Below are 115343 nucleotides of genomic sequence, written 5' to 3'. Positions count from 1 at the left end.
GGCGAATGTTCTCAAGGAATGCGGCGCGCAATATCAGGCCGCCAAGGCCGCCAATGAATTGAAGGGCCAGAGCTGGCAGGACTTCCTGAAGTCCTGCCGCGCCCGCCTCGCCGAGCCCGCCGCCGAGACGCCCGCCCCTGCCGAGCCTGCTCCTGCTCCTGCTCCTGCTCCTGTTCCTGCTCCGGCCCCCTCCGCCGCCGAGCCGCCACCGCCTGCTCCCCCGCCGGCCGCTGCTCCCAAGCCCGCCGAAGCTCCCAAGCCCGCCGAAGCTCCCAAGCCCGCCGAAGCTCCGACCGAGGCCGCCAAGCCCAAGCCCGACACCAAGGCCGCCCAGGCCGCCCGCCAGAAGAAATGCGGCGCCGAGTGGAAGGCGAAAAAGGCCGAGCTGCTGAAGGCCAATCCGAAAGCCACCTGGCCGAAGTTCTGGAGCGAGTGCAACAAGCGCCTCAAGGCGGCCGGCGAATAAGCGGCGCGCGACATCGAGACGATCGACGGCCCGGCGCGATCTGCGCCGGGCGTTTTCGCGTTTCGGCGCCTCTTGCGGCGCGGCGGCGATTCGTGGCACAGGCTGCGGGCCGGACAGGCGCCGCAACCAAGGAGAAGCCGCATTGGACAAGAGCGAGTTGCGCAAGCTGCAGGCGTTCTTGCGCCAGTCTCTCGGGAACGAGGAGATCAGGGTCACGCCCGATCCGAAGAATCCCGATGACGGCGCGGTCCTTCTCGGCGAGCGCAAGATCGCCGCCATCAGCGTCGACGACGAGGACGGAGATCGCTCCTTCGCCTTCTCGATGAAGCTGCCGGTCGGACGCGAAACCCTGCAGTCCTATCTGCGCAAGCTGTTCGAGAACGACAAGCTCACCCTCGCGCCGCATGGCCGCAAGACCGATTCGGTGGAGCTCAACAGCGGCGAGGATTTTCTCGGCGTCATTTCCGCCGACGACGCCAAGCGCCAGAGCTTCACGCTGCAGATCGCCATTCTGGACTTCGATCTCGAGGATTTTTGATCTCGACGATTATCGAGGCGCGGCCTCGATCCGGCGCAGAAAGTCCTGCGTCCCTTCGACGATCCGGCTCCAATGCTCGAGCAGGCTCGGAGAGAAGCGCACCTCCACATCGAGCGCGCCCCGGCGCAGCGCCCACAGGCACGGCGCGGCGCCCATGAAGCCGGCCTCGCGCTTCGGGCAGCGCGCGAAGAACAGCGCGCCGTCGGGCGGCGCGAGATAGAGCTGCTCCAGCTCATAGGGCGAGCCGGCCTCGAAGCGGCGCAGCATCAGCCCGCCGGGCGCCGCCCACACTTCGCTCTCCAGGAAGCGCGCATAGAGATGCGAGGGCCGCTCGGCAGGGTCGATCGTCTCGTCGCGCGGCGCGATCGCGATGAAGACATGGGTCGGGTCGAACGCCTGCGCGTTGCGGCGCTCGGGTTCGGCGCTGGCGGCCGGGGCCGGCGCGAAATCCGGAAAGACGGTCAGAAAGGCGAGCCGTTCGAGCGCGCCGCCCATCCGCGTCGCGCCATCGCGCGCATAGGCGGTGGCGAAGGTGAAGCGTACGCCGTCGACGCTGGCGGCTATGGTCGTCGGTCCGGCGTCGGCGCTCGGCCGCATTGCGCGAAACGCGCCGACGGCGAGAAGGGCGAGGAGCAGGGTGACGAGCGGCAGGCGCATGGATTACAGATTTCGGTGACGAATGCGGCGCGCCGTTCGAGCGAAAGCGCGACGCCATATTATGATCCAGATCGGTCGCCTCACGCTCCGGCGCGGCGCTCGCCACGGAACGTTTATCATGATGAAAATCGATTTCAAAAAATCGCTGAAGCTCTATCGACCTCGCGCCGAGAGCTTCGAGCTCGTCGTCGTTCCCGAGATGCGATTCGTGATGGTCGACGGGCAGGGAGATCCCAACGCCGCGCCGTCCTATGCGCGAGCGATCGAATGGCTCTTTTCCGTCAGCTACGCGATGAAGTTCGCAGCCAAGGCGTCCTTGAATACGGACTATGTCGTTCCGCCGCTCGAAGGCTTGTGGTGGGCGGATGACTTGGCGGATTTTGTCGCGCGTCGAAAGCAGCGCTGGCGCTGGACGATGATGATCATGGCGCCTGAGCTTCTCGACAGGTCGATGTTTACGGCGGCCGTCGAAAAAAGTGAAAAGAAGCTCGGCGCTCGCCCCGAGAGCCTGCGGATGGAGAGCTTCGACGAAGGCCCTTCGCTCCAAATTCTGCATATCGGCGCCTATGACGACGAAGGCCCGACGCTCGCTCGGCTGCATCATGACGTGATGCCGTCGCGGGGCTTCACCTTCGGCGGCAAGCATCACGAAATCTATCTGAGCGACGCGCGAAGGACCGAGCCGGCAAAGTTGAAGACCATCCTTCGGCAGCCCGTTCGAGCCCTCGCGTGAGGACGATGCGAGGATCGGGAGCTTCGCTCGCTCGGCGCGGTCCCGGATCGAGCCGACCGCCGGACGCGGCCGGTTGCCATCGCGCCGCATGGGCAGTAATCGAGAGGCGGTCTTTCGGAGCCCCCGCGCTCGACCGAAAGCACGGCGCGAAACGCGCGCATCCTGAAGGTGCGACCATTTGACTGTCTCCGACGAGTCCGAAACCCTGCGCGCGGCGCTCGCCCATGGGCTGAAGAGCGACGAATATGACCGCATCCTCGCCCTCATCGGCCGCGCGCCGAGCCTCACCGAGCTCGGAATCTTCTCGGCGATGTGGAACGAGCACTGCTCCTACAAATCCTCGCGCATCCATCTGCGCAAGCTGCCGACCAAGGCGCCTTGGGTCATCAAGGGGCCGGGCGAGAACGCCGGAGTCATCGACATCGGCGACGGCGACGCCTGTGTGTTCAAGATGGAGAGCCACAATCACCCCTCCTTCATCGAGCCCTATCAGGGCGCGGCGACCGGGGTCGGCGGCATTTTGCGCGATGTGTTCACCATGGGCGCGCGTCCGATCGCCTGCTTGAACCTCTTGCGCTTCGGCCGGCCGGAGCACCCGAAGACGCGCCATCTCGTCGGCGGAGTCGTGGCCGGCGTCGGCGGCTATGGCAACAGCTTCGGCGTGCCGACGGTCGGCGGCTCGACCGAGTTCGACGCCTCCTATGACGGCAACATCCTCGTCAACGCCATGGCGGTCGGCCTCGCCAGGACCGATGCGATCTTCTATTCGGCGGCCGCAGGCATCGGCAATCCGATCGTCTATCTCGGCTCCAAGACCGGCCGCGACGGCATTCACGGCGCCTCCATGGCCTCGGCGTCGTTCGAGGCCGATGCGGAAGAAAAACGCCCGACCGTGCAGGTCGGCGATCCTTTCTCCGAGAAGCTGCTGCTCGAAGCCTGTCTCGAGCTGATGGCCTCGGGCGCGGTGATCGCCATTCAGGACATGGGCGCGGCCGGCCTCACCTCCTCGGCGGTGGAGATGGGCGCCAAGGGCAATCTCGGCATAGAGCTCGACCTCGACGCTCTGCCTTGCCGCGAGACCGGCATGACCGCCTATGAGATGATGCTGTCGGAGAGCCAGGAGCGCATGCTCATGGTGCTGCGGCCGGAGCAGGAGCAAGAGGCCGAGGCGATCTTCCGCAAATGGGGGCTCGACTTCGCCATCATCGGCGTGACCACCGACACGCTGCGCTTCGTCGTGAAGCACAAGGGAATCATCGAGGCCGATCTGCCGATCAAGGAGCTCGGCGACGAGGCGCCGGTCTATGACCGGCCGCATGTCGCGACGCCGAAGGTTCCCGTGCTCGACCCCGCCTCGGTCACGCCGCCCGTCTCGGACAGCGAGGCGCTGGTCGCGCTGCTGGCGACGCCGGACCTCTGCTCCAAGCGCTGGGTATGGGAGCAATACGACCATCTCATCCTCGGCAACACCGTGCGCGCGCCGGGCGGCGACGCGGCCGTGGTGCGCATCGGCGAGGGGCCGAAGGGCCTCGTGCTGACCACCGACGTCACCGCCCGCTATTGCGCGGCCGATCCGGTCGAAGGCGGCCGCCAGGCGGTGGCGGAAGCCTGGCGCAATATTTCCGTGCGCGGCGGAACGCCGCTGGCGCTCACGGACAATCTCAATTTCGGCAATCCCGAGAAGCCGCAGATCATGGGCCAGCTCGTCGGCTGCCTCGAAGGGATCGGCGAGGCGGCGCGCGCGCTCGACTTCCCGATCGTGTCCGGCAATGTGTCGCTCTACAATGAGACGCAGGGGACCGGCATTCTGCCGACCCCGGCGATCGGCGGCGTCGGCGTCATCGCCGATGTGGCGCTCGCCTCGACGCTGGCTCTGCCGGACGGCGGCAGGACGATCCTCCTCATCGGAAAGACGCAGGGCTGGCTCGGCCAATCGGCCTATCTGCGCGATCTCTGCGGGCGCCGCGACGGCGCGCCGCCGCCGGTCGATCTCGCCGCCGAGCGGCGCAATGGCGATTTCGTCCGCGCGTTGGTGGTCGGCCGTCGCGTCCTGGCCGCTCATGACCTTTCCGACGGCGGCCTCGCTGTCGCGCTCGCGGAAATGGCGATGGCCGGGGGCGTCGGCGCGACCATCGACCGGCTGCCGGGAGGGCTCACTCATGCTAGTCTCTTCGGCGAGGATCAGGGCCGATATCTCATCGTCGCCGAGCCGGCGGAGGCGGCGAAAATTCTCGCCGAGGCGGTGGCCGCCGGCGTGCCGGCGGCGGAGCTCGGCGCGACCGGCGGAACGGCGTTGAATTTGCCCGGCGAGGCGCCGATATTGCTAAGCGTTTTGCAACATGCGCATGAAGCGCCGCTGGCGGCCTATATGGCCGGGGACGACGGCGCCTTCGGCGGGTCTCGAGGAGGTCGACGCGCAAATGGCGATGGAAAGAAGTGAAATCGAGCGTCTCATCAAGGCGGCCATTCCGGACGCCGTGATCGTGATCACAGCTCTCGCCGACGATGGCGATCATTGGGCCGCCGAGGTGAAGTCCGAGGCGTTCCGCGGCAAGAGCCGCGTGCAGCAGCATCAGATGGTCAACAAGGCCTTCGGCGACCGCCTCGGCGGCGAGCTGCATGCGCTGGCGCTGACCACGGTCGCTCTGTAAAATCATTCTGCGTCCGACGGGCTCGCCGGACCACCTGCAACGGAACCTTGAATTCCGCTCGAAAGGAAATCCCCATGTCCGAAATCATCAAGAGTGTGATCAACAGCGCCGATGTCGTGCTGTTCATGAAAGGCGTCCCCGCTGCGCCGCAGTGCGGCTTCTCGATGCAGGTCTGTCAGATCCTCAACCATGTCGGCGTCGAGTTCAACAGCATCGACGTGCTCGCCGACGGCGCCATCCGCGAGGGCGTCAAGGCCTATTCGCAATGGCCGACCATTCCCCAGCTCTATGTGAAGGGCGAGTTCATCGGCGGCTGCGACATCACCCGCGAGATGTTCCAATCGGGCGAGCTGGTCGCGCTGTTCGACAAGGAAGGCATTCCGCACAAGGCGACCGCCAAGGCGTGATTTAAGCGGAATCTCGACGTTCTCCCTTCTCCCGCTCGCGGGAGAAGGTGACCCCGCGAAGCGGGGTCGGATGAGGGTCCTTCAAACTGGCGCATGGTCGGATGGACCCTCATCCGACCCGGCTGCGCCGGGCCACCTTCTCCCGCAAGCGGGAGAAGGAGTCGCTAACCGCCGATCTTCACGCCCTTGACCTGCGCCAGGGCGATCGCCAGCAGCCCCACATGCTGCACATGGATCATGCCGCCGCCGAGCGCCAGCTCCAGCGCCTCGCGCCAGGGCATGCGCTCCACGGCGATGTCCTCGGAACTGTCGAGCTCGAGCGGCGCCACCTGCCGCGCGCCTTCCGCATATAGCACATGCACGCGGTTCGTGTGCGAAGCGGGGTTCGGCGACAGGCGGGTCAAATGTCGGATCGACTCCGCCCGATGTCCGGTTTCCTCCAATAGCTCGCGCGCGCCGGCGGCGATGGGATCGGTCTCGCCCTCGTCCATCACCCCGCCGGGCAGTTCCAGCGACATCTCGCCCGCGCCATGGCGATATTGGCGCACCAGCAGCAGCCGGTCCTCTTCGTCCAGCGCGACGACATGGACCCAGTCGCGATATTCCAGCACATAATAGGGATCGAGCACGACGCCGCGCTGCGTCACGCAATGGTCGGCGCGCAGGCTGATCCAGTGGTCGCGGATCAGCGGCCGGGAGCCGCGCAGCTCCCAGGGCCGCAGCGGCTCGTCGTCGCTCAAGGCGTGGCGACGGGCGTCGAGGACAGCTCGGCGGTCTGCGTCACCAGCGAGCGGCCCTCGTCCGAATCCCATTTGGCCGGGCCCTGCATCAGGCCGATCTGGCAGCCCTTGCCATCGATGAGGAAGGTCGTCGGCAGTCCGAGCGCCTGGCCCGTCTGCTTCAGCTGGAAAAAGATCTCGGCCTTGGGATCGGCGTAGAAGGCGAGGCTCTCGGCGCCGATCTCATGCAGGAAGGTCTTGGGCCGGTCGAGCTTCGACGTATCGATATTGACCGTCACCACCTCGAACTTTTCCGAGCCCGCCTCCTTCTGCAGCCGGTCGAGCGCCGCCATCTCGCTGCGGCAGGGCACGCACCATGTGGCCCAGAGGTTGAGCAGCACGGTCTTGCCCTTGAAATCCTCGAGCTTGCGCGGGGCGCCGTCCGGCCCGGTGAAGGTCAGCTCCGGCATGGGCTCGGGCTCGCTGGCGATCGACATGGCCGCGACCTCGCCCTTGGCGAGCGAGGAGACGCGCTGCGACGTCTCGCGCGAGGCGGCGCAGGCTTCGCCCGAACCCTTCTTGCCGCTCGCGCCGCCGTTCACGTATAGAACGCCAGCGCCGGCGACGAGAAGCGCGGCCGCCGCATAAATCGGCAGGCGGCCTCGGCTCGGTTTGTCAGTCTGGTCGGTCATCGGTCGGTTCTTCCGCGAGGCTTCATGACGAGCAAAATATGGGGTGGCCGCTTCCAGAGCGCAAGCGACGCGATCCTGGAGGCGATCAACGTCTCCATCGACTTCGACAAGCGGCTGGCCCCGCAGGATGTGCGCGGCTCGCTCGCTCATGTCGCCATGCTGGCCGCGACGGGCATCGTGTCGCAGGAGGACGCCGCCGCCATCACGAGCGGGCTAGAACAAATTCGTGGCGAGATCGAGGAGGGGAGCTTCGCCTTCTCGCGCGCGCTCGAGGACATTCATATGAATGTCGAGTCCCGGCTCGCCGAGATCATCGGCCCGGTCGCCGGACGCCTGCACACCGCGCGCTCGCGCAATGATCAGGTGGCGACGGACTTCCGCCTCTTCGTGCGCGACCGGCTCGACGACATCGATGCGCAGCTCGCCGATCTGCAGCTCGCCCTCGCCGAGAAGGCGCTCGAGGAAGCCGGTAGCGTGATGCCGGGCTTCACTCATCTGCAATCGGCGCAGCCGGTCACCTTCGGCCATCATCTGCTCGCTTATGTCGAGATGCTCGCGCGCGACCGCGGGCGCTTCCAGGACGCGCGCAAGCGTCTCGATGAATGTCCGCTCGGCGCCGCGGCGCTCGCCGGCACCTCTTTCCCGATCGATCGCGAGATGACCGCCAAGGCGCTCGGCTTCGCGCGGCCGACGGCCAATTCGCTCGACAGCGTCTCCGATCGCGACTTCGTGCTGGAGACGCTTTCGGCCGCGGCGATCTCGGCGACGCATCTCTCGCGCTTCGCCGAGGAAATCGTGCTGTGGACGACGCCGCAATTCGCCTTCGTCTCGCTGTCCGACAAATTCACCACCGGCTCCTCGATCATGCCGCAAAAGCGCAATCCCGATGCGGCGGAGCTGGTGCGCGGCAAGACCGGCCGCATCATCGGCGCGCTGCAGGCGATGCTGATCGTGATGAAGGGCCTGCCGCTCGCCTATTCGAAGGATATGCAGGAGGACAAGGAAGGGACCTTCGACTCGCTCGACAATTACGCGCTCTGCGTCGCGGCCATGGCCGGAATGGTGCGAGACATGAGCGTCGATCGGCCGCGCCTGCGCAAGGCGGCGGGCGCAGGCTATGCGACGGCGACCGATCTCGCCGATTGGCTGGTGCGCGCGCTCGGGCTTCCCTTCCGCGAGGCGCATCATGTGACCGGCCGCATCGTGGCGATTGCGGCGGAGCGCAACATCGGCCTCGACAAAGTGCCGCTCGATGCGATGCAGAGCGTCGACGCGCGCATCACCGAGGATGTGTTCAGCGTGCTCGGCGTGGACAAATCGGTGCGGAGCCGCACGAGCTATGGCGGCGCGGCGCCGGAGAATGTGCGCGAGCAGGCGAAGCGCTGGCTGAAGCAGCTGGCCAAGGAAGAAAGCTAGAGGGGCGGAGCGCCCCTTCGCCTGTCGAGAAGGGGCGCTCGGTCGCGTCAGCCCGCGAGCTGACGCAGCACGTAGGGCAGAATGCCGCCGTTCTTGAAATATTCGAGCTCGTCGAGCGTATCGATGCGGGCGAGCAGCGGGACACTCGTCGTCTTGCCGTCCGGATAAGTGATTTCCGCCTGCAGCGTCTGGCGCGGCGTCAGCGTGTCGCCCGCGAGGCCGCGGATCGTCACCGTCTCCGCGCCGGTGAGGCCGAGCGAGGCCCAGCTCGTCCCGGCGTCGAAGGTCAGCGGCAGAATGCCCATGCCGACGAGATTGGAGCGATGGATGCGCTCGAAGCTCTGCGCGATGACGGCGCGCACGCCGAGCAGCATCGTGCCCTTGGCCGCCCAGTCGCGCGAGGAGCCATTGCCATATTCGGCGCCGGCGAAGACGACCAGCGGCGCGCCCTCCGCCGCATATTTCGCCGCGGCGTCATAGATGGAGAGCGTCTCGCCGTCGGGGAAATGCTTCGTATTGCCGCCCTCCGGCACATTGCCGGCTTCGTCGCGCAGAATATGGTTCTTGATGCGGATATTGGCGAACGTGCCGCGCATCATCACCTCGTGATTGCCGCGGCGGGTGCCATATTGATTGAAATCCGCCGGCGCGACCTGGCGCTCCATCAGCCAGCGCCCCGCGGGCGAAGCCGCCTTGATCGAGCCCGCCGGCGAGATGTGGTCGGTGGTGATCTTGTCGCCGAAGAGGGCGAGGATGCGCGCGTCGACGATGTCCGCGACCGGCCTCGGCTCCTTGGTCAGCCCTTCGAAATAGGGCGGATTGCGCACATAAGTGGAATCCATCCATTTATAGGTCTCGCCCGAGGGCGCATCGACCTTGCGCCAATGCTTGTCGCCGTCGAACACGTCCTCGTAAGTGTCGCGGAACAGCGAGCGGGTCACATTCTTGCGGATGTATTTTTGAATTTCCGCATTGCTCGGCCAGATGTCGCGCAGGAACACCGGCTCGCCCTGCTTGTCATGGCCCAGCGGCTCCTTGGTCAGATCCTTGGTCACCGAGCCGGCGAGCGCGAAGGCGACGACGAGCGGCGGCGAGGCGAGATAGTTCGCCTGCACGTCGGGATTGACGCGGCCCTCGAAATTGCGATTGCCCGAGAGCACCGCCGCCGCGACGAGGTCGTGGTCGTTGATCGTTTTGGACACCGGCGCCGGCAGCGGGCCGGAATTGCCGATGCAGGTGGTGCAGCCGAAGCCGACCAGATTGAAGCCGAGCTTGTCGAGATCCTTCTGCAGCCCGGCCTTGTCGAGATATTCGGCGACGACGCGGCTGCCCGGCGCCAGCGAGGTCTTCACCCAGGGCTTCGTCTTCAGGCCGCGTTCATGGGCGTTGCGGGCGATGAGGCCGGCGCCGATCAGCACACTCGGATTGGAGGTGTTGGTGCAGGAGGTGATCGCCGCGATCACCACATCGCCATGGCCGAGGTCGTAATTGGTTCCCTCGACCGAGAAGCGCTGCGTCCCATCGCCGGCCTTCTTATATTCGGTCGCGAGCGCGCCCGCGAAGGCCGAGCCCACATCCTCGAGCGCGACGCGTCCTTCCGGGCGCTTCGGCCCGGCGAGCGAGGGGACGACGCTCGCAAGATCGAGCGAGATCGTGTCGGTGAATTCCGGATCGGGCGAATCGGCTTCGCGGAACAGCCCCTGCGCCTTGGCGTAGGCCTCGACGAGATCGATGCGCGAATTGGAGCGGCCGGACATTTTCAGATAGTCGAGCGTCTCCGCGTCGACCGGGAAGAAGCCGCAGGTCGCGCCATATTCGGGCGCCATATTGGCGATGGTGGCGCGATCGGCGAGCGAGAGATGCGCGAGGCCCTTGCCGAAGAACTCCACGAATTTGCCGACCACGCCTCGTCTGCGCAGCATTTGCGTGACGGTCAGCACGATGTCGGTGGCGGTCACGCCCTCTTTCGGCTCGCCGGTCAGCTCGAAGCCGACGACTTCCGGAATGAGCATCGACAGCGGCTGGCCGAGCATCGCCGCCTCGGCCTCGATGCCGCCGACGCCCCAGCCGAGCACGGCGAGGCCATTGACCATGGTGGTGTGCGAATCAGTGCCGACGAGCGTGTCGGGGAAGGCGTATTCGATCGTCTCCTTCTTGCCGTCGACATTGCGGGTCTTCTCCTTCTTCGTCCACACGGTCTGGGCGAGATATTCGAGATTGACCTGATGACAAATGCCCGTGCCCGGCGGCACGACGCGGAAATTGTCGAAGGAGGACTGGCCCCATTTCAGGAAGCGGTAGCGCTCGCCATTGCGCTCGTATTCGCGCTCCACATTGGCGTCGAGCGCTTTCTTGGTGCCGAATTCGTCGACGATGACGGAGTGATCGATGACGAGGTCGACCGGCACCAGCGGATTGATTTTTTGCGGATCGCCGCCGAGCGCGACAAAAGCGTCGCGCATGGCGGCGAGATCCACGACGGCGGGAACGCCGGTGAAATCCTGCATCAGCACGCGCGCGGGGCGGAAGGCGATCTCACGCTCGGCCTTGCCCTTCTCCGAGAGCCAATTCGAGAAGCCCTCGATATGCTCTTTCGTGACCGAGCGGCCGTCCTCGTTGCGCAGCAGATTCTCGAGCAGCACGCGCAGCGAATAGGGCAGGCGCGACACGCCGGAAAGGCCGTTGGCCTCGGCGGCCTTCAGCGAGAAATAATGGTAGGCGTCATCGCCGACCTTCAGCGTCTCGCGGGCTTTGAAACTGTCGAGCGACGGCATGGGAATTCCTCGCAGAGAGCGAACCGAGCGTTTCGCGTCTTGTAGGAAATTCCATGCCGGACGGCTATTGGAAAAAACCAGGCCTGTCGGCTGGAGCGCTGTGGGCGCGCCGTCGCTCGCGCATCGGCGCACCCTCTGTCTTCGGTCGCGGAACCGCTGCGTTCGGGTGACGGAAATCGTCACCCGAACGAGCTCACGGCAGAGCCGTGATCGCTTCGCCTTCACCGCCCCGAAGCGCGGCGGCGCCGGTCACGACAGATAGAAGTAGCCGTACACGTCGCCGGAGAAGTTCCGCGCTCCCTGCTGCCAACGGGCGGTTTGCGTGAGTGCGATGAGCGTTCCGACCGGCGTAAAATTCTCATAGACATAGATCGTCCCCGAATAGGGGGTGATCTCGATATGCAGGCGAACCTGCACCCCCACCAGGCTCTCGGCCGGCGGCAGCTGTCCCGAGAAATAGACACTGGACAGATTGATCGCGTCGGGCTGGAAATTCGCGCCCGTTCCGGTGAAGGTGACGTTCCTGCCGCCGATGCCAAACGGGCCGGCGGTCACGACGATATTTCCCGGCCCGCAGGCGCATGGGCTGGCGTTGATGCAGAAATAGCCGCAAGCCTGCACTTTCGGGAGGCAGCCGCATGCGGACGCCGGCTGCGATTTCAGCAGGGTCCCGATCGCGGCGTTTTGCGTCGCCGCGGCTTCGCTGCGGGCGATTTCCTGATCGAGCGCGGTCTTCGACAGAATGGTGAGAGCGTCGGCGTGTTCCTTGCTGACGTCCTGGAGGGTATTCGACATGTTTCACTCCGATGCGAATATTTGAAAAAACGGCATCTTCCGAAAAATAGGCCCGCACCCCCGCTCTCTCGCGAGACACAGCGGCAGAGGACCGTGTGACACACGCATTTGTTGTGTCGATTGCAATATCGCCAGCGAGGCGCGTTCCGGCAATTGGTGCGCGGCCGCATCGCGAAATGTTTTATTCCCTAAGGGCCGGCACGCGGAAAAAATCGCCTCCGGAGCGCCTCGGCGTTGGCCCAACGCCGAGGGGAGCGGCGAAGCCGCGCCGCGCTCGGCGTCCGAGCCGCCCGTCGGCTCCGGCGCTCACCCGGCCTTCATCGCCTCGGGCTTGGTCTTGGCGCGCTTGACCATCAGCCGATTCAACGCCGCTACATAAGCGCGGGCGGAGGCGACCAGCGTATCGGGATCGGCGCCGCGGCCGGTCACGGACTTGCCGTCCTCCGAGAGACGCACGGAAACCTCGGCCTGCGCGTCGGTGCCTTCGGTGACGGCATGGACCTGGAACAATTCGAGCGCCGCCTCATGCGGGGCCAGCGCCTTGATGGCGTTGAAGATGGCGTCGACCGGGCCGTTGCCGGTCGCCTGATGCGTCCGCTTCTCGCCGTCGATATCGAGCGTCAGCGCCGCGGTCTGCGGCCCGTTGGTGCCGGCGATGACCGTCAGCGCCGCGACCTTGATATGGTCCTTGGCGGCGCCGATCTCGTCGTCGACCAGAGCGACGATGTCCTCGTCATAGACGAGCTTCTTGCGATCGGCCAAATCCTTGAAGCGCTTGAAGGCGTCTTCCAGCGCATTGTCGCCGAGGTCGTAGCCCAGCTCCTTCAGCTTCTCCTTGAAGGCGTGGCGGCCGGAATGCTTGCCCATCACCAGCGAGGTCTTGGACACGCCGACGCTCTCCGGCGTCATGATTTCATAGGTATGCGCATTTTTGAGCATGCCGTCCTGATGAATGCCGCTCTCATGCGCGAAGGCGTTCCGGCCGACGATCGCCTTATTGTATTGCACCGGGAAGGAGGTCACGGCGGACACGAGCTTCGACGCGCGCGTCAGCATTTTCGCGTCGATATGGGTGTTGAAAGGCAGCGCGTCGGCGCGCGTGCGCATCGCCATCACCACCTCTTCCAGCGCGGCGTTGCCGGCGCGCTCGCCGATGCCGTTGATGGTGCACTCGATCTGCCGCGCGCCGCCGCGCACGCCGGCCAGCGAATTGGCGACGGCGAGGCCGAGATCGTCATGGCAATGGACCGAAAACACCGCCTTGTCCGAATTGGGCACGCGCTCGCGCACCATGCGGAACAGGGCCTCATATTCCTGCGGCGTCGAATAGCCGACCGTGTCGGGAATATTGATCGTCGTCGCGCCGGCGTCGATCGCCGTCTCGACGCAGCGGCACAGGAAATCATGCTCGGTGCGGGTGCCGTCCTCGGCCGACCATTCGACGTCCGCCACGTGATTGCGCGCGCGAGAGACCGAGGAGGCGATCATCTCCAGCACTTTTTCCGGCTCCATCTGGAGCTTGTATTTCATATGGACCGGGGAGGTGGAGATGAAGGTGTGAATGCGCGCGTTGCGGGCGGGACGCAGCGCCTCGGCGCAGCGGTCGATGTCCTTGGCGCTGGCGCGGGCGAGGCCGGCGATCGTGGCGTTCTTCACCCTTTTGGCGATCTCGAGCACCGAGTCGAAATCGCCCTGGCTGGCGATCGGAAAGCCCGCCTCGATGATGTCGACGCCCAGAGTGTCCAGAATATCGGCGACCTCGAGCTTCTCCTCGAAGGTCATGGAGGCGCCGGGCGACTGCTCGCCGTCGCGCAGGGTGGTGTCGAAAATGACGACGCGATCGGCGTCGGAGGCGGGGATGACGGAATGGGTCATGATCTTGTCCTGAACTGCTGCGTCCGGCGGCTACGGCCGGCTGTCGAAAAGAAATTTCCCGTCTCGATCCCCTGAACGCCTGGGCGCGCGGCCCTGCAGGCTTTCAGGGGCGACTAAGAAGCAGCAGGCCGGGAAGACGCGCGTCGAGCCGCGCCGAGGAGCGCGTCGCGTCGATCATTCTGGTGGCGGGAATCGCCAAAGCTTTTTAGTCCTCGGTCTTTCGGCCACCGGCCGGGTCGAGGCCCAAGATAGCCGCCTTCCCGTGGTCTTGCAAGAAAATGTCGCGCTGGCGGGCTGCGTCAGCCGATTTGACGATGCTAGAAAAGCGAGCCTTCAGGCTCGCTTTTCTAGCATCGTCAAATCGGCTGAATCACGCCACTAACGCAGCTTGAACGCCGAATGGCAGGCGGCGCAGTTCTCGGTCACAGTGGCGAGGGCGGCGAGAGCCGGCTTCAAATCGCCGGTCTCGCGCGCCTTGGCCGCCACGGCGGCGAAGGCGCTCGCCGAGCTGTGCATGGCCATGCCCATCTCGCGCATTTGTGGCGGCATATGCGCGCCCATCATGGCCGCCATTCCGTCGCCGCCTGTCGCTCGGGACGGATCGCAGGCCGCGGCCCCCAACGCGCCGAGCCCCAGCCGCTTCTCGGCGATGTCGCCGGCCTTGCCCGGATTGCCGGCGCCGAGCGCGGCCAATATCGCCTGCAGCGCCTCGAGATGAGCGCGCATTTGCGACAGCATGTGCTGGCGCATGGGCGGGGGGAAATCGAGCTCGCTTCGCGCGTCTTTTTGCGTCATGTGCATGTGGTCGTGCGCGGGCGGCGACGCTTTCTCCTGCGCGAGGGCGCCCGCGGCGACGAGACAGGCCGAAAAAGCGATGACGCGCGCGCATCCGAACATCGGCTTCATTTGATAGAGCTCCTTTTCGATCATCGCTCGATCCTCATCTCGCATCGGCGCGGAGCGAGAACAAGATCGCGCGCCGCGCGCCAATCGTCGCATCGGCCCCATGACCGAAAAAAGCGGAATTCCTGCAATGCGCCGCGCGCGGCGCTCGTCTATTCGTAGCGTCATGAAACGCGCCGCACGCCCTGTCGCGCCGCGGGACTTCAGCCTTCCGGCGCCAGTCATCCTCGAGAGAAAGGACCCGTCCATGAATGTCGAAATCATCGAGCAGGCGGCGATCCGCGCTCACGCTCTGGCGCATGAGGGAGCTGTCGCCTCCATTCCAGAGACGTGGGCGCGGTTGTGGCGCTGGCATGAGCAGGCCGGCCTCGCCGGCTGTTCTCTCTATCCGATTGGCGTCTGCTATGGCGATCCGGAGGCCGAATGCGGCTTTCGTTATTATGCCGGCCTCGTTTTTTCCACTGGCGTCGAAGGCGCCGGCGACCTGCGCATCCTCGACATTCCCGGCGGCCGCTACGCCTCCTATCGGCATGTCGGCCCCTATTCCGACATCGCCGGCGCCTTTCAAAGCCTCTATGGCGAGTGGCTTCCGTCGAGCGGCCATGAGCCGGACGATCGGCCGGCGCTCGAGATCTATCGCAACACGCCTTGTGACACTCCGGCGGAAAGGCTCGCCACCGATCTCCTCATTCCGGTGAGGTAACGGCGCCGATGAGGGGGCCGGAGGGATAATTGTCGCCGCGCCCGCATTTCGGTCTATAGAGGCCGGGCATCGAAAGCGACAGACGAGCCGACACGTGACCGCCGCACCGACCTCCCTGACCGAAGCTTTCGCGCCGATCTCCGCCGGAGCCGGCGTCGTGGGCGCCGCCTTTCTCGGCGATGCGCCGGCCTTCGCCCTCGCCGACGGGCGCCTGCTGATCGCCGGGCCGGGCGAGCCGCGCAGCGTCGTGGCGCATGCGGACGGGGCCATATTGGTCGCGGCGAGCGACGGCGCCCGCCTGCTGACCGGCGGCGACGACGGCCGCGTCGTCGCGACGGACGCCATGGGCGCGACCGAAGACGTCGCCGATGAAAAAGGCCGCTGGATCGATGCGCTGGCGGCGCGCGTCGACGGGACCTTCGCCTGGTCGGCGGGGCGCGAGCTGCGCGTCCGCTCGCCGAAAGGCGAGGTCAAGACGCTGGCGCTGCCCTCGACCTCGCGCGGGATCGCGTTCTTTCCCAAGGGCTATCGCCTCGCCATCGCCCATTACAACGGCGCGAGCCTGTGGTTCCCCAACGCCGCCGCCGCGCCCGAGGTCCTCGAATGGAAGGGCTCGCATCTCGACGCGGCCGTCTCGCCGGACGGGAAATTCGTGCTGACCTCGATGCAGGAGAACATGCTGCACGGCTGGCGCGTCGCCGACGGCAAGAATCTGCGCATGGCCGGCTATCCCGGCAAGACGCGCTCTTTGTCCTGGTCGCCGGACGGCAAATGGCTCGCCACCTCCGGCGCCGACGCCTGCATCGTCTGGCCGTTCCAGGGCAAGGACGGGCCGATGGGACAGTCGCCGCGCGAATGCGGCGTGCGCGCGCAGGTCAAGGTGTCGCGCGTCGCCTTCCATCCGACAGCGCTCGTCGTCGCGGTCGGCTATGAGGATGGCATGGTGCTCTTGTGCCGGCTGACGGACGGCGCCGAGCTGCTCGTGCGGCGCAACGGCGAGGGGACGGCGCAGCGCATCTCGACCCTCGTCTGGGATGCGAAAGGCGCGCGCCTCGCCGTCGGCGACGAGACTGGCGCGGCCGGCGTGCTGACTCTTCCGCGCGGCTGAGCGCTCACTCGGGAGGCCGGCATGGCGCCGCGAATTCCCAAGGTCCTGTCGATCGCCGGCTCCGATCCGAGCGGCGGCGCCGGCGTGCAGGCCGACATCAAGACCTTTTCCGCCCTGCGCTGCTACGCCATGGCGGCCGTCACCGCGCTCACCGCGCAGAACACGCGCGGCGTGAGCCTCGTCCACGCCGCGCCGCCCGGCGTCGTCGCGGCGCAGATCGATTCGATTTTCGCCGACATCGCCGTCGACGCGGTCAAGCTCGGCATGCTGGCCGAGCCCGCCATCGCCGAGGCAGTCGCCGGAGCGCTGGAGCGCGGCGCGGCGCGCTGCATTGTTTTCGATCCCGTGCTGGTCTCCACCCATGGCGACGCGCTCGCCGGGCCCGGCCTCGTCGCGGCGGCGCAGGCGCGCATCGTTCCGCTCGCGACGCTCATCACCCCCAATCTCGACGAAGCCGCCGCTCTGCTCGGCGGCGGACGGGCGCGCGACGGCGCCGCCATGGCGGAGCAGGCGCGCGCGCTCGTCGCGCTGGGGGCGCGGGCGGCGCTGGTGAAGGGCGGGCATCTTGCAGGCGCGCCCGTCGATATTCTGTTCGACGGAACGCAGATCCACGAATTCGCCGGCCGGCGTGTCGCGACGCGCAACACCCATGGCACGGGCTGCGCGCTCTCCGCGGCGATCGCCGCCCGTCTCGCCCATGGCGCCGCGCTCGTCGCCGCCGTCGCCGAGGCCAAGGCCTGGCTCGAGGGGGCGCTGGCGGCGGCCGATGAGCTCGCGCTCGGCGGAGGCGCCGGCCCGCCGCACCATTTCTACGCCGCCTGGCGGGAGTGACGGCGGCTGGCAGGAGCAAAGTGGCCCTCAATTCAGATGACACAGAACGCTAGCGGGGCTGCATGCCCCTTTTGCCGACGCGCCGGTCCCGCTCTATGTAGAGTGCGGGCGTCCGCCGTATTCTCGCCGCCCGAAAGAGGAGGCTCGCGCTTGTCTCTCACCTTCGCCCCGCCTTCGCCGCGCGCCTTCGGCCTCGCCGTCGCTCTGGCGGCGCTCGCGCTCGACCAGTCGCACAAATATTTCATGCTGAATGTGTTCGACATCGCGCAGCGGCAGCCGCTTCACGTCGCGCCTTTCCTCGATGTGGTGCTCTCCTGGAACGCGGGCGTCTCTTATTCTCTGCTCTCCTCTAAGACGGCGGGGGCGCGATTGCTGCTGATTCTCTTCCAGGCCTCGGTGGTCGGCTGCCTCGGCTACTGGTTGTGGCGGGCGCCGCGCCGAATGACCGCGGCGGCGCTCGGCTTCGTCGTCGGCGGCGCGCTGGGCAATGTGGCGGATCGGATGCGTTTCGGCGCCGTCGCCGATTTCTTCTTCTTCCACACGGCCTTGCCGGTCGGGCCGCTGGCCAATTATGTGTTCAACGTCGCCGACGCGGCCATTTTCCTCGGCGTGGTTCTGCTTCTGCTCGAGGGCCTCGCCGCCGGGCCGACGGCGAGCGCGAGCGCCGCGGAAAAATAGCGGCGGTCCGTCACGGCCCCGATGCGCGAGCCCAAACTTGCGATCTTGCCCTCCAGACATTATGTAGGAAATGTTCCGTGGAAGGGCCGGCGCCTCAGCGCCCAAGCCTTTGACGACAAGCCGCGGACCGCTCCGACGAACGGAGCGGGCATAAGCTGCGGCGCAAACAGCTCAGGTCGCGCTTCTCGCGAGCGCTGATCGGGACAAGCGGGCGCCTTCGAACGGCGCCGCGAAACAGGTTTTTGTAACGAGCTCATGGCGACGTCCATGACATGCCGCGCACCGACCCCTCGCTTCGCGCTCTTCGCGCGGACGGCGGACGCGTCGGTGCGCGCTGCTTTCCATGGACGCCGTCCCTGCGGCTCCGGATCCGGCTCGCCGGATCCGCTCCTCGTTTGGTCCGCCGGCCGCAGGGCCGGCTCGCGTTCCCGAAGTTTCGCGATCTGCTCCTCTCACTCGCAAACACGCGTCGGATCGCCGACGCTTCGCCGGATCCCGGTCGCATCGTCCTCGCATGGGCATTCGTTCCGACCGCCGGCGTCGCCTCGCGTCACGCGGCAAAGAGTTTCTCATGGCCAACAAAATGCTCATCGACGCATCCCACCCGGAAGAGACCCGGGTGGTGGTGCTGCGCGGTAACCGCGTTCAGGAATTCGACTTCGAAGCCGCCGACAAGAAGCCGCTGCGCGGCAACATCTATCTCGCCAAGGTGACGCGCGTCGAGCCGTCGCTGCAGGCGGCCTTCGTCGACTATGGCGGCAATCGTCACGGCTTCCTCGCCTTTGCCGAGATCCATCCCGATTATTACCAGATCCCCGTCGCCGATCGCCTCGCCCTCCTCGAGGAGGAGAGCCGGGCGCATCAGCAGGAGGAGGAGGAGCCGCGCCCGCACGGCCGCCGCCGCTCCCGCCGCCGCCATGGCGACAGCGCCGAGAAGCGCGCCGCCTCCGGCGACAGCGTGACCTCGGAGACCGCTCCCGACGAGGAAGCACGAGAGGCGCCAGAATTTTCCACGGCGCTCGCTCCGGCGGAACCGCCGCTCGAGCCGTCGGAGGGCGATCTGGCGTCCGAAGCCGCGAGCGTGACCGAAGCGCTCGCCGCCGACGAGCCGTCGCCGCCGAGCGAGCCCGCATCCGAAGAGCCGGCCGCGGCGGTCGCGGAAGCGGCCGAGCCGGCCGAGGCGGCGGCGCTCGGCGAAGCGGCGGAAAACCCGATCTCGATCGACCCGGAAGGGTTCGGCGTCGTCGAGACGGGCCATCTCGAGGACGCCCCGGCCGAGCTCGAGCGGGACCACGAGCTCAAGGCGCGCCGCAAGGACGAGCGCGACGAGGAGCATGAGCACGAGCGCGAGGACGCGCGCGGCGACGAAGAGCACGAGGAAGACGAAGAGCACGAGGACGAGCAGGTCGAGCATATCGGCGGCGACGCCATGGACGAGGCGCCATATCGCGCCGCGCGTCCGCGCCGGCAGTATAAGATTCAGGAGGTCATCAAGCGCCGCCAGGTGTTGCTGGTGCAGGTGGTCAAGGAGGAGCGCGGCAACAAGGGCGCGGCGCTCACCACTTATCTGTCGCTCGCCGGCCGTTATTCCGTGCTGATGCCCAATACCGCGCGCGGCGGCGGCATTTCCCGCAAGATCACCGACGGCGCCGACCGCAAGCGCCTCAAGGAGATCGTGCAGGAGCTCGAGGTGCCGGAGGGCATGGGCGTCATCCTGCGCACCGCCGGCGCGACGCGCACCAAGGCCGAGGTCAAGCGCGACTTCGAATATCTGCTGCGCATGTGGGAGAGCGTGCGCGAATTGACGCTGCGCTCCAGCGCCCCGACCCTCGTCTATGAGGAGGGCTCGCTGATCAAGCGCGCTATCCGCGACCTCTACGGCCGCGACGTCGAGGAGGTGATCGTCTCGGGCGACGAGGCCTATCGCGAGGCCAAGGACTTCATGCGCATGCTCATCCCGAGCCATGCGAAGAATGTCCGGCTCTATCGCGAGCCGACGCCGATCTTCGCGTCCGCCGGCGCCGAATCGCAGCTCGACGCGCTGTTCTCCAATCAGGTCACGCTGAAGTCGGGCGGCTATCTCGTCATCAATCAGACCGAGGCGCTGGTCGCCATCGACGTGAACTCGGGCCGCTCCACCAGGGAGCACAATATCGAGGACACGGCGCTGCGCACCAATCTCGAGGCGGCCGACGAGGTCGCCCGCCAGCTGCGCCTGCGCGATCTCGCCGGCCTCATCGTCGTCGATTTCATCGACATGGAGGAGGGCCGCAACAATCGCGCCGTCGAGCGCCGCGTCAAGGACGCGCTGAAGAACGATCGCGCCCGCATCCAGGTCGGCCGCATCTCGCATTTCGGCCTCTTGGAAATGTCGCGCCAGCGCATCCGCGCCGGCGTGCTCGAGGGGTCGACCGTGCCTTGCCCGCATTGCGCCGGCGCCGGCACGGTGCGCTCCACGGCCTCGATCGCGCTGCATGTGCTGCGCGTGCTCGAGGATGCGCTGATCAAGAGCTCGGCGCATGACATCATCCTGCGCACGCGCGCCGTGGTCGCGCTCTACATCCTCAATCAGAAACGCACGCATCTGCAGGCGCTGGAGCGTCGCTTCGGCGTCGCCATCACCGTCGCCGCCGACGACAGCCTGACCGGCACCGCCTATCACGCGCTGGAGCGCGGCGAGCCGGCGAGCGGCGTGCGCGAGCTTCCCGCCGCCTTGCAGCCCTTGCGCGCCGGCGCGCCGCCGGTCGATGTCGAGGAGGAGATCGAGGAGATCGAGGAGATCGAGGAGATCGCCGAGGCCGCGCCGGAGGGAGAGCAGCGCCCGCCCGTTCAGCGCCTGCCGCAGATCGGCGGCGAGGAGGCCGGCGACGGCCAGCAGCGCTCGCGGCGCCGACGTCGGCGCCGGGGACGCGGCGGCGTCGGAAACGGCGACGCCGCCGAGGCGCAGCCGGGAGCGGAGCAGCCGTCGGACGAAGGGCTTGCCATGGTCGCCGAGATCGACGGGGTTCCGACGCAGTCGAGCGACGGCTCGCGTCCGAACGAGCGGGGAAGCCGCGGCGGGCGTCGCCGCGCCGGACGCTGGACGCGCTCCAGCCCTTTGCCGGCGGAGTTTGTCGAGCAGGGCGCGGCCGCGCCGGAGGGCGAGGTCGCCGACGAGGCGAGGGCCGATGGCGTCGCCGCCGAGACGCCGGCGCCGGTCGAGCCGCTGGCGGAAGCGCCGCCGGCCGCGGCCGCTGTGGAGTCGTTCGCGCCTCCGCTCCCGGCCCCTCCGGCTGCGGAAGCGCCGGTCGCGGCGCCGAGCGCCGAAGCGCCTTCCGCCGAGGCGCCGCCGCCGGCGGCCGCCGAAGCCGAGGCGCCGCCGGCGCCCATCCATGAAGCGGCTGCGCCGCCTCCGCCGCGCGAGCCGACCGAGACGATCATCACCCACGCCGATCCGAGCCGGCCGAAAAAGGGCGGCTGGTGGCAACGGGCGAAGGCTTCGCTCGGCGGCGACTGACCGCGGCGCGCGGCGGCTCGGTCCGCCGCGCCCTCTCGCTCACCAGCTGCCGGAGTTGGGCATGGAGGCCCAGGGCTCGGCCGGGGCCAGCCGCTCGCCGGCCTGCAGCAGCTCCACCGAAATGCCGTCCGGCGTGCGTACGAAGGCCATATGGCCGTCGCGCGGCGGACGGTTGATGGCGACGCCGGCGTCCATCAGCCGCCGGCAGGTGGCGTAGATATCGTCGACCTCATAGGCCAGATGGCCGAAATTGCGGCCTCCGCCATAGGTCTCCGGCGCGCCGCCCTCGGGCGGCCAATTATAGGTCAGCTCGACCTCCGAGCCCGGGCGGCCCTGGTTCTGCTTCACATCCTCGGGCGCCGCCAGAAAGATCAGCGTGAAGCGCCCGGCGGGATTTTCCATCCGCCGCGTCTCTTGCAGCCCCAGCAGCTCGAAGAAGCGGATCGTCGCATCGGGGTCGCCGACGCGGATCATGGTGTGCAGATATCTGGTCATTCAGCCGCCCCTCGGCGCCGCAATGGGCCCGGCTCGGCCGGCGCCGGTCGCCGAAGCCGGAGCGTTCGCCCCGCGACGCCATTATAGAACGACCCCTCGGCCGGGCGAAGCGCGCGCGGTTGTCGGCGGTGATCGGCGGTTGTCGGGTGTCGGAGTTCCGCGCCGAAACCGCCGCGACGCGGTCAGGCGAACTGAATCTGGCTCGCGGTCAGGCTGGCGAGGTTGAAATTGTCCAGCGTGATCGTCTGGGTCGCGCTCGAGGTGAGGACCGTGTCCGCGCCGACCTGCCGGGCATGACTCAGCAGCGTCGTCCAGTCGGCGAAGATCGTGCGGTCGATCCGCAGCTTGTCGCTCGAGGTGAAGTCGGTGACGACGTCGCGACCGAACGCCGGCGCGAAGACGAAGATGTCCGCGCCGCCCGCGCCTGTCAGCGTGTCATTGCCGCCGCCCCCGACAAGCCTGTTCGCCAGTCCGTCGCCGATGAGCGTGTCGGCGCCCGAGCCGCCCGTCACATTCTCGATGTTGCGGATCTTGTCCTCGGCGACTCCGCCGACCGTCACCACTGATTGCGTCCCGCCGTTCAGCGTCACGATGACGGAGGCCGTCTTGTCGCCATAGTCCGCGGTGTCGACGCCGCGGCCGCCGTCCAGCACATCCTTGCCGCCGCCGCCGCGCAGCACGTCATTGCCGGAGCCGCCGGAGAGCGCATTGGCGAGGCTGTCGCCGAACAGCGTGTCGCTTCCCGCGCCGCCCGTCACATTCTCGATGCTGCGGATCGTGTCCTCGGCGATCCCGCCGACCGTCGCCACCGTATCCGTCGCGCCATTCAACGTCACCATGACGGAGGCCGTCTTGTCACTATAATCCGCCATGTCGACGCCGAGGCCGCCGTCCAGCACGTCCTTGCCGCCGCCGCCGCGCAGCCGGTCATGGCCGAAGCCGCCCGAGAGGCTATTCGCGAGGCCGTCGCCGAAGAGCGAGTCGGCGCCCGCGCCGCCGGTCACATTCTCGATGTTGCGGATCGTGTCCTCGGCCACGCCGCCGACCCATACTGTCGCATCCGCCGAAGCAGCGCAGCACATCGTCGCCGCCGCCGCCCGAGAGCGCATTCGCCAGATTGTCGCCGCGCAGCGTGTCGGCGCCTTCGCCGCCGATGACATTCTCGATGTTGCGGATCACATCCTCGGCGACGCCGCCGACCCTCACCGTCGCGTTGGCCGCGCCGTTCAAGGTCACCGCGACCGCCGCCGTCTTGTCGCTATAGTCGGCCGTGTCGACGCCGGCGCCGCCGTCGAGCACGTCACGGCCCGAGCCGCCGGACAGAATGTCGTCGCCGCCCTGGCCGTTGAGCAGGTCGGCGCCGGCGAAGCCGCTCAGCGCATTGGCGCCGTCGTCGCCCGAGAGCGAGTCGGCGAAGGCGCTGCCCCAGACATTCTCGAAGTCGAAGATCTGATCGTCCTGGGCCGAGCCGCCCGCGGCGGTCCCGGCGGCAAGATCGATCTGCACGCCCGCGACGCTGTCGAGATAGTCGAGCGTGTCGACGCCCGCGCCGCCGTATAGATAATCGCCGCCGGAGCGGCCCTGGATACGGTCGTCGCCGTCCACTCCCCAGAGGACGTTGTACGCGCCATTGCCGATGAGGACGTCGTCGCCGAAGCTGCCGTACACGTTTTCGACGAAAAAATATGTATCGCCCTCAGCCCATCCCCCCGAGCCCTTGCCTGTCAGGAGGTTCACTGTCACGCCGCCGGGGGAGGAAGAATATCCCACTTCGTCCTCGCCCAGCCAGCCGTAGATCCGATCTTTTTGCCCACCCGCTGATACGATATCGTCTCCGGCCCCCAGATTGATGTCGTTCGTCGCAGCGAGACCGAGCCCGTTAAAATTTACCCGGACATCGTCATCGCCAGGCCCTGCATATATTACGTTATTTCCAGACACATCTTCGATAAAATCACCACCGTCGTCCGCATATACGAAGTCGTCTCCTTCTCCTCCGTACATATAATCCTTCAAAACTCCGCCATAGATATCGTCGTTTCCGGCATTTCCGAAAATAGTGTTGACGGCGCCCAGTTCGCCGGAAAAATGATCATTCAGATCTGTGCCATAAAAAGCTGCCATATCCGACGCTCCATCATCGGTGTCATCGCCGCCAGAGCCGCCCGTTGCCTCGATCCCGTCGCGCGACGGTGACGCGTCGCCCCGACTTTCTCGAAATCGGCCGCGTCGCATTCGAGACGCCGAAATTCGGAGCGCCCGTCGCCGCGCTGATCCATAGACGACGACAGCCGTCGCCTCCTCCTCCGTTCGGGGGACGCGCCGCGCGTTTTGCGCGATTTCTCGACGAAGACGATCGTGGCGGTCGTCAGCCGTCGGCGAGCCCCTGCGAAGAGCCGAGGCGCATCGGACGGCCCGCTCAGACGAACTGAATCTGGCTCGCGGTCAGGGCGGCGAGGCTGAAATTGTCCAGCGTGATCGTCTGGGTCGCGCTCGACGTGATGACCGTGTCCGCGCCCACTTGCTGGGCATGGCTCAGCAGCGTCGTCCAGTCGGCGAAGATCGTGTGATCGATCCGCAGCGTATCGCTCGACGTGAAATCGGTGACGACATCGCGCCCGAACGCCGGCGCGAAGACGAAGATGTCCGCGCCGCCTGCGCCCGTCAGCGTGTCATCGCCGCCTCCGCCGAGAAGCGTGTTCGCCTTTCCGTCGCCGACGAGCGTGTCGGCGCCCGAGCCGCCCGTCACATTCTCGATGCTGCGGATGGTGTCCTCCGCCACGCCGCCGACCGTCACCACCGCATCCGCCGCGCCATTCAGCGTCAGAACGACCGAGGCCGTCTTGTCGCTATAATCCGCCGTGTCGACGCCGATGTAGCCGTCCAGCACGTCCTTGCCGCCGCCGCCACGCAGCACGTCATTGCCGAAGCCGCCCGAGAGCACATTGGCGAGGCCGTCGCCGCGCAGCGTGTCATCGCCAGAGCCGCCGGTCACATTCTCGATGTTGCGGATTCTGTCCTCCGCCACGCCGCCGACCATCACGACAGAGGTCCTCGCCCCGTTCAAGGTGACGACGACAGGGGCGGTGATGTTGCCATATCGCGCGGTGTCGACGCCCGCGCCGCCATCCAGGACATCGGCCCCGCCGCCGCCTGTCACATTCTCGATGTTGCGGAGCGTGTCCTCGGCGACGCCGTCGATCGTCACTGTCGCATTCGTCGCGCCGTTCAGCATCACCAAGACCGACGACGTCTTGTCGCTGTAATCGGCCGTGTCGACGCCCGCGCCGCCGTCGAGAACATCGGCTCCGCCGGCGCCGCGCAGCACATCATTGCCGCCGCCGCCCGAGAGCGCATTGGCGAGATTATCGCCGTGCAGCGTGTCCGCGCCCGCGCCGCCGGTCACATTCTCGATGCTGCTGATGGTGTCCTCCGCCAGGCCGCCGACCGTCACCACCGCATCCGCTGCGCCATTCAGCGTCAGAACGACCGAGGCCGTCTTGTCGCTATAATCCGCCGTGTCGACGCCGATGTAGCCGTCCAGCACGTCCTTGCCGCCGCCGCCACGCAGCACGTCATTACCGAAGCCGCCCGAGAGCACATTGGCGAGGCCGTCGCCGCGCAGCGTGTCGGCGCCCGAGCCGCCGGTCACATTCTCGATGTTGCGGATTCTGTCCTCCGCCACGCCGCCGACCATCACGACAGAGGTCCTCGCCCCGTTCAAGGTGACGACGACAGGGGCGTTCGTGTAGCCATAATCCGCGGTGTCGACGCCCGCGCCGCCGTCCATGAGATCGGCGCCGCCGCCGCCACTCAGTAAAGTCGTAGCCGCCGCCGCCGAGCAGAACATTGGCCAGCCCGTCGCCGATGAGCATATCGCCCCCGCCGCCTCCTGTCACATTCTCGATGTTGCGGAGCGTGTCCTCGGTGACGCCGCGGACCGTCACGGTCGCGTCGGACGCGCCGTTCAGGACGACCCTGACCGGGAACGATTCCAGATAGCTGTAGTCGGCGGTGTCGATGCCCGCCCCTCCGTCGAGAACATCGGCCCCGCCGGCCCCGCGCAGCACATCGTCGCCGCCGCCGCCGAAGAGCGCATTCGCCAGATTATCGCCCCACAGCGTGTCCGCGCCCGCGCCGCCCGTGACGTTCTCGATATTGCGGATCACATCCTCGGCGACGCCGCCGACCCTCACCGCCGCATTCGTGTCGCCGTTCAAATTCACCACGACCGCCGCCGTCTTGTCGCTATAGTCGGCCGTGTCGACGCCGGCGCCGCCGTCCAGTGTGTCCTTGCCGAGTCCGCCTTTCAGAATGTCGTCGCCGCCCAGGCCGTTGAGCAGGTCGCCGCCGGCAAAACCGTTCAGCGCATTGGCGCCGTCGTCGCCCGTCAGCGAGTCGGCGAAGGCGCTGCCCCAGACATTCTCGAAATTGAAGATCTGATCGTCCTGGGCCGAGCCGCCCGCGGCGGTCCCGGCCGCGAGATCGATCTGCACGCCCGCGACGCTGTCGAAATATTCGAGCGTATCGACGCCGTCGCCGCCGTCCAGGTAATCGCCGCCGGAGCGGCCCTCGATGCGGTCGTCGCCGTCCCTTCCCTCGAGGACATTGTAAGCGCCATTGCCGATGAGGAGGTCGCCTCGATTACTGCCCGACACGTCTTCGACGAGCCGATATGTATCGCCCTCCGCCGACCCTCCCGAACCCTTGCCAGTCAGAAGATTCACCGTCACCCCATCAGCAGACCAATAATAACTGACGCTATCATCGCCTGGGCCGCCGTCGATCAGATCCTTCTGGCCGCCGGCCAATACCCAGTCATCTCCGCTGCCGAGAGATATCTTGTTCGTCGCTACAAGGCCTAGACCGACCTGACCCACCCAGACAGAGTCATCGCCTCCACCCGCGTATATGATATTGTTCCCAGACTTATCATAAATCACATCGTCTCCATCGAAAGCGTATATAGAATCATCTCCTTCGCCCCCATCCAATTCATCAGACAAAATTCCTCCATCTATGCTATCATTTCCGCCGTAACCGAAAATTTGATTTGCTTGATATCTATCGCCAAACAGATATAGATCATCTTGGTCAGTGCCCCTGATGAGCGCCATTTTCAATACTCCAAGACCTTGCGTCCACAGACACTTTCGAAATCGACCGCGCTTCATCGAGAAGCCGTTCGCGCTCGACGGAAACCAAGTTGAGGAGTGAACCAAGACAGTCGTCTATGCCTCCCCCATTTGGAGGAGGCGCCGCGATTTTTTCGGCAATGATGCGAATCGAGGCCGCCGTCAGTCGACCGCCAGCGCCTGCGCCGACGGCACGGCGAGCGTCCACCGAAAGCCGTCCGGCGCGAAGCCGACCGTCGACTCGCCGCCGAGCGCCTGCGCCACGAGGCGCTTGATCACCTTGTAGCCGAAACCCTCGCGCGGCGCGTCGTCCACCGGCGGGCCGCCGAACTCGCGCCATTCGACGAGGAAGCGATCGCCCTCGACGCGCCAGCGCAGCTCGACGCGTCCGCCCGGCTGCGACAACGCGCCATGGGTGAGCGCGTTCACGGCGAGCTCGTGCAGAGCGAGGCCGATGTTCTGCGCCGCCTCCGGCTTCAGCATCACGCGCTCGCCTTCGATGCGCGTGTCGACGCAGTCGAGATCGAGGCAATAGCCGATCTGCGCGCTGGCGAGCTCGCGCATGCAGGCGCCGCGCCACTCCTGCGACACGAGCAGATCATGCGCCATGGCCAGCGCCTGCAGCCGCGCGGCGAACTTGCGCTGGAAATCCTCGAGCGACGGCGAGCCCGCCGCCGTCTGCCGCGCCATCGCCTGCACCACGGCGAGCAGATTCTTCGAGCGATGCACCAGCTCGCGCAGCAGCACATGCACATGCTGCTCGCGGCGCTTGCGCTCGGTGATGTCGCGCGCCGTGCCGATGATGCGCGCGGCATGTCCGTTCTCGAAGACGGTGCGGCCGCGCACGGCGACCCAGCGCTCGATTCCGTCGGTCTCGCCGATCACGCGATATTCCGCCTCGTAATCGCCGACGTGGGCGGGATCGAGCGCCGCCTCGACGGCCTCGCGCGTGCGCTCCTTATCGTCGGGATGCAGCGCATTGCGGAAAATCTCGAAGCTGCCGGGCGCGCCTTCGGGCAGCGCCCAGAGCGCGCGCACGCGATCGTCGAGATGAACCTCGCCGGTGACGAGGTCCCAATCCCAAATGCCGGTGAGGCTGGCGTCGAGCGCCATGCGCATGCGCTCCAGCGCCAGCGCCGAATCGCTGTCGCGGCCGTTCCCATCGGATGCGATGCGCCTCATGTCGATATCGGCCAAGAGCTCGTCCCTCTGCTCGACGCGGTGATCGGGCCAATGTCGAACACAAATGCTCGAATGAAGACATATGGCCCAGTCATCCTCGTCCTTCGAGACGCCGCCTGCGGCGGCTCAGGAGGGTGAGGGGATTTTTTCCTTCAGGCGATTCGTTCCGCTTCGCCCAGGTCCACCGACAGCTGCGCCTGCGCATGGCAAACGTTCGTCGCGCGGCAAGGTTCCGCTCACACGTCGAGCTCTGTGGCGAAAGGCGCGCGCTCCTGGATGAAGGCGAAGCGCGCCTCGGGCTTGGTTCCCATCAGCCGCTCGACGCAGTCGGCGGTCTCCTCCCGCTCCTCGCCGGCGATCATGACCTTGAGAAGCGTGCGCTTCCTCGCATCCATGGTCGTTTCCTTGAGCTGATCCGAACGCATCTCGCCGAGGCCCTTGAATCGGTTCGTCTCGATCTTGCCCTTGCCGGTCAGCACTTTCTTCACCAGCTCGTCGCGATGCTTGTCGTCGCGCGCGTAAACCGTCTTCGGCCCTTGCGTCAGCTTATAGAGCGGCGGCACCGCGAGATAGAGATGGCCGCCGTCGATGAGCTTGGGCATTTGCCGGAAGAAGAAGGTGATGAGCAGCGACGCGATATGCGCGCCGTCGACATCGGCGTCGGTCATCACGATGATCTTGTCGTAGCGCAGATCCTCGTCGCGATAATGCGAGCCGACGCCGCAGCCGAGCGCCTGCACGAGATCGGCGAGCTGCTGATTGGCGGCGAATTTCTCCTTGCCGGCGGAGGCGACATTGAGAATCTTGCCGCGCAGAGGCAGCACCGCCTGGCTGGCGCGGTCGCGCGCCGATTTGGCGGAGCCGCCGGCCGAATCGCCCTCGACGATGAACAGCTCCGACCCCTGCGCCGAGGTGTTGGTGCAATCGGCGAGCTTGCCCGGAAGGCGCAATTTGCGCGTCGGGGATTTGCGCGCCTGCTCCTTCTCGGCGCGGCGGCGCAGGCGCTCCTCGGCGCGCTCCACCGCGAAATCGAGCAGCTTGGTCGCCTGCGAGGGCGCGCCGGCGAGCCAATGATCGAAGGCGTCGCGCACCGCGCCCTCGACGAGGCGCGAGGCGTCGACATTCATCAGCCGCGTCTTGTTCTGGCCCTGGAACTCCGGCTCGCGGATGAACACCGATATCATCGCCGCCGACTGGCCCATCAGATCCTCGGCCGTCAGCAGCGCGGCGCGCTTGGCTTGGCCGATGCGCTCGGCGTGATCCTTGAGCCCACGCAGCAGAGCGAGACGGAAGCCGGCTTCATGCGTGCCTCCGTCCGGCGTCGGAATGGTGTTGCAGTAAGAGTGCGAAAAACCGTCCTCATTGGCGAACCAGGCGATCGCCCATTCGAGCGAGCCATGGCCGCCCTCGCGCTCCACCTTGCCGACGAAGGGCTGATCGGCGACGAGCTCCTTGCCCTCGGTCTCGCGGGCGAGATAGTCGCGCAGCCCGCCGGGAAAGCGCAGCACCGCCTCGGCCGGCACATCCGAGCCCGGCTCGATCAGCTCCTTGGCGCAATGCCAGCGGATTTCGACGCCGCCGAAGAGATAGGCCTTGGAGCGGGACATGCGGAAGAGCCGCGCCGGACGCCAATGCGTGGCCGGGCCGAAAATCTCGGCGTCGGGCTTGAAGCGGATTTTCGTGCCGCGGCGATTGGGCGCCCGGCCGACCTGCTCGAGCCCCGTCTGCGGTAGGCCGCGCGCGTAGATTTGCCGGTAGAGCTGCTGGCCGGTGGCGACCTCCACCTCGAGCCGCTCCGAGAGGGCGTTGACCACGGACACGCCGACGCCGTGCAGGCCGCCGGAGGTCTGATAGGCCCCCGAGTCGAACTTGCCGCCGGCATGCAGCACGGTCATGACCACTTCCAGCGCCGATTTCTTGGGGAATTTCGGATGCGGGCCGACGGGGATGCCGCGGCCGTTGTCGATGACGGTGAGCCAGCCGTCCGGCTCGAGGCTGACCTCGATGAAGCTGGCGTGGCCGGCGACGGCCTCGTCCATGGAATTGTCCAGCACCTCGGCGAAGAGGTGATGCATGGCGGCCTCGTCCTTGCCGCCGATATACATGCTCGGCCGCCGCCGGACGGGCTCCAGCCCCTCCAGCACCTCGATGGAGGCGGCGTCATACTCCGCCGGCGCCTTGGGCGCTTTCGCGGCGGGAGCGGCGGCGGCAGGCTTGCGCTGAGCGCCGCCGAAGAGATCGTCGGATTTGGCCATGAGGGGGATTTTAGCGATTCGCGGGGGCGGGGGCGAGGGGGCTTGCGCGATAGGCTGACAACTCCAATCCGGCGCGAGACGTCCGCAAGGGGGCGATTCTCGATCCTTTGGGCTCGCCTCGCTGCGTGTCACGCCTTGACGAAGCGATATCCGACGCCCGGCTCCGTCAGCACGATCCTGGGCGCGGCGGTGTCGTCCTCGATCTTGGCGCGCAATTGGCCGATGAAGACGCGGAGATAGTGCGTGTCCTGCCGATGCGCGGGGCCCCACACGGCCGAAAGGATTTGGCCATGCGTGAGCAGGCGGTCGGGGCGCCGCGCGAGGGTCGTCAGGAGGTCGTATTCCTTCGGCGTCAGCTTGATCGGTTGGCCGTTCTTCGTCACCAGACGTCTGTCCATATCGACGCGCAGACCACAGCTCTCGATCTCTCTCGGCTCGTCCGCGGCGCGTGAACCATGCCGCAGAGCGGCGCGCAGCCGCGCCATGAGCTCGCCGGTCGAGAACGGCTTTTCGATATAGTCGTCGGCGCCGGAATCGAGCGCGGCGATCTTTTCGGCTTCGCGATCGCGCGCCGAAAGGATCAAGATCGGGACTTGCGAAAAGGCGCGGGCCCGCGCCAGCACGTCCTTCCCGTCCATATCGGGAAGCCCGAGGTCGAGCACGACGACGTCGGGCGCCGAGGCGGCGATCGCCTCGAGCGCGCCTCTGCCCGTCTCCGCCTCGATCACCTCATAGCCGCAGGCGGCGAGAGCGGGGCGCAGGACCCTTCGCAGCTGCGGCTCGTCATCGACGATGAGAACGCGACGCTCGGTCATGTCGCCGCTCCTCGCGAGACGCGGCGACATGCGAAATTCGGCCATTCGGTTTGCAAGTCGAATTCAGTTTGCACGTCGAATTCCTGGGAGCGTCAGGACGAGGGTTGGGGATATAGTCCTTCACCCGATTGCCCTGCTGGGAGCGTGGTCGGCGGACACAAGATGGAACAATGGACGCCGCGCGCGCAAGGGCGTCGTGGCGAGAATTTGCGCATCCGAGCGACTCCTTACGCCGTCCTTATGCCCCGAGGCGAAAATCCGAATAGCGCCCTTATGTGCTTTGCACGCATACCGCCGACGCATTGTCGATCTGGAGACAGACCATGCTCGATCTCGTCTATGTCGGCCTCGGCGTCTTTCTGTTCGTGCTGATGGGCCTTTACGCGCGCGCCTGCGGGCGCCTCTGAAACGGGAGCGAACGATGTTCGAACCGATCATCGGCCTCAGCGTCGCCGTGCTGCTCGGCGCCTATCTCGTCTACACGCTCCTTCATCCCGAAAAATTCTGATCCGAGCGCCTCGGGTTCCGCAAAGGACATTTCTCATGAACGCCATTGGCTTGGCGCAAATCGCCGTCGTGCTTACGGCCGTCGTCGTCGCGGCGGTTCCGCTCGGCGCCTTCATCGCCCGCGTCCTCGCGGGCGAGCGCACATGGTTGACGCCGGCGCTCTCGCCGGTCGAACGCGCCTTTTACAAGCTCTCCGGCGTCGACCCGGCGCGCGAGCAGAGCTGGCTCGCCTACGCCATGGCCGTGCTCGCCTTCGGCCTCGTCGGCTTCGTCTCGCTCTACGCTCTGCAACGGCTCCAGAATATGCTGCCGCTCGACCCGCAGGGCTTCGACGGCGTGCCGCCCGATCTCGCCTTCAACACGTCTGTCAGCTTCGTGACCAACACGAATTGGCAGAATTATAGCGGCGAGACGATGATGAGCCATCTCGTCCAGATGCTCGGCCTGACCGTTCACAACTTCGTCTCGGCGGCGACCGGACTCGCCATGGCCTTCGCCCTGGCGCGCGGCTTCTCGCGCACGCAGTCTCCCACGATCGGCAATTTCTGGGTCGATCTGACGCGCTCGACGCTCTATGTGCTGCTGCCGCTGTCGATCATCGTCGCGCTCGCGCTCGTCGCAATGGGCGTTCCGCAGACGCTGCGAGGCTCCGTCGAGGCGACGACGCTGGAAGGCGCCGCGCAGATCGTCTCCATCGGGCCGGTGGCCAGCCAGGAGGCGATCAAGGAGCTCGGCACCAATGGCGGCGGCTTCTTCAACGCCAACTCCTCGCATCCGTTCGAAAGCCCGAACGCCTGGTCCAACATGCTGGAGATCTGGGCGCTGCTGGTCATCCCCTTCGCCGCGGCCTTCGCCTTCGGACGAGCGGTCCTCGATGTCCGGCAGGGACGCGCGATCGCCGTCACGATGCTGATCGTTCTCGCTGGCGGCGTGCTCGTGGCCTATTGGGCCGAGGCCAATGGCAATCCGCTGCTGACGTCGATCGGCGTCGATCCCTCGCCCGGCAATATGGAGGGCAAGGAGGTGCGCTTCGGCGTCGCCGCCAGCGCGCTCTTCGCCGCCGCCACCACCGGCACGAGCTGCGGCGCGGTCAATGCGATGCATGATTCATTCATGCCGCTCGGCGGGCTCGTTCCGCTGTTCAACATGCTGATGGGCAGCATCGCGCCGGGCGGCGTCGGGGCCGGGCTCTATGGCTTCCTCGTGCTGGCGGTGATCGCCGTCTTCGTCGCGGGCCTCATGGTCGGCCGCACGCCGGAATATCTCGGCAAGAAGATCGAGACGCGCGAGATGAAGCTCGCCATGCTGGCGGTGCTGATCTACCCGCTCTGCGTGCTCGGCTTCTCGGCTGCGTCGGCGCTGCTGCCGAGCGCTCTCGCCAGCCTGAACAATGCGGGGCCGCACGGCCTGTCGGAAATCCTCTACGCCTTCGCCTCGACCACGGACAACAACGGCTCGGCCTTCGCGGGGCTCAGCGGCAACACGCCCTGGTACAACGCCACGCTCGGCGTCGCGATGACGCTCGGTCGCTTCGCCTTCGTCATCCCGGTGCTGGCGCTGGCGGGCTCATTCGCCGCGAAGAAGAAGGCGCCGGCCTCCAGCGGCACGTTCCCGACGCATGGTCCGCTGTTCGTCGGACTGCTGATCGGCGTCATCGTCATCCTCTATCTGCTCCAGTATTTCCCGGCGCTCGCGCTCGGTCCTGTGGTCGAGCATCTGCTGCTCGATGCGGGCAAGACCTTCTGAACGGAGTTCCCTCATGTCATCGAAAGTCGCTGCCCCCGGCCTGTTCGATCGGGCCATCATCGGCCGCGCGGCGATCGACGCTTTCGCCAAGCTCGATCCGCGCAGGATGGCGCGCAATCCGGTGATCTTCGTCACCGAAGCGGTCTCTGCTCTGGTCGCGATATTGTTCATTCGCGATCTCTTCGCGCAGGACGGAACGGCCCTGTTCTCCGGCCAGATCGCGGCCTGGCTTTGGTTCACCGTGCTCTTCGCCAATTTCGCCGAAGCCGTGGCGGAAGGGCGCGGCAAGGCGCAGGCCGACGCGCTGCGCCGCACGCGCGCCGACGCCGAGGCCAAGCGGTGGAGAGCCGGCGCGGTCGAGCTCGTCTCCGCGCTCGATCTGAAGGTCGGCGATATCGTGCTCGTCGAGGCCGGCGATCTCATTCCCGGCGACGGCGAGGTCGTCGAAGGCGTCGCTTCCGTCAACGAGTCGGCGATCACCGGCGAATCGGCGCCGGTCATTCGCGAGGCGGGCGGCGATCGCTCGGCGGTGACCGGCGGCACTACTGTCCTGTCCGATTGGGTGCGGGTGCGGATCACCGCGGCGCCGGGCTCGACCTTCATCGATCGCATGATCGCGCTCGTCGAAGGCGCCGAGCGGCAGAAGACGCCGAACGAGCTCGCGCTGTCGATTCTGCTGTCCGGCTTGACGATCATCTTCCTGATCGTCTGCACGACGCTGTGGCCGCTCGCCCGCTATTCCGGAACCGTGCTGTCGCTCACCGTGCTCGTCGCGCTGCTCGTCTGCCTCATCCCGACGACCATCGGCGGGCTGCTGTCGGCGATCGGCATCGCCGGCATGGACCGCCTGATCCGCTTCAACGTCATCGCCACCTCGGGGCGCGCGGTCGAGGCGGCGGGCGACGTCGACACGCTGCTGCTCGACAAGACCGGAACGATCACATTCGGCAACCGCATGGCGGACGAATTCATCCCCGTCGGCGGCGTCGGCGAGCGTGAGCTCGCCGAGGCGGTGCTGCTCGCCTCGCTCGCCGACGAGACGCCGGAAGGACGCTCGATCGTCGCTCTCGCCAAGAGCCGCTATGGCCTTCCCGCGCCGGAGCTCGGCGGCGATGCGCGCATCGTGCCCTTCTCCGCGCATACGCGCATTTCGGGGCTCGATCTGCCGGGTCGAGCGCTGCGCAAGGGCGCGGTCGACGCCATTCTCGCTCAGACGCAGCCGGTCGCCGGCTCCGTCGAGCGCGGCGGCGGCGCGGTCGCGGACATTCTCGAGCGCGCCGGCGTCTCGACGCTGCGCGCGCCCGAGGATTTCACGCGCGCCGTCGAGCGCATCTCGCGCGCCGGCGGCACGCCGCTCGCCGTCGGCGAGAACGGCCGCCTGCTCGGCGTCGTGCATCTCAAGGACATCATCAAGCCCGACATAAAGGCGCGCTTCGCCGAGCTGCGCGCCATGGGCGTCAAGACGGTGATGGTGACGGGCGACAACCCGGTCACCGCCGCGGCGATCGCGTCCGAAGCGGGCGTCGACGATTTCATCGCGCAGGCGACGCCGGAGGACAAGCTCGCCTACATCCGCAAGGAGCAGCAGGGCGGACGCCTCATCGCCATGTGCGGCGACGGCACCAATGACGCGCCGGCGCTGGCGCAGGCCGATGTCGGCGTCGCCATGCAGACCGGAACGCAGGCCGCGCGCGAGGCCGGCAATATGGTCGATCTCGACAGCGATCCGACCAAGCTCATCGAGATCGTCGCCATCGGCAAGCAGCTGCTGATGACGCGCGGCTCGCTCACGACCTTCTCCATCGCCAATGACGTCGCCAAATATTTCGCGATCATTCCGGCGCTGTTCATGGCGACCTATCCGGAACTCGGCGCGATCAATGTGATGAAGCTCGCCTCGCCGCAGTCGGCGATCCTCTCGGCGGTGATCTTCAATGCGCTCATCATCATCGCGCTGATCCCGCTGGCGCTGAAGGGCGTCGCCTATCGGCCGGTCGGCGCCGCCGCGCTGCTGCGGAGAAATCTGCTGATCTACGGCCTCGGCGGCGTCATCATTCCTTTCGTCGGCATCAAGCTGATCGACATGATCGTGTCGACGCTGCATCTCGCTTGAAGGAGCTCGTCCATGCTCGCGCAAATTCGTCCTGCGATCGTCATGATCGTCCTGCTCACGCTGCTCACGGGCCTCGCCTATCCCCTCGCGATCACCGCGATCGCGCAGCTCGCTTTCCCCGACGAGGCGAATGGAAGCCTCGTCGAGCGCAAAGGCGTGATCGTCGGCTCGCGGCTGATCGGCCAGAATTTCGCGGCCGCGCATTATTTTCACGGCCGCCCCTCGGCGACGAGCGCGCCCGACCCGAATGACGCGGGCAAGACGATCGACGCGCCCTATAATGCGGCGAATTCCGCGGGCTCGAATCTCGGGCCCACCTCGAAAAAGCTCGTCGATCGCGTGAACGCCGCGATCGAGGCGGAATTCGCGGCGGGACGCATCGATGTGGTGGCGGCGGACGCCGTCACGACCTCGGCCTCCGGGCTCGATCCGCACATCTCGCCGCAATTCGCGCTGGCTCAGGTTCCCGCCGTCGCCGCTGCGCGCAGGCTGCCCGAGCCCCGTGTCCGCGCTCTCGTCGAGGCGCACATCGAGCAGCGTTTCGCCGGCTTCATCGGCGAGCCGCGCGTCAATGTGCTCGCGCTCAATCTGGCGTTGGACGAGCTCCATTGATGAGGCCGGCGTCGGACTGCGGACCATCGACGAACATTGTTCCGGGCTCGGGACGATCAGAACTCCACGCGCAGAGAGCCGAGAACGGATCGCGGCGCGCCGGTCTGGATCGTCGTACGGTTCGACGACGTCGGATAATAGATCGTATCGGTGGCGTTCTTGACGTTCAGCTGCGCTGTGACGGTGAAGCGGTCGATCTGGGTCGTGTAGGCGATCATTCCGTTGAGCAGCGTATATCCGGGCAGGATGAAAGAGTTGGCGTTGTCGCCGAGCGAGCTCTCGACGACGGAGACGCCGCCGCCCACGCTCAGTCCGCGAAACTCTCCGTCGGCCTCGTATTTGACCCAGAGGTTGCCGTAATTGCGCGGGCTCGCCGGCAGCTTGTACCCGGCGACGGCGAGCTGTGTCGTCATCAACGTGGAAGGATTGTACGAGGGAGCCCCTTGGATCGTGCGGACGTCGTCATGCGTGTAATTGGCGATGACGCTCCAATTGTCGTCGATGCGGCCGGTCAGGTCGATTTCGACGCCCTGGCTGCGAGCCTGTCCGATGACCAGCGTATTGAGCGGATTGGCCGGGTCGGGAGTGGCGATATTCGTCTTGGTGATGTCGAAAAAGGCGAAGGTCGCGATGAGGCGCTTGTCCAGGAGCTCCGCCTTCACGCCGCCCTCGAACTGCTCGCCTTTCTGGGGCGGCAGCGGCAGCCCGAGGCTCGTCGTGTTGTTCAACCCGAACGATCGCGTGAAATTGCCGTAGAGCGACAGCCACGGAAGCGGCTGATAGACGAGGCCGGCCCGCGGGCTGAACGCCTTGTTGTAGTCGGTCGTGTAGGTCGACATCGCGCCGGCATAGGACGAAGTGTTCTTGTTGCTGCTCGTCTCGGCCCAGTCGTAGCGGCCGCCGAGCAGAACATGGACCGAATCGTCGAAGAAGGAGATCAGGTCCTGCGCATAGACGCCGGTCCATTTCTGCGCTTGGCGGACATAGAGGGGGGCGCCCAAGGGATTGTCGAGCGTCCAGTAATTGGGCGCGTAGATGTTGATCGAGCTCAATGATCTGAAGATCGTGTTGCTCATCGGCATGCGTGTGCTGAGATGATCGAAGCCCAGCAGGGCGGCATGCGTCAGCGGACCGGTTTCGAAATGTCCATGGAGGTCGACATTCGTCGCGAAATCGATCTCCTTGCCGCCGCCGACGCTCGTCGTATTGGTCAGAGAACGACGGAGGTCGCCGGTGACCTGATCGACGCTCAGCGCGAGGCTGTTGGTCGTGCTGTCGGCCGAAGACATGTAGCTCAGGCGATTCGTCAGGCTCCAATTCTTGTCGAAAGCGAAGGTCCAGTCATAGGCGATGCGCTTCTTGTCGAACTGGACGGGAGAGCTGGTGGTGAGCAGCGGCGGCTGGAGATAGCGAGAGATCGGAATTTGCGCAGGATAGCCGCCGATGGCCGGAAGATGCGGATAATCGCTGACCGCAGTGCGGTGCTGATATTCGAAATCGATGTTCAGCCTGAACTGTTCGATCGGGTGAAAGCTCAGGGTCGGCGCCAGGAAGACATTCTGGTCCTTGACGAAATCGCGATAGGAATAGGAGTGATAGAACTCCCCGTTGAAGCGGTAGAGCACGGACTTGTCTGCGATCAGCGGGCCGGTGGCGTCGAGCGTCGTGCGGGTCATGCCGAAGGAGCCGTTCTGCTGCTGGACGGAATAATAGGGCGTCTCGAGCGGGCGCTTGACCACGAGGTCGATGAGGCCGCCGGGCTCGACACGGCCATAGAGGATCGCCGCCGGCCCCTTGAGCACCTCGATCGATTGAAGGTTGGTCGTGTCGAGATTGCGCATTCTATATTCGACCAGGCCGTTCTTGTAGGAGCTGGCGTAATTGGTGAAGCCGCGGACCTTGTAGGCTTCGTAGAAGTTCGGCGTCATCTGCACGCCGCTGACATTGACGACGATGGCGTCCCCGACGCTGATCGCCTGCTGATCGTCCATCGTCTGGCGCGTCACGACCTGAATCGCCACGGGCGTCTTCAGGAGCGGCGTGTCCATTTTCATCGCGCTCGAGGCGCTGTCGGCCTTGTAGCCCGTGTATCTGTCGCCGGGCCCCTGCGGCGACCCGCCGGCTCCGCGGCCATGATTCTCCTTTTGCTCGTGACCGATGTCGATCGGCGGCAAGGGCGTCGCGCCGCCCGCGCTGGCGTCGTTTCGCGTGTCGCCGGCCTGCGCCAGCACGATCAGCGCGGATTTGCCATTAGCGGACAGTTCGAAATGCAGTCCAGTGCCCGACAGAAGCTCCGCGAGCGCCTCGGCCAGCTTGTGGCGGCCCGTGAGCCCTCTCGAACGCACAAAGCGCGTCAATCTCGAGTCGTAGACGATGCGCACGCCGCTCTCGTCGGCGAGGCGGTTCAGCGCTGTCGAAACGGGACCCGCCGGAATGTCGTAGCCGCGCACGATCTCGGCGATTTCCTTCTCCGACATCTGCGCGTGCGCTTGCGCGCGGTCGGCATTCCCTGCGAACGCGAAGACCCCCATTGCCGTGACGATGGCCGTCGCGCTCAACATCCTTCTCCTCGCCGACTTGCTCTCGTCAGGAATCCGCTTCGACATCTACTGGCCCCGTCCTGTCTCTCGGCGGCAGGCAATGCGCCCCCACTTTCACAAGGACGGGCTTTCCTTCCTCCGGGGATGTCGGCGACCAAATTTTTTTTCTCATCCGCTGAGCGCGACGACATAGCCGAGATCGAATGCGTGCAGGCTGAGCGCCTTTTCGATCGCGGCGATCGCGGCCATCGGCTCCGATGCGTCGAACACGCCGGTCACGCGCCTGTCCCGGATGGAGGGATCGACGATCAGAATATATCCGTGGACGTAATATCCGAGCACCGAAACCACCTCCGAGAGCGGCCTGTCGTCGAAGATCAGCTTTCCGCGCCGCCACGCGGCGACGTGATCGACCTGCACCCGATAGGGGGCGACCGCGGCGACGCCCGGGGCGAAAGCGCTCTGCTCGCCGGCCTCGACGATGATCGGCGGCCCTTCCGTCACCACGCGCACGCGGTGCTGGGCGACGGTGACCTCGGTGCGGCCGCGCGTGGTCGAAACGTTGAAAGTGGTGCCGAGAGCCGTCACGGAGCCGCCCGGAACGAGGACGGAGAACGCCCTTCCGGCGTCCGGAGCGACATCGAACCAGGCCTCGCCCGTCAGCAGCGTCACATTTCTCTTTCGCTCGTCGAAATCCACCGCCACTGCCGAGTGAGGGCCGATCTCGATCCGCGACCCGTCGACGAGCTGAACAACCTGCGTCTCCGCGACGCCGGTCCGGGCGTTCGCTCGCAACATGATCCAGACATCGTCGAAGAAGACGAAGGACAAGACGGCGAAAGCGAGAGCCGCGAGGCCGGCGGCGATGCGATAGCGGGACGGCCGGCGCGGCGGGGCCACCTCGAAGTCCTCGAGGAAAGGCCGCAGCTGCTCGAGATCGCCCCAGATACGGCAAACCCTCTCGAACGCCTCACGGTTCGCCGGATCGCGCGTCAGCCAGCGAACGAACGCCTCCCGCTCCTGCGGGGTCGGGGCTCGGCAGTCGAGTCGCGTCCACCACTCGATGGCCGCCTTGCGGCAGCTCGCTCGGTCCAAGGGCGCGTCATCCTCTTCCATGGTCGTACCGTTCTGTCGCTGGGTCCGCCGCCGTCGGTCCTCAGAGTAGCAAGACGAACGCCGAGGGCGATAGGGAGGTCGCCTCGAGCAAAAATTCAGTCGAGCGCCGCATGGCACCGCTCCAGCGCCAGCCGCAGATGCTTCAAGACCATGTTTCGGGAGATGCCCAGTCTTTGAGAGATCTCGTCCGGCGAGAGATCATGGAAGCGCCGCAGGATGAAGACCTCCCGGCACCTCGGAGGGAGGCTCTTCATGGCGGCGTAGAGCGCCCGGACGCTCTCCTTCGCTTCGCAGGTCTGGGCCGGATCGAGGGCCGTTTCGACGATGTCCGCGGAAATGTCCCCCGGCGCGACGTGCTTGGCGATGGTGCTGTTATAGCGGGCGAAGTCGCGTGCGAGATTGATCGCCGTCGTGCGCAGATAGGCGTCCTCGTCGACGATCGCTCCGGTCTGCTTGCGCTGCAGCATCCGCACGAAAGTCTCCTGCAGCAGGTCCGACGCGTGGTCGGGACCGACCCGACGCGTCAGGCAGTCGAGGAGAACGCGCTTATTGCGCTCGAAGAGTTCGCCGATCGAACGGCTCTTGATCTTGGACATGAGCCGGCTTCTACTGGAGCCTCGGACCCGCGATGGCGCCGAAGCGAGAAAGCTCCTCGGCGCCTGCCACGCATGCTCTCTCCTTGTTGCGCGGAGAGGTGCGCGTTCAGGACAGCGGCGGCGCGCGGGACGAGTGCGAACGCGCCGCTACCGTCGGCGGCCGAAGCGAGACGTCGGCGGCGCGCACATGGGCAGGATCGGTCGAGGGGGAAAGCAGCGCGAAAACGGCCGCGAAAAGGAGTGTGGGCAGATCGTCCCGCCCGGCGGACGAGCAGAGCGCGCAGCATTGATCGCTCGCGCGCCGTTGCTCAGCCGGCGCATCTCGATCCGCTGATGGGTCGGGTCGGCAAGTCTGATAATATGATGCAGCAGCGGAGGCGAGGCCGTGGGCGGCGCGCAAGTCGCGCGCCTGCGAGCTGACGCTCTGCAGGGCGAAAAGGCAAACGAGAGCGCTGATGATGGCGCTCGTCGACAGCTCCCGCCATGAACCCCGCTTTGCCATTTTCGATCTATAGGCTCACGCTTCTTCCTCGGTCAAGCTTTGAAGTCCGGCGTGTTCCGGTGCGAACGGCGCGAGGGAGGCGGCGCATGACGCCATGCACAGGCGATCTTTTCAAAGGCCGGCATTCGAACGTGAGATCATCTTCTCTGCGTGCGCTCATATCGCGAACGCGATCACGCGGGCGTTGCTCCCGACACGGACGCGGCAAATAATGCGCCATGACGCTCGGGGCGAGCAGCGCTCGCGCGGCGCCGTCAATCAGACAGGGACGGGACATGCGCCTCGGCGGCGAGGGGACGTTCAGCTGTCTCGACAGTTGCGAGACATGATTGCGCACCGTGAAATGCGACAGCTTCGAGCGCCGGCGGATCTGCTTGTTCGGCCGGCCGTGCATCGACAGCCGCAGAATGTCGCGTTGTCGCTCCGTCAGCGTGGACAGGCCGTGCGCCGGCCGCTTCGCGCTGCGCGTACAGCACGCCGCCCTCCGGCGGCATGTGATGCACGCGAAGCGGAGGAGCGTTAGGGAGGGGGCGTCGAACACCCTTCATTATTCATTGACGCAAGCCACCAACGCCTCGCTTCAGTCAATTTGAAAAGGGCGCCGCATCGGAGTTTCCGATGCGCTTACGCCATCCGTCGATCGTGACGAACCAGAAGATGCCGACGCTCGGCGTCTTCTGCGCGTCCAGGTCCGCTGTCGGCGCTGTCGAGCGTCGATCGCAGGGCGAGAGGTCATATCGCAACCTCATGGACGTCGTTCGACGCATTCGCGGTAACAATTGCCGCGCGCCGGCCGAACTGCGCAGAGTGAGCGCGCCGGCGCCGTCACGCCGGCGCGCCAAAGACGAGGTTCCGCAATGCTGATCGTCCCGCCGCGGGAGATTCCCGCTTCCGAGATCACGCCGCCCTCCGCCTATCTGCGCCGGCGCGAATTTTTGGCGGGCGCCGCCGGCCTCGGCCTCGGCGCGCTGCTCGGGCCCGCCGCCGCGGCGCCTCTCGCCGGCGCAAAAAGCCCGTTCTCGACCAATGAGACGCCGACGCCGCGCGCCGATGTGACGTCCTACAATAATTTTTATGAATTCGGAGGCGGCAAGAGCGATCCCGCCGCGCGCGCGGGCTCGCTCACGACCTCGCCCTGGACCGTCGAGATCGACGGCCTGGTGGCGAAGCCGGCCAAATATGCGCTCGAGGATCTGATCCGCCCGTCCGCGCTCGAGGAGCGGGTCTATCGCATGCGCTGCGTCGAGGGCTGGTCCATGGTCATCCCCTGGATCGGCGTTCCGCTCGCCGCCGTGCTCGCCCGCGCCGAGCCGCTCGGCGCGGCGAAATATGTGGCTTTCGAGTCTCTGGTGCGGCCGCAGGAGATGCCGGGGCAGAAGGGTCTGCTGCAGCTCCTGCCCTGGCCCTATGTCGAGGGGCTGCGGCTCGACGAGGCCCTGCATCCGCTCACCCTTCTCGCGGTCGGGCTCTATGGAGAAACCCTGCCCAATCAGAACGGCGCGCCGCTGCGGCTGGTCGTCCCCTGGAAATATGGCTTCAAGGGGATCAAATCGATCGTGCGCATCTCCCTCGTGGAGACAGAGCCCAAGACCTCCTGGAACCTGCAGAACCCGCGCGAATACGGCTTTTATTCCAATGTGAACCCGCGGGTCGACCATCCGCGCTGGAGTCAGGCCACGGAGCGCCGCATCGGCGAGGGCGGCCTGTTCGCCAGGCGGCGGCCGACGCTGATGTTCAACGGCTATGCCGATCAGGTCGCCGGCCTCTATGCCGGAATGGATCTCGGGAGCTATTTTTGATGACGCGCGCCCCGCTGCAGCTCCGCAGGCTCGCGATCTATGTCGTCGGCCTCGCGCCGGCCGCCTCGCTGTTCTGGCTCGGCGTCGAGGACCGGCTCGGACCGGAGCCGATCAGGGCGCTGGAGCAGGGGCTCGGCCTGTGGGCGCTGCGCTTCCTCATCGCCTGCCTCGCCGTGACGCCGCTGCGACGCTTCGCCGGCGTCGATCTGCTGCGCTTTCGGCGCGCGCTGGGCCTGCTCGCCTTCTCTTACGCCTTTCTGCATCTTGCCGCCTATGTCGCGCTCGATTTCGGCTTCGACTGGGCGGCCGTCTCAGCCGATATCGTCAAACGTCCCTATGTGACGGTCGGCATGGCGAGCTTCGCCATTCTGGCGCCGCTGGCGGCGACCTCCAATGCTGCGGCTATCCGCCGCATGGGCGGCAAGGCCTGGGCGAAGCTGCACCGCCTGGTTTATCTCGCGGCGCTCGCCGCGGCCGCGCATTTTCTGCTGGTCGTCAAATCCTGGCCGGCCGAGCCGCTGGTCTATGCCGGGCTGACCGCGGCACTGCTGCTGACGAGGCTCGCGCCCGCCCCCTCCCGGCGCCGGCGGGCCCCGGTCTCGGCCTGAGCCTTGAAGTTCGCGCAGCGCGAAAGATAGAATGGCGAACTTCGCGATGCGACCATCCCGGCGATGGGATGGCGGAGCGACGACCGCCTCTATTTCGAGCCCTACGGAAAGATCGCGGACACCGCCGTGGTCTCGGCGAAGGGGAGAGGCGATGTCGGCGTGTCCATGAGTCGCGATCTCCCCTCGTCGAGGACCAGCTCGAGGGGCGGAAGCCGGATCCGAACGTCCTCGCGAGGGCGAAACGGGAAAAATCGGAAAAACAAGGCGATCTGGATTTGTAACGGCTTCGATACGAAGGGCGCGCAAAAGGGGCGGGCCGCGTCGGGGCCGGCCTTTCCGGCAACAAATTCGTCGCCATAGTTGGATTCATCCCGCGTTCAGCGGATGCGGGATATTGCCATGCTCGGCTGCGACGCTTTAATGAGCGCGAGGCGCGCCGACCCGCGGATAAGTGATGCAAATGAATGAGTTGAGCCCGCATTTCCGGCACGCCTCCCCGCTGCTCGCGGCGGGCGCGCCGTCCGGCTATGTTCCTCGAGGCGCCGTGCTGCGCGGCGCCGACATGCCGCATCTTCTGCGCGACGAGACGCTATCCGAGATTTTCGCCGCGCGGGTCGCCGCCAGCCCCCATGCGCTGGCGATGTCGACCCTGGAGCGACGCTTCACCTATCGGGAGGTCGACGCCCAGGCCAACGCCATCGCCCATGGCCTCGTCGCGCGCGGAATCGGCCCGGGCCAGGTGGTCGGCCTGTGGATGTCGCGCGGGCCCGAGCTGCTGATCGCGCAGATCGCCATCGCCAAGACGGGGGCCGCCTGGCTGCCCTTCGACGCCGACGCGCCCGTCGAGCGCATCGCCGTCTGCCTCTCCGACGCCGACGCCAGAGGCCTGCTCACATCCGTCCACTTCGCGGTCAAGGCCGCGGGCGTCGGCGTCGAGATTTGGGTCGACGCCGAGATCGCCTCGCTTCGGGACGCCCCTTTGCCGGACCCGCGGCTCGCCGGCGCGAGCGCGGACGACGCCGCCTATCTGATCTACACATCGGGCTCGACCGGAACGCCCAAGGGCATCGTCGTCACCCAGCGCAACATCTGCCATTATCTGCGCTCCGCCAACGAGATTTACGGGATCACGTCCTCCGACGTCGTGTTTCAGGGCGCATCCGTCGCCTTCGACCTCTCCATGGAGGAGATCTGGATTCCCTATCTCGCCGGCGCCTCGCTGTTCGTGGCGACGCCGCAGATCATCGGCGAGACCGAGGCCCTGCCCGACATTCTCGAGGAGGCCGGCGTCACCGTGCTCGACACGGTGCCGACCCTGCTCGCCGCGCTGCCGCGCGACGTCGCGACGCTGCGCAAGATCGTGCTCGGCGGCGAAGCCTGCCCGCCGTCCGTCGCCGAGCGCTGGACGCGCATCGGCCGCACCATCTTCAACAGCTATGGTCCCACCGAGGCGACTGTGGTCGCGACCGTCTCGGAAGTCTGGCCGAACGAGAAGGTGACGATCGGCAAGCCGATCCCGAACTACAGCTGCTATGTCGTAGACGAAAATCTCGAGCTGCTGCCGCCGGGCGCCGAAGGCGAGCTGTTGATCGGCGGCCCCGGCGTCGCGCGCGGCTATCTGCGGCGCGACGAGCTGACCGCGGAAAAATTCATCGCCAATCCTTTCTGTGACGACGGCTCCGATCCGATCCTCTATCGCTCCGGCGACGCGGTCGCGTTGGACGAGACCGGCAATCTGGCCTTCCGCGGCCGCATCGACGATCAGGTCAAGATCCGCGGCTTCCGCGTGGAGCTCGGCGAGATCGAGTCCGTTCTGTCCACGCTCCCCCACATCCGTCAGGCGGCGGTCGTGCTGCGCAACGAGGACGGCCTCGACGAGCTCGTCGCCTTTCTCGTCGGCGCGACGGCGGTCATTCCCGATCCGCGCGAGCTGCGCGCCAAGCTGCGCGAATTCCTGCCGTCTTATATGGTCCCGGCCCGCTTCGAGGTGGTCGCGTCGCTGCCGACGCTGTCCTCGGGCAAGGTCGACCGCAAGGCGCTGAAGCGCGCGCCGCTGAGCGCCCCGCTGCTCGACGCCGAGGCGCAGGAGGAGCCGCGCAGCGACACCGAGGCCAAGCTTCTCGACGCCGCGCGCAGAGTCCTGCCGCCGGGCGCCATTCCGTTCGACGCCGATTTCTTCACCGACCTCGGCGGCCACTCGCTGCTGGCGGCGCGTTTCGTCTCGGTGGTCCGCGAGACGGAGCGGCTCGCCTCGATCACGCTGCAGGACCTCTACGCGCAGCGCACGCTGCGCGCGCTCGCCGCCCATCTCGACGGCAAGGCGGCGGCCTCGCCCGCGCCGCGCGATCTCTCCTTCGCGCCGCCGCCGCTACTGAAGCGCTTTCTGTGCGGGCTCGCCCAGGCGGCGGCGCTGCCCTTCATCCTCGCCTTCGTCACCTCGCAATGGCTCGGCGTGTTCGTCTCCTACATGCTGCTCACCTCGCCCGACGCCAGCATCGTGGAGGAGGCGGTCGCGCTGCTCGGCGTCTATATGTGCGTCAACATTGCCACTGTGGCGGTGTCGATCCTCGGCAAATGGCTGGTCATCGGCCGCACGCGGCCGGGGCGCTATCCGCTGTGGGGCGTCTATTACTACCGCTGGTGGCTGGCGCAGCGCCTCATCGGCCTCACCCACGCCAAATGGTTCCAGGCCTCGCCCTTGATGCGCCTCTATCTGCGCGCGCTCGGCGCGAGGATCGGCGAGGATGCGATCATCGGCGAGCTCGATGTCGGGGCGATCGATCTCGTCTCCATCGGCGACGGCGCGAGCCTCGGCGGCAAGCTGAAGCTCGCCAACGCCCGCGTCGTGGGCAATGAGCTGATCATCGGCCCGATCGACATCGGCGCCGACGCCTATGTCGGAACCTCCTGCGTCATCGAGGAGAATGTCGTGCTCGAGGAGGGCGCGGCGCTCGAGGATCTGAGCTCGGTTCCGTCCGGCGCGCGCATCGGCGCCCGCGAGATCTGGAACGGCTCCCCGGCGCGCCATGAGGGCCGGGTGAACGCCGAAGCGCTCGATTCGCCGTCCGCCGCCTCGGCGCTGCGGCGGGTCGTCATGAGCGCTCTGTTCGCCATGGTGGCTCTCGCGCTGCCGCCGCTCGGCCTGCTGCCGATCTTCCCCGCCTTCTGGGTGTTCGACAAGCTCGACGCCTGGCTCGGCCTCGTCGATGGCGAGCACGCTTATTATCTCGCCGCGATTCCGCTGTTCGCCTGGCCGACGGCGTTCGTGCTGGTGCTCGTCACTGTCGCCTTCATCGTCGCCTTCCGCTGGACGGTGCTGCCGCGCGTCTCGGAGGGGACGTATTCGGTCTGGTCCTGGTTCTACCTGCGCAAATGGGCGGTGGGGCTCGCGACGGAAGTCACCCTGGAGACGCTCTCCTCGCTGTTCGCGACGCTCTACATGCGCAGCTGGTATCGGCTGATGGGCGCCAAGATCGGCAAGGATTCGGAAATCTCCACCAATCTCTCCGGGCGCTACGACCTCGTCGAGATCGGCGAGAAATGCTTCATCGCCGACGAGGTGGTGCTCGGCGACGAGGACATGCGCCGCGGCTGGATGTATCTGAGGAAGGTGAAGACCGGCTCCCGCGTGTTCATCGGCAATGACGCCGTGGTTCCGCCCGGCTCGGAGATCCCGAACGGCGCGCTGATCGGCATAAAGTCCAAGCCGCCGGCCAATAGTGAATTGTCCGAGGGCGACACCTGGTTCGGCTCGCCGCCGATCCGGCTGCCGGTGCGCCAGACCTTCGACGGCGGCGGCGCCGCGTGGACCTATCAGCCGCCGTTCTGGAAGAAGGCCGCGCGCGCCGCCTATGAGGCCATCAATGTCTCGCTGCCCACCATGCTGTTCATCACCTTCGGCACCTGGGCGGTCGAGAGCTTCGCGCAGAAGCTGATCGACGGCGAATATGGCGCGGCGTTCTGGCTGTTCGTCCTCTGCTCGACGCTGATCTCGCTCGGCATGACGCTGGTGGTCGTCGCGGTGAAATGGCTGACCATGGGCCGCTACGAGCCGCAGGTGAAGCCGATGTGGTCGTTCTGGGCCATGCGCACGGAGGCCTGCGCCGTGCTCTATTGGGGCCTCGCCGGCAAGATCCTGCTCGAGCATTTGCGCGGCACGCCCTTCCTGCCGTGGGTGCTGCGCCTGTTCGGCGCGAAATTCGGCAAGGGCGTGTTCGCGGACATGACCGACATCACCGAATTCGACTGCGTCAGCGTCGGCGATTACGCCGCCCTCAATCAGGTCGCGGCCCTGCAGACCCATCTCTATGAAGATCGCGTGATGAAGGTCGGGCGCGTCATGATCGGCCGCGGCGTGACGGTCGGCGCCGGCTCCACCGTGCTCTACGACACCCATGTCGGCGATTTCGCCCGGCTCGGGCCGCTCACCGTGGTGATGAAGGGCGAGACGATCCCGCCCCATTCCGAATGGGTGGGCGCCCCGGCCGAGCCGGCGCGGAGCGCGCCGGCGCCCGCCGTGCGGCAGGCGAAGGCGGCCTGACGGGAGCGGCCGCGCGGTTTCCGAAGCGTGCAATGTGCGACAGCGCACATGCGGGCTCATGCCCCCCTGCTAGCTTGCGCAACGACAAAGGCGATCGGCTCGCGACCAGAGCCGAATTCTCTCGCCTTGGTTGATCTTCGAGACGAGCTCGAAGATACTCGTCGAAGCCATATGCGCATTGGGGAGGGTTTCATGTCGAAATCGGAGCCGCGCCTCGGCCGCAGCGCGATGTTGGCGGCCGCCATATTGTTTTCCGTCCAGGGTCTCGCCTCGGCCCAGGACGCCGCATATTTCACCAGGATGCTGTCGGCGCCGGCGACGCGCGGCCTGACGACCGAGCCGTCGGTCACGCCGGAGCATATCGCCGAAGAGCAATTCGTCCGCGGGCTCGGCAAGCGCCATGCCGACCGCTCGCTCTCCGTCTCGGACGTCTCCAAGCTCGACGCCATCGTGGCGACGCGCCGGGACGTCGACTTCGAGGTGCATTTCGCGCTGAATTCGGCCGATCTGCGCGGCAAGGACCGCGAGGTGGTCGAGCAGCTCGGCGTGGCGCTCGGCGGTCCGGCGTTCAAGGACAGCACCTTCCTGATCATGGGCCACACCGATAGCCGGGGCTCGGCCAAGGCCAATCAGAAGCTGTCCGAGCGTCGCGCGGAAGCGGTGAAGAAGGTGCTCGTCGCCGAATATGGCGTCGCGCCCGAACGGCTCGTCACGGTCGGCTACGGCCAGACTCATCTCAAGAACGAGAGCGAGCCGACGGCCTCCGAGAACCGGCGCGTCCAGGTCGTGAACATCATGGCCTTCAAGGCGGCGAAAAATTGATCCGGACGGGCGCGCCAGGGCCTCGGCGGCGGAGCTCGAGCCGCGACGGAACCAGCGGGCGCGCGCGGAAGCGCTGCGCGCTCGCGGCGTTGCTGGCGCTCGTCGCGCAGGGCGCGGGCGCGGCGGAGCCGGCGCCTGCCGCCGGCCAGAACATCGGCCGAGTGACGGTCGCGACGGTGCGCGCGAAAGAGGCCTGCGTCAAAGTCGATGCGCGAGTGACCGGCTTCGCCATCGCGCGCGAGGAAACGGGCGTCACTGCGCCGCCCGGCTATCGCATCACCGAAATTCTCGCCGGCGAAGGCGACCGTGTCGCCGCGGGCCAGGAGCTGCTGCGCGGCCTTCGGGAGGCCGAATCCGCCGCGCCGCCGGCCGCCCCCCCGACGCGGGGCGCGGGAGGGGCCGCCGCTGGCGCCGCCGCCGCGGCCGGAAGTCTCGGCTCGACGATCGCGCGCGCGCCGATCGCCGGCGTGGTCGTGCGGGTCAATATTCGCGTCGGCGATGTCTCCGGCGCGCCGCAGGCGGCGGCGACCGCGATGGCGGCGCAGGGCGCGCCGCCCGACCCGCCTTTCGTCATTTCCGCCGGCTCCAATGTCGATCTCGTCGTCGACATTCCGAGCCTCTATGTCGGCCAGATCCGCAAGGGCGCAGTCGCCAAGGTGACGAGCGACGAGGGCGTCGCGGCCAAAGGCGTCGTGCAATCGCCGGCGAGCGAGGTCGATCCGGCGACGCAGCTCGGGCGCGCGCGGCTCTCGATCGAGCCGGCCTCGGCGATCCGTCCGGGACAATTCGCCAGCGCCGTCGTCGAGACGGCGCGCGATTGCGGCGTCGTCGTTCCGACGTCCGCCGTCAGCTACCGCAATGGCGAGGCGACGGTGCAGATGGTGAGCGGGGCCGCGGTGCAAATCCGCCCGGTGCGCGTCGGTCTCTCCGACAGCGGCAAGATCCGCATTCGCGACGGGCTGGGGGTCGGCGAGGAGATCGTCGCGCATACGGGCGCCGCCCTGCATGCGGGGGATCGAGTCAATGCGGTTCTGATCGAGGGGGCGGCCGGCGCCGGACAATAATTTGCGGCGTCGAGGCCGAATGATTCGCAGATAGGGGCTGCTAGCCGATGTCCTTCAATGTCTCCGCGCTGGCCATCAAGCGGCCGCTGCCGTCCATCGTCTTTTCCATCATTCTCCTGTTCCTCGGCTGGACCAGCTTTCTGCAGCTGCCCATCACGCGCCTCCCCAATGCCGACATTCCGATGATCTCGGTCGTCGTCCCGCAGTTCGGCGCGGCTCCCGCCGAGATCGAGGCGCAGGTGACGAAGACGATCGAGGACGGCGTCTCGGGCGTCGAGGGGGTGCGCCACATCTCGTCCTCGATCACCGACGGATTGTCGGTGACGACGATCATCTTCCGGCTCGAGACCAATACCGACAAGGCGCTCAACGATGTGAAGGACGCGGTGACGCGCGTGCGCTTCAACCTGCCGCGCAACATCGAGGAGCCGCTGGTCCAGCGCGTCGACGTGGTCGGCCTGCCGATCGTGACCTACGCCGCCTCCGCCCCGGGCAAGAGCCCGGAGGAGCTCTCCTGGTTCATGGAGAACACGGTCAAGCGCTCGCTGCAGGATGTGAAGGGCGTCGCCCAGGTGGAGATCATCGGCGGCGTCTCGCGCGAAATCCTCGTCTCGCTCGACGCCGACCGCCTGCAGGCTTTCGGCCTCAGCGCCGTCGACGTGAGCCGGCGCCTGCGCGGCACCAATGTGACCGTCACCGGCGGCCGCGCCGAGATCGGAGGCCGCGATCAGGCGATCCGCACCATCGCCTCCGCCAGGACGCTCGAGGAATTCTCCGGGCTGATGATCGCTCTGCCGACCGGCGGCGAGGTGCGCCTGCAGGATCTCGGTGCGATCGCCGACACCATCGCCGAGCGCCGCACCTTCGCCCGTCTCGACGGGCGGCCGGTGGTCGCCGTCGGCGTCAAGCGCGCCAATGGCGCGAGCGACGTCGACGTCGCCTCGGCGGTGGAGAAGCGCATCGCGGGGCTGCGCTCGAAATATCCGGAATTCGATCTGAAGCTGATCGACACGTCGGTCGAGGTGACGCGCGGCAATTATGACGCGGCGATCCACACTCTTTTCGAAGGCGCCTTTCTCGCCGTCGTGATCGTCCTCTTGTTCCTGCGCGATCTGCGCGCGACGCTGATCGTCGCCATCTCGCTGCCGCTCTCCATCTTCCCCGCCTTCTGGGTGATGGACGCGCTCGGCTTCTCGCTCAATCTGGTGAGCTTTCTCGCCATCACGCTCAGCACCGGCATTCTCGTCGACGATTCGATCGTCGAGATCGAGAATATCGTGCGCCATATCCGCATGGGAAAATCGGCGCTGCAGGCCGCTTCCGACGCCGCGGACGAGATCGGCCTCGCGGTGATCGCCATCAGCCTCACCATCGTGGCCATTTTCGCGCCGGCGAGCTTCATGCCGGGAATCGCCGGCCAGTTCTTCAAGCAGTTCGGCGTCACCGTCGCCGTGCAGGTGCTGTTCTCGCTGCTCGCCGCGCGCCTCGTGACGCCGATGCTCGCCGCCTATCTCTTGAAGCCGCATCAGGCGGAGGAGAAGCCGCCGGGCGCGATCCTGCGCGCCTATGAGCGGCTGGTCGCATTCTCGGTGCATCATTACAAGGCCACCGTGCTCGTCGGCCTTCTGTTCTTCGCCGCCTCGATCACCAGCATCAGCCTGCTGTCGAAGGGCTTCCTTCCGGCGCAGGATTCGTCGCGCTCGGTGATGATGGTCGAGCTGCCGCCGGGGTCGCAGATCACCGACACGGAGACGACGACGGAAGAAATCGCCGCCGTCATCCACGAGCTGCCGGAGGTGCAGAACGTCTTCGTCGACGGCGGCCGCGTGTCGAACGGGCCGATGGAGGCGCGGCGCGCGACGCTGATCGTCGCCTACACGCCGAAGTCGGATCGCAAGATCACCCAGCGCGATCTCGAGCAGGAGATCGGCCGGCGCCTGCGCAAGGTTCCCGACATCCGCTATTATTTCGTCGACGAGAACGGCCTGCGCGCGATCTCGCTCGTGGCGCAGGGCTCCGAGCCGCGCCGGGTCGCGACCGTGGCGAATGAGCTGGCGCGGCAGATTCGCCGCCTGCCCGGCGTCGACAATGTGATCGCCGACACGACGCTCGACCGTCCCGAGCTGCTCATCCATCCGCATCTCGATCTCGCGACCCGCCTCGGCGTGACGCCGGAGACGCTGGCCGAGACGATCCGCGTCGCGACGATCGGCGACGTCGGCCCGGCGCTGGCCAAATTCGTCGACGGCGACCGGCTCATCCCGGTGCGCGTGCAATTGGAGGATCGCGCCCGCTCCAACAAGAATGTGCTCGGCCAGCTGCGCGTGCCGATGGGCCTTTCCGGCAGCGTGCCGCTCTCGGCCGTCGCCGATCTGCAATTCAGCCAGGGCCCGACCAATATCTCGCGCTACGACCGCAATCGCCAGGCGACGGTGGAGGCCGATCTCGTCGGCTCGGCGGCGCTCGGCGACGTGCTGGAGGCGATCGAGCAATTGCCGGTGAAGAAGTCGCTGCCGCCCGGCGTGACCGTCGGCGAATCGGGCGACGCCGAAAGCCTCAACGAATTGTCGGACGGCTTCACCCAGGTGCTCGGCGCAGGCCTGCTGATGGTCTATGCGGTGCTGGTGCTGCTGTTCAGCAGCTTTTTGCAGCCGATCACCATTTTGTTCTCGCTGCCGCTCTCCATCGGCGGCGCGGTGTTCGGCCTGATGCTGGTCGGTAAGCAGCTCACCGTTCCGGTGTGGATCGGCATTCTGATGCTGATGGGCATCGTCACCAAGAACGCGATCATGCTGGTCGATTTCGCGCTCGAATCGGTCTGGCGCGGCGAGCCGAAGGACCTCGCCATCATCGACGCCGGCCGCAAGCGTGCGCGGCCGATCGTGATGACGACGATCGCCATGATCGCCGGCATGACTCCGAGCGCTCTCGCCTTCGGCATTGGCGGCGAGTTCCGCTCGCCGATGGCGATCGCGGTGATCGGCGGCCTCGTGTTCTCGACGCTGCTGTCGCTGATCTTCGTGCCGGCGGTGTTCATGATGGTGTCGAGCTTCGGCGAAAAGCTGCGCGATTTCGGCCCGTGGAAGGCGCATCCTCCCACCCCCGCGAACGCCGACCCGTCGGCGACGCCGTCGGAATGACCGCCAGCGGTCCCGTTCGGGCGCCCGCGCGGTCTCGGGCCGGGGATTTGCGCGGAAACCGGACACGCGGCTTGAAATCGGCCGTCCACACGGCTAAGAGAAGCGCCGCCAAGGTCGGCCGCAGGCCGATCCGCCGCAATAGCTCAGCTGGTAGAGCACATCATTCGTAATGATGGGGTCGGGGGTTCGAATCCCTCTTGCGGCACCAATAAAATCAAAAGGCTGTAGGCATAAACGACGGGACAGAGGCGCGGTCTCGGCTTCGCAGTCGCCACGGCGACGAAAGTCGGCGCGCCGATCGCCGCCATCTCGGGCGCCGCGGTCGACTGATGCTTGAAAGGCTGAGGCTCGACGGGCGATCGGCTCACTTTGCCTCCGGCGATGAAACGCCGAGGATTACTCGACGCGCCGAATGCGCCGGTCGAGGTCGCGAAGGCGCACGCCATATCCGATCGCCGTCGCGTGATATTCCGCCAAGGCGCGGCCCAGTTCGTCGATTCCTCGGCGAGGCGTTTCTCGGTAGAATCACCGCCTTCAGCTCCATCGACGACGCCCAGCTCCATCGACGACGCCGATGCTCGTCTGATACGGTGACGCGCTCGCCCCCGAGCCGGTTCGCCTTCTCTCATGTCCCCCTCGCTCATCCCCGTTCTGACGCCGCATGGCGCTCTGCGCCTCGAGGCGCGGGAGGACGAGGCGCCGCTCGATGATGCGGTTGCGGCGCGACTAGGCGCGTATTTTTCGCGCGGCGATGGGCATGGTCTGCTGCATCTCGGTCTCGCGGAAGTGGGAACCGACCTGCCGCCCGGTCTCGCCTTTTGGCGCGGCTTTGCGATGCGCTTCATGCGCATGCTGTGCCTGTCGCTCGAGGCGGCGAGCGAGCCGCTGTCGGCGGGCGTGCTATCGGAGCTGGTCGACGCCGCGCCGCCGATGGCGGGAGGCGAATATCTGACCGTGCAAATCCTCGCCGCGGCGTGGGGGCGGATGGCGGAAGCGCTTCGCGTCGAGCTCGCGGAGCGCGGCGTGTCGCTCCGGGATTTCATGGGCAGCGCGGATCGACGCTGGCGGCTGGTCGGGCGCGTGCATCTCAATCTCGCCGAGAACCGGCGCGATCCCGATTGTCCTTTCGCCTTCATGGCGACCTATGCGGCCTCGCTCGGCGAGCAGGGCGGCTTGCGCCATGCGCCGCTCGCGCAAGCGCTGCGCGATCATGCCGACGACAAGCGCAAGCTGCTCGAGCTGCTGGAGCCGGTCAGCCATGCCGCCGAGCGGCTCGATTGGCTGAAGGAGATCGTCGACGCCGGCGAGATTTTTCATCCGCTGCGCTGGACGCCGAAGGACGCCATGCGCTTTCTCGAGAGCGTCGAGACGATGGAGGCCTCGGGGCTGATCGTGCGCATGCCGGCGAGCTGGCGCATGAATCGTCCGAGCCGTCCCGAGGTCGAAGCGACGATCGGCTCCAATGAGCCGTCGCGCGTCGGCACCCAGCAGATGCTCGATTTCGACATGCGCGTCACGCTCGACGGCGAGCCGCTGACGCAAGAGGAGATCGAGAGCCTGCTCGAATCGACCGCCGGGCTCGCTCTGCTGCGCGGAAAATGGGTCGAGATCGACCGCGAGCGGCTGACGGCGACGCTCGAGCGCTTCGAGGCGGTGGAGCGGCTCGCCGATCAGGAGGGGCTGAATTTCGCGCAGGCGATGCGGCTCGTCGCCGGCGCCGACATCGGCGCCAAGGCCGCGCCGGCGGATGCGAAATGGGGCCATATCGACGCCGGCCCCTGGCTCGCCGAAACCCTCCGCGCCTGCCGCGATCCTCAGGCGGCCGGCGAGGCCGATCCGGGCGCCGCGTTGAAGGCGGATCTGCGCCCCTATCAGAAGGCCGGCGTGCAATGGCTGGCGCTGCTCACGCGCCTCGAGCTCGGCGCCTGCCTCGCCGACGATATGGGTCTCGGCAAGACCATTCAGCTGCTCGCGCTGCTCCTCACCGCGAAGCAGCGCGCGCCGGAGGGCGGGCCCAGCCTTCTCGTCGCGCCGGCCTCGCTGCTGGCCAATTGGGCCTCGGAGGCGGCGCGCTTCGCGCCGAGCCTGCGCGTCGTCGTCTGTCATCCGGCTTTCATGGCGCCTGCAGAACTGAAGGCGGTTGCGCCGGACAGTTTTTCAGCCGCCGATCTCGTCGTGACCAGCTACGCGACGCTCTTGCGCATAGGCGCCTTCGTCGAAACCAAATGGCGCTTCGTCGTGCTCGACGAGGCGCAGGCGATCAAGAATCCCAACGCCAAGCAGACGCGCGCGGTCAAATCCTTGCGTGGGCAGGCGCGCATCGCGCTCACCGGCACGCCGATCGAGAACAATCTTCGCGATCTGTGGTCGATCTTCGATTTCATCAATCCCGGCCTGCTCGGCACCTCCAAGGCCTTCGCCGATTTCGTGAAGCGCCTCGCGGCTGCCGAGCCGCCCTCCTATGCGCCGCTGAAGCGGCTGGCGGCGCCCTATATCCTGCGCCGCCTCAAGACCGACAAAAGCGTCATCGCCGACCTCCCGGACAAGACCGAGGTCCCCGCCTTTTGCGCGCTCTCCAAGAAGCAGGCGGCGCTCTATGAGGTCGCGGTCGACGAGCTGGAGCAACGTCTGAAGCAGGCGGATGACGATATCGCCCGGCGCGGGCTGGTTCTGTCGATGCTGATGCGCCTGAAGCAAATCTGCAATCATCCCTCGCAATGGCTGTCCGACGGCGCCTATGAGCCGGCGCAGAGCGGCAAATTCGCGCGGCTCGCCGAAATCGCCGAGACGGTCGCGAGCCGGCAGGAGAAGCTGCTGGTCTTCACCCAGTTCAAGGAGATCATCCCGCCGCTCGAGCGTCTGCTCGCTTCCGTCTTCGGCCGCTCCGGCCTCGTGCTGCATGGCGACACGCCGGTGGCCAAGCGCAAGGACCTCGTGAAGAAATTCCAGGAGGACGAGACCATCCCCTTCTTCGTCCTGTCGCTGAAAGCCGGCGGCTCGGGCCTCACCCTCACCGCCGCCTCGCATGTCGCGCATTTCGACCGCTGGTGGAATCCGTCTGTGGAAAACCAGGCGACCGATCGCGCTTTTCGCATCGGCCAGAAGCGCAATGTGCTGGTGCATAAATTCGTCTGCCGTGGCACGATCGAGGAGCGAATCGACCAGCTGATCGAGTCGAAGCGGCAATTGGCGCAGGATGTCCTCGGCGGCGGGCAGGAGATCGACCTCGCGGGGATGAATGATCGCGACCTCATGGCGCTGGTGCGGCTCGATCTCGACGCGGCGATGAAGGAAGCGTGAGACATGTCCTTTTGGCGCTATGCTCCCTATGTCCCCGTCGCCGAGCGCCGCTCCCAGGCGGTGAAGGAAATCGCGACGCTGAAGAAGAAGGGGCGCGTCGTCGCGCCCGTCGTGATCGAAGGCCGCAAGATCGCGCAGAGCTTTTGGGGCAAGGCCTGGTGCGATAATCTCGAGCGCTATTCCGATTATGAGAGCCGCCTGCCGCGCGGGCGCAGCTATGTGCGCAACGGCTTCGTGCTCGATCTGCAAATCGAGAGGGGACGGATCGGCGCGCTCGTCAGCGGCTCCGAGGTCTATACGATCGAGATCGCCGTCACGCCGACCAAGCCGGATCGCTGGAAGGCGATCTGCCGCGACTGCGCCGGCTCCATCGGCTCGCTGGTCGAATTGCTGAAGGGACGGATTTCGAAGCACATCATGGAGCGCGTCTGCCGCGAGGGCGACGGCCTGTTCCCCTCCCCGCGCGAGATCAAGATGTCGTGCTCCTGTCCGGATGGGGCGCGCATGTGCAAGCATGTCGCGGCGACGCTCTATGGCGTCGGCGCGCGCCTCGATGCGCAGCCGGAGCTGCTGTTCCTGCTGCGCGGCGTCGACAGCGCCGATCTCGTCTCCAACGCCGACACCGCGGCGGCGGCGATGCGCCCGAATGAGAGCGAGCGCATTCTCGCCGCGGATGACGTCGCCGCGCTGTTCGGGATCGACATGGCGCCGGCGGCGCGGGAGCCAGTGGCGATCACAGGCGGGGAGCAGAGCCCCGCGCGTAAAGCCGGGGCTGCAAAGGCGCCGGCGTCGAAAAGCCCGAAGCCCAGCTCGACGAGCCGGGGCGCCGCGAGCGCAGGCCCGGCGGCGCCGGCGCCGAAGACGCGCGGTTCGAGGAAATCCAAGGCGCCCGCTGCGCCGTCCCCTGCGCCTATCGTCGCAGCAGAGGCAAAGGCGCGATCAAAGACCGATACCGGCGCGACGGCGCCAAAGCGGCGCGCGAAAGCGCCACCCGCGATCCTCGACGCGGTAGAGGCGCCGAAACAAGCCTCGGGAACGAAAGGCAAGCGCGCCGCCCTCCGGTCCCCTGTGGCGCCGCCGAAGGCGACGTCGCCCACACAGAAGCCCGCACCGTCGCTGCGCGCCGCCGCCGCTGAGGGAAGCAGGCCGTCTTCCCGCCGTGGGATGGAATCCGACCGCCGAACGCGCGCGGCGAAATGGATCGGCGCGAAAGCTAAAAAGAGCCGCGGCTGATCCGTCCGTGCCTGTCCGGTTAAGACAGCCACAACATATAGGGATGCCGTCGCCATTCTTTCTGCGGCGGCTATGCGCCAGAAGCGCCAAAAGCGGAAATTCGTTTTGAGGCGCCTTTTGGTAAGAGCCTATTTCCTCATCCTTGGCGTCGTAGCCAGCCAATTGCCGCGCCGAAAAGGCAGAGCGCCGACATGTAATAGAAGGGCGCCATGGGAAGGGCGCTCTCCCCGACCAGGAGGGCCATTAAAGGCGGAGTCGTTCCGCCGAGGACGGCGTAGGCCGTGTTGTAGGACAAAGCGAATCCCGTGAATCGCAGTTCGGGCGGGAAGCTGCGGATGATCAGATAGGGGGTGAGCGTGATCGTCCCGATCGCGAAACCGCCGATCGCGTAGAGATATAGCGCCCACGCATCGCCGTCGCCGAGGGAGAAACCGAGCGCTGCGACGACCGCCGCCATCGCAGCGCCGCCGATCGCATAGGCTTTCCCCCCGCCGATGATATCCGTGACGCGGCCCACGAAGACGCTGCCGAGGATCAGAAGCGATATGGACCAGCAGTTGGCGGTGAAGACATCCGCCGCCCGATAGTCGAATTGCGACTGCAGATAAGTCGGCAAATAGAGAAAATAGGTCACGAAGACGCCGGCGAAAACCCAGGTCGCGGCCATGGAGACGAGAACCTCGCTCTTGCAGCGCGCGAAGACGAGCGAGATCGGCAGTCGTGCGTCGGCTGCACGCCGCTCGCGCAGCGCCTCGAAGACCGGCGTCTCCCGTAAATGTTTCCTCAGATAGACGGAGATCAGGCCGAAGACGCCGCCGATGATGAAAGGAATGCGCCAGCCCCAGGCGACGAGATCGTCGGCGGCGAGGCTCGACGTCAGCACTTTGGCGGTGAGCGCGCCCATCAAAATGCCGCAGCAGAGACCGCCCATCAGCAGCCCGCAGGCGAAGCCCACGCGGGATTTGTGGACATGCTCGGCGCAGAAGATCCATGCGCCGGGCACTTCTCCGCCCACTGACAGCCCTTGCAGCAGCCGGCAGAACAGGAAAAGGAGGGGGGCAGCAAGGCCGATCGTCTCGTAATCGGGCGTCAGGCCGACGAGCAGCGTGGGAAAGGCCATCAGGAACAGACCGAGCGCGAACATTCTCTTGCGGCCGACGCGGTCGCCGAAATGCGCGAAGACGACGCCGCCGATCGGGCGCACGAGATAGCCGGCGGCGAATATGCCGAAGACCTGGAGTTGCGAGAGCCATTGCGGGCTGTCGTGCGGGAAGAAGACCGCGGCGAGGGTCTTGGCGAAAAAAACGCCGACGATGAAATCATAATATTCGAGCGCGCCGCCGAGAGAGGCGAGCGCCAGCGTCTTCGCCTCTTCGCGTGAGAGACCGCGCTGCGCTTCGATCTCGCCGGCCGCGGAAGGCCGGAATTGGACTGTCATGGGTCTGTTCCGATTAATCGAGGTCGCGTGCCGTGCTCAAAGGTTTCGTCGCCGTCACCAGCTTATCGACGCCCTCGCGATAATTCGATTGCACATCGGCGAAGCCGAGAGCGCGCATCGTCGACAGGGTTGCCGAAGAATACATGAGGCGATCGGCGGATTCGTCGCTGAACAAATGCACGATCCAATCCTCGAGGAGATCGTAGCGTTTCGCCTCGCCGAAGACCTTGAACCAGTGGCGGACGTCCGCCTGGGTGGAGGCGAGCTGAAGGTCGTGATCGTCCAGCGCGAAGCGATCGCCGTTGACGAACAGGCCGCCCGGCTCGAGGACCCGCAGGATCTGCGCGAAAACCTCGCGCCTGTAGCGATGATCGAAATTGTGGATGGCGTAATTGGAGGCGACGAGGTCGATGCTCGCGTCGGGCAGCGCTCTCAGATAGGCGAGCGCATCGCTCTCGATGAATTCGACGCGGCCGGCGCGCGCATAGGAGGCGAGATTTTCGCGCGCCTGATTCAGCATCGCCGGCGAGGCGTCGACAGCCCGAAGGCTCAGATCATCGCGCTGCGAGAGCAGCGAGCGCGTGCTGGTTCCTGTGCCGCAACCGATCTCCAGTCCCCGCAGGGCGACGCCGGGCCGCCAGGCCGCGACAGTCGCGCCGAGATTCTTCGTCACCGTCTCGATGTTGGGGCAGATGATCGGGAGGAAATCATATTCCTCGCCGATAAGGCCGGTAAACAGATTGTCGTCGCACGCCGGAGCCATGATCGTCGTCCCTTTTGCCCGTCTGCTTTTGCCGCAGACGCCTCCCGACGCCTTTTCCGACCCGATCGCGGTGAGCCAGGACGCTCGTTCGCGAGCCGTCTCGATATCGACTCTCCTTGCGAGGCGTCGACATTCTATTCATCGGTTGATAGGATCATCCTATGTTTATGCGCAGCCGTCAAGTTCTCGACAGCTCGCGACCGCCTCGTCATCGACTTGGGGAGGATCGGCGTCTTCTGATATGAGGTCGAATATGTCGTCCCCGGCCACGATTCCGCAGGCGCCTCGGCGTTCGCTCGTCGAGTCCACAATCGATCTGATCCGCGCTCAGATCGAAAGCGGCGCGTGGAAAGTCGGCGCGAAAATCCCAAACGAGCTGGAGCTCGCCGACATGCTCGATGTGGGCCGGAACACGGTGCGCGAGGCGATCCGCGTTCTCTCCCACGCGCAGGTTCTCGAAGTCCGCCAGGGCGACGGCACTTATGTGCGAACGAACGTGGACGCGGCCGAGACCATGCGCCGGATCGGCCGCTCCAGCCTGCGAGAGCATTATGAGCTGCGGGCGATGCTGGAAGCCGAGGCGGCTCGGCTCGCCGCGACGCACCGCTCGGAGGCCGACGTCGTATTCTTGAGAGAGCTGCTGAGCCGGCGCGGCGAACGCAGGGACCACGCAGCGCGCGAGGATTTCGTCGACGCCGACATAGAGTTCCACGGAGCCATCGCGCGCATGTCGGGCAATGCGGCGCTCGCCGAGCTCTATCGCTATTTCGCGGGCTCCGTGCGCGTCTATATGTCGGAGGCGTTGGGTGAAGGCGACCTGCCGAATCCAGGACTCGACGTCCATGCTGTCATCATCGACGCGATCGAGCGTCGCGACGGCGACGCGGCGGCCGCAGCGGCGCGCGCGGTTGCGGCTCCCGTGATCGCCGCGCTTTCGACGGGCGGGGCGGAGCCCTCGAAAGGGTGAGGGTGCTTCGGGACGAACGATAGATTGATGCTCGAGGCCGCTCCTGATTTCTTAACGGATCCAGATGCGGTTGAAATGCGCCTTGAAGGCTCGATCGACTGCAGCCTCTCTCGGAGTCCGCGATCATTCGACGACCACCGCGTAGCGGCGGCGGAACGACAAGCTGCCGATGGGGGGCCTGGCCGTCGACGATCAACTCTCTCGGAAAGGCTCCGCCGGAGCATAGGCGGCGAGAAAAACCCCGACTCCGGTAGTGATCGCGCGGTGGCGCTCGGTCGCCGACAATGCCGACTCGTCGCCGAGCATGGCGCGCAACTGAAGGTCGCCACGGATCAGGCCGATGAAATGCTTGGCGACGTCGCGGGGAGCGGACCGGCGGAGCGAGCCTGCAGCCATTGCGGTCTCGAACACCTCCGCCAGCCGCGCGATCAGCCTGTCCGGCCCGTTCTCGTAAAATAGCTTGCCGAGTTCGGGAAAGCGCCGGGCCTCGGCTGCGACGATCCGGTTCGCGGCCACCACGTCGGGCGACAGCAATAGATCGAGCACCGCGCCTGCGAGACGCTCCATTTTGCTTCTCAAATCCGCGGCGCCCGTCACCCCCGACACCAGGCCGGTTGAAAACCGGTCGCCAGCCGCCCAGATCACAGCCGTGAACAATTCATCCCGGCTGCCATAGTGCGCGTAGAGCGTCGCCTTGCTGACGCCGGCCTCCTGGGCGATCGCCTCCATCGACGTCTCGGCGAAGCCTCTGCTGAGAAACAGCCGGTGAGCCGCCTCGACGATGCGCTCGACCGTTCGCGGCCCTCTCGTCCTTACTTTCGGCCTGCCGGGCTCCGCCATTGCGGTCCTCATTCCTTATCCGTAACTGAACGATATCGTTCAATAGTTGACGGATGACTTGGTTATTGATAGCCTTTTGCAGTGGAAATACAAAACCCACCCGTTCATTTGAACGGGGCGCGATGTTTCGGGAGAGATGGTCGCGGCGCTGTGCGCGCCCGTCCAATCCCATCCCACAAAGGACGCCGTCGCCGTCAGGGTAGGCGAGAGGGGATCATTGACCAACATTGTCTGCGACAAGCTCGGCATTCGCTACCCGATTCTTCAAGGGCCAATGGCCTGGGCGTCGGACAGCAAGCTCGCCGCAAGCGTTTCCAACGCCGGCGGGCTGGGGATCATGGGGCTCGGCTTCTGCCCGCCGGCCGTCTTCGAGGCCGAGATCCGCGCGGCTCGGGCCCTGACGGACGCGCCCTTCGGCCTCAACATCATCACCTGCCTGCCCGACGCCGACAAGCTGCTGGAAATCACCCTGCGCCAAGGGATCAGGGTCGTCGAGATCGAGACGTTTCCCGCCTATTTCGACACGCTTCCGCGTTACGTCGAAGCGCTCAGGAGCCACGGCGCCGCGACGATCGGCAAGGCGTCCTCGGTGTCGGAGGCCAAAGTGTTCGAAGCGGCCGGGGTCGATTTCGTCTCGGTCAAGGGTTACGACGGCGGCGGTCACATCTTCGGCCTCACCGGCACATTCTCCCTGATACCCCAGGTAGCGGACGCCATTTCCATCCCCGTGATCAATTCGAGCGGCGTCGCCGATGGACGCGGAGTCGCCGCTTCGTTCATGCTCGGCGCGGCCGGCGTGGAGGTCGGAAGCCGCTTCCTGGTAGCCGAGGAATGTCCGATCCACGCCAACTATAAGAACGCCATCGTCGCCGCCGGGGAAGGCGACACCGTTCTGACCGGCGTCAGCGCCGGCGACGGGGTGCGCGGCATCCGCAACCGGCTGACGGATGAAATGCTGCGCCTCGAACGGGAACTGCCGCCCGAAGAGGCCGCGGAGCGCATCCGCGAGATCGGTCGTGGCGTCTTGCGCGGGGCGGCCGTCGACGGCGACGTCGAGAACGGCAGCCTTGTCGTCGGTCAGAATCTCGGGCTGCTCGACGCCATCTTGCCTGCGAGCGTCATCATGCAGGAATTGATCGCCGGCTATTCGAGGGTAGCGCCCTGAACAAGGGAGCTCGGCAGGCTCGACCAAGCCGCCTCACCAACGATAGAACATCGACCCGACGATCGAGCGCTCTGCGCCCCATTGGCAATTCGTCGTCGCTGTGCAGACGATATGCCGCCTGTCGAGCAAATTATTGATGTTCAATTGCAGCCTGAAGCGCTCGAGCTCCGGGATATGATTCGGCTCATAGTGCAAGGTGAGGTCGACCAGCGTGTAGCCCTTGTTCTGCACCATGTTGGCGGCGTCCGCATAGGTCGGACCTATGGCGCGCACGCCCGCGCCAAAACCGAAGCCTCTCGCAAGCCCGTCCTGAATCGAGTAGTCGCCCCAGATCGAGCCATAGTCTTTGGCGATATAGGCCGGGCGCCGGCCGACGAGGCTCACGCCTTGAGCGTTCGAATTGTCCTTGGTCACGCGCACCGGATTATGCGTGAAAGCGGCGATGATGTCGAAGCCGGGCGCCGGGTTCAGCGTTGCTTGAACCTCGAGACCGTTTGAATTCACCTCGCCCGTCTGCACTTTAAAGGTGGTCGCCGGCCGCGCCGGGTCCGCGGTCAGAACATTTTGCTGCGTCAAATCGAAATAGGCGATCGTGAACATGCCGGGAAAATCGAGAGGCTGATACTTGAGGCCGCCTTCGAACTGCTCGGCGAAAGTCGGCTTGAAAGGATTGCCGTTGAAATCCGCTCCCGCCGTCGGCAAGAACGCGCGCGAATAGCCGACATAGGGAGTGAGGCCAGAAGCGAAGAGATAGTTCAGACCGACGCGGTAGCTCGGCTCATTGTCAGTTTTGATGGCGACGGCGCTGGTACGATAATTAGTCGTCGTCGAGCGAGCGTCATCGTAGCGCGCTCCGACGGTCAGCACGAAATCGTCGAGCTTGATCTGGTCCTGGCCATAGAATCCGAGCTGGGTCGCGGTCTGATGCGCATAGCTGGTGACGCTCGTCGGCGGCGTCACGAACTGCCCGTAGACAGGAGAGAGCAAGGAGAGCGTCGGACCGACGCCGGCGCGCGTGCGCGTCGTGTAGGTCGTCGATTGATAATCGATGCCGACGATCGTCGTATGCGAGAGCGGACCAGTGGCGAATTTCGCCTCGGCGACATTGTCGAGCGCGAAGGAATAGATCTGTTCGTCGATCATCGACACATTGCGATTGAGGACGCCCGCAGCCGTCAGGCTCGAGACGGTCATATTATTGTATTTCAAGTCATGCGCGCCGTAGCGCAGGTTCTGCCGGAACGAGAGCGCGTCGTCGAACCTATGCTCGAAGCGATAGCCGACCGTTCCTTGCGTGAACTCGCTTTTGTTGAAGCTCGGATCGCCGGTCATGATCCGCGTATAGGTTTGATTGGCCAAGGTGAGAGTGAAGGGACCGGCAGTTCTGTTGTGCAGCCAGTCGCCCAGAATGGTGAGCTGCGTGTCTTCCGAAGGCCGCCATGTGAACGAGGGCGCGACATATTGGCGTATATCGGGAACCGCCTTGTCGCCGTCATATCGGAACTGCGTATCGCTGTCGCGCGCCATGCCAACAAGGCGATAGAGAAACCTCTTATCCTCGTCCAGGGGACCACTGAAATCCAGAGCTCCTTGCTTGCGGTCGAAGCTTCCGCCCTGCATGTAGACTTCGCCGCGCGCGTAATCCGTAGGCTTCTTCGTGACCTTGTCGATGACGCCGCCGGGTCCGCCTTGTCCGTAAAGCACCGAGGACGGCCCTTTCAGCACATCGATGCGCTCGAGACCATAGAACTCGGTGAGGAAGCGACCCCAGACGCCATTGGCCTCGCGCAGGCCGTCGCGATAAAGTCCGTTTGTAGTGGTTTCGAACCCGCGGATGTTCGGCGCGTCGAACAGCGGGCGCGGATCGGCGCCGTAAGGCTCTGCGAAGACGCCCGCCGTGTAGCGGAACGCCTCGCCCTCGCGCTGAACATTGCGCACATCCATCTGTCGGCGCGTGACGACCGAAATCGACTGCGGCACTTCGAGAATTGACGCATTGGTCTTGGCGCCGACGGAACTCCGGCTCGCGACATAGCCTTGCACGCTTGTCGCTGCGCCGCTCGGCGCTCCGCCGACTGTCACGGGACCACCGTTCGTCGTCGAGGAAGGGCTTTCCCTTCTCTGCGCGGCCTGCGATGGCGCGCGAACCGGACGCCGCTTCCCCGCTCGCGCAATGGCGCGGCTCGCAGCTCCGCTTTGCTGCATCTTTTGCTGCGGCGCGTCCACCCTCACGGCTGGCAAGACCGATGGCGCTGCTTCTTGCCCGAGGGCTGCCTCGTTCGAGAGTGTGGTCGTGGTCAGCAGCGAGGCGACGCCCCAGATCGCGTGACGAAGCAGAACAGACATCGGACAGGGCCTCCGGCCAAATTTTCGTCCGGCTCGCCAAACGCTTGGAGGCGTGGCTGCCGATCGGGACAGCCATGGTTACGCTTATGAACCTTACACCAATCTGCCAAGGTGAAGGCTTCGGAAAGTTTCCAGAATGAAGGGTCTCGGGTGGCGAAGCGAAAAGTGGCGCTCTAGTCTGCGCTTGGTTTCGAGTCCGAGTGGACTGCCGCCGGGCAGCGTGCGAATGCGAATTTTGATCGTCGAAGACGAGGCCGATATGGCGCGCCTCATCGGCAAGCGGCTGGAGAAGGCCGGATATGCTTGCGACCATGTCGGAAATCTCGCCGACGCTGTCGAGGCGCTGAGGCAATTTCCCTATCGACTGACGCTGCTCGATCGACGATTGCCGGATGGCGACGGCGTGGAGGCGCTCCCCGCCTTGCGCGAATTGCGGCCAGGCTTGCGGATCATGATGGTCACGGCGCTCGATGCGCCTCGCGAGCGCGTGGAAGGGCTGGACGCGGGAGCCGACGATTATCTCGTCAAGCCGTTCGATGGGGAAGAGCTGATGGCGCGCGTGCGGGCGCGTTTGAGGTCGCCGAGCGGCTCGAGGTTGCCGGAGGTCACGGCCGGCGCCTTGTCCTTCGATCCGAGCGACCAGCAGTTTCGCGTGGCCGAAAATCCGATGAAGCTCCACAAGCGAGAATTCGCCCTCCTCGAATCGCTCATCCTCCGCATCGACCGCGTGGTCGCTCGCTCGATCTTGATGGAAGAAGTATATGGTTTCGACGACATCGTGTCGCCGGGAGCGCTCGACACGCTGGTTTCCCGCCTGCGCAAGCGGCTCGAAAGCGCCGATGCGCGCGTCGAGATTCATCTCGTGCGGGGGCGCGGCTATCTTTTGAGCGAGGCCAGCGCATGATCCCGTTCCGCTCGGTCGCGGCGCGGCTCTCGGTCTATGTCGCGATCGCGCAGGTCGCCGGCTATGTCGTGACGCATGTCGGCGTTCATATTCTCGGCGCGTTCGGCGTGATTCCCGGTGGACCCGAATATTGGAACGACCTCGCCTTTCCGAAAATCCATGCGCTGGCGGCGGCGTCCGTCACGCGTGTGCCCGACGGAATTTTGCGTCTCGATCCGACGCCGGAATTGCGGGCGTCCATGGAGCTCATGCCGTCTCTTCGCATAGCGGTCATCGACCCGAGAACGGCGGCGGAATTGCCGGGATCGTCGCCGGAGCTCGTGTCGCGCATCAAGGCCAAGGACGGCGTCAGGCCGATCAGCCTGTCCTATCGGATCGATGGCGCGCCAGGAACTGATTTCAAAGGCGCCCTCGTTCTGACGAATACACGACATGGCTCCTTGGAGATCGCGACCTATGGATACGTATCGTCATGGCGCGATTTTCCATACTGGATGTATGTGGCCGGGCTGGGAGACATCAGATATCATCTCATCGAGATCATCGTCGTCGCGATCATCGGATGGGTGACGCTGAAGCGCGGACTCTCGTCCTTGGATGCGCTCGTCGGACAAGCCAAGCTGATCGATCTCGAGTCGCTCAACCGGCGCCTGTCGCTCTCCAAAACGCCATCCGAAATTCGGCCGCTCGTCGCCTCGCTGAACGAGGCGCTCGAACGCCTCGACGACGACATCAAGCGCCAGCGCCGCTTCCTCGCCAACGCCGCGCATGAATTGCGCACGCCGGTCGCTATTCTCACCGAACGGCTGAACCATCCCGAGGAGGCCGGGTTCATCGGCGACATGAAACGCGATGCAAGGCGGATTCGCTCGATAGTGGAACAGCTTCTAGCGTCTGCACGCTTGCAGGGCCGATCCGAGGCGGCGACCTCGGTCGATCTCGCCGAAGTCGCGCGGGCGGCCGTCGACGATTATGCGCTGCTGGCGCTCAAGAACCGGCGCCATCTCGCATTTGAGACGACGCCGGCGTCGGTCGTCGTCGTCGGAGATCGGCAGGCGCTGGAAAGCATCATCTGCAATCTCATCGACAATGCGCTGCGCGCCGAGCCGGAAGGAGGCACAGTGCTCGTGCGCGTCGACCGCGACGCTACAGTAACCGTGATCGATCATGGAGAAGGCGTGGCCGCGGCCGATCGCGAGCTGATCTTCGAGCCGTTCTGGCGCAAGACCGATGCAAAGCCCGGCGCCGGGCTCGGTCTCGCGATCGTCAAGGAACTGATGGAGGCGCATGACGGCGGCATCATCCTCGAGGCGACGCCCGACGGCGGCGCGACATTCAAATTGTCCTTTCCGGCGGCGGATATCGAGTAGGCCATTTCATTTGTTCGGCTAGGCGGGAGCGATCACCGTGCGCGGCGTTTCAACGTGGTCGTGACCTGTATGGCGCGGAGCCGAGCGTGGAAAATGGTGAAGTCTGTATGTTTTCCGCACTCACGCGGGCTCTATGATCGCGGTCGCTTGTGCTTTCGACGACGACAGCCTTGTTCCAAGGGTGGCGCCGCAGGCGCTTCACCAACGATAGCGCAACGTGGCCACGAGCTTGCGTCGCTCGCCATAGAAGCACTCCGGCGCGCTGTAATAGCAGGCGGCGACATAAGCGTTGTCGAGAAGGTTGGAGACGTTCAATGCGAGACGCCAATTGTCGCGCTCATATCCGATCATCGCGTCGAGCACCGCATAATCCGGGACCCGGTAGACAACGCCGGGGGCGGCGAGTGGCGGCGAGAAGCTCGGGCCGGTGTAGCGCAAGCCGGCGCCGAGGCTCAGCCCTTGCAGCAGCTCGGCTTCTCGCGCGGCGAAGTCCGGCCGATAATTGAACCAGACCGCGAAAGCGTTGCGGGCGACGCCCGGCATGGACTGCCCCTGCGTGCCGGTGGCGCTCTGCATGATCTTGTTCTCGGTGAAAGTGTAGGAGCCGATGAGATCGAGATTTCGATCGACCGTCGCCTTGCCTTCGAGCTCGAAGCCGCGCGAGCGCACCTCGCCGATCGATATCTGCGCCGACGGATTGATCAGACGATGGGAAGCGTCGGGGTCGGCGCTCGGGACATTCTGCTGCGTCAGCTGATAGGCGGCGAAGCTCAGCATATAGTCGGAGCCCGGCGGCTGGAGCTTGAAGCCGAGCTCATATTGCTCGCCCGTCTTCGCCTTCAGCAGCGCGCCTGTGTAGTCCATCGCCGTCTGCGGCTCGAAAGAGCTGGAGTAGCTCGCATAGGGCGAAACGCCTTCGTCGAAGAGATACATGAGCGCTGCGCGACCGGTGAAGGCGTCCTGATTGCTCGGCGTGATCGTGCCGGCGCGATAGGCGTAAGTGGTCTGCGTCGTCCAATCCTGACGACCGCCTCCGGTGATGAGCCAGCGCCCGTCGAGCTTGATCTGATCCTGGAAATAGACGCCGAGCTGATCATTCAGAATCAGACTGTCGATGTTCGGCGTCGAGTTGAGGACGACCGGCGAGCCATAGACGGGGTTGAACAGATCGAGCGCCGCGACCGTTCCGCGCCAGGTCTTGTAATTCCATCGATAGTTTTGATAATCCAGTCCGACGAGCGCCTTGTGCTCGAGCGGGCCCGTGTCGAAGCGCGCCTCGATCTGATTGTCGACGGTCCAGCTGCCGTAGGTATCGCGGCGGCTGTAGCCGAAGCGGTTGAGATAGCGCCCGTTCGCCTGTAGCGAACTGCCATAGGCCGAATCCCATTCGAGCGCCGATCCCCAACGATTGAAGTTCTGTCGTACCGTGAACATGTCGCTGAAGCGGTGCTCGAACTGATATCCGACCGCATAGACCTCGGTCGTGTATTTGTCGAAATTGGGCTCTCCCGTGAAGCCGTGCCGCGGCAAGACGCCGTTGAGGTTGTACGCGACGCTTCCGGCCGCCGGCAGGCCCCAATTGAACGCGGTGCGACTGTCCTGATAGCGCGCGAGAAGCGTCAGTGACGTGTCGGACGAGGGCTCGAATCGCAGAGCCGGCGCGATGTAGCGGCGATCGTCCGGAACATGGCTCACCATCGTGTCGCTGTCGCGGAAGAGGCCGGTCAGACGATAAGACCAGACGCCTGCGGGGTCGATCGCGCCGCGAAAGTCGCCGGATATCTGCTTGCGATCGAAGCTGCCGAGCTGCACTTCCAACTCGCGGAGCGGCTCCGTCGACGGACGCTTGGTCACGAGATTGATGAGCCCGCCGGGCGCGATCTGGCCATAGAGCACCGAGGCCGGGCCACGAATCACCTCGACGCGCTCCAATCCGTAAGGTTCGGAGGGCTCCGCGTAAGTGCCGCCGAGCTGCTTGAGTCCGTCGCGATAGATCGCCATAGGCGCGCTCGCGAGACCGGCGGCGAAGCCGCGCAGATTGAAGGAATCGTCGGTGAGATTGACGCCGCGCTCGCCGCCGACTCCGGTCGTGTAGCGCAAGGCGTCGTAGATCGTCGGCGAACCTTGGAGATCGAGCTGCTTGCGCGTGACGACCGTCACCGATTGCGGCGTCTCGAGCAGCGGCGTGCTCGTCTTGGTGGCGGCGGAGCCGCCTCTTGCGACAACAGCGGAATTATCGTCGGTCTTGCGCGTCTCACCCGTTGTTCGCTCGGCGCCGATATCGATCGCGTCCAGAGCGATCGGCTGCTCTTCCGCAAGGACCGGCGTGACGGAGAGAATACCGATCGGCAGACAAGCGATCGCGATGGATTCGAGACAGTGTCGACGCTCGAGCGCGCGGATGCGACGCGATGTGATTAGGGACATGGCGCAATACTCCCCCGAGATTGCGTGCGCGTCGAAGGCGAAGGCGCGAACGACGCCGATATGGCGGAGATCACGCTCTATCACGAGCGATGACGATCACGATCGAGGAATGCTTCCAAGCTATGAATCGAAAGGCCTATTACGGAACTCTTCCAAACAAGCTGCTTCGCACGATCATCGGTGGCGCAATCGTTGGAATTCTGCGCTAGGCTCACGATCATGGCGAAGCGCACAAGCGCGCGCTTCGTGTTTCGCCCGACTATCGAAAACGTGTCGCCTTCGTTCACGAAAGGCGAAGCACGAATCGAAGGAGTGAGCGCGTCTTGTCGAGATTGCTTCATCGCGTGGCGGCAAAGCGCCGGTTCGAGATTTTTTCTCGAACTGTTGCGGCGGTCGTCGGCGGCTATGCGTTCGCCTCGCTGTTCGTCGTCGCTGTCTCCATTTCCTCCCGAGACGCCCGCGCCGACGCCGTGCTCACAGGCATGATGACGAGCTTCGTCGTCTATGTCGGCGCGTTCCTCTGGTGTTTTTCGGCGTCGAGCGCGCTTCGCGCATGGCTCGGGCTTCTGCTCTGCGCGCTTCCGTTCGCCGCGGCGGCGCTCTCAGCGTCGCGGAGCGTGTGGTGAACGGATCGTTCTTTCGTTCGATGCTGTGGCTGCACGGCTGGGCCGGCCTGCTGGCGGGCTGGCTTCTCTATGCGATTTTTCTCACCGGTAGCGCGACCTACTTCCGCTCCGAGATTTCGCATTGGATGAGGCCGGAGCTCGGCTTCACCGCCGATGCGAAGGATGATGCGCAAATCGCCGATGCAGCCTTGCGCCGTCTTCGAGCGATCGGCGGCGACGCCGAGCGATGGCGCGTGACCTTGCCGAATGCGCGCGAGCCGGCGACGGAGATTCATCTCTGGCGCAAATCCGGAAAGGAGCCGAGCTTCGTTCACGAATGGCTCGATCCTGCGACCGGCGCGCCCTCTCCGGCGCGCGCGACGCTCGGCGGCGACTTTCTCTATTATTTCCACTTCGATCTTCGGATGCCGTCGATCTGGGGACGATTGCTCGTCGGCTTCGCGGCGATCGTGATGCTGGTCGCGCTCGTCAGCGGCGTCGTCGCGCATAAGCGAATATTCGCCGACTTTTTCACCTTTCGGCCCGATGCGACGCGTCAGCGCGCCTGGCTCGACGGCCATAATATCGCCGGCGTGCTGGCCTTGCCCTTCCATCTCGTCATCACCTATACGGGATTGGTCACTTTGATGTTCCTCTATATGCCCTGGGGAATCCACATCGCTTATCAGGGACGCGCGCAGGCGTTGCTCGCCGAAGCCGGTGTCGTCGCTCCGACGCCGGCTGTCTCGGACCCTGCGCCTCTCGCGCCCATCGCGCTGCCGCTCGCGGAAGCGCGGCGGCGTTGGGAGGGCGGTCGCGCCGGAGTGATCGATATCTATCGGCCGGGCGAGATCGGAACGCTCATCGAGCTGACACGCGACGCGTCGGAAACATTGGCCTATCGCTATGACAAGCTGCGCTTCATCGGACCGGATGGGAGATCGATTCCGCAGTCGCCGCCTTCGTCGGTCGTCGCCACTCAGATGACGATGTATGGTCTGCATGTCGGTCGCTTCGCCGATGCGGCTCTGCGGGCGGGCCTGTTCGTTTGCGGGTCGACAGCGACAGCGACGATCGGAACAGGTCTCGTGTTGTGGTCGGTCAGCGCGCGCCGACGCGATACGTCGCGCATCGGAATGTTTCTCGTCGAGAGGCTGAATCTCGGCGTGATCGTCGGATTGCCGATTGCAGTGGCGGCGTATTTCTGGGCGAACAGGCTGTTTCCTTCCGCCTCCCCTGATCGCCTGCTGGGCGAGCCTATGATGTTTTTTTCCACATGGATCGCCGTGTTCCTCGTCTCCCTTCTCCCGTGGCGCCGCGCGCCCTGGGCGCCGATGCTGGTCGTCGCCGCCGGCGCCTTCGCCGCTTTGCCGATCGCCGACGCGGCGGCCTATCGCAGCGGCGAGATCGCATCCTACGATCGAGTCTTTCTGGGATTCGACGTCACCATGGCGGCAATCGGATGCGCATTCGCAGCGATCGCGACAAAGCTGCGCGAAGAGCGCCCGAGCGCGAAAATCATCGATCAGACGCCTAAGAGAGAGTTCGTCCCATGACTCCGAGTGTTTTCGTTCTCGGCTATTGCGGCTCTTTCGCCGCGGCGCTGGCGATGGACCGTCACCACCGGCAGGTGTTCGGACGGCGCGCCAGCACGACGGACAAGATCGCGGCGCGATGTGTGAGCGGCGCGCTGTTCGTCTGTGTTTTCGCCTTGGCGACATTGTCGCGGAGCGCCTCGATCGGCGTCGTCGCATTCGTCATCGCAGCCTCCCTCGGAGCGCTGCTGACGGCCGTTCTGCTCGCCTATGCTCCCCGATTTGCGGCGGCCGTAGCCTCGTTGGCGGGTCCGATCGCAATTCTCGAGATGATCTTCGACACAGCGTGAGGTCGATGCAATCGTCGAGTGCGACGATGATTCCCTACCGCAGACATGGTCGCCTAACTTGGTCGCACGTGTGTGTTCCTCTCGTCGGCGCGTTCGTGCGGCCTTCCAGATAGCAACCGATGAAGGCGACAAAAGCGTTTTCTCTATTGCAGAACGGCAATATGAAGGAGGGAAAAGGGACACTGTTCTGGCAGCCGCTGCATGACGCCCGGCCCGGGAATGGCGCCTTTCGGCGTAACCAGACGCTGGGCCTATCGGCGCGATAGGGCTGCGATGGGTCACGTCCGGCCAATCGGGCGGCGTCGGCGCGGCGCCCCCGCCGGCCTATATGTAGTGGGTGTCCATCTTAACCGGACAGGGGCTGATCGATCGACAGCTGCAAAATGTTCTTTTTTTGTTCTCACTCTTGCGCTAGGCTGAGGTCTCTGTTCGATTCGGCATGGCGCATGGCGACACTTATCATCACGGAAAAATCCAGCCAGGCGAAGGACCTGCGCGCGGCGCTCGGCACCCGCTATGGGCAGATTCTGCCGGCCGAAGGCCATCTGCTTCGTCTCGCCGAGCCCGACGAAATCAATCCCGCCTGGAAGAGTTGGTCCTGCGTCGTCCTGAAGCCTGACGGGCTCTATCCGACCCGCGCCGCCGCGCAGGGCAACAAGCCGGCGAAGCTCGCGGCCATCGCGACGGCGCTCTCCGCATGTGACGATGTGATATTGGCGACCGACTGCGACCGCGAGGGCCAGCTGATCGGCCAGGAAATCCTCGATCATCTCGGCTATCGCGGGCGCGTGCGGCGAGCCCTGTTCACCGCCCAGGACCCGAAGACGCTCCAGCAGGCTTTCGCCCGGCTGAAGCCCAACGCCGAGATGCGTCCGCTCTATGAGGCGGCGGTGGCGCGCCAGCAGGCCGACCAGATCTTCAATCTGTCGCTGACGCGAACCGCGACGAAGACCTTGCTCGCGCCCGGCGTGCGGGGCGTGATCGGGATCGGCCGGGTGAAGACGCCGACTCTGGCGATCGTCTGCCTGCGCGAATTGGAAATCCGCAATTTCCGGCCCGAGGATTATTTCGAGATCGTCGCCACGGCGACCGTCGAGGGCGGCGCCTTTCTGATGCGTCACGCGCCGCCGCCCAAGATGCGGATCAAGAAGCGCGCCGAGGCCGAGACGATCGCCGCGGCCGCCGGCGGCCATCGGGGGCCCCTCGGCGTCACGGTCGACGACAAGCGTCAGGTGCCGCCGCGTCTCTTCGATCTCCCGTCCTTGCAGAAGACCTGCGGCCAGCGCTGGGGCTGGACGGCGGACAAGACTTTGTCGGTCGCGCAAGAACTCTATGACGGCGAAGGCAAGAAGCTGATCACCTATCCGCGCGCGGAGGCGCGCTACCTCACCGAAAATCAGATCGGCGACATCCCGGCCATCGTCGCCGCTCTGACGCGCCTGCGCGGCTTCGCCCCGCTCGACATCGCCTCACCGGTGATCCGGCGCGGAAAATCCGGCCATTTCTGCGACAAGGCGCTGGAGGGCGTGTCGCATCATGCGATCGCGCCGAATGTCAATGTTCTCGACGATCTCGAAACGCGGTTGACGCGGCTCGACGACGACGAGAAGCGGCTGTTCGCGCTCATCTGCCGTTCCTATCTCGCCGCGGTGATGCCGGACTACGAATATCGGCAGACCGTGGTCACAATGGCGGTTCCCATTCCCGGCCGAGCCGCAGCAGAATTCCGCGCCGCGGGGCGGATTCCGCTGCGGCTCGGTTGGAAGGCCGTCTATCAGGCGAATGAGCCGGACGCCGAGACCGAAGCGGAGCAGACGCTGCCCGCGCTCCGCGACGGCGAAAGCGCGGTTCTGTCCGACGCGCGAGTTGAAGCGAAGCGAACGCAGCCGCCGCCGCGCTACAACGAAGGCACGCTCGTGGATGCGATGCAGAATGCGTGGCGCTTCGTCGAGGACGCCGCGCTTCGCGACCGGCTGAAGGAAGCCAAGGGCATCGGCACGCCGGCGACCCGGGCGGAAATCATCAAAGGATTGAAACGGCAGAATTTGCTGACGGCGGATGGCAAGCTCGTCGTGCCGACCCCGGCCGGCTTGCAGCTGTTCGAGCTGTTGCGCGGCGCCGCGCCGGCGCTCGTCGATCCCGCCACCACCGCTCTCTGGGAGATGCGCCTCGACGAGGTCCTCGTCGGCAAGGCCGACTATCATGCGGTGATCGACGGCGTCGCCACCGCCGCTCGCGAGCTGATCGAGGCGCTGGTCGAAAAATCGATCGGCAAGGTCGAGCTGGCGACCTCCGCGCCGGCGCGTCGACGCCGGGGCGGTCGTGCCGACGGCGCCGCCGCGGCGAAGACCGCCGGCTCGGCTCCGCGTCGTCGTGGATCGAAGGCGCAGCGCGCGCCGAAGGCGAAACCGACCGAGAGGGACAGCAATGAGCACGCCGGTCGTTCGAAAGCGCCGACCGACAAGATGGTCGCCTATGCGGAAAATCTCTCGCGCGCCAAGAAAGTGAAATTGCCCGACCTCTATCGACAGGACTTCGACGCCTGCCGCAAGTTCCTCGACGAGCATGCGAGATAGCGTATTGCCGCCTATGTTCCTTTCGCGATACACTTCACGATAGCCGAGCCGCCGTGACGCGCGTCCATCCCGAACGCTCGCCCGTCACGGCGCGAACAGCAGGTCGAGATCAGCCTCGGTCAGAGCGAGGGTCGGGGTTCCGTCCGGGTCGAACAGGCTCTCGGCCAGCGCGCGCTTCTTCTCTTTCAGCGCGCTCATCTTCTCCTCGATCGTGCCCGCGACCACGATCTTATGCACGAATACCGGCTTCTCCAGGCCGAGGCGATGGGCGCGGTCGATCGCCTGGTCCTCGACCGCCGGGTTCCACCAGGGATCATAGAGGATCACCGTATCGGCGGCGGTGAGGTTGAGGCCGACGCCGCCGGCCTCGAGGCTGATGAGAAAGATCTTCGTGCGCCCATCTTGAAAATCGTTAATCGCCCCGGCGCGGTCGCGCGTGTCTCCCGTCAGCAGCGAATAGGCGACGCCGCGCGCGTCGAGCTCGGGGCGGATGAGATCGAGCATGGAGGTGAATTGCGAGAAGACGAGCACGCGGCGGTTTTCGTCGAGGAGCGCGTCGAGCAATTCCGTCAAGCGCTCGAGTTTCGCGGAGCGCGCCTTGGCCGAGGCTTTGGCGGAGAGCTTCAGCAGGCGCGGATAGCAGCAGCATTGCCGCAGCTTCAGCAGCGCGTCGAGGATCACAATTCGACTGCGTGAAAAGCCCTTGGCGGCGATGGCGGCGCGCACCTTCTCATGCATCGAGAGGCGGATCGATTCATAGAGATCGTGCTGCGCTCCCTCCATCTCGACGCGCTCGACGATCTCGGTCTTGGGCGGCAGCTCATTCGCCACCTCCTCCTTCGTGCGGCGCAGCAGGAACGGCCTGACGCGCTTGGCCAAAAGCCGGCCGCGCTCGGCGTCGCCCTTCTTCTCGATCGGCGTGCGAAACGCCTGGGTGAAGGAAGACAAATCGCTGAGGAAGCCGGGCAGGGCGAAGGAGAAGATCGACCATAATTCGCCGAGATGATTTTCGAGCGGCGTGCCGGTGAGGCAGAAGCGCGTGCGCGCATGCAGCGAGCGGATCAGCCGCGTGGTGGCGGCGTTGGGAATTTTGATCGTCTGCGCCTCGTCGAGAAACACCAGGCTCCATTGCCGCGCCTTCAGCGTCTCGTGATCCTTCGAGATCAGCGGATAGGTGGAGAGCACGATGTCGGCGGCGCCGATCTCGGCGAAACGCTTCTTGCGGTCGCTGCCTTGCAGCACGACGACCGACAGATCGGGCGCGAATTTTTCCGCCTCGCGCCGCCAATTGGCCATCAGGCTCGTCGGCGCGACGACCAGCGCCGGAGCGCCGAGCCGTCCGGCGGCTTTCTCCATGGCGATGAGCGCGAGCGCCTGCACGGTCTTGCCCAAGCCCATATCGTCGGCGAGCACGCCGCCGCGGTTAAGGTCGCGCAGAAAGGCGAGCCAGGCGACGCCCTGCGCCTGATAGGGCCGCAGCCTCGCCGTGAAGCTTTCCGGCAGAGCGATTGCGGGAAGGCCGCCGTTCGCGGTCAGCTTGCGTCCCATTTCGCGCAGCTTCTCGCCGCCGCGCCAGGACAGCCCGGCGCCGCCGGTCGCCTCCTCGAAAGCGGCGAGGCCGGCGAGGTCCATCGCCGACAGCCGCAACCGTCCGCCCTCGCCCTGGAGCGCGCCGTCGCACGCCAGCTCCCAGATTGCCGCGACGATCGGCGCGAGCCGCGCTTTCGGCAGCGCTAGGAAGCGGCCGTCGGCGAGGCGCAGATAGAACGGCTCGTCGTCGTCCTCGTCGCTCTCGGCGAACATCTGGCGATCGAAATCCGGCGCGCCGATCATCGTCGCGATCGGCTGCACCAGGTCGATGGTCTCGCCGTCGATCGTCACGCCCAGGTCGAGCTCGAGCCAGTCGACGCCGGAGCTTTCACGAATCTCCGCGTCGACATTGCCGCCGCCGGCGATCGGCCGGATCGGAAAATCGGCGTCGATCTCGATCGTCCAGCCGAGCGTTTCGAGCCAGGGGAGATCGCGATAGTCGTCGATTTTTTACGCGCGCGAAGGAGCGGCTTCGCGCCTCTCGTCGGAGCCTATACTGGGAAGACGGCTCGGCCCGTGCAATCCCGAGCCGGCGCCGCGCCTTCTTGTGCACAGGGAATTGCGTGCAAGCTGCGAAAGGCGGGAGAAGGCGAGCCGGCAGCTATCGAGGAGCATGGTCAGCTCTCGCTCTCGGTTCGTGACAGCGAAGCATTCGTCGATGCGCTGCTCGACCCGAAGCCGGTCAATGACCGCCTTCGCGGGACGGTGCGCTGCTATCGCGAGCGAACCGGCGTTTGACCACGTGCCTGCGGGACGAGACGAGAAGCTCGGGTCCGCCTTCCAGGCGTCACAGGCCGGCGCGGACGACCTCGCTGCTGGTGGCATAGGCGCCGGAGTCGACGAGCCGGTCGATGAAAGCGGCCTATTCCCGCGGCAGGCTGAACGTGCGTCTTTCAGTTGCGGACATGGCGGCCTCCTCCCTATGGCAGGATATTATCATAGCTGAAGCGAGGCGCCGGCATTCAGCCGGCGATGAGCCCTCGCAGGGGTGGAGCCGCGGCAGAGTCGGGAAATACTTTTTCGGCGAGCGTCTGCGCCGAGAGCCCGAACTGATCGGCGATGAGGCCTTTCAGCACAGAGCGCAAATCCTGCGTCGGAGCGAGGTCGCGTCCCTGGTGGAGCTGATTCGTCTTCAACCCCGGCCAGTCGGCGACGACGCGGGCGCCTCTCACCGCGCCGCCGGCTAGAAATGCGACGCTGGCCGTCCCGTGATCGGACCCGCCGGTGCCATTGATGCGCGCCGTTCGGCCGAATTCGGTGATGACGACGACGGCCGTATCCTTCCAGGCTTCGCCGAGCCCCGTCTCGAATTGCTCGAGCGCGCCGTCGAGGCCGGAAAGGCGCGTCGCCAACAGGCTGTTCTCATTGGCGTGCGTGTCCCAGCCGTCGAAGGCGAGCGCGGCGACGCGCGGGCCGTCGGGCGTCGCCAGTAGCCGCGCGGCGCCCATCGCCGCCTGGCGCATGCCATTGGGCTGATCCATGCCGCCGCGCGCTTTGGCCACGTCGCCGGTGAGCCCGCCGGAGGTTGCGATCCTGTCGGCGTCGAGCCCGGCGCGCAGCGCTGCGGCGAGGGTCGGATCGCCATGCGTGTAGAGATCGAGCAAGCGCTGAGCGAGATCCTCGCCCGCCGGCGGCAGCACTTGCGGCGCCCAGCCGAGCGCCGGCGCCGGCCCGCGCATGACGAGCGGCGCCGCCGCGCCGACGCCGAGCCCGCGGAGGCGCGCCGGGGTCGTCGATTCCAGCGCGAAGACGGCGCGATTGAGCCAGCCCGACTCGGTGTGGCCCGGCCCGGCATGGCCGCTCTCCAGCACGTCCTGGCCGTCGAAATGCGAGCGCTCGCGATAGCCGGTCGCGACCGCGTGAACGACGCTCGCGCGCCCTTCCTTATACAGCCGGGCAAAGACCGGCATGGAGGGATGCAGCGCGAAAAATCCGTCGAGCGGCAGCGCCCGCTTGTCGCCGATGGGCGAGAGGGCGAGCGACCCGCGCACAGCGGCATAATCGGGGTCGCCGACCGGCGCGACCGCCGATAGCCCGTCCAGCGCGCCGCGAAGCACGATGACGACAAGGCGCGGATCGCGCGCCGCCGCGGCGCGCGCGCCGCGCGGAAAATGCGCCAGCGCCAGAGAGACGCCGCCGAGCGCGAGGAGACGACGGCGGGAAAGAGATGAAGAGACGGTCACCGTCACCTCCGTTGAAATTCGGGGGACATCAGAACAATGGCGAGAGCCTGCGGACGCGATTCCGCGCGCGAGACCGCCTCCCGTGTCTCGCGCGAGGCGGCGAGGCCGGCGGCCGTGTCGAGCAGGCTGAGCGGATGACCAATGTTCTTCAGTCGCTGGGCGATCTGCCAAGCGACATCGAGGCGCAGTTTCATCGCCTCGGGCGAGGCCAAGGCGTCGAGAGTGTCGGGATAGCCATTGGGGCCGGGCGGCTGCCACAGCGGCCTTCCCATAGCCTTCAACATATTGAGATATTGGCCGGGATCAGTTGGCAGGACGCCCGTCGCCCGCGCGGTCGCGACGAGGAATTCTTCCGGCGTGCGGATTTTCGAGAAGGGCGCGCTCCAAGCGAGATCGCTCTCGATCAGCGTTTCCGCGACGGCGGAAAGTTCGCCGTCCGTGTCGCGGAAGGTCTTGGCCAGCGCCTCGACGATCGGCTTCGGAGGCGCATCGGCGATGAAGTGGCGCGTGAGCTTCGTTGCGATATGCGTCGCCGTCGCCGGATGGCGGGCGATAGCGGCGAGCGCCGCCGCGCCCTGCTCGCGACCCGTCTGCGGATAGCGTTCGCCGAGTAGAACCGGCGCGCCGGGCTCGTGCCAGTTGGCCTTGAACACGAAGCTGCCCGGCTCGCCGATTTCACTCTCGGCCTCCGCGACGCTCCAACCCGTGATGATGCGAGCGAGCGCCGTCACATCCTGTTGCGAATAGCCGCCGCCCACGCCGAGCGTATGCAGCTCGAGAATTTCGCGCGCGAGATTTTCGTTGAGGCCCTTGCCGGCGAAACGCCCCGCCGCTGATCCCGGCCCGATGGACCGCTGATTGTCGAGATAGAAAAGCATGGCCGGATGGCTCTCGACCGCGGCCAGCATATCGGCGAAGCGGCCGAGCGCGTGCGGCCGGATCGCCTCGCGCTCGAACGGCCCGGCTGCGACGCGGACGAACTGCCCCTTGGCGACCGAGACGACGAAATGGTTCGACCAGAAGGCGACGAGGCGCTCGACGAAGCCGGCCTGCGCGCTCGCCTGCTTCTCGAAGCGCGCCATCGCCTCGGCGCGAAATAGTTTCTGGTCGATCGGCGGTTCTTGCGGCTTCGGCCTGCTGTCGGCGTTCGGCGGCGGCGCGGCAGGGCCGGACGCGGCCATCGCCGCTCCGGGCTCCGCCATCGAGATGCGCGTCGTCTTCTCGACAATATTGCGCTCGCGCTCGATGCGCCTTGCCTGCTGATCGGCGAAGAGCGCCTGCAGAGCGACATTGGAGGGAAGGAGAGATGCGTTTTCGAGTCGGCCCACATTCGGTCGACGAATTTCTTCCAACAGAAAGCCGCGCGGATCGGCGGCGGCCGCAGCGAGATCGCCGGGCTTGGCGCCGAGGCCGAATCTGTCGAGAGCGATCAGAGCGCCGCGAGGATCGGAGCCGATGACCATGTTCCTCCCCTCTTCGAGGAAAGCGCCGCGAAATAGCGGAACCGCGCCGCTTATAGCGACGAGACCTGACTGGCGGATGAACGACGCGCGTTCAGCGCTTTTCCTCGGCGCGCTGCGCCAGCACGAGGCCGGGGCGAGTGGCGCTGGCCGAGACCAGGCGCAGCGCGCCGGCTTAACGGGTCGTCGACGATTTGAGGCTCGGCCCTGCGAGCGGCGCCACAAGTGTTTGACAGATAGCCGCAAGCTAAGCTACCTAACTCGGAAATAGCACGCGATTTCAGGCGCTGCGCTCGGCAGAGCCGGCCGCCCCCGGCTCTAGAACCAGGGGCGTCGGGAGCATTCGGAGCTCGGCGAGCAAGCGCGCCGAATCGGGGGCGCTCGAGGCTCTGCCTCGGGGCCTTATCTTGTCCGCGCGATCGAAAGTTTGGTCGTGCCGACAATCCGCAGCGCAGTCGAGAGCGCGCGCGGCTACGCCGATGGCGCGCTCCGGCTCGCCGAAGGCTTTCGAGAGGCCGCAGTCTGGATTCCCCAGCCTCGGCTTGCAAGCTCACGTGATCGCGCGCGGACCCACGAGGTTGTGGCCTGCATCGTCATGGCTTTTTCATGCCAAAGGTCGCATCGGTAGGATTGGCCCATGAATATGAAAACCGGTGAGAACGCCCACACGAACGCGCCCAAGATCGATGACGCCTTGTTGGACGATCTGTTCAAGGCGGAAAAATTCGACGAAATCCTCGAACTCACCGGGGATGCGCCGTCGTGGAGCGCGCAGATATTCCGTTTGAAGGCTCTGCGAGGCCGACAGCAATTTCCGGCCGCGTCGGCGCAGGCTCGGCGAATGCTGGAGCTGAAGCCGCGCAACAGAGAGGTCTGGCTGCACCTTCTGCGAATGCATCGCGACTCGGGTCAATTCGTCGCCGGATTGCGCGACGCCGAGATCGCCTTGCAGCGCTTGCCCGGCGACGACGAGATCCGCGCGGTCCGGCGGCAAATTTCGGAGAGGTGGCTGGACCGCCCCAAGATTGCCGAGGCGCCCGCGACATCCGACGGACCCAACATCGATCTGCATCTGACCGCCACAATTCAATCGGCGCCGTCTCTTTCCGAAGCGGATCGTCAGGCGCTGGTCCGCGTTCTGGAATCCTATGCGAGCGCGAAGCTGCACGAGCGCGTGGTCGCGCTGCTGGAGCCGCTGCTGAAGCATCTCGACAATGATATGCGAGCTGCGCTGGCTGCGGCTCACCTCGCGCTCAAGCATTCGAGCGAAGCCGAGGCGATCGCTCGATCGGTGTTGAATTCAGAACCTAGCAACATGCGAGCGGTTCGGGTTCTACGAGACATCGCCCTCGACCAGCGCGACTATGCCGAGGCATTTCACCTGAACTCGATCCTGCTCAAAGAGACAAGCAACAATGAAAACAAACTGACGCAGGTCCGAATTTATCTCGCTCTCGCGAATAACGGCTTCGGGAATGGGCACTACCTGCAGCCGGTCAGCCGAACGACCGCCTATGCTGCGTGCTTCCATCTCTTGAACGCCACGACCAAAGAGAACCCCAAGGAACACAGGGCTTGGTCGTTGCTCGGACAGCTCTACCAGCAGGCCGGCAACTCCAATCGCGCTGAAACGGCTTTCTCCGAAGCCGAGCAGCTAAAGGCGACCGAGGCCAACGCCCTCGCTCTCGCCCGATTTTTTCTTCGGCAGGGACGCTATGACGATGCGCGCGCCGCCTGTCGTCGCGCCCTGACCCGCCGCCCGGACAGCTCGGCGGCTCTCTACCTGCTACGCTGCCTCGAGGCGGGCTTTACGGACAAGGACGATTCCCCGCGCGCGTGCTTGCGAGCAGTCACGGTATTTGCGCCGAACAGCTCGCTCCCGATCGCCGCGCTCGACACGATTCGTGAGGATTTCGGGGTCGCCGTCGACGTCGTGCCGCTGATCACGCGAGCTGACGGCCCGTTTCCGTCCCTCGTCGAGCAAATGGAAGCGGCCTGCGCAGAGCATCCCGAGCGTTGGTTTGTTCTGCCGGTAGGAGGTGGGCCGACGGTCGGAGACATCATCGATTTCGCCGCGGGCTCGGCGCCGGGACTCGGCGCCGTCTGGTCGGCGATCGATCTCGGACATGTTCAGCAGCAAATTTTCGTGCGTGGCGCTCTCCTGGGCGACATACTTCGACAAATCGAGCCCGAGGCGTCGGTCGAGGCGGCCGCCGTGAGAATTCAGGCCATCGGCCGGCGGCTCAGCAGCAATCGGCCGCACGGGCGAGGCGATCGCGGCTCCCGAGTTGCCGTGGTGTCGCGTCACGGCTGGCTCAACTTCGGAGGCGGCGAGCAGTTCCTCCGCAATATCTCGCTGGCCTATTCGGACAGCGGCTACTCCGTCGATATCGTCGGAACGAACCCCGCGCTGGCCGGACAGTCCGGCGAGGAGAACGGCGTTCGCTGGCATTTCATAAGGAGCGACATCGGGGCGATCAGGTCGTTCCTGCTCGCCCACGACTTTTCTGTCGTTCATGTGATCGCCATGCCCTACGAGTTCTCGCTCGCCGTCGAAGGTCTCGACTTGAAAGTGGTGTATGGTTTTCATTTCTTCCGAGACTTCTTCGAGAGCAATAGTCCCGACGCGCCATATTATCCCTACATCACGGCTCGGCAGCCGGCGCTGCCGGAAGCGCGCGCTCTGATCTCCGATCTGTCCGTCCTCTACGCCAACTCCGATTACAGTCGGGGGCTGATCGAGTCGAAATTCAAGCTTCGAACGCCGGTCATCTATTCCAGCTCCTTCAGCGAGCCGGTCGTCCCGGAAAGCGTGGGCGATTCGGTATTGCTCTTGAACGCCAGGGTGGACAAAGGCTTCGGGTTGCTGCTGGACATCGCGGAGAGGCTGCCGCACAGGCGCTTCGTGGCGGTGGCGAGTCAAAGCTCCGTGCAACTCGCCGAACGCTGGGTTCGCCTACGCGGCTTGCCGAATGTGACTGTTCTCCCGCGCACCGACGACGTCGACGCCCTCTACGCCGGCTGTCGCATTGTGTTGACGCCGAGCTTCGAATTCGTCGAGACCTTTTCCCGCGTCGTCATCGAGGCGCAACTGCGGGGCAGAGTCGTCATCGGGGCCAATGCCGGCAACATCCCCTATCTGCTCGAGCGCTCCGGCTTTGTCCTCGGGCCCGAGCCCGAGCTTTGGGCCGAGACGGTGGAGCGCCTGTTCGCAGACGATGTCGCTTACGCCGCCGCTCGCGCGAAGGCGTTGGAGAACGCCGAGCGATTCGGACCGAGAGTGTTCCGGGAGCAGGCGGCGCGGCTGATCGGAAGCCTGTCGAAGCGCGTGCTGGTGGGGGTCGGCGGCGGAGTCGGAAACGTCATTCATGCGACGCCGCTCATCCGCCTGCTGGCCAGGCATTACGGCCAAACGGTCGATGTCGTCATATCGGAGGGCGGAACCTCCTATTTCGACGTGGTCGACAATGCGGCCTTCGTCGGAACGATATATGAGCTCGGCTCGATCGCGCTTCGCCGCCCTTACGAGACCGTGTTCCTCGCCAATTGCTTCGGCGACATCCGGCCCAGATTCAACACCGCGCGAGAGATCTATTCACGCGATCTCGATCGTTTCGTGCCCGGCCGTTCCGAGCATGAAACGCTTTTCAACCTGAACATGGCCCAGCGGCTTCTCGGCGTCGACTGGACCGCGGAGGACGCCGAAGGCTATTTCGTCGGGGAACGAACCTACTCGCCGCCGAATTCACGCATCATCGCCTTCCACGCCGGCAGCAAGGGCGGGCGCTGGGAGGCGAAGAGGTGGCCGCATTATTCCACGCTCGCCGCCGAGCTGGTCGCTCGCGGCTACAGGGTGGCGTCGGTCGGCATTGCGGAGGAGCACGTCGAAGGCTCCGAAGATTGGACCGGCGGCACGATCGGCGAGATGGCGGACAAGCTGTTGCAGGTCGACCATGTCGTCACCAACGATTCGGGCGTGATGAATATAGCCAATGCGCTCGGCATACCGCTGACCGCGATTTTTGCCCCGACAGACGTCGGCACGCGCGGTCCGTCGCGGCCCACCAGTCGGGTGGTGGCGAGCGAGCGCGACTGCGCTCCATGCGAAGTCAAGGACAGCGCCCGATTCAACGCCGGGGAATGCCGCTGCATCGCCGACATCGACGTCGAGCGCGTCTTGTCCGCGGTCTTGGAGGCCTTGGGCGCCGATCGAGAGAGTCTGTAGGAATCCGTGTCCGGTGGGCCGATCGAAGGCGCTTCGAAGTCGGAATGTTCGCGCTAACAGATCGGCCTCTCGGATTTCAATGCCCCGGCTTGTCCGAGGATCGACCATGCCGCGGATTGTGGCCGTTCCTCGGAACTCCGACGCGGGTTTTGCTCGGACGCCGCGAAGGCCGCGATCGAATGACCACCGCTCGGCTATGACCAGCCTCGGCCTCTCCGAACACGCGCCGACGCGCAGAACCGCCGGCTCCACTGCGCACGCTCGTCGACTCTAGACCGTGGTATTTACAGCAGTTTCAAAGCTGCGCCGCGCATCGCGCTTTGGTCGAGACAGTCGATCGCGCGAGGATTCGAGTTCGATGGCGTTTTGCTCTCGGCAGCTGATATACTCCCGCTCGATATAATGCAGGGTCGCCGGATAAAAAATCTCCGGACGCATCTTGAACCGAGGATGGCCGTATGAGTCTGCTGAAAACGAATGGTGTGGTTATTTGCGGCGGTCGTCGCGTGGAAAGCACGATCGCTGTCGTTGGCAAAGGCTTCGAGAGAATTGGCGTCAAGGCGGCCTATGTTCCGACCCGCGATTACTCCAGACCTTCGAGCGCAGCAAAATACTCGCCTTTTCCAGATATCGAAGACCGGATACTGGAGGCCGTCCAGCAAGTCGACGCAAAGATCGTGGTTTGGGTTATGTGCAAGCGCGACTACGAGCCGGGACTGATTCGTCGCATCAAGGAAAAGAATGGCGACATCAAATTCGCTTTCCATAGCTTCGATGATCCGTTCGTCATCGAGTTCGGCGAGCATCTGGTTTCTTCCGACTTCGACTTCGCGATCACCTGCTGCGAGGACAGCATCGCCGATTATGCCGCCATCGGCGTTCCGGCTGTGGTGCTGTATCCGCCTTTTGACGAAGATACCCACACGAATGCCGCGCGTTCCGATGCATTCGACTGCGATATGTCATTTATTGCGACAAACATGTATCCACCGTCGCGCTTTCGCTTCTCGCTATATTGTAGAAGTGACATCGTCAGGAGGGTGGCGCCGCTCGGCGACGTGAAGCTGTTTGGTCCATGGGACAAGCGCTTGGCGTGGGGAGGGGAGTTCGGCGTGCCCGAGATGCGCGACAACTGGCGTGGGGCGCTGCGCTATGAGGAATTGCCTTCCGCCTATAAATCTAGTCGGATCAACCTCAATAGCCATGTGCGGCCCGATGGTCGCCTATACCTCAACGAACGGTTCAGCACGGTCCTAGGCTCCGGTGGATTTCTCATGACGGACAGTGTCAATGGCCTCCTCGAGCTCGAAACGGAGTGCGGCGGTTTCGTCGTCTACCATTCGCTCGAGGATCTCGAGGACAAATGCCGCTTCTACTTGTCCAACGAGACGGAACGACGCTCGGTCATCGAACGCGGGCTCGCCTATGCGACGGCGCATTTCAGCAACAAGGTCTTTGCGGAGAAGATTTTGTCTTTTGCCCGAGCGATTTCGTAACCAGCCGGGCGGAGAGAAACATGACAATCATCTACGACGGCAATGATATACGTGTCATAGCGGAAGAAGTCGGATCGGACGTATCGATCCTGACCTTTTCCGTTCGCCCGCGCCCTGACAAGCCTTTGAACGGATTCGGCGCTGGGTTCATACGCCGCCTCGGGATGAATGGCGTCTATATCGTCGCGAAGTGGCCGCATTGGTGGCAGACGCCGGAGCTGGAGGAGGTCGAACAACTGGTGGGCGGGCTCGAGTTTTTCAAACGGTCGCGAAGACGCATCGCCTACGGCGCGAGCATGGGCGGTTGCGGCGTGCTGCTGTCGGCGGGCGTCGTGAAATGTGACCAGGCCCTCGCGGTGGCGCCGCAAGTCTCCGTGTCGAAGGCGATCGTGCCCTTCGAAAACCGATGGGACGAAGACGTCGCCGCAATTCGCTTCACGCGCGAGAACGCAGCTCTCCATGTTTCAAATGACGTGATCTACAATGTCGTATACGATCCGCTCGACGCGCTCGACACGCTCCAGGTCGAGCAGCTGCCGATGCTCGACAATATCCACTTGTATAAATTCCCATTCGCGGGCCATCTGATATTGGAGTTTCTGCTTCAGGCAGGCATTCTCGGAGCCACAGTCGAGAGTTTGCTTCTCGAATGCCCTGATCCGAAGGCTCTGCGCAATCGCGCGCGGGAGAACCGCAGAAAGAGCGCCTATTACTATGAGGTGCTCGGTCGAGTCGCCGCCCGGAGGGGACATAAGAGGCTGGTCGTCTCGGCGACGCGCAAGTGGTTCGAACTGGCGCCTGATTCTCGACATGCGTTTTCCGGTCTGTGCAAGCTGCTGGCCGCCGAAGGGCTGGAAGACGAAATCGTCGCGGCCGCGGGTCGATTTGTCGCCAACGCCGCGGATCCAGCTCCGGGCTATCGGGTTTTGCGCGATCGTGCCTATCGCGGGAAGGATATCGACAAGGCGTTGATCGCGGCGCGTTCTTCGGCCGAATGCGCGTCGGCCACGCCCGACGACAAGCGTTGGCTGGCGATGTTGCTCAACCGTGTCGGGCGCATCGACGATGCGCGTTCATGGGCGGAACAGGCGCTGAAGGAAGCGCCTGCCGATCCCAAAATCCAGCAGATTGCCCGAGAGTTGGCCCTTGAGCTTTAAGGAGAATCGGCCGGCTGAAGCGTCTCGACAGGGCTGTTGAACCTCTTACAATCCGCGGTATGAGAGTCTGACGGCGGGATCGATGGCCGCGCTCCCCACAGGGCCTTGGCGATGTTGGTGACGCCGTTTCGCTTTTCGATAAATCACAAACCCTGAGACGGCCTCTGATTCGCAGGGGAAAACCTCATTGCCGCCAAGCCGATAGCTCCAGTCGCACGACTGTCGGAATTTGCCAAGCCGGCACTCGGAATGTTAGAGAGGCCATGATCTATTTGGCGTGGGATCCGATAATGCGCAACCGTCTTCGGGGCGGGGAACCGCGCGACGACACTCCCTCGGGCGAGGACCTTTCATGAGTGACAAAGAAGTCGAAAGACTAGTGACTAACGTGATGCGGGCGATCAAGGCGGAGAATGAAGCTGCAGAAAGGACAGACGCAACCGTTTTATCTCTCGGCGACAAAGTCACTCTGACGTCACGAGAACTGCGGCATCTGCGCGCCGCTCTTCTGCGTACCGCCGTCCATCGCCTGTCTTCCGCGATCACAAGCACCTCCTTTGCCTTCCCGATGTTTGCGACAGAGACGGGAATCTGGATGAAGTTCGATGGCGTTTGGCTGCGATGTGACGTCGACGCCTACTATATGCGCTACAGCTCGGATGCACAGTCGCTGGGACATAAGATCAATGCATTTCTGTCGAAACACGCCATTTGCCCGAAAGCGATTCTCGATATCGGCGCCAATCAGGGTGAAGTCGCGATGTGGTTCTGCACGCGTTATCCGGCTGCTCGTGTGATTGCCTTTGAAGCATCGTCGGCTACGTTCGATATTCTAAAAAGCAATGTCAACATGCCGCTACAAGAGTTTCCTAATCTCGAGATTGTAAAACTGGCTGTCGCGAACTTCGATGGAACGCTCGAATTCTCTATCGGCAAAGGGACGCAGAATTCTTTTGTCCTGGAGGCAGGCGACAAAGAGACAGAGACTGTCCAATGTAAGAGACTGACCACACTCTGGGATGAGCTCCATTTGGACAAGGCCGAGTTTGTGAAAATAGACGTCGAGGGAGCTGAGCCCTTGCTGACTGACGACATAGGAGCCGTCGGCTCGAACATTCGCTCCGCAATGGTTGAATACTCATCGAAATCAACCTCAGAGAATTACAGGCGTCTCACAGAAACATTTTTTCGTATAGGCTTTCATGCTGAGTGGGAAGGCAAAACTTACCTCTCGGCTGAAAGTCTATCTGCAGCTCTCGAGGAAATTGTTTTTATCAAGAATGGGGCAGTAGATGTCTTCTACATTCGGCCGACGATCTAGAGCTGACCCGTGATTTGGCTCTCGAGCCTCAAACGCGGGCGCCGCGCGATGCCCCTCGATTTGGCGAGAGTTCCAGGCTAAGCTCGAGATATGGCCAGCCTTCGACTCGGAAGCGCTGCGTTTGTCGTGTTTTGCCGATGATTGAGGAGAAGCTATGGTCAAGCGTGCCGAAACTCCGCGAGTGCAAGTCTCCTGGGGCGAGCTGTTCGATAAAATTACGATTCTGCGCATCAAAGTCGATCGGCTGACGAATGAAGCGGCGCAGCAAAACGCCCGGCGCGAGCTCGAAATCCTGGAAGACAGCGCGGCGCTCCTCTCTCCCCTCGAGCCTGCATTGGCCGCCGCGATCGAGGAGTTGACGCTCGTGAACACGGCGCTCTGGACGATCGAGGACGATATTCGGGATTGCGAGCGCGGCAAGGACTTCGGCGCGGTTTTCATTGAACTCGCCCGTTCCGTTTACCACAAGAACGACGAGCGCGCCCGCATCAAGCGGCGCATCAATGATTTTCTCGGCTCCGATATCATCGAGGAAAAATCCTATGCGGAGTATTGCTGACTTGGCTCGCCTCATCCCGGCGATGGGAGCCGCGAACCGATAGAATTGCAGGCGGACGCCGCGTCGTGTCCCCGGCCTTGCCGAGGCCGACGCAGCGGCTTGTCGCGCTTCATTCACCAGCGCCTTTGGCGCCCGGGCCGCCGGCATTCGACGGCTGCGCATCGCCGGCGCGTCGCCTCAGCCGCTCGGCCAGCTTCAGAGCGGCGGGGTTCCCCGGCTCCGCCTCGAGCGCCCGATCGTTCCAGATTTTCGCGTCTGCGTGCTGGCCCGCGCTGTATTTCAAAGCGGCCATCAGGACGACGTCGCCGGGTCGCGTTCGCAGAGACATGCAACGTTCCAGGCTGGCCTCCGCATCGGCGAAGCGTTTGCCTTCCAGATAGGCGCGAGCGAGCTGATAATGATGTTCGGCGGCGCTCGGCTCCAGAGCGGCCGCTGTCTCGAACGCCGATATCGCCGCCGCGAGCGAGCCCGCCTTGGCCTGGAGGACGCCAAAGAGCAACCATTCTCGAGGCGCCGCTTCTGGACGCTTCACCAGATCCGACGCAATCTCGCGAGCCCTCTCCAGATTTCCCATGCGAAAAAGATGACGGGCCAGATCATAGGCGCCGTCGGCGTGGTGCGGGTCGATCTCATAGGCGAGCTCGAAGAATATGCGGGCTTCTTCGAGGGAGCCCTCCTTGCGCAGGGCGTCGCCGAGCGTTCGCGCCAATGCTTGATTGCCTGGCGCGCTACGTTGAATCGCCCGGAACGCCTCGATGACTTCGGCCGGGGTGAGCGGCCTTTCGCCGTCATAGGGCATGAGATCCGGCGGCGTCGGCAGCGCGCGGAGGTGTTGTTCTAAGGGGGCGAGGCGACCGGCCCCGCTCGCGGCTGCGACGAATATTTCGTCCAGCAGTTCCTGCTGCTGGACGAAGGCGATCGTGCTGTGATCGCAAGGGACAATGTAGGTGGGGCCGCCCAGGCGCCGGTAGAAAAACCCGTGGAGCAGATCCGAAATGTCGTGCTCGCCCACGATCACGAACAGGTTGGCGAGGTCTGCAGTTTTCAATCGACCGAGGAGATTGTCATATCGGGTCGGGGCCTGGCCCGAGAGGGTCGAGAGGCTGCGGCCGAACGGAAGCTGGAGAACCAGCTCCGGACCAAAGCTCAATATCGCATCCGCTTCCAGCAGAAGGCCGTAGAGCATGGCGGCGTAACCACCCTTCGACAGTCCAGTGGTGACAATTCGACGGAAGCCGCGTTGCTCCGCGAATTTTCGGATGGCTCTGCAGGCTTGCTCCGGCGTCTCGCCGAACGGCGCGACTCCCGCCCGATACCATTCCTCGTCTTTGCAGTTCAGGAACAGACGTGAAAAGGACAAGTCTCGATAAGCATCATATTGCGCGAACATGCCGGGCGGAACATTTCGAAAACTGAAGTTCACTATAAGCGTATCGCTGTCCGATACGTGCTGGAACAGCGCGTATGGACCGAGACTTTCGTCAGCAGCTTGTCGTGCGGGGTCGACGGTGTGGTTGCACATTTCTCGAGATTGCCTCAGCCGAGGCCTGAGCGGTGATCGGATCTGTGCGTTCATATACAAAAATTCTGGCGATCAACAGCACTCTTGCAGCCGAGGAGCAGTCTCGGGGTCGCGCTCGTCACGCCGGAGGGCATCCGGGACACGGCCATGCGCACGGCGCCGGCGAACGCGCGGCGGAAGATCTCGCTGTCGGCAACAGCACGATATGGTCCCTGTTTCACAAGCGAGACTGCCGCCAAACGACGCGACCTGTTTCAGGCCCGAGCGAGTCGTTGCAGCAGATGAACGAAGCGATCGCCGGCAATCGCCACGGCGCCGCAGTTATCGAGAAGATATACCGTTCCTTGGACCGTCTGCACGGGAACCTCGCGATGGAGCCTTTCACGAATCGCCGCCTCGTCCTCGCGGCCGCGCATGGACAGTCGCTTCTCACGAAGTGAGGCGGGAGCGTCGATCAATACGCCGATGGCGTCCGGATAATGCGTCCGCGCGACAAGCCATGCCGCACGTGCGCCGCTGACGACGACAGTAAATCCTCGTGCGCGCCAGACGTCGACTTCCGCACCGATCGCGTACATGAAGCCATGGCTTTCCCAATAATGCGCGAACAGGCCGGCCTCTCGCCGAGCGACGAACTCCTCCCTCGTCAGCGCGACATGATTTTCCGCGGAGTCGATCGCCCGCGTGATGTAGCGGTGCGCGAAAACAATCTGCGTCGGATCGACACGCGGTCGCGCATAGGCGAGCAGGGTATCCTTGCCGGCTCCCGAGGGCCCCATCACATAAATGAGCTTGGCGCGCTTCATATTTTGTAACCCGATACGGGGCGCTCGCGAATTCCGGCGAAATGCCGCGTCGTCGCGCGAGACGCGCCTCTCTGTCGCCGGCGGCGTGCATTGATATATCAGCAAACAATAAATCACAATGACGGTCATGTTCGGTCTTTTTGTCATGCTGTTGTCACGGCAAAATCCTATATCTAGGTGAAGGTGAATATCTCGCACGACAATTTCAAAGAATTGTCATGCGAGAATTCGCGTCCAGATATTCGCTACAGCGACGACGTCACAACGGAAAAGCAGATTTCCCGATTGTTTGCCGCTCCTGCAGCGAGAGTCGCAATTGCCGTCGGGTTCGATCGGTGGAGAACAAGAGCAATGCTCGTCGATGCGTCGAATTGCGCAGGGGGCGAAGAGGCGATGCGCTTTGAAGGACTCAGCGTGTCGTTCGGCGGAGCGGCTGTGGTCCATGACGTCGATTTGACGATCGGGCGAGGCGAAGCGGTCGGAATTATCGGGGAGAGCGGGAGCGGAAAATCCGTGGCCTTTCTCGCCGCGCTTGGGCTTCTGCCCTCCGCGCGCGTTTCTGGAAGCGTTCGCCTCGCCATGACGGAAATTCTCCATGCGCCTCGCACGATGCTGGAGACGATCCGAGGGCGTCGCGTCGCGATGATCTTTCAAAATCCGACAGGCGCGCTCAATCCGATTCAGAGAGTCGGGACGCAAGTCGTCGAGGTCCTGCGGCTGCATCTCGGCATGACCGAAAAAGCCGCACGGGCGGAAGCAAAGCGCTTGTTCGATCAGGTGCGGATTTCCGACGCGGCGCGCAAGCTGGAGTCCTATCCGCATGAGCTCTCGGGCGGACAGAACCAGCGCGTGACCATCGCCATGGCGCTGGCCGGGCGGCCGGACATCATCGTCGCGGACGAGCCGACGACGGCGCTCGACGCCATTGTTCAGGCGCAGATTCTCGATCTTCTCGCCGAGGTGCGGCGCGACGCCGGCTGCGCGCTGGCTCTGATCTCGCATGATCTGGCCGTCGTCGCGCGGGTCTGCCGGCGGGTCTATGTCATGCACGCCGGCCGCGTCGTCGAAACCGCCGCGGTCGCCGACCTCTTCTCCGCTCCCAGGCATCCTTATTCGCGCGCCTTGCTGGCCGCGTCGTCCTCGCTCGACGCCGCGCCGCGCCATGGCGCGGAACGGGCCGACGCTGCGGCCGCGATCGACGGCGTCGCGCATGGAGGCTGCGCGTTCGAGCCGAGGTGCGGCGATCGACTCGCCGAGTGCCGCGACCGAGCGCCGCCGTTGGGCTGTTCGAGCCGCTCGTCTCATCTCGTAGCCTGTTATCGCGGCGTCTCGGAACTCGTGTCGGAGGCGGCCGAATGAGCGGCCGAGCGCTCCTGGAAGCGACGGATCTCGTCAAACGCTATCGCGCGAATGGCGGCCTGTTCGGCGCAGCGCGTGGCGCGCGCGCGGTCGACGGGGTGTCACTCGCCGTTCGTCGCGGCGAAACCTTCGGCCTCGTCGGCGAATCCGGCTCGGGAAAATCGACCACGGGACGGCTGCTGCTCGGGCTGGAAAAAACCGATTCGGGTTCCGTCTCGTTCGACGGCGCCCCGCTGCCCGCAATCGACAGCGTGGCCTGGCGGCGGCAGCGGGCGCGCATGCAAATGGTGTTTCAGGACCCGCCGGGTTCCCTCGATCCGCGCATGACGATCCGCGAGCAGCTCGAAGAGCCGCTCGTCATCCATGGAATGGGAAATAAGGGCGCAAGGCGCGAACGCGTCGAAGCGCTGCTGGATGCGGTCGGGCTCGGTCGCGAGCTCGCGGCGCGCTATCCGCGTCAAATCTCCGGCGGCCAGTGCCAGCGCGTCGTGATCGCGCGCGCCATCGCCACCTCCCCGGATTTGCTCGTGTGCGACGAGCCTCTCTCCGCTCTCGACGTCTCGACCCAGGCGCAGATCGCGTCTCTGCTGAAGGATCTGCAGGCCCGGATCGGCATGGCGCTGGTCTTCATCAGCCATGATTTGCGAGCGGTCCGACAATTGAGCGATCACGTCGCGGTCATGTATCTCGGGCGGATCGTCGAAGAAGGAAATGCGCAAGACATCTTCGACCGGCCACTGCACCCCTATACGAAGGCTCTGGTCGCCGCCATCCCGAAGTTTGGCGACGATCATGCGCGACCGTCTCTTTTGGAAAGCGCCCCCGCTCCGCCGCATGAGGCGACCGGTTGCAAGTTCCGATCGAACTGTCCGCTCGCCGCGGCCTCCTGCGCCGCGACCGCGCCCGTCCTGAGGAGCCTGCGCGCGGGCCGGAAGGTGGCGTGCGGCGTCGTCTCCGACGAGACCTCGGAGGCGGCATGACGAGCTTCGTCCTGATCCGCCTGCTGCGCGCCTCGGCCACCTTGGCCATCGTGCTGGCGGTCGCCTTTTTCGTCCTTCGGCTGTCCGGCGACGCCGCCCTCGAGACCTTGTCGATCGACGCCCCCTCTGAAGCATTGAGCGCGTTCCGGGCGCATTGGGGACTCGACGAGCCGTTGAGCAGCCAATTCATATCCTATGTTCGATCCGTTCTGACGGGCGATTTCGGCCGGTCGATGCGTGACGGACGTCCGGCCGCGGAACTGGTGGCGGAATGTGTTCCGATCACCCTGGCGATCACCTTTCCGGCTCTTCTCCTCGGCGTGGCGCTGGGCGCGCCGGCGGGGGTCTATGCGGCTCTTCGGCCCGGAACGGGTTTCGATCGCTGCGTGATGCTCGCGGCCGTGGCCGGATTCTCGACGCCGTCCTTCGTGCTCGGCCTCGTGCTCGTCTGGATCTTCTCGGTTTCGTTCGGCTGGCTGCCCTCCGGCGGCGCGACGAACTGGCGTCACGCCGTCTTGCCGATCCTCACCTTGGCGCCGAGCGGCGCCGGAACGCTCGCGCGCTTCATCCGCAATGCGATGCTCGATGTGCTGAGCCAGGAATACATCCGAACGGCCACGGCCAAAGGCGTGCCCTGGAGGCGGATCGTCCTTCGTCACGCGCTTCCCAACGCCGCTATTCCGACCGTCACCGTCATGGGATTCATGATCGGCCAGCTCATCGCTGGGTCTGTCGTCGTCGAGAGCGTCTTCTCCTGGCCGGGAGTCGGACGTCTCTTGGCGGTGTCGGTGGCGAGCCGCGACTTTGCCGTCGTCCAATGCGTCCTGCTGCTGGTTACCCTCACGATGATCACCGCGAATATGAGTGTCGACCTCCTCTACGCAATTCTGGACCCGCGCATGAGACGCGAGAGGGCGACAGCGCGATGAACCAGATGAATGCGCTCGGACTCGACCTTCGCGCGGCGGCGCCCGAGATCGCGCGACGACTGGCGTGGTCGGCTCCCCTGTCCGTTCGCATCTGCCTCGTCTGGCTCGCGGCCATGGCAATCGTCGCGGCCTTCGCCGACGGCATCATGCCCTATGATTACGCCGCCGTGAATCTGCGCGAACGTCTGCTTCCGCCTTTGGCGTTCGGCGGGGATCTCGCGCATATTCTCGGGACGGACGAGCTCGGGCGCGACGAGCTCTCGCGGATCGTTTTTTCGATCCGCGTCAGCCTGTTCATCGCGACGGGGTCCACCCTCGTCAGCGCCTGCATCGGCACGACGGCGGGGTTCGTCGCCGCTCATTTCCGCGGCCGGATCGAACAGGCGCTGCTCGCGCTCGTCGATTTCCAGGCGAGCATGCCTTTCCTGATCCTTGCTCTGGCTGCACGCGCCTTTCTCGACGACTCGCTTCCCGTGTTCATCGCACTTCTCGGCCTGCATGGATGGGAGCGCTATGCGCGCATCATCCGCGGCCTGACGATCGGCGCCGCCGGACGGGGCTATGCGGCCGCCGTGAGACAGCTCGGCGCGCATCCGCTGCGCGTCTATGGGCTGCATATTCTTCCCAATGTGGCGTCGACCCTGATCATCGCGATGAGCATCGCCTTTCCCGAGGTCATTCTGGTCGAGAGCAGTCTGAGCTTTCTCGGCCTCGGCGTGCAGCCGCCCGCCGCGTCGCTCGGCTCGCTGATCGGCTTCGGGAGGGATTATCTGGTCCGGGCGCCCTGGCTGGTCGCTGCGCCGGCGATAACCATCTCTCTTCTCACCCTTTCCGTTTCGTATCTCGGCGATCGACTGCGAGATCATATCGATGGCGCGTCGAGATGACCTCACCCGAGGGCAGAACGCCAACCGTTTCTCGTCAACAGGAGCTGCTATGAGTTCGATTTCGAGAAGAGAGGCCATGGAGGCGGCAGCCGCCACCATCGCGTCATGTCTCCTGCCGCAGGCGTCATTGGCGCAAACGAGGCGCCGGAGCCTCGTCGTCGCTCTGCCGAACCGACCCGGCCGGCTCGATCCCGTGCTCGGCAACGACACGCCGTCCTTGCGGATACTTTCCAATGTGTTCGATTCTCTGCTTCGTTTCGATTATGCGCACGACAGCGCCTTGAAGCCGGCGCTCGCATCGTCGTGGGTTCGACAGGACGGACGCACGGTCGTTTTCGAGCTGCGCCCGAACGTCGTTTTTCATGACGGCTCGGTGATGACGGCGGACGACGTCCTGTTCAGCTTCGATCAGAGACGGACATCCGGTCCGAATGGAGACGGCCAAACCGTCGCGGCGCAATATCAAAGGACGATCGAGGCCGTCGAAAAGCTCGGTCCTTCCACCATCCGCATCAAAACCCGATCGCCGGACCCGGCGATCGAGAAAAAAATCGCCGCCTGGAGCTGTCAGATCGTCAGCCAAAATGCGTTCGAGCGGGCGGGAAGCTGGGAAAGCTGGTTGAAGGCGCCGATCGGCGCGGGGCCCTATCGCATCGCGGATCAACAGCGGGACACGAGCGTGACGCTGGTGGCGCATGACGCATATTGGGGCGGACGTCCGCCGTTCGAGCGCATCGAGTTTCGCGTCGCGCCAGAGGCGGCGTCTCGGCAGAACGGTCTGCTGGCGGGAGATTACGATCTCGTCTCCGATGTTCTTCCAGATCAATTCTCGGCGATCGCCTCCGCCCGCAATCTTGTCGTGGTCGGCGGCCCCACCGTCAATGTGCGCGTGCTCGTCGTCGACACGACGGGACCTTGGCTCTCCGACCGACGCTTCCGGCGCGCGCTGAGCCTCGCCATCGATCGACGGCTCATCGTCGAGACGCTCTGGGCCGGGCGCGTCGACATTCCGGAAAACATGCAATATCGGGATTTCGGCGCGCTCTACGACACGACCGCGAAAGCCCCGGGCTTCGATCCGGCGGAAGCGCGCAGGCTCGTGAAGGAGCTCGGATATTCGGGCGAGCCCATCACCTATCGGCTGATGAGCAACTGGTATCCCAATCAGGTCGCGACGGCGCAGATATTGATCGATATGTGGCGCGACGTCGGCATAAACGTCCGTATCAAATCCGTGGAGAATTTCAGCCAGGCGCAGCAGAAGCCGATCAACGCCATCTGGGACAGTTCCATTCTGCTCTCCTGGCCGGATCCGACCGCGCTCGCCTGGCGCCTCATGGGCCCCGGCGGCGGCTGGAACAAGCTCGGCGTCTGGAAGTCGGACGACTATGAAACGGCTGGTCGCGTTCTGGAGCAGAGCGTCGATCTCGAGGAGCGCAAGCGCGCCAACAAGCGGATGCTCGACATTTTCGAGGCGGAGACGCCGCTCATCATCCTGCACAACAATGGCGCGTTCTACGGGAAGAAGGCCGATCTCGACTGGACGCCCTATCGCAGCCCGATCATGGACTTCGGTCCGTTCAACCAAACGAGGTCATGAGGCTTCGATGAAAATCATCCTGCTGAGCGACCTGCATCTGACGCCGCCCGGAGTCGAGTTGAGAGGGCTGGACCCGGAACGGCGCTTGCGAGACTGTCTCGTCGACATCGAAGCATGTCACGGCGACGCGGTCGCCATGGTCGTGTCCGGCGATCTCACCGAGGCCGGCGACCCGCTAGCCTATAGGCTGCTGCGCGATGTCCTGTCGGATTATCGTCTGCCGCCGACCTATCTGGCGATCGGCAATCACGACGACAGGCGAAATTTCGCGCGGGCCTTTCCTCTGTCCGTCGATGACGAAACCGGATTCGCACATTGCTCCTTCTCGCTGGGAGACCATCTAGGTCTCGTTCTCGACACATGGGAAGCCGGAACCCACGCCGGGCGTCTATGCTCGAGGCGCTTGGCTTGGCTGCATGGACAACTCGAATCCGCCGCGCGGCCCGTTCTCGTCTTCGCGCATCATGCGCCGTTCAAGATCGGCTTGAAGCGGCTCGACCAGATGATTTTGGACAATGGCGACGAGCTGTGGTCCACCATTGATCCGTTCCGCGACCGGATCCGGCATCTGTTCTTTGGACATATGCATCGCACGCTTTCCGGCAACTGGCGCGGCCTGCCCTTTTCCGTGGCGCCGAGCACGGTTCATCACGGCCTTCTCGAATTCGATAGTGACCGGATTCGTTCCGCCATCGCCGACCCTTTTTATTCCGTCATTCTCGTCCAGGACGGCAATGTGATCGTGCATACGAAGCAGCTCGTCGAGCATTGGACGATCTATGACCCGAAACCCAGCGCCGCCGCGCCCGCCCCCGTGCCCTCAGACTAAATACATCAATAGCACATGACATCGGTCAAAAACCATCATTCTGTCATGAAACCGTTGTAGTTCATCTGGATAAATCAATAGGCCGCGTGGCGACCCACGCCAGCGGCGGTTGGGATATTTTTTGGAACCAAGCGAACGATGGCCGTCAGGAAAAGACAAATGCCTCCAGAGAATTGGCAAGGGCGAGGGAAGATGGGGGCTTCGATCGGCGCGGCCCGACAGCAGAGCATTCTGGCGTTGATCGCCAAAGGCGATGTGGTGTCGGTCGGCGAAGTGGCGCAACGTTTCGGCGTCTCGCAGGAGACGGTTCGCCGCGATATCCGCAGCCTCGAAGAAGGCGGACATTTGCGCCGGGTGCATGGCGGCGCGGCGCCGCTCGGCACGGTCGATCTGACGGCGAGACGGCCGGTCGTCGAGCGCTTGGAAGTCGATCGCGGCGCAAAGATCCGCGCCGCCGAGGCGGCGCTGTCGCTTTTCGAGGACGGAATGAATGTCTTCCTCGGCGCCAGCTCGACCATGCTGCTGCTCGCGGAACAATTGGCCGAAAGCGACACGACGCTGACGGTGACGACCAATATGATCGACATTGCGACAATTCTCGCATCCTCGAAGCGCGGCTCCGTGACTCTGCTCGGCGGGGTGGTTCATCCGGAGACGCGCTCGGTCGGCGGCTATGAAACGCTCGAGAGCCTCGAACTGCGGCTGTTCGATCTCTGCGTGTTCGGGGGAAGCTCGGTGAGCGCCGTCCACGGATTTCTCGGGCCGTCGCAAGCGCATAGGGTTCTCGTGACGACCGTGTCGCAGCGCTCGCATCGCACGGCTTTCGTCATGGACAGCGCGAAATTCGCGCGCTCGGACGCGCATGTCGTTCTGCCTCTCCAACAGGCCGATGTGCTGGCGACCGACACGGCGCCGCCGGACGCGCTTCGCCGCGCTTTGGAGCAGGCCGATGTGACGGTCGTCCTTCCCACCGGGCGCGCGATGGGTTTCGCGCGCGAATAGCGTTTCGGCCGAGGCTTCGGCGCGGGCGTCTTCAATGCGCGAAAATGCGCTCCGAGCAAATCTTGCTCGTTCGGGCTATCGGTGACCGACGCTATGCATATCCAATTGAGAAATGCGCGAATCGTCGAAGATAATAAGATTCGGGACGGCGTTCTGAACATCCGGAACGGCGTCATCGAATCGGTCGAGGACGATTGCGGAGGCGGCGGAGCGATTGTCGATTGCGCGGGCGATCTGCTGATCGCCGGCCTCGTTGATCTGCACACCGACAATCTCGAGCATCATTTTCTGCCGCGGCCGGGCGTCACATGGCCCTGCGCCATGACCTCCGCCATGGCCCATGACGGACAGATTCTGACGAGCGGAATCACCTCTGTGCTCGACGCCATGGCCATCGGCGATTTCGAAACGTCCGGCGCGAGGTCGGCGATTCTCGACGCCGCGATTCGCGCGCTCTCTCATGCGCAAACGGCGAATCTTCTCAAGGCCGATCATTACTTCCACTTTCGATGCGAGGTTTCAGATCCCGCGCTGATGGAGATGCTCGAGCCGCATCTCGATCATCCGAACTTGCGGCTCCTCAGCATCATGGATCACACCCCCGGGCAGAAGCAGTTTCGCGATCTCGCGCGATATCGCGACTATCGCGGGCGTAAGCGTGGCAGGCTCTGGGGCGACGAAGAATTCACGAGCTACATCGCCGAGCGCATGGCGATTCAACGAACCTACGCGCCGAAATGGAGCAAGCGCATCGCGGAGGCCGGCGCGGCCCGTCGCCTGCCGATCGCCAGTCACGACGATACGACAGTGGAGGACGTCGAGCAGTCCTTTGCGAGCGGCAGTTCCGTTTGCGAATTCCCGACGACCATAGAAGCGGCCCGGCACGCGCGTCGTCTGGGGATGCAGAACGTCATGGGCGCGCCGAACATCGTTCTGGGCGGTTCCCATTCCGGCAATGTGAGCGCATCGGCGCTGGCCGAAGAGGGGCTGCTCGATGCGCTGACCTCAGATTACATTCCCGCCAGTCTTCTGCGCGCGGCTTTTGCGCTCGCCGAAAGCGGATTCGCGCTGCCGAAAGCCGTAGCGATGGTCACGACGAAGCCTGCGGCTCTGCTCGGCTTCGAAGATCGTGGCCGGATTGCTCCCGGAATGCGCGCCGACTTGGCGCTCGTGCGCACCATCGAAAAGGTCCCGATCGTGCGTGGCGTATGGGTCGCGGGCGAAAGGCGACTCTGATGGTTCGGATCGACACCTTTCCCAAAGGCGGCTCTGACGACCGTGAATGACTGGCGATCGACGCGACATAGGCAACCGAACGGGCGAGCGGAGTGGATCGGCGTTCTGGCGCGAACGCCACGCGACGAACTCGAAGCCGCCTGGGCGGAGCTCGCCGAACAGGTTTCATTCGAGTGGCTCCGCGCGCCTCGAATAGGGCTCGTGATGGTGCGTGGCCGTATCGGAGCGACTGGACGGCCTTTCAATCTGGGCGAAATGACGGTGACGGATTGCATGCTTCGGCTGACCGATGGCGCGGTCGGATACGCCTGTGTCGCCGGCCGGGATCCGCGACGCGCCGAGCTCGCTGCGCTGTTCGACGCGCTGTTGCAGCGCAAGCCGGAGTCTCGCCTCGAAGCGGCGATCGCATCGTTCCAGAGGAAGCAGGACCAGCGCCGCGAGACGGCGAGCCGCAAAGCAGCCGCCACCAAAGTGGATTTTTTTGCTTCGAACGCAGAGCGGCGTGGAGCGCCATGACCTCGATTCCCGACTATGCCCATTTGAAATCCGGCTTCGCCGACCCGGTGCTCGACAGCCAGGGCGTTTTTCGCACGATCATGTCGGCGATCGCCTATCCGGGTCGGATCGTCACGATCGGCGGCTCGGTGCGCGGCCCCTCGCCTCTGTCCACCGCCACCACCGCCTTCTGCTTGACCTTGGCGGACGGCGAGACGCCGATCTGGCTGGACGCGGGCGCGCGCAATGCCGAGATACCGGCCTATCTGCGATTTCATTGCGGGGCTCCGATCGTCGACGATCCCGGCGGGGCGCAATTCGCAATCGTCGTCGATGCGGCCGCCGCGCCGAGGCTCCATCTGTTCGACGCCGGAGAGGATGAATATCCCGATCGTTCTGCGACCGTGTGTCTCCAAGTGGCGTCGCTGACCGACGGCGCCGAAACGAGGTGGTCGGGGCCGGGAATCGAGCACGCTATTTTTCCTCGCGTCACAGTCCCGGATTGGTTCTGGTCCGATTGGATCGCCAACGCCGCCGCCTATCCGAAAGGGATCGACGTCGTCTTTACATGCGGAGACGCGGCGATTGCTCTCCCGCGCACGGTCAAAGTGGAGGCCTAGATGGCTCATGTCGCAATCAATGGGGGAGAAGAGGCGATCCTCAAATCGCAGACGCTTGTCGCCGAACAGCGGCGAGGAGACGTCGCCGTTCCAGAAATCACCTTGGCTCAGATCGCGTCCCAGCTCGGCCTCGCCGTCGATCGTGTCATGTCGGAAGGCTCGCTCTATGACCGCGACCTTGCGGCTCTCGCCTTGAAGCAGGCTCAGGGCGATGCATTGGAAGCGATCTTTCTTTTGCGCGCTTATCGCACCACTTTGCCCCGTATCGCCGCCTCCGAGCCGATCGACACCTCGACGATGACTGTGCGACGCCGCGTTTCTGCGACGTTCAAGGATGTTCCGGGCGGGCAGGTGCTGGGCGCGACCTATGATTACACCCACCGGCTTCTCGATTTCGCGCTTTCGGAGACGGCGGACGACGCGCCTCGAGCGGATGTCTCAGCCGAGCCGCTCGACGCGCGCATGCCTTCGGCGCTCGATCCTCTCGTCAGCGACGGCCTGATCGAGGAAGAAATCCGAAGCGACGCCGAGGCCTATGATCTGACGCGCGAGCCATTGTGTCTTCCCGCCGGACGCGATCAACGCCTGCAAAATCTCGCGAGAGGAGACGAAGGATTTCTGCTCGGCCTCGCCTATTCCTCGGCGCGTGGCTACGGCAGCGTGCATCCATTCGTCGGCGAGTTGCGGGCCGGCGAGGTCACGATCCAAATCACGCCGGAAGAATTAGGATTTCCGATCGACATCGCCGATATCGGCGTGACCGAGTGCCAGATGATCAATCAGCTTCACGCCGACCCGGACGATCTGCCGCGGTTCACGCGCGGATATGGGCTCGCATTCGGCCATTGCGAACGCAAGACGATCGCGATGGCGCTCGTCGATCGGGCGATGCGCGCCGCCGAATTCGGGGAGAAGGTGGAGCATCCCGCCCAAAACGAGGAGTTCGTCCTTTCGCACAGCGACAGCGTCGAGGCGAGCGGCTTCGTTTCACATTTCAAGCTGCCCCACTACGTCGACTTTCAAGCAGAAACGCGGCTTCTGCGAGAGCTTCGCGCTCGTGCGCGCAGCGAAGGGGAAGGGGAGCCGAGCTCGTGAATCGAATATCCCCATCGAAGCCCGTCGTGTGGACCGGCTATAATTTCGCCTATCTGGACGAGCAAACGAAAAGAATGGTCCGACGCGCCTTGCTCAAGGCGCTGGCCATTCCGGGCTATCAGGTCGCATTCGGCGGGCGTGAGATGCCCCTCGCCTACGGCTGGGGAACCGGCGCCATTCAAGTGACGGCGAGCATCATCGGGCCGCGAGATCGGCTGAAGGTGATCGATCAAGGCTCCGACGACGCGACCAACGCCGCATCCATCCGGCGCTTCTTTCGATCCGTCACCGGAGTCGAGACGACGGCGAGCGCTCTCGACGCGACGATCGTACAGACGCGGCATCGCATTCCAGAGACGCCGCTGCGTGAAAACCAGGTGTTGGTCTATCAGGTCCCCTCGCCTGAGCCGCTGCGCAAAATCGAGCCGCGCGAGTCCGAAACCCGCAAGATGCACGCCTATGCCGAATATGGGCCCATGTTGCTGACGCTCTATGAAGACATCGCACGTTACGGACGGGTCGCAAGCGCCTATAACTGTCCCGTGATCGTGAACGAGCGCTATTTGGCGTCGCCCAGCCCGATCCCGAAATTCGACAACCCGAAGCTTTCGCATAGTCCGGCCATTCAACTGTTCGGAGCGGGACGCGAAAAACGCATCTATGCGATCCCACCCTACACCAGCGTGCGCAGCCTCGATTTCGAGGATTTTCCTTTCGAGCCGAGCAGGCCGGACGGACGCTGCTCGCTGTGTGGATCGGAAACGAGCTATCTCGAAGAAGTCATCATGGACGATGTCGGCGGACGAATGTTCGTCTGTTCCGACACGGATTACTGCCGCCGGCGCCGCGAAGGAAAGGGCGAAGGACCGGTCCGCGCGGCGAGAGCGAAAGCCTGATCATGGACGCCATCTCGAATTCTGCGAGCCGAACAGCGCTTTTGGAGGCTTCCGGCGTTTCGAAGTCCTATGGGGCGAGGATTGGATGCATCGATGTGTCCGTCACAGTGGGCGCGGGAGAAGTCCTCGGCGTCGTCGGCGAATCGGGATCCGGCAAGTCGACGCTGATGAAGTGCTTGTCGGGCCAGATCGTTCCCGACAAGGGCGCGGTCATCTACCGCGGCAACGACCGAAAGCCCGTCGACGTATTTTCCTTGTCCGAAATGGAAAGGCGCCGGCTCCGTCGGACCGATTGGGGGTTCGTTCATCAAAATCCTCTGGACGGGTTGCACATCAATGTCAGCGCAGGCGGCAATGTCGGCGAAGCTTTGATGTCTCGCGGCGTCCGGAACTACGGCTCCATACGCGCTTCGGCGCAGGATTGGCTGGAGAGGCTCGAAATCGACCCGTCGCGAGTCGACGATCGCGCGCGCTCTTTTTCGGGTGGAATGCTGCAGCGGCTGCAAGTCGCGCGTAATCTCGTCGCCGCGCCGCGCCTCGTCTTCATGGACGAACCGACCGGCGGCCTCGACGCCTCCGTGCAGGCGCGCTTGCTCGATGTGCTTCGAACCCTGGTGCGAGAGCTGGCTGTCGCTGTGATCATCGTCACGCATGATCTCGCCGTCGTTCGTCTGCTGGCGGATCGGCTCATCGTCATGCATCGAGGGCGCGTGATCGAGGAAGGGTTGACGGATCAGGTTTTGGACGATCCGCACGAGCCCTATACGCAGTTGCTCGTATCCTCAGTGCTCCAGATCTGACCGGCGAGGAATTCCCTGTCATGAGCGTACAACTCCACGCAGAGGGCTTGTCCAAGACATTCACGCTCCATACCCAGGGCGGCGCTCGTCTCCCCGTCTTCGAAAATATCGGACTCACCGTTCATGCCGGCGAATGCGTTTGTCTCGACGGTCCGTCCGGCTCCGGAAAATCGACATTATTGAGGTCGCTCTACGCCAATTACAAGCCACAGGCGGGAGCCGTGCACATCCGCCACGATGGCGAGATGATCGACATGGTGGTCGCCCCGCCGTGGAAGATCGTTGAAATTCGACGGCGCACGATCGGCTATGTGAGTCAATTTCTGCGCGTGATTCCGCGCATTTCGACATTGAATATCGTCGTGGAGCCGGCCGTCGCGAACGGGCGGAAAATCGACGACGCCTACGCGTCGGCCCGGAGGCTTCTCGAGCGGCTCGATATCCCCGAACGGCTTTGGTCGTTGGCGCCGGCGACCTTCTCGGGAGGCGAGCAACAGCGCGTGAACATTGCGAGGGGATTCGTCTTCGACTATCCGATCTTATTGCTCGACGAACCGACGGCCTCGCTCGACGCCGGCAATAAGAAAACGGTCGTCTCGCTCATCGCGGCGGCGAAGGCGCGAGGCGCGGCGATCGTCGGGATATTTCATGACGCCGAAATGCGCGAGGCTGTGGGCGACCGTATCGTCGAAATGAATTTCAGCGCGGGGCGGATCGCGGCGACGAGAGCGACGATCCGAAACGACGTCGCGCTCTCGAGGCGATCTGCGCCGACCTGCTGATCGGGGAATTTCGAAACGCCCAGAAACTGCGCCCTCGTGTTTAATCGAATGCCGCTTCGTTGTGGACGAAGCGGCATTCGAACCGGCGCGACGCATCTTAGTCTAGAAAAACACCAACGTCGAAGCGAAGACGTTCAGCGCATGTCCTGTCTGCGGGGTATAGGTCACGGATGTCGGATTGTTGATGTAGCCGAGCCCAAGGCTGAAATACAGTCCCTTGTCGATATGGGCGCTGTAGGAGGCCGTCACAGATTTCGAATCTCTATGAGCGAGCTGCTTCTTCAGAATCGCGGTGTCCACGAGATAATGACTGAAAACGGTGTTCGTCCCGACCAGCGAGATCGTGTCGTCCGGGCGGCTGTCAAATAGTCCCATCGCATAGACTCGAGCTTCGTAATACTCGCTGATCGTGTTGCGATCGGGTGGCGCGTAAATGGCGGTAAAACCTGCGTAGACGCCTCTTTTGGAAACGCCGCCGGGAGCCGGATCAATCTGCCAGAGCTGTCGATCGGCCACAAAATAAAAGACCGAATTGCCTGTCACGCGCGTGCCGGGAGTAATGTCGCTCTTGAATTTGCTCGAATTATACCCAGCCCCGGCGCGGATCCAAGTTCGTGGCGAATTTGGCGCCGCACTCTTATTGTAACCGATCTCGTCCATGATGAAGATACCAGTATAATTCGTCCTCCAGTGAAGCCCTGTCGGGTTTTCTAGGATGGTGGCGTAAACGCCATCGGGGCTGATCGGCTGTTGGATCGCGAGCTTGCTATAGAATCCGCCGGGAATGTTCAATTTGATGTCGATGCCGGGTGTCGGTGTCGAGTTCGTGTTCAGGCCTGCTTGGTAGAGCATATTCGACGACGCGCCGAACAAGTTCAGCGCCTGATTTGCGCCGATCTGCAGCCCGGCAAATTCATAACTGTTCTTGAGGTAGCCGAGCTTGATCTCAATCGTCTTGTCGAACAGCGTCTGGTAATAAGCGAGGGTGTTTATGCCCCATCGACTTGGCCCGGCGTTGGCCCAACCATAATATTGGTGTTCCGTGCCCGCTATGAATTGTCCGTCCGGAATACCGAACCTGCTCAGATCATAGACAACCATCAAATAATTGATCGAGCTGAAAGTGGGCTTTTGTCCGTTATACTGCTGCTTTCCATTATTGCTTCTCGCTGCATTCGGGTAGATATTATTGGTAAAGCTGTTTTGATTCCATCCGATATAGCCGATGCCCATCTCCGCGAGAGCCGATCTCAGGCCGCCCACGTCGGGGTCGATCGTATTCGAGGGGGCGGGAAAGGATGTGCTCATTCCCTTTTCGCGAACGAAATCGAATTTCGCGAAAGGCGAAACCGGCGTCGCCGGAGCGGGGCTGGACAACGCATCGGCCTTTTTCTTCGCGCTGTCCGCGGCATGAGCCGCCGACCCGAGAAATACCGTATCGAGCGCTATCAGTATCGAGAGAAGCGGCCGGCGAGACACTCGGCGCTCGGGCTGGCGCGTCGCCGCCGCGCCGGGGCGCAGGCAATTTCGCGAGGCTACCGATGTGAGCCCAGAACACGATAAAGCAAAACGCCACATCTCTACTTTAGATACCAGACTCGTCATTGTAACCTCCGCGCATACATGACGCATGTATGACATATATTACTCGACACATGGCTTAATATGCGTGGATCTTGTTCCAAAGCCGAGGTCGAGCTGCGGTGGTTATAGCGTCACCATATGACGGTAATACGAAAGTATATATGATTATGAGGTTTATTGTGCCATTTTGTGTTCATGATGTGGGACTTTGAAGCATTGGCGCTTCGCTCATTTGCGCGCCGCCCACAGCGATCACGGCGCGCATGGCGCCGAATGGCGGCGACAAGCGCGCCGTTGTCCGCCGATCCTCCGGCTTCGACTCGCGCAGATCCGGCGTAAGCCGCCGCATCCGAGCGTCTGTCACGGCCCCTTCGACGCGGACGACGCGCCGGGCGCGGTCGCGTCTTCTCTCGCGAGATCGCCGATATAGGAGTTTTTCAGCACGGCGATGGTGCGTAACGCCGAGAGCGAAGCCTCGAGATTATGTGATTGGAGCCATTCGAAGAGATCTCGGGTTGTCGCCGCGACAGTCGGGGCGCGCTCCGGATGTTCGAATATGAGATCTCGAAAATGCTTCGTTCGATCGATGAAGGCGCGCACGCCACGCATGGAGTGAGCATTGCCGGAAAGCGACGCGATGCGATCGTAGAGCGCTTCCAGAAACATCGCATTCGCGACAGAGGCGGCGTTCCGCTCCGCCATCGATCCGAATGGCAGCGGGCGACGTAGCCCTTCCGAATCGAACGCCACGATGTTTCTTTCGATTGCGCAGCGAAGCAGCATATAGGCGAATTCATAATCGGCGCGCAGCTCGTCCCAGCTGCGCTTGCGAACAAAAAAGCCCTTTCCTGGCGCCGTCTCTACCAACTCCTCGCAAGAGAGTCTGATCAACGCCTCTCGGACGGGGGTACGACTGACGCGCAGCGAGGCCGCGACGTCCTCGAGATTGATTTGGACGCCGGGCGCGAGCGCTCGGCCGATCACCATGTCTTTTATGGTTCTATAGACATGCGCGCTCTTGGCTGCGGAATTCGCAGAAAGGGCCTGCGCGTCGTCTTTGACGCTCTTTTGCAATTCCGTCCCCTGAAATGACAGGACGCGCAGCTAACATTGATCGAGGGCGGACGCCAGCGCCTTCTATGCATCGGCGAGGATGTCTTTCATCAAGTTGAAAAGCAAAGGTATATTCAGCAGCAAAACAATATACCCAGGAAGGCGCGAATATGTTTTCGACACAGATCGTCGTAACGCTTGCCAACGCAGCGCTATCATGAAAGCCTTTCGAGGCTGGGCGGCTATCGATAGCGCATTATCATGAAGGATTGATGACATGGTTCAGGGCGTCTTTTTGCCCGGTAAGCAGGGCAGCGAAGCATTCGTCGATGGTTCGATGCGGAGCCTCATTCAACCGCGATCGTTGAACTTCCTTATGGAGGCTCATGACGCGCTGTCCGCCGCGATCGCCGAACGGGCCGGCTTCAAGGGGCTTTGGGCGTCCGGTTTGTCGATCGCCACCGCTCTCGGCTATCGCGACGCGAACGAAGCATCCTGGACTCAACTGACGGACGTCGTCGAACGCATAGCCGACGCAATCGCCATTCCGATCTTGGTCGATGGGGACAGCGGCTTCGGCAATTTCAACAATGCGCGTCTCGCGGCGAAGAAGCTCCGTGACAGCGGCGCGGCTGGGATGTGTATCGAGGACAAAGGATTTCCGAAAATGAACTCCTTTGTCGGCGATCGTCATCCGCTGGCCGACATCGAGGAGTTCTGCGGCCGCATCAAAGCGATCAAGGACGCCGTTCCGGGCCGAGGATTCGTTCTGGTGGCGCGCATCGAGGCGCTCATCGCGGGACATGGTCAGGAAGAAGCGCTCAAACGCGCGCACGCTTATGCGGACGCGGGCGCCGACGCGATCCTCATCCATTCGCGCAAGTCCGATGCGGACGAGATTCTGACATTCGCGCGAAACTGGCAGAATCGTCTGCCGGTCGTGATCGTGCCGACGAAATACTACAAAACGCCGGTCGCCGCCTATCGCGCCTCGGGCATATCGACGGTGATTTGGGCAAATCACAATATGCGCGCCGCCGTCGCCGGGATGACCGAAGTTTGTCGCCGCATTCTGAGCGAGGATGGAATCGCCGGAATCGAGCCGGAGATCGCCTCGCTCGAAGAGATCTTCGATCTCCTGCGCTACGACGAACTCGCCGCGGCGGAGGAGCGCTATTTGCCCAAGCACATAGGCGCCTGACCGAGTTGACGGCGGCGCCGTCGATGGCGTGGAGGTCCGATGTCGTCGCCCGAAACGGACCGATGATCATTGCATTTTAGACCATAGGAGCAAGCCGTGTTGGCGCGACGCACGCATTTATTCACGAATTCCGGGACCGCTCGCGCGAGAGCGGCCGCGAAAGCCGCCGCCGAAGCCGGACGGGATGTCGTCGATCTCACGACGGGAGAAATCTGGAGCCCTCTTCCGCCCGCCGTACGCGACGGCGCCATCGCGGCCATCGAACGCGGGATCAATCGATATACCGACACCTTGGGCCTGGCCGAGCTTCGGGCCGCCCTCGCGCACAAACTCCATGTCGAAACGCAACAGGCGTGGCGGCCCGACGAAATCGCCGTCACATCGGGCGCCAAGCAGGCTTTGTTCAATGCGGCGATGATCCTGATCGACCCGGGAGACGAGGTCGTCATTCCATCCCCTTATTGGACGACGTTTCCTGCGCAAGTGCTCATCGCCGGAGGCACGCCCGTTTTCGTCGAGACGCGCCATCGCGCATTCATTCCGTCCATCGACGACATCGAACGCTCGCTCACGTCGCGTACCCGCGCGCTCGTCGTGAACACGCCCAATAATCCGACGGGCGCGGTGTATCCAGGCGAGCTTCTCGCCCAAATCGCCGAACTGGCGATCGCGCGAGACTTTTGGATCATCTTCGACGAATGTTACAGTTCCTTCGTCTACGAATCTCACGTTCATCATCCGATCGTGTCGCTCGTTCCCGAGGTTCGATCGCGTACGCTCGTCGTCAACGCATTTTCGAAAGCCTTGGCGCTCACCGGATGGAGAATCGGATATCTCGCCGGATCGAAAGAGGCGATCGACGCTGTGCGAGCGCTCCAGTCGCACACGACCTCGAATCCGAATGTCATTGCCCAGCATGCCGTTCTCGAGCATCTGCGACGCAACGACGCGAGCTTTGAAAGCGGGCTGCGATCCGACCTGGCCGCCGCGAGGCGGATCGGACTCGAAAAACTGAAGCGAATTCCTGGAATCCCGACGCCTCGCGCGGATGGCGGATTCTATTTCTATCTCGATGTGACGTCATTGCTGCGCACCGACGGAGCGGATCCCGCGCCGACGATCGACGATATCGTCGGCCGCCTCGTGACGGAGGCGGGCGTGGCCGGCGTCGCCGGCTCGGCATTCGGAGATCCCGGCGGTCTGCGAATTTCCTATGGCGGCCCGCGCGAAAGTTTCGAACTGGGGCTGGACCGCCTGATTTCGGCGTTCGAAACATGGGATGCAGCAGCCGATTTGGTGATGTGAAATATCAGGGAGGATTAGAGCCATGCCCACCTTGCAGAGTCCAGATCAAGCCGTGATCCTCGCCGCCGGGCTCGGAACCCGACTGCGTCCGCTCACGGACGCCCGCCCCAAGCCGCTCGTCGAAGTGAACGGCGTTCCGATCCTGCACAACGCCCTGCGGAACTTGGCCATGTCCGGGGTCGCCTCCGTCGCTCTCGTCGTCGGCTATCGCCAGGAGGAGATCCGATCCGCCTGCGGCAATCGATTCGCCGGAATGGACATCTCATATGTGGAGTCGCGGGAATACGAACGCACGGGCAGCGCATATTCACTCTGGTTGGCGCGCGACTGGCTTTCGAAAGGCGACGTATTGCTGCTCGAAGGAGATGTCTTCTTCGAGCCGATGCTTTTGACGAGGCTTCTGACCTACGAAAGGGACGTCGCCGCGCTCGATGCGTTCGATCCGGAAATGACCGGTTCTGCGGCGCTGCTTTCGCCGCGCGGACTTATCCGCGAGATCCGCACGAACCGATCCGGAGCCGATCCAGACGCTGCAGATTTCTACAAGACGGTGAATGTTTTTCGCTTCACGGCGCAGACCCTGCGCGATCGCCTGGCGCCGCGCTTGAACGAGGCGATGGCGCGAGGCGCTGCGAAAGCATATCTGGAAGAAATATTGGCGATGTTGATCGCCGAAGAGAGCCTCGAACTCCAAGCGGCGATCTGCAGCGATCTGCGATGGTTCGAAATCGACAACGAAAAAGACCTTCGCATCGCGGAATCCTTGTTCCCCGCGCCATCGACTCGCCTGATCGAGACGACCGAATCTTTTGCATGACGGAATTGCTTCCGGCCGTGTGCGAGCGCCCGCTGCCTCGCGCCGGCCCGATGCGCTCATTTTATCGATGGAGCCGAATATGCTTCGCTATCTCAACGACCCCGCGAACATGATAACCTCCTGCGGAGTTGTGTTTTCCGCTCTCGCGATTCAGCTCGCGATCGACGGTCGCCTCGAGATCGCGGTGGCCGTGGCGCTTTGGGCGATGCTCGCCGATCAGCTCGACGGGGTGGTCGCCAAGCGAACGAGCAATCGAGCCGTCGAGACGGCGCAGATGGGCAAGGCGCTGGATGGATTCGCCGATCTCCTCTATGGCGCCGTCGTTCCTGCGATCGTCGTCGCGAAGGTCGGCGATCACTCTCCATTGTCCTTGCTCGTGGTCTCGGCCATGCTTCTGGCTGGCGCGATCCGACTCAGCTATTTCGCGAATTTCGGTCTCTCCGGCGGCTATTTTCGCGGCGTCCCTCTGTCCTATGACATTCCGCTGCTCGCCGTGCTGTTTCTGATGCGCTCATTCTTCGGCTCCGAAAATTTCCCGGTGATCGTTCCCCTCTGCTTCGCCGCGCTCACCGTCTCACATGTCGCATCCATTCGTGTGCCCGCCCCCAATAAGGCGATGTATTTCGTGATCATCCTCTTCAGCGTGAGCGTATCGGGCGCCTTGGCGCTGCGCGCCGTCGCCTGATCGAGGAGGCGAGTGAGAGCCATGGATCTCGGCATAAAAGGACGCCGCGCGCTGATCCTCGGCGGCAGCAAGGGAATCGGCTTCCGCTGCGCCGAGCTGCTCGCGGCCGAAGGAGCGGACATCACTTTGGCGGCGCGCGACGGTTCGCGTCTGGCGGCGGCGGCGCGAGCTATTTCGGCGCAGGCTCCGGATCGTCGGATAGAGGTTTCGAGTGTCGACATCGCTTCGGAAGACGGATTTCAGCGTATCTGCAGCCTAGACTCCGTATTCGACATCCTCCTGATCATGATGGCGCGTCCGCGGGAGATCGCCCTAGACGCGTTGAACCGCGCCGACTATGGCGAGGCGATCCTCGCCTATGGCGCCAATGCGACCATGATCGCGCATCATTTTCTCGGTGGAATGATCGAACGGCGGTTCGGCCGCATCGTCAGCGTGCTAGGGACGTCGGCCAAGGCGCCGGATTCGTCTCACATCGTCTCGAACGCAGCGCGAACGAGCCATGTCGCCGCGATGGCCTCATTGGCGCGGAACGTCGCGGCGCAAGGGGTCACCTCGAATTGTGTGCTCGCCGGACCGACCGCGACGCCGACCCTGCGTAAAAATTGGGAGCGCCGCGCCGAAGATCTCGGATTGTCCTATTTCGCCTATGAAGCGCAGAGGCTCGAACGAACGCCAGCGGCGCGTCTGGGGCAGCCTTCGGAGATCGCCGCCCTCTGCGCATTTCTCTGCTCCGAGCACGCGGCCTTCGTCACCGGGCAGAGCATCGTCGTCGATGGAGGCGCGCACGCGAGCCTGTTCTAGCTTCCCGAGATCGCACGATTTGCAGAGGCGAGCGATATCGAAAATTTCACGGAACACGCGAGGCGATGTTTCGAGAAGGAGATCGCCCGACATGGAATCCATCCTCCCGTCTGCTCTCAATCCGCTCAGACATCGAACTTATCGCTTCTTGCTTCTCGGCGGCTTCGCGACGAACATTTCCAACTCGATTTTTACCATGGTGGTGACGTGGTTCATTCTCGAAACGACAAATCGCGCCGACGTCGCGGCGCTCGCACAGACCGCTTTTTCTTCTCCGGTGTTCGTCTTTTCCTTGGCGAGCGGCGTTCTTGCGGATCATTTGAGCAAGCGAGCGCTGCAACTCGTCGGCCAGAGCGTTTTCGTCGCGGTCGGGGGCGCTTTGTCGCTTTCGTTTTTTCATGCCTCGCCGAACGCGGCGACGTTGCTTCTCCTGTCCTTCGCGCTCGGCGCGAGCGGGACCTTGCGGGCTCCCGCGTGGCAAGCATCAGTGGCGAAGCTCGTTCCGCCCAACGACTGCGCGGGGGCTTATTCGCTCAATACGGCCGGATTTAATCTCGCACGTATTGTCGGGCCGGGAATCGCCGCTTGGCTGGTCGTCGCCGCGTCGCCGTTTGCTACGGCTCTTGCAGCGACATTGCTGGCCTTTCCGCTGTTTCTGGCGCTTCTCCTCTCGCCGGAGTGGGAAATACATGAGCCATTCGGGAGGGAGGCGCTCGGGTCTCTCCGGGCATGGCGCATGTCGATCGCCGAGGCGCTTGCGAGGCGCGGAATCGCTCCTTTGCTCGCGGGCGTCGCCAATGCGAGTTTTTGGACCTGTTCGACCATCGCACTGCTTCCGGCGATCGTCGCCGCGAGGCCGGACGCCGACGCGAAGCTCTACGCCGCACTGTTGATCTGCTACGGATCGGGTTCGTTATTGGTTCTGCCGATGTTGGGAAACGCGCGGCGCGCGGCGCGGTCGCGAACCATATTGGCGATCGGAATGTCGTGTAGCGCTCTGAGCGTCGGAGCGCTCGCATTGTCTCCATCCGATTTCTCTATCGTATGTGCTTCCTTTCTGGTGAGCGGAGGCGCGTATACGGCGATTTTCTCGACGACGACCCTGCTGCTGCAGATTGCGGCCGCCGACCGCGCGAATGGCGTCGTGTTCTCGCTCTATCAAATCTGCTTTCACGGAGGCGTCGCGCTCGGCGGTGCGCTTTGGGGGCTGGCGTGCGCGATGAATGGCCTGACGACGACGTTCGCCATCGCCAGTGCAGGTTGCGCGGTCAGCGCCTCAGCTCTCATATTCGGCGATCGTCTCCGTCTTGAAACAATCGGTCCCTATCTGGGCGAACGTTTATCCCACGAAACGACGCCCGAAACAGACAAAATGGAGCCACGAGATGAATGAGCCGGTCACCTATGGAGATTTCACGGATGTCGCCGCCCATTATCGGCACAAGTTTCACTATACCGCGAGTGTGCTGGATCTCTTGTGCGCACATGTCGACGTCGGACGCCCCGGCTTCGCCGTGGTCGATGTGGGAGCGGGCGCCGGCGAATTGACGGCGGCGCTCGCCGAGAAGGGATGCAGAGGCTTCGCGATCGAGCCGAATGCCGCGATGTCGGCGGAAGGCAAGGCGCGCATGGGTGCAGCCTCGTGCTTCGAATGGGCGCACGGCACGGCCGAGGCGATCCCATTGGAGGACGCTTCTGTCGATTGGGTTTGCTATGGCGGTTCGTTTCACTGGGCGCAAAAGGCTGCGGCGCTGTCGGAGGCCAGACGCGTTCTGAGGCCGGGCGGATTCCTTACGGCAATATGGACGCTCAGGGACCTCGATCATGATCGCCTGCACGTTGCCGTGGACGAAAAAATCGAGGAGATGATTCCCAATGTGCATCGAGTCCATCACGGGATAAGGTCCTTGATGAATAGGATCGTGGATGTGCTTCAGAGCAGCGGCGAGTTCGGGGATTGCGTCCAAATCGGAGGATGGCATTGCGAGGTCACGCCAAAGGAGCGATATTTGGATATGTGGCGGATGGCGCACGACGTCCGAAGCCAGGCGAGTCCGGAGCGCTTCGAGGAAATATTGGCTGCGATCGATGAACTGATAGGCGCGCGGACGACGCTGGACCTGCATTACGATACTAGGTCATGGACCGTGCGCATGTTGTGATCGCTTTTCATCAGGCCGGGATCGCGCTGGTGAAGCATGTAAATAGTAGGCGGTGCGGCCGCGCCGGGTCATCCTCAGAGCAGCTATCCGATATTGCGAGGCCTTACGCGCGTCAGTTCGAGAGGGGCGCAGAGCCGGCCCCGGAAATTCGGACAGTAGCTCGAGTGGATTTTCTGCCTGACAGCAGCGCATCAGACCGCGACACAGCTCGGATTCTATGGCCAGGACCAGATCAATCTGGACGATTTCGTGCTGACCGTCGGAACGCGCTACGATGAGATGAAAATCACGCCCGGATTTCAGCGCCGCAGCTGTTCTATCAGCGCTTCGAGCTCGGCGATGCGCAGATCGCGCTTCGCCAGCATATCGTCGACCTCGTCGGCGTCGATCTTGCGCGGAATGTGCTGAGGGCAGTTGGCGTCCCAGGCCGACACCCTGAACAAAAGCACGCGCTCGGGCGACGCGGCATGGCCATCGGGCGTCACGGGTCGGAGCAAGGCGTCGTCTCCTTCCACCATAGAGGCCTCGCCCCAGATCTTGATGCGGCGGCGGTTCGCATAGTCCATCAGAAAAATGAACGCCTTGCAGTTGTCGAGCAGATTGCCTTGCGAGATGGACTGACGGTTGCCCCTGAAATCGGCCATCGCCAATGTGTGCTCGTCGATCGGCATGAGGAAGCCCCGCGGCCCGCCGCGATGCTGGATATAGGGTTGTTCCTCGGCGTTCACAGTCGCGAGGTAGAAGCTGTTCTGCTGGGCGACGAAGGCGGCCAGCTGAGGGGTGATGCGGTCCTGCCAGCCGCGCGCCTCCATTTTAGTGTAGGCGTCGCGCGAGCCATTGCGGCGCTGGAGCTGCTTCACTGTCTCGGTGAAGGCGATGTCGCTGTTGGGGCGTTGATTGTCCATGATCGATCCCTCGGCGCAGTGAAGGGAGCGCACCCGACCGACGAAAGCCGCCGGGCGCGGAGATGCCTGACGCCGGCCGGCCGCTGGCGCTTCTGGCCGGATGGCGAACGCTTCGACGTCGACGCGGCGCGCGCCTATGTGACGAACAGC

General features: G+C 64.6%; 95 protein-coding genes, 1 tRNA gene and 2 pseudogenes (1 of these 98 running past the window's edge). 62 read left to right on the top strand and 36 right to left on the bottom strand.

Translation table 11 applies throughout. From position 1 onward, the window contains the following. Together K3F48_RS10405 and K3F48_RS10400 are read left to right on the top strand one after the other, a co-directional pair. Positions 1 to 466 carry the 3' portion of a hypothetical protein gene (locus K3F48_RS10405; protein ID WP_222575359.1) on the top strand. It extends 86 nt beyond the left edge of the window, so the window shows 466 of its 552 coding nt (coding positions 87-552); its start codon lies beyond the left edge, outside the window; the stop codon is at positions 464 to 466. A 142-nt stretch (positions 467 to 608) separates the two neighbouring features. Continuing rightward, positions 609 to 1004: a DUF3126 family protein gene (locus K3F48_RS10400; RefSeq protein WP_222575358.1), complete on the top strand. Its 396-nt coding sequence runs from the start codon at positions 609 to 611 to the stop codon at positions 1002 to 1004. A gap of 9 nt (positions 1005 to 1013) precedes the next feature. Here K3F48_RS10400 and K3F48_RS10395 read toward each other — a convergent pair whose 3' ends face one another. Next, positions 1014 to 1661 carry a hypothetical protein gene (locus K3F48_RS10395; RefSeq protein ID WP_222575357.1) on the bottom strand — a complete coding sequence of 216 codons (648 nt, stop codon included), beginning with the start codon at positions 1659 to 1661 and terminating at the stop codon, positions 1014 to 1016. Between the two features lie 118 nt (positions 1662 to 1779). Between K3F48_RS10395 and K3F48_RS10390 the strand changes: the two genes are divergently transcribed. The 4 genes from K3F48_RS10390 (at position 1780) to grxD (ending at position 5452) form a co-directional block, all read left to right on the top strand. Further along, positions 1780 to 2394 carry a GyrI-like domain-containing protein gene (locus K3F48_RS10390; RefSeq protein ID WP_222575356.1) on the top strand — a complete coding sequence of 205 codons (615 nt, stop codon included), beginning with the start codon at positions 1780 to 1782 and terminating at the stop codon, positions 2392 to 2394. A 178-nt stretch (positions 2395 to 2572) separates the two neighbouring features. Then, complete coding sequence (gene purL, locus K3F48_RS10385) at positions 2573 to 4834, top strand: phosphoribosylformylglycinamidine synthase subunit PurL (protein ID WP_222575355.1); 2262 nt, start codon at positions 2573 to 2575, stop codon at positions 4832 to 4834. Beyond that, a complete protein-coding gene (locus K3F48_RS10380; protein ID WP_222575354.1) occupies positions 4815 to 5045 on the top strand; it encodes a BolA/IbaG family iron-sulfur metabolism protein in 231 nt (76 codons plus the stop codon). The genes purL and K3F48_RS10380 overlap by 20 nt, the downstream gene beginning before the upstream one ends. A 74-nt stretch (positions 5046 to 5119) precedes the next feature. After that, entirely contained in the window at positions 5120 to 5452 is a 333-nt protein-coding gene (grxD, locus tag K3F48_RS10375; RefSeq protein ID WP_222575353.1) for a Grx4 family monothiol glutaredoxin, read from the top strand. Positions 5453 to 5616: 164 nt separating this feature from the next. Here the strand turns inward: grxD and K3F48_RS10370 are convergent, their stop codons facing one another. Both K3F48_RS10370 and K3F48_RS10365 read right to left on the bottom strand, forming a co-directional pair. Further along, positions 5617 to 6192: an NUDIX hydrolase gene (locus tag K3F48_RS10370; RefSeq protein WP_222575352.1), complete on the bottom strand. Its 576-nt coding sequence runs from the start codon at positions 6190 to 6192 to the stop codon at positions 5617 to 5619. Continuing rightward, positions 6189 to 6863 carry a TlpA disulfide reductase family protein gene (locus tag K3F48_RS10365; protein WP_222575351.1) on the bottom strand — a complete coding sequence of 225 codons (675 nt, stop codon included), beginning with the start codon at positions 6861 to 6863 and terminating at the stop codon, positions 6189 to 6191. The genes K3F48_RS10370 and K3F48_RS10365 overlap by 4 nt, the downstream gene beginning before the upstream one ends. A 24-nt stretch (positions 6864 to 6887) precedes the next feature. On the opposite strand from K3F48_RS10365, the gene argH reads away from it, so the two are divergent. Continuing rightward, positions 6888 to 8279, top strand: coding sequence for an argininosuccinate lyase (argH, locus tag K3F48_RS10360; protein ID WP_222575350.1), 1392 nt, complete (start codon positions 6888 to 6890; stop codon positions 8277 to 8279). Between the two features lie 47 nt (positions 8280 to 8326). Here the strand turns inward: argH and acnA are convergent, their stop codons facing one another. The 4 genes from acnA to K3F48_RS10340 all read right to left on the bottom strand — a co-directional run bounded on the left by acnA (position 8327) and on the right by K3F48_RS10340 (position 14653). Then, positions 8327 to 11053: an aconitate hydratase AcnA gene (gene acnA, locus K3F48_RS10355; RefSeq protein WP_222575349.1), complete on the bottom strand. Its 2727-nt coding sequence runs from the start codon at positions 11051 to 11053 to the stop codon at positions 8327 to 8329. A gap of 249 nt (positions 11054 to 11302) precedes the next feature. Then, on the bottom strand, positions 11303 to 11848 hold the full coding sequence (locus K3F48_RS10350; protein ID WP_222575348.1) for a hypothetical protein: 546 nt from the start codon (positions 11846 to 11848) through the stop codon (positions 11303 to 11305). A gap of 306 nt (positions 11849 to 12154) precedes the next feature. Further along, on the bottom strand, positions 12155 to 13723 hold the full coding sequence (locus tag K3F48_RS10345; protein WP_222575347.1) for a 2-isopropylmalate synthase: 1569 nt from the start codon (positions 13721 to 13723) through the stop codon (positions 12155 to 12157). Positions 13724 to 14101: 378 nt separating this feature from the next. After that, entirely contained in the window at positions 14102 to 14653 is a 552-nt protein-coding gene (locus K3F48_RS10340; protein WP_222575346.1) for a hypothetical protein, read from the bottom strand. Positions 14654 to 14873: 220 nt separating this feature from the next. On the opposite strand from K3F48_RS10340, the gene K3F48_RS10335 reads away from it, so the two are divergent. The 5 genes from K3F48_RS10335 to K3F48_RS10315 all read left to right on the top strand — a co-directional run bounded on the left by K3F48_RS10335 (position 14874) and on the right by K3F48_RS10315 (position 21442). Further along, complete coding sequence (locus K3F48_RS10335) at positions 14874 to 15329, top strand: GyrI-like domain-containing protein (RefSeq protein ID WP_222575345.1); 456 nt, start codon at positions 14874 to 14876, stop codon at positions 15327 to 15329. A 94-nt stretch (positions 15330 to 15423) separates the two neighbouring features. After that, on the top strand, positions 15424 to 16437 hold the full coding sequence (locus tag K3F48_RS10330; RefSeq protein ID WP_222575344.1) for a WD40 repeat domain-containing protein: 1014 nt from the start codon (positions 15424 to 15426) through the stop codon (positions 16435 to 16437). A gap of 21 nt (positions 16438 to 16458) precedes the next feature. Further along, a complete protein-coding gene (gene thiD / locus K3F48_RS10325; RefSeq protein WP_222575343.1) occupies positions 16459 to 17268 on the top strand; it encodes a bifunctional hydroxymethylpyrimidine kinase/phosphomethylpyrimidine kinase in 810 nt (269 codons plus the stop codon). 150 nt (positions 17269 to 17418) lie between these two features. After that, a complete protein-coding gene (gene lspA, locus K3F48_RS10320; protein ID WP_255608818.1) occupies positions 17419 to 17946 on the top strand; it encodes a signal peptidase II in 528 nt (175 codons plus the stop codon). Positions 17947 to 18517: 571 nt separating this feature from the next. Beyond that, a complete protein-coding gene (locus K3F48_RS10315) occupies positions 18518 to 21442 on the top strand; it encodes a ribonuclease E/G (protein WP_222575341.1) in 2925 nt (974 codons plus the stop codon). A gap of 39 nt (positions 21443 to 21481) precedes the next feature. Here the strand turns inward: K3F48_RS10315 and K3F48_RS10310 are convergent, their stop codons facing one another. The 10 genes and pseudogenes from K3F48_RS10310 to K3F48_RS10270 form a co-directional block, all read right to left on the bottom strand. Next, entirely contained in the window at positions 21482 to 21937 is a 456-nt protein-coding gene (locus tag K3F48_RS10310) for a VOC family protein (protein ID WP_222575340.1), read from the bottom strand. A 182-nt stretch (positions 21938 to 22119) separates the two neighbouring features. After that, complete coding sequence (locus tag K3F48_RS24730; protein ID WP_222575339.1) at positions 22120 to 22974, bottom strand: calcium-binding protein; 855 nt, start codon at positions 22972 to 22974, stop codon at positions 22120 to 22122. Further along, complete coding sequence (locus tag K3F48_RS10300; protein WP_370631400.1) at positions 22889 to 23674, bottom strand: calcium-binding protein; 786 nt, start codon at positions 23672 to 23674, stop codon at positions 22889 to 22891. The genes K3F48_RS24730 and K3F48_RS10300 overlap by 86 nt, the downstream gene beginning before the upstream one ends. A gap of 48 nt (positions 23675 to 23722) precedes the next feature. Next, a pseudogene (locus K3F48_RS24880) lies at positions 23723 to 24061 on the bottom strand (calcium-binding protein); the annotation flags it as partial. Positions 24062 to 24356: 295 nt separating this feature from the next. Further along, positions 24357 to 25634, bottom strand: a complete 1278-nt coding sequence (locus K3F48_RS24300; protein ID WP_255608831.1) for a hypothetical protein — start codon at positions 25632 to 25634, stop codon at positions 24357 to 24359. Further along, positions 25516 to 26664: a calcium-binding protein gene (locus tag K3F48_RS10285; protein WP_370631399.1), complete on the bottom strand. Its 1149-nt coding sequence runs from the start codon at positions 26662 to 26664 to the stop codon at positions 25516 to 25518. The genes K3F48_RS24300 and K3F48_RS10285 overlap by 119 nt, the downstream gene beginning before the upstream one ends. A gap of 45 nt (positions 26665 to 26709) precedes the next feature. Continuing rightward, a pseudogene (locus tag K3F48_RS24875) lies at positions 26710 to 27054 on the bottom strand (calcium-binding protein); the annotation flags it as partial. Between the two features lie 180 nt (positions 27055 to 27234). Beyond that, positions 27235 to 28254, bottom strand: coding sequence for a sensor histidine kinase (locus K3F48_RS10280; protein ID WP_222575336.1), 1020 nt, complete (start codon positions 28252 to 28254; stop codon positions 27235 to 27237). A gap of 236 nt (positions 28255 to 28490) precedes the next feature. Further along, the gene (gene parE / locus K3F48_RS10275) at positions 28491 to 30509 is read right to left on the bottom strand and encodes a DNA topoisomerase IV subunit B (RefSeq protein WP_222575335.1); all 2019 of its coding nucleotides are present in this window, start codon (positions 30507 to 30509) and stop codon (positions 28491 to 28493) included. Positions 30510 to 30637: 128 nt separating this feature from the next. Further along, positions 30638 to 31324: a response regulator gene (locus K3F48_RS10270; protein WP_222575334.1), complete on the bottom strand. Its 687-nt coding sequence runs from the start codon at positions 31322 to 31324 to the stop codon at positions 30638 to 30640. Between the two features lie 275 nt (positions 31325 to 31599). On the opposite strand from K3F48_RS10270, the gene K3F48_RS24295 reads away from it, so the two are divergent. Genes K3F48_RS24295 through kdpC form a run of 5 tightly spaced genes read left to right on the top strand, consistent with a single transcriptional unit; the run spans position 31600 to position 36302 of the window. Beyond that, positions 31600 to 31731: a hypothetical protein gene (locus K3F48_RS24295; RefSeq protein ID WP_255608816.1), complete on the top strand. Its 132-nt coding sequence runs from the start codon at positions 31600 to 31602 to the stop codon at positions 31729 to 31731. A 14-nt stretch (positions 31732 to 31745) separates the two neighbouring features. Next, positions 31746 to 31832 carry a K(+)-transporting ATPase subunit F gene (kdpF, locus tag K3F48_RS24870; RefSeq protein WP_370631398.1) on the top strand — a complete coding sequence of 29 codons (87 nt, stop codon included), beginning with the start codon at positions 31746 to 31748 and terminating at the stop codon, positions 31830 to 31832. A gap of 35 nt (positions 31833 to 31867) precedes the next feature. After that, positions 31868 to 33577, top strand: a complete 1710-nt coding sequence (gene kdpA / locus K3F48_RS10260) for a potassium-transporting ATPase subunit KdpA (protein WP_222575332.1) — start codon at positions 31868 to 31870, stop codon at positions 33575 to 33577. 13 nt (positions 33578 to 33590) lie between these two features. Then, on the top strand, positions 33591 to 35690 hold the full coding sequence (gene kdpB, locus K3F48_RS10255) for a potassium-transporting ATPase subunit KdpB (protein WP_222575331.1): 2100 nt from the start codon (positions 33591 to 33593) through the stop codon (positions 35688 to 35690). 12 nt (positions 35691 to 35702) lie between these two features. Continuing rightward, on the top strand, positions 35703 to 36302 hold the full coding sequence (gene kdpC, locus K3F48_RS10250; RefSeq protein WP_222575330.1) for a potassium-transporting ATPase subunit KdpC: 600 nt from the start codon (positions 35703 to 35705) through the stop codon (positions 36300 to 36302). Between the two features lie 56 nt (positions 36303 to 36358). Here kdpC and K3F48_RS10245 read toward each other — a convergent pair whose 3' ends face one another. The 5 genes from K3F48_RS10245 to K3F48_RS10230 all read right to left on the bottom strand — a co-directional run bounded on the left by K3F48_RS10245 (position 36359) and on the right by K3F48_RS10230 (position 41597). Then, complete coding sequence (locus tag K3F48_RS10245; RefSeq protein WP_255608815.1) at positions 36359 to 38779, bottom strand: TonB-dependent receptor; 2421 nt, start codon at positions 38777 to 38779, stop codon at positions 36359 to 36361. A 231-nt stretch (positions 38780 to 39010) separates the two neighbouring features. Next, on the bottom strand, positions 39011 to 39958 hold the full coding sequence (locus K3F48_RS10240) for a FecR family protein (RefSeq protein WP_222575328.1): 948 nt from the start codon (positions 39956 to 39958) through the stop codon (positions 39011 to 39013). 95 nt (positions 39959 to 40053) lie between these two features. Next, the gene (locus tag K3F48_RS10235) at positions 40054 to 40554 is read right to left on the bottom strand and encodes an RNA polymerase sigma factor (protein WP_222575327.1); all 501 of its coding nucleotides are present in this window, start codon (positions 40552 to 40554) and stop codon (positions 40054 to 40056) included. Positions 40555 to 40660: 106 nt separating this feature from the next. After that, positions 40661 to 41056 carry a DUF2946 family protein gene (locus K3F48_RS24865; RefSeq protein WP_370631396.1) on the bottom strand — a complete coding sequence of 132 codons (396 nt, stop codon included), beginning with the start codon at positions 41054 to 41056 and terminating at the stop codon, positions 40661 to 40663. 7 nt (positions 41057 to 41063) lie between these two features. Then, complete coding sequence (locus tag K3F48_RS10230) at positions 41064 to 41597, bottom strand: response regulator transcription factor (RefSeq protein WP_370631395.1); 534 nt, start codon at positions 41595 to 41597, stop codon at positions 41064 to 41066. A 316-nt stretch (positions 41598 to 41913) separates the two neighbouring features. Here K3F48_RS10230 and msrP point away from each other — a divergent pair, with 316 nt between their 5' ends. From msrP to K3F48_RS10185, 9 genes are all read left to right on the top strand, one after another. Beyond that, positions 41914 to 42855 (top strand): protein-methionine-sulfoxide reductase catalytic subunit MsrP, encoded by a 942-nt coding sequence (gene msrP / locus K3F48_RS10225; RefSeq protein ID WP_222575326.1) that lies wholly within the window; start codon positions 41914 to 41916, stop codon positions 42853 to 42855. Further along, entirely contained in the window at positions 42855 to 43463 is a 609-nt protein-coding gene (gene msrQ, locus K3F48_RS10220) for a protein-methionine-sulfoxide reductase heme-binding subunit MsrQ (protein WP_222575325.1), read from the top strand. Before msrP ends, msrQ begins: the two co-directional genes overlap by 1 nt. A 460-nt stretch (positions 43464 to 43923) precedes the next feature. Beyond that, complete coding sequence (locus K3F48_RS10215) at positions 43924 to 48003, top strand: Pls/PosA family non-ribosomal peptide synthetase (RefSeq protein WP_370631394.1); 4080 nt, start codon at positions 43924 to 43926, stop codon at positions 48001 to 48003. A gap of 192 nt (positions 48004 to 48195) precedes the next feature. Next, complete coding sequence (locus K3F48_RS10210; protein WP_222575323.1) at positions 48196 to 48825, top strand: OmpA family protein; 630 nt, start codon at positions 48196 to 48198, stop codon at positions 48823 to 48825. An 89-nt stretch (positions 48826 to 48914) separates the two neighbouring features. Then, positions 48915 to 49889 carry an efflux RND transporter periplasmic adaptor subunit gene (locus K3F48_RS10205; protein ID WP_222575322.1) on the top strand — a complete coding sequence of 325 codons (975 nt, stop codon included), beginning with the start codon at positions 48915 to 48917 and terminating at the stop codon, positions 49887 to 49889. A 47-nt stretch (positions 49890 to 49936) separates the two neighbouring features. Beyond that, positions 49937 to 53029: an efflux RND transporter permease subunit gene (locus K3F48_RS10200; RefSeq protein ID WP_222575321.1), complete on the top strand. Its 3093-nt coding sequence runs from the start codon at positions 49937 to 49939 to the stop codon at positions 53027 to 53029. Positions 53030 to 53161: 132 nt separating this feature from the next. Continuing rightward, positions 53162 to 53237 (top strand) — tRNA-Thr (locus K3F48_RS10195). 419 nt (positions 53238 to 53656) lie between these two features. Beyond that, on the top strand, positions 53657 to 56329 hold the full coding sequence (locus tag K3F48_RS10190; RefSeq protein WP_222575320.1) for a DEAD/DEAH box helicase: 2673 nt from the start codon (positions 53657 to 53659) through the stop codon (positions 56327 to 56329). A 3-nt stretch (positions 56330 to 56332) separates the two neighbouring features. Further along, positions 56333 to 57562: a hypothetical protein gene (locus K3F48_RS10185; RefSeq protein WP_222575319.1), complete on the top strand. Its 1230-nt coding sequence runs from the start codon at positions 56333 to 56335 to the stop codon at positions 57560 to 57562. Between the two features lie 136 nt (positions 57563 to 57698). Here K3F48_RS10185 and K3F48_RS10180 read toward each other — a convergent pair whose 3' ends face one another. Beyond that, positions 57699 to 59000, bottom strand: a complete 1302-nt coding sequence (locus K3F48_RS10180; protein ID WP_222575318.1) for an MFS transporter — start codon at positions 58998 to 59000, stop codon at positions 57699 to 57701. Positions 59001 to 59013: 13 nt separating this feature from the next. After that, entirely contained in the window at positions 59014 to 59763 is a 750-nt protein-coding gene (locus tag K3F48_RS10175; RefSeq protein WP_222575317.1) for a class I SAM-dependent methyltransferase, read from the bottom strand. A gap of 253 nt (positions 59764 to 60016) precedes the next feature. Here K3F48_RS10175 and K3F48_RS10170 point away from each other — a divergent pair, with 253 nt between their 5' ends. Further along, positions 60017 to 60730, top strand: coding sequence for a FadR/GntR family transcriptional regulator (locus K3F48_RS10170; protein ID WP_222575316.1), 714 nt, complete (start codon positions 60017 to 60019; stop codon positions 60728 to 60730). A gap of 192 nt (positions 60731 to 60922) precedes the next feature. On the opposite strand, the gene K3F48_RS10165 is transcribed toward K3F48_RS10170, so the two are convergent. Beyond that, the gene (locus K3F48_RS10165) at positions 60923 to 61570 is read right to left on the bottom strand and encodes a TetR/AcrR family transcriptional regulator (protein ID WP_222575315.1); all 648 of its coding nucleotides are present in this window, start codon (positions 61568 to 61570) and stop codon (positions 60923 to 60925) included. Positions 61571 to 61787: 217 nt separating this feature from the next. Between K3F48_RS10165 and K3F48_RS10160 the strand changes: the two genes are divergently transcribed. Beyond that, positions 61788 to 62735, top strand: a complete 948-nt coding sequence (locus K3F48_RS10160) for a nitronate monooxygenase family protein (RefSeq protein ID WP_222575314.1) — start codon at positions 61788 to 61790, stop codon at positions 62733 to 62735. Between the two features lie 33 nt (positions 62736 to 62768). Here K3F48_RS10160 and K3F48_RS10155 read toward each other — a convergent pair whose 3' ends face one another. Beyond that, the gene (locus tag K3F48_RS10155) at positions 62769 to 64817 is read right to left on the bottom strand and encodes a TonB-dependent siderophore receptor (protein WP_222575313.1); all 2049 of its coding nucleotides are present in this window, start codon (positions 64815 to 64817) and stop codon (positions 62769 to 62771) included. A gap of 490 nt (positions 64818 to 65307) precedes the next feature. Here K3F48_RS10155 and K3F48_RS10150 point away from each other — a divergent pair, with 490 nt between their 5' ends. Both K3F48_RS10150 and K3F48_RS10145 read left to right on the top strand, forming a co-directional pair. Continuing rightward, positions 65308 to 65985, top strand: a complete 678-nt coding sequence (locus tag K3F48_RS10150; protein ID WP_142864286.1) for a response regulator transcription factor — start codon at positions 65308 to 65310, stop codon at positions 65983 to 65985. After that, entirely contained in the window at positions 65982 to 67355 is a 1374-nt protein-coding gene (locus tag K3F48_RS10145) for a HAMP domain-containing sensor histidine kinase (RefSeq protein WP_222575312.1), read from the top strand. The genes K3F48_RS10150 and K3F48_RS10145 overlap by 4 nt, the downstream gene beginning before the upstream one ends. Positions 67356 to 67553: 198 nt before the next feature. Here K3F48_RS10145 and K3F48_RS10140 read toward each other — a convergent pair whose 3' ends face one another. Next, positions 67554 to 69782, bottom strand: coding sequence for a TonB-dependent siderophore receptor (locus K3F48_RS10140; RefSeq protein ID WP_222575311.1), 2229 nt, complete (start codon positions 69780 to 69782; stop codon positions 67554 to 67556). 323 nt (positions 69783 to 70105) lie between these two features. Here K3F48_RS10140 and K3F48_RS10135 point away from each other — a divergent pair, with 323 nt between their 5' ends. The 4 genes from K3F48_RS10135 (at position 70106) to K3F48_RS10120 (ending at position 74848) form a co-directional block, all read left to right on the top strand. Beyond that, positions 70106 to 70408: a DUF3649 domain-containing protein gene (locus tag K3F48_RS10135; RefSeq protein WP_255608814.1), complete on the top strand. Its 303-nt coding sequence runs from the start codon at positions 70106 to 70108 to the stop codon at positions 70406 to 70408. Beyond that, a complete protein-coding gene (locus K3F48_RS10130) occupies positions 70405 to 71943 on the top strand; it encodes a PepSY-associated TM helix domain-containing protein (protein ID WP_222575310.1) in 1539 nt (512 codons plus the stop codon). Before K3F48_RS10135 ends, K3F48_RS10130 begins: the two co-directional genes overlap by 4 nt. Beyond that, complete coding sequence (locus K3F48_RS10125) at positions 71940 to 72272, top strand: DUF3325 domain-containing protein (RefSeq protein WP_222575309.1); 333 nt, start codon at positions 71940 to 71942, stop codon at positions 72270 to 72272. Before K3F48_RS10130 ends, K3F48_RS10125 begins: the two co-directional genes overlap by 4 nt. Positions 72273 to 72718: 446 nt before the next feature. Then, a complete protein-coding gene (locus tag K3F48_RS10120; RefSeq protein WP_222575308.1) occupies positions 72719 to 74848 on the top strand; it encodes a DNA topoisomerase in 2130 nt (709 codons plus the stop codon). Between the two features lie 84 nt (positions 74849 to 74932). On the opposite strand, the gene K3F48_RS10115 is transcribed toward K3F48_RS10120, so the two are convergent. Further along, the gene (locus K3F48_RS10115) at positions 74933 to 76729 is read right to left on the bottom strand and encodes a DEAD/DEAH box helicase (protein ID WP_370631393.1); all 1797 of its coding nucleotides are present in this window, start codon (positions 76727 to 76729) and stop codon (positions 74933 to 74935) included. A gap of 225 nt (positions 76730 to 76954) precedes the next feature. Here K3F48_RS10115 and K3F48_RS24290 point away from each other — a divergent pair, with 225 nt between their 5' ends. Beyond that, positions 76955 to 77176 carry a DUF1778 domain-containing protein gene (locus K3F48_RS24290; RefSeq protein ID WP_370631392.1) on the top strand — a complete coding sequence of 74 codons (222 nt, stop codon included), beginning with the start codon at positions 76955 to 76957 and terminating at the stop codon, positions 77174 to 77176. A gap of 49 nt (positions 77177 to 77225) precedes the next feature. Here K3F48_RS24290 and K3F48_RS24860 read toward each other — a convergent pair whose 3' ends face one another. The 3 genes from K3F48_RS24860 to K3F48_RS10095 all read right to left on the bottom strand — a co-directional run bounded on the left by K3F48_RS24860 (position 77226) and on the right by K3F48_RS10095 (position 80084). Beyond that, positions 77226 to 77291, bottom strand: coding sequence for a hypothetical protein (locus K3F48_RS24860; RefSeq protein WP_370631397.1), 66 nt, complete (start codon positions 77289 to 77291; stop codon positions 77226 to 77228). Between the two features lie 109 nt (positions 77292 to 77400). Beyond that, on the bottom strand, positions 77401 to 78621 hold the full coding sequence (locus K3F48_RS10100; RefSeq protein ID WP_222575307.1) for a DUF1501 domain-containing protein: 1221 nt from the start codon (positions 78619 to 78621) through the stop codon (positions 77401 to 77403). Positions 78622 to 78623: 2 nt separating this feature from the next. Further along, positions 78624 to 80084 (bottom strand): DUF1800 family protein, encoded by a 1461-nt coding sequence (locus K3F48_RS10095; RefSeq protein ID WP_222575306.1) that lies wholly within the window; start codon positions 80082 to 80084, stop codon positions 78624 to 78626. A gap of 634 nt (positions 80085 to 80718) precedes the next feature. On the opposite strand from K3F48_RS10095, the gene K3F48_RS10090 reads away from it, so the two are divergent. The 5 genes from K3F48_RS10090 to K3F48_RS10070 all read left to right on the top strand — a co-directional run bounded on the left by K3F48_RS10090 (position 80719) and on the right by K3F48_RS10070 (position 88839). After that, positions 80719 to 84306, top strand: a complete 3588-nt coding sequence (locus K3F48_RS10090; protein ID WP_222575305.1) for a glycosyltransferase family 9 protein — start codon at positions 80719 to 80721, stop codon at positions 84304 to 84306. Between the two features lie 458 nt (positions 84307 to 84764). Further along, positions 84765 to 85802 (top strand): glycosyltransferase, encoded by a 1038-nt coding sequence (locus tag K3F48_RS10085; protein ID WP_222575304.1) that lies wholly within the window; start codon positions 84765 to 84767, stop codon positions 85800 to 85802. Between the two features lie 164 nt (positions 85803 to 85966). Then, positions 85967 to 86959, top strand: a complete 993-nt coding sequence (locus K3F48_RS10080) for a hypothetical protein (protein ID WP_222575303.1) — start codon at positions 85967 to 85969, stop codon at positions 86957 to 86959. Positions 86960 to 87311: 352 nt separating this feature from the next. Beyond that, positions 87312 to 88280 carry an FkbM family methyltransferase gene (locus K3F48_RS10075; RefSeq protein ID WP_222575302.1) on the top strand — a complete coding sequence of 323 codons (969 nt, stop codon included), beginning with the start codon at positions 87312 to 87314 and terminating at the stop codon, positions 88278 to 88280. A 154-nt stretch (positions 88281 to 88434) separates the two neighbouring features. After that, positions 88435 to 88839, top strand: coding sequence for a DUF6165 family protein (locus K3F48_RS10070; protein WP_222575301.1), 405 nt, complete (start codon positions 88435 to 88437; stop codon positions 88837 to 88839). A gap of 109 nt (positions 88840 to 88948) precedes the next feature. Here K3F48_RS10070 and K3F48_RS10065 read toward each other — a convergent pair whose 3' ends face one another. Then, a complete protein-coding gene (locus tag K3F48_RS10065) occupies positions 88949 to 90199 on the bottom strand; it encodes a lipopolysaccharide assembly protein LapB (protein WP_222575300.1) in 1251 nt (416 codons plus the stop codon). A gap of 416 nt (positions 90200 to 90615) precedes the next feature. Beyond that, positions 90616 to 91167: a phosphonate metabolism protein/1,5-bisphosphokinase (PRPP-forming) PhnN gene (gene phnN, locus K3F48_RS10060; RefSeq protein WP_222575299.1), complete on the bottom strand. Its 552-nt coding sequence runs from the start codon at positions 91165 to 91167 to the stop codon at positions 90616 to 90618. Positions 91168 to 91518: 351 nt separating this feature from the next. Here phnN and K3F48_RS10055 point away from each other — a divergent pair, with 351 nt between their 5' ends. The 14 genes from K3F48_RS10055 (at position 91519) to phnL (ending at position 104677) form a co-directional block, all read left to right on the top strand. Beyond that, entirely contained in the window at positions 91519 to 92526 is a 1008-nt protein-coding gene (locus tag K3F48_RS10055) for an ABC transporter ATP-binding protein (RefSeq protein ID WP_370631391.1), read from the top strand. After that, positions 92523 to 93506, top strand: coding sequence for an ABC transporter ATP-binding protein (locus tag K3F48_RS10050; RefSeq protein ID WP_222575298.1), 984 nt, complete (start codon positions 92523 to 92525; stop codon positions 93504 to 93506). The genes K3F48_RS10055 and K3F48_RS10050 overlap by 4 nt, the downstream gene beginning before the upstream one ends. Then, a complete protein-coding gene (locus K3F48_RS10045; RefSeq protein ID WP_222575297.1) occupies positions 93503 to 94435 on the top strand; it encodes an ABC transporter permease in 933 nt (310 codons plus the stop codon). Before K3F48_RS10050 ends, K3F48_RS10045 begins: the two co-directional genes overlap by 4 nt. Further along, positions 94432 to 95322: an ABC transporter permease gene (locus K3F48_RS10040; RefSeq protein ID WP_255608812.1), complete on the top strand. Its 891-nt coding sequence runs from the start codon at positions 94432 to 94434 to the stop codon at positions 95320 to 95322. Before K3F48_RS10045 ends, K3F48_RS10040 begins: the two co-directional genes overlap by 4 nt. A 76-nt stretch (positions 95323 to 95398) precedes the next feature. Beyond that, on the top strand, positions 95399 to 96922 hold the full coding sequence (locus tag K3F48_RS10035; RefSeq protein WP_222575296.1) for an ABC transporter substrate-binding protein: 1524 nt from the start codon (positions 95399 to 95401) through the stop codon (positions 96920 to 96922). A 7-nt stretch (positions 96923 to 96929) separates the two neighbouring features. Next, a complete protein-coding gene (locus tag K3F48_RS10030) occupies positions 96930 to 97751 on the top strand; it encodes a metallophosphoesterase (protein WP_222575295.1) in 822 nt (273 codons plus the stop codon). A gap of 192 nt (positions 97752 to 97943) precedes the next feature. Continuing rightward, a complete protein-coding gene (locus K3F48_RS10025) occupies positions 97944 to 98753 on the top strand; it encodes a DeoR/GlpR family DNA-binding transcription regulator (protein WP_222575294.1) in 810 nt (269 codons plus the stop codon). A gap of 81 nt (positions 98754 to 98834) precedes the next feature. Continuing rightward, positions 98835 to 99989, top strand: a complete 1155-nt coding sequence (locus tag K3F48_RS10020) for an alpha-D-ribose 1-methylphosphonate 5-triphosphate diphosphatase (RefSeq protein WP_370631390.1) — start codon at positions 98835 to 98837, stop codon at positions 99987 to 99989. Positions 99990 to 100031: 42 nt separating this feature from the next. Then, positions 100032 to 100505: a phosphonate C-P lyase system protein PhnG gene (phnG, locus tag K3F48_RS10015; RefSeq protein ID WP_370631389.1), complete on the top strand. Its 474-nt coding sequence runs from the start codon at positions 100032 to 100034 to the stop codon at positions 100503 to 100505. Next, positions 100502 to 101104, top strand: a complete 603-nt coding sequence (gene phnH / locus K3F48_RS10010) for a phosphonate C-P lyase system protein PhnH (protein ID WP_255608811.1) — start codon at positions 100502 to 100504, stop codon at positions 101102 to 101104. Before phnG ends, phnH begins: the two co-directional genes overlap by 4 nt. Further along, entirely contained in the window at positions 101105 to 102199 is a 1095-nt protein-coding gene (locus K3F48_RS10005) for a carbon-phosphorus lyase complex subunit PhnI (protein WP_222575293.1), read from the top strand. It abuts the gene before it with no gap. Continuing rightward, positions 102196 to 103095 (top strand): alpha-D-ribose 1-methylphosphonate 5-phosphate C-P-lyase PhnJ, encoded by a 900-nt coding sequence (locus K3F48_RS10000; RefSeq protein WP_370631388.1) that lies wholly within the window; start codon positions 102196 to 102198, stop codon positions 103093 to 103095. Before K3F48_RS10005 ends, K3F48_RS10000 begins: the two co-directional genes overlap by 4 nt. A gap of 2 nt (positions 103096 to 103097) precedes the next feature. Then, positions 103098 to 103895, top strand: a complete 798-nt coding sequence (phnK, locus tag K3F48_RS09995) for a phosphonate C-P lyase system protein PhnK (protein ID WP_222575292.1) — start codon at positions 103098 to 103100, stop codon at positions 103893 to 103895. A 20-nt stretch (positions 103896 to 103915) separates the two neighbouring features. Beyond that, positions 103916 to 104677 carry a phosphonate C-P lyase system protein PhnL gene (gene phnL, locus K3F48_RS09990; RefSeq protein ID WP_222575291.1) on the top strand — a complete coding sequence of 254 codons (762 nt, stop codon included), beginning with the start codon at positions 103916 to 103918 and terminating at the stop codon, positions 104675 to 104677. Positions 104678 to 104779: 102 nt separating this feature from the next. Here the strand turns inward: phnL and K3F48_RS09985 are convergent, their stop codons facing one another. Next, positions 104780 to 106282, bottom strand: coding sequence for a carbohydrate porin (locus K3F48_RS09985; RefSeq protein ID WP_255608809.1), 1503 nt, complete (start codon positions 106280 to 106282; stop codon positions 104780 to 104782). Between the two features lie 339 nt (positions 106283 to 106621). Further along, positions 106622 to 107335 carry a GntR family transcriptional regulator gene (locus K3F48_RS09980; protein ID WP_255608808.1) on the bottom strand — a complete coding sequence of 238 codons (714 nt, stop codon included), beginning with the start codon at positions 107333 to 107335 and terminating at the stop codon, positions 106622 to 106624. 316 nt (positions 107336 to 107651) lie between these two features. Here K3F48_RS09980 and aepX point away from each other — a divergent pair, with 316 nt between their 5' ends. The 8 genes from aepX (at position 107652) to K3F48_RS24855 (ending at position 114696) form a co-directional block, all read left to right on the top strand. Then, complete coding sequence (gene aepX / locus K3F48_RS09975) at positions 107652 to 108515, top strand: phosphoenolpyruvate mutase (RefSeq protein WP_255608821.1); 864 nt, start codon at positions 107652 to 107654, stop codon at positions 108513 to 108515. Positions 108516 to 108611: 96 nt separating this feature from the next. Then, positions 108612 to 109820, top strand: coding sequence for an aminotransferase class I/II-fold pyridoxal phosphate-dependent enzyme (locus K3F48_RS09970; RefSeq protein ID WP_222575288.1), 1209 nt, complete (start codon positions 108612 to 108614; stop codon positions 109818 to 109820). Between the two features lie 22 nt (positions 109821 to 109842). Next, entirely contained in the window at positions 109843 to 110637 is a 795-nt protein-coding gene (locus K3F48_RS09965; RefSeq protein ID WP_222575287.1) for a phosphocholine cytidylyltransferase family protein, read from the top strand. 79 nt (positions 110638 to 110716) lie between these two features. Continuing rightward, on the top strand, positions 110717 to 111322 hold the full coding sequence (locus K3F48_RS09960) for a CDP-alcohol phosphatidyltransferase family protein (protein WP_222575286.1): 606 nt from the start codon (positions 110717 to 110719) through the stop codon (positions 111320 to 111322). A 21-nt stretch (positions 111323 to 111343) separates the two neighbouring features. Beyond that, positions 111344 to 112126 (top strand): SDR family oxidoreductase, encoded by a 783-nt coding sequence (locus K3F48_RS09955; protein WP_222575285.1) that lies wholly within the window; start codon positions 111344 to 111346, stop codon positions 112124 to 112126. Positions 112127 to 112217: 91 nt separating this feature from the next. Then, on the top strand, positions 112218 to 113519 hold the full coding sequence (locus K3F48_RS09950) for an MFS transporter (RefSeq protein WP_222575284.1): 1302 nt from the start codon (positions 112218 to 112220) through the stop codon (positions 113517 to 113519). Continuing rightward, positions 113434 to 114288 carry a class I SAM-dependent methyltransferase gene (locus K3F48_RS09945; protein WP_222575283.1) on the top strand — a complete coding sequence of 285 codons (855 nt, stop codon included), beginning with the start codon at positions 113434 to 113436 and terminating at the stop codon, positions 114286 to 114288. Before K3F48_RS09950 ends, K3F48_RS09945 begins: the two co-directional genes overlap by 86 nt. A 168-nt stretch (positions 114289 to 114456) precedes the next feature. Further along, on the top strand, positions 114457 to 114696 hold the full coding sequence (locus tag K3F48_RS24855) for a TonB-dependent receptor domain-containing protein (RefSeq protein ID WP_222575371.1): 240 nt from the start codon (positions 114457 to 114459) through the stop codon (positions 114694 to 114696). Here K3F48_RS24855 and K3F48_RS09935 read toward each other — a convergent pair. Beyond that, complete coding sequence (locus K3F48_RS09935; RefSeq protein ID WP_222575282.1) at positions 114588 to 115193, bottom strand: pyridoxamine 5'-phosphate oxidase family protein; 606 nt, start codon at positions 115191 to 115193, stop codon at positions 114588 to 114590. The two genes, K3F48_RS24855 and K3F48_RS09935, sit on opposite strands and share 109 nt — an antisense overlap. Positions 115194 to 115343 lie beyond the last annotated feature (150 nt).

This window comes from Methylosinus sp. Sm6 (assembly GCF_019802345.1).
Classification (GTDB): Bacteria; Pseudomonadota; Alphaproteobacteria; order Rhizobiales; family Beijerinckiaceae; genus Methylosinus.
This window is presented reverse-complemented; position numbering and strand designations above follow the sequence as displayed.

Coding starts and splice junctions, on each gene's coding strand:
- K3F48_RS10395 (WP_222575357.1), bottom strand. CDS start 1,661: ATGCGCCTGCCGCTCGTCACCCTGCTCCTCGCCCTTCTCGCCGTCGGC.
- K3F48_RS10390 (WP_222575356.1), top strand. CDS start 1,780: ATGATGAAAATCGATTTCAAAAAATCGCTGAAGCTCTATCGACCTCGC.
- K3F48_RS10380 (WP_222575354.1), top strand. CDS start 4,815: ATGGCGATGGAAAGAAGTGAAATCGAGCGTCTCATCAAGGCGGCCATT.
- grxD (WP_222575353.1), top strand. CDS start 5,120: ATGTCCGAAATCATCAAGAGTGTGATCAACAGCGCCGATGTCGTGCTG.
- K3F48_RS10365 (WP_222575351.1), bottom strand. CDS start 6,863: ATGACCGACCAGACTGACAAACCGAGCCGAGGCCGCCTGCCGATTTAT.
- argH (WP_222575350.1), top strand. CDS start 6,888: ATGACGAGCAAAATATGGGGTGGCCGCTTCCAGAGCGCAAGCGACGCG.
- acnA (WP_222575349.1), bottom strand. CDS start 11,053: ATGCCGTCGCTCGACAGTTTCAAAGCCCGCGAGACGCTGAAGGTCGGC.
- K3F48_RS10350 (WP_222575348.1), bottom strand. CDS start 11,848: ATGTCGAATACCCTCCAGGACGTCAGCAAGGAACACGCCGACGCTCTC.
- K3F48_RS10345 (WP_222575347.1), bottom strand. CDS start 13,723: ATGACCCATTCCGTCATCCCCGCCTCCGACGCCGATCGCGTCGTCATT.
- K3F48_RS10340 (WP_222575346.1), bottom strand. CDS start 14,653: ATGATCGAAAAGGAGCTCTATCAAATGAAGCCGATGTTCGGATGCGCG.
- K3F48_RS10335 (WP_222575345.1), top strand. CDS start 14,874: ATGAATGTCGAAATCATCGAGCAGGCGGCGATCCGCGCTCACGCTCTG.
- thiD (WP_222575343.1), top strand. CDS start 16,459: ATGGCGCCGCGAATTCCCAAGGTCCTGTCGATCGCCGGCTCCGATCCG.
- K3F48_RS10315 (WP_222575341.1), top strand. CDS start 18,518: ATGGCCAACAAAATGCTCATCGACGCATCCCACCCGGAAGAGACCCGG.
- K3F48_RS10310 (WP_222575340.1), bottom strand. CDS start 21,937: ATGACCAGATATCTGCACACCATGATCCGCGTCGGCGACCCCGATGCG.
- K3F48_RS24300 (WP_255608831.1), bottom strand. CDS start 25,634: ATGGTCGGCGGCGTGGCGGAGGACAGAATCCGCAACATCGAGAATGTG.
- K3F48_RS10280 (WP_222575336.1), bottom strand. CDS start 28,254: ATGAGGCGCATCGCATCCGATGGGAACGGCCGCGACAGCGATTCGGCG.
- parE (WP_222575335.1), bottom strand. CDS start 30,509: ATGGCCAAATCCGACGATCTCTTCGGCGGCGCTCAGCGCAAGCCTGCC.
- K3F48_RS10270 (WP_222575334.1), bottom strand. CDS start 31,324: ATGACCGAGCGTCGCGTTCTCATCGTCGATGACGAGCCGCAGCTGCGA.
- kdpF (WP_370631398.1), top strand. CDS start 31,746: ATGTTCGAACCGATCATCGGCCTCAGCGTCGCCGTGCTGCTCGGCGCC.
- kdpA (WP_222575332.1), top strand. CDS start 31,868: ATGAACGCCATTGGCTTGGCGCAAATCGCCGTCGTGCTTACGGCCGTC.
- kdpB (WP_222575331.1), top strand. CDS start 33,591: ATGTCATCGAAAGTCGCTGCCCCCGGCCTGTTCGATCGGGCCATCATC.
- kdpC (WP_222575330.1), top strand. CDS start 35,703: ATGCTCGCGCAAATTCGTCCTGCGATCGTCATGATCGTCCTGCTCACG.
- K3F48_RS10245 (WP_255608815.1), bottom strand. CDS start 38,779: ATGTCGGAGAAGGAAATCGCCGAGATCGTGCGCGGCTACGACATTCCG.
- K3F48_RS10240 (WP_222575328.1), bottom strand. CDS start 39,958: ATGGAAGAGGATGACGCGCCCTTGGACCGAGCGAGCTGCCGCAAGGCG.
- K3F48_RS10235 (WP_222575327.1), bottom strand. CDS start 40,554: ATGTCCAAGATCAAGAGCCGTTCGATCGGCGAACTCTTCGAGCGCAAT.
- K3F48_RS24865 (WP_370631396.1), bottom strand. CDS start 41,056: ATGGCAAAGCGGGGTTCATGGCGGGAGCTGTCGACGAGCGCCATCATC.
- msrP (WP_222575326.1), top strand. CDS start 41,914: ATGCTGATCGTCCCGCCGCGGGAGATTCCCGCTTCCGAGATCACGCCG.
- msrQ (WP_222575325.1), top strand. CDS start 42,855: ATGACGCGCGCCCCGCTGCAGCTCCGCAGGCTCGCGATCTATGTCGTC.
- K3F48_RS10215 (WP_370631394.1), top strand. CDS start 43,924: ATGAATGAGTTGAGCCCGCATTTCCGGCACGCCTCCCCGCTGCTCGCG.
- K3F48_RS10210 (WP_222575323.1), top strand. CDS start 48,196: ATGTCGAAATCGGAGCCGCGCCTCGGCCGCAGCGCGATGTTGGCGGCC.
- K3F48_RS10200 (WP_222575321.1), top strand. CDS start 49,937: ATGTCCTTCAATGTCTCCGCGCTGGCCATCAAGCGGCCGCTGCCGTCC.
- K3F48_RS10190 (WP_222575320.1), top strand. CDS start 53,657: ATGTCCCCCTCGCTCATCCCCGTTCTGACGCCGCATGGCGCTCTGCGC.
- K3F48_RS10185 (WP_222575319.1), top strand. CDS start 56,333: ATGTCCTTTTGGCGCTATGCTCCCTATGTCCCCGTCGCCGAGCGCCGC.
- K3F48_RS10180 (WP_222575318.1), bottom strand. CDS start 59,000: ATGACAGTCCAATTCCGGCCTTCCGCGGCCGGCGAGATCGAAGCGCAG.
- K3F48_RS10175 (WP_222575317.1), bottom strand. CDS start 59,763: ATGGCTCCGGCGTGCGACGACAATCTGTTTACCGGCCTTATCGGCGAG.
- K3F48_RS10170 (WP_222575316.1), top strand. CDS start 60,017: ATGTCGTCCCCGGCCACGATTCCGCAGGCGCCTCGGCGTTCGCTCGTC.
- K3F48_RS10165 (WP_222575315.1), bottom strand. CDS start 61,570: ATGGCGGAGCCCGGCAGGCCGAAAGTAAGGACGAGAGGGCCGCGAACG.
- K3F48_RS10150 (WP_142864286.1), top strand. CDS start 65,308: ATGCGAATTTTGATCGTCGAAGACGAGGCCGATATGGCGCGCCTCATC.
- K3F48_RS10145 (WP_222575312.1), top strand. CDS start 65,982: ATGATCCCGTTCCGCTCGGTCGCGGCGCGGCTCTCGGTCTATGTCGCG.
- K3F48_RS10140 (WP_222575311.1), bottom strand. CDS start 69,782: ATGTCCCTAATCACATCGCGTCGCATCCGCGCGCTCGAGCGTCGACAC.
- K3F48_RS10125 (WP_222575309.1), top strand. CDS start 71,940: ATGACTCCGAGTGTTTTCGTTCTCGGCTATTGCGGCTCTTTCGCCGCG.
- K3F48_RS10120 (WP_222575308.1), top strand. CDS start 72,719: ATGGCGACACTTATCATCACGGAAAAATCCAGCCAGGCGAAGGACCTG.
- K3F48_RS10095 (WP_222575306.1), bottom strand. CDS start 80,084: ATGGTCATCGGCTCCGATCCTCGCGGCGCTCTGATCGCTCTCGACAGA.
- K3F48_RS10090 (WP_222575305.1), top strand. CDS start 80,719: ATGAATATGAAAACCGGTGAGAACGCCCACACGAACGCGCCCAAGATC.
- K3F48_RS10085 (WP_222575304.1), top strand. CDS start 84,765: ATGAGTCTGCTGAAAACGAATGGTGTGGTTATTTGCGGCGGTCGTCGC.
- K3F48_RS10080 (WP_222575303.1), top strand. CDS start 85,967: ATGAATGGCGTCTATATCGTCGCGAAGTGGCCGCATTGGTGGCAGACG.
- K3F48_RS10075 (WP_222575302.1), top strand. CDS start 87,312: ATGAGTGACAAAGAAGTCGAAAGACTAGTGACTAACGTGATGCGGGCG.
- K3F48_RS10070 (WP_222575301.1), top strand. CDS start 88,435: ATGGTCAAGCGTGCCGAAACTCCGCGAGTGCAAGTCTCCTGGGGCGAG.
- phnN (WP_222575299.1), bottom strand. CDS start 91,167: ATGAAGCGCGCCAAGCTCATTTATGTGATGGGGCCCTCGGGAGCCGGC.
- K3F48_RS10055 (WP_370631391.1), top strand. CDS start 91,519: ATGCTCGTCGATGCGTCGAATTGCGCAGGGGGCGAAGAGGCGATGCGC.
- K3F48_RS10050 (WP_222575298.1), top strand. CDS start 92,523: ATGAGCGGCCGAGCGCTCCTGGAAGCGACGGATCTCGTCAAACGCTAT.
- K3F48_RS10045 (WP_222575297.1), top strand. CDS start 93,503: ATGACGAGCTTCGTCCTGATCCGCCTGCTGCGCGCCTCGGCCACCTTG.
- K3F48_RS10040 (WP_255608812.1), top strand. CDS start 94,432: ATGAACCAGATGAATGCGCTCGGACTCGACCTTCGCGCGGCGGCGCCC.
- K3F48_RS10035 (WP_222575296.1), top strand. CDS start 95,399: ATGGAGGCGGCAGCCGCCACCATCGCGTCATGTCTCCTGCCGCAGGCG.
- K3F48_RS10030 (WP_222575295.1), top strand. CDS start 96,930: ATGAAAATCATCCTGCTGAGCGACCTGCATCTGACGCCGCCCGGAGTC.
- K3F48_RS10025 (WP_222575294.1), top strand. CDS start 97,944: ATGGGGGCTTCGATCGGCGCGGCCCGACAGCAGAGCATTCTGGCGTTG.
- phnH (WP_255608811.1), top strand. CDS start 100,502: ATGACCTCGATTCCCGACTATGCCCATTTGAAATCCGGCTTCGCCGAC.
- K3F48_RS10005 (WP_222575293.1), top strand. CDS start 101,105: ATGGCTCATGTCGCAATCAATGGGGGAGAAGAGGCGATCCTCAAATCG.
- phnK (WP_222575292.1), top strand. CDS start 103,098: ATGGACGCCATCTCGAATTCTGCGAGCCGAACAGCGCTTTTGGAGGCT.
- phnL (WP_222575291.1), top strand. CDS start 103,916: ATGAGCGTACAACTCCACGCAGAGGGCTTGTCCAAGACATTCACGCTC.
- K3F48_RS09985 (WP_255608809.1), bottom strand. CDS start 106,282: ATGACGAGTCTGGTATCTAAAGTAGAGATGTGGCGTTTTGCTTTATCG.
- aepX (WP_255608821.1), top strand. CDS start 107,652: ATGCGGAGCCTCATTCAACCGCGATCGTTGAACTTCCTTATGGAGGCT.
- K3F48_RS09965 (WP_222575287.1), top strand. CDS start 109,843: ATGCCCACCTTGCAGAGTCCAGATCAAGCCGTGATCCTCGCCGCCGGG.
- K3F48_RS09960 (WP_222575286.1), top strand. CDS start 110,717: ATGCTTCGCTATCTCAACGACCCCGCGAACATGATAACCTCCTGCGGA.
- K3F48_RS09955 (WP_222575285.1), top strand. CDS start 111,344: ATGGATCTCGGCATAAAAGGACGCCGCGCGCTGATCCTCGGCGGCAGC.
- K3F48_RS09950 (WP_222575284.1), top strand. CDS start 112,218: ATGGAATCCATCCTCCCGTCTGCTCTCAATCCGCTCAGACATCGAACT.
- K3F48_RS09935 (WP_222575282.1), bottom strand. CDS start 115,193: ATGGACAATCAACGCCCCAACAGCGACATCGCCTTCACCGAGACAGTG.